Source organism: Arthrobacter sp. CMU6, assembly GCF_059090205.1.
This window is the reverse complement of record NZ_JBNHFL010000010.1, coordinates 1-115,343: the sequence shown is the minus strand read 5'-3', so window position 1 is coordinate 115,343 and position 115,343 is coordinate 1. Positions and strand designations below refer to the sequence as shown.

Genomic DNA, 115,343 nt, shown 5'->3' with positions numbered 1-115,343 from the left:
GCGGCATGCGCACGGTTGACGCCTTCGGAGACAACCTTGAGCGCGTCAACGTCCAGGCCGGAGTCGGTCTCGTCGAGGACGGCGAACTTCGGCTTGAAGAGTTCCAGCTGCAGGATCTCAACGCGCTTCTTCTCACCGCCGGAGAAGCCTTCGTTGACATTGCGCTGGGCGAAGTCCGCGTCAATGCGCAGCTGCTGCATGGCTGCCTTGACGTCCTTGGTCCAGGTGCGCAGTGCCGGCGCTTCGCCGTCGATGGCGGTCTTGGCGGTCCGCAGGAAGTTGGTCATGGTGACGCCGGGAACCTCCACCGGGTACTGCATGGCCAGGAAGACGCCGGCGCGGGCGCGCTCGTCAACGCTCATGGCCAGCACGTCTTCGCCGTCCAGCGTGATGGTGCCGCCGGTGACGTTGTAGCGGGGGTGGCCGGCGATGGTGGACGCCAGCGTGGACTTGCCGGAGCCGTTGGGGCCCATGATGGCGTGGGTCTCACCGGTGCGGATGGTCAGGCTGACGCCCTTCAGGATCTCCTTGGTGCCCTGCTCGGTGTCGATGCTGACGTGCAGGTCCTTGATCTCAAGAGTAGACATGTATCTTGTTCTCCTCTGCGCCGCTGTCCAGGCAGCGACGCGGTCTTTGTTCTGGAAGTTGTTGAGTTCTGGTGCAGGCCCGGCTGTAGTGCCGGATTAGCTGAAGTTCGGCGTTTCGGCGCCGTTCAGGACGTTGGTGAAGTCCACGTAGACGTCGTCTCCGTGGATCTCCACCGCGAACACCGGAACGGGGTCGTAGGCCGGCAGCTGCAGGGGTTCACCGGTGCGCAGGTCGAATTGGGAGCCGTGCCCCCAGCACTCGATGGCGCAGCCTTCCACCTCGCCCTCGGAGAGCGAGATGTCCGCATGCGAGCACGTGTCACCGATTGCGTGAATTTCCCCCATTGAGTCCTTGACGATCGCGACCGGGTAGTCGTCGACCAGGATCCGCAGGGCCTGCTTGGGCTGGATCTCGTGTGCGCTGCAGACGATTTCGCCCTTGGGCTGTTCAGTCATCCGTTGTCCTGTGCTGTCGTTCCGGCTGGTTGGCTGTTCCGGCTGGTTGGCCGGGCCTGGTTTCAGTTCTGGGTGGCGGCGAGTTCGCGCTCAACAGCCTCGGTCAGGCGCTCTTCGAGTGCCGGAACCTTGATCTGCTGGATGATCTCGTTAAGGAAGCCGCGCACCACCAGGCGACGGGCCACCTCTTCGGGAATGCCGCGGGCCATCAGGTAGAACAGGTGCTCGTCGTCGAAGCGTCCGGTGGAGCTGGCGTGGCCGGCACCCTCGATGAGGCCTGTCTCGATTTCGAGGTTGGGCACGGAGTCCGCGCGGCAGCCGTCGGTGAGCACCAGGTTCTGGTTCTTCTCGTACGAGTCGGTGCCCAGGGCCTGCTTCTGGATCAGTACGTCGCCCACCCATACGGTGTGCGCGTTCTTGCCCTGCAGGGCGCCCTTGTAGAGCACGTTCGACTTGCAGTTGGCCACGTTGTGGTCAACGAAGGAGCGGTGCTCCAGGTGCTGGCCGGCGTCGGCGAAGTAGAGGCCCAGCAGCTCGGCCTCGGCGCCCTCACCGGAGAAGCGGACGTTGGAGTTCAGGCGCACCACGGAACCGCCGAGCGAAACGGCGATGTGCTTGTAGACCGCGTCCTTGCCCACCTGGGCGTCGTGCTGGCCCAGGTGCTTTGCGTCGTCTTCCCAGAGCTGCACCGAGATGACGGTGAGCTTTGCGCCCTCGCCGACGATGACTTCCAGGTTGCCGTTGTGGTCGGCCGCACCGGTGTGCTCAAGGATGACCACGCTGCGGGAGTTGGCGCCGGCTTCCAGCACGAAGTGCGCGTTGGAGCGCCGGCCTGCGCCCGCACCGTTGACCAGGATGCGCACCGGCTCAGCCGGTTCGGCCTCGGCAGGGATGACCACGTGCAGTGCCTCGTCCGTGTTGGCGGAGGCGACGACGGCGGAACGGTCGGCCGGGGTCAGGACGGTACCGCGCGGGGCGGCTCCCTGTGCCAGGTTGCCGCGGACATAGCCTTCGGGGGCTTCCACGGTGAACGCGGCCGCTTCGCCGTCCGTCGCTGCGTCGGAGAACAGGTTGGCCAGGCCGCGGACCGGGGTGAAGCGCCATTCCTCTTCGCGGCCGGTGGGCAGCGGGAAGTCGGCGACGTCGAAGCTCGTGAGCCGCTCGGCGCGCGAGGACATCACGGTGACGCCGTGGTTGTGGCTGTGGTCCACCTTAGCGGAGACCAGCGCCTCGCCTTCCTCGGTGAAGCCGGCGATGGAAGGGGCTCCGATGCGGGCCTTTTCAGTAATAATTTCGGCAGTCATTAACCGACGGATCCTTCCATCTGGAGTTCAATGAGGCGGTTCAGCTCGAGGGCGTATTCCATCGGCAGCTCGCGGGCGATCGGCTCAATGAAGCCGCGCACGATCATGGCCATGGCTTCGTCTTCGCGCATGCCGCGGGACATGAGGTAGAAGAGCTGCTCTTCGGAAACGCGCGAGACAGTTGCCTCGTGACCCAGCTGCACGTCATCCTCGCGGATATCGATGTAGGGGTAGGTGTCCGAGCGGCTGATGGTGTCCACCAGCAGCGCGTCGCAGCGCACCGTGTTCGCGGAGTGCTTGGCACCCTCGCGGACCTGGACCAGGCCGCGGTAGGCCGCGCGTCCGCCGCCGCGGGCAACGGACTTGGAGATGATCGAGCTCTTGGTGTTCGGTGCGATGTGCACCATCTTGGATCCGGTGTCCTGGTGCTGGCCTTCGCCGGCGAACGCGATCGAAAGGGTCTCGCCCTTGGCGTGCTCGCCCGTGAGGTACACAGCCGGGTACTTCATGGTGACCTTGGAGCCGATGTTGCCATCGATCCACTCCATGGTGGCGCCCTCTTCGCAGATGGCGCGCTTGGTCACGAGGTTGTACACGTTGTTGGACCAGTTCTGGATGGTGGTGTAGCGGACGCGGGCGCCCTTCTTGACCACGATCTCGACGACGGCCGAGTGCAGCGAATCCGAGGTGTAGATCGGCGCGGTGCAGCCTTCGATGTAGTGGACGTAGGAGTCCTCGTCGGCGATGATCAGCGTGCGCTCGAACTGGCCCATGTTTTCCGTGTTGATGCGGAAGTAGGCCTGCAGCGGGATGTCAACGTGCACGCCCTTGGGCACGTACACGAAGGAACCGCCGGACCATACGGCCGTGTTCAGCGAGGCGAACTTGTTGTCGCCCACCGGAATGATCGTGCCGAAGTATTCCTGGAAGATCTCCGGGTGCTCGCGCAGCGCGGTGTCCGTGTCCAGGAAGATGACGCCCTGGGCCTCAAGGTCCTCGCGGATCTGGTGGTAAACCACCTCGGACTCGTACTGGGCTGCCACACCGGAGACCAGGCGGCTGCGCTCGGCTTCCGGGATGCCGAGCTTCTCGTACGTGTTGCGGATGTCTTCGGGCAGGTCCTCCCAGGTGGCGGCCTGCTTCTCGGTGGAACGCACGAAGTACTTGATGTTGTCGAAGTCGATCCCGGACAGGTCCGCGCCCCAGGTGGGCATGGGCTTGCGGTCGAAGTACTTCAGACCCTTGAGGCGCAGGTCCAGCATCCATTCCGGCTCGCTCTTCTTGGCCGAGATGTCGCGGACCACGTCCTCGTTGAGGCCGCGGCGGGCGTTAGCGCCGACGTCGTTCTTGTCGGCCCAGCCGTACTCATAGGTGCCGATCCCGTGCAGCTCGGGATTCTTTTCCAGAATCTCCGAAATCACAGCAGTCTCAGCAACCGTCTTCTCTGATAGTTGGTCCGTCATCACGGCCTTTCTTGCAGATGGTTGGATACTTCATCCAGGTTGTCCGGGGCATCGGTGGCCGGGGCCACCGTCACGGCCGGACGTCCTGTGGGTATGTGGGTGGTGCAGACGTGTCCCCCGCGGGCGAGCGTGGAGAGCCTGCGGACATCGACACCTACGAGGCGCGAAAACATTTCCGTCTCCGCGTCGCAGAACACGGGAAACTGGGTGGCCAGCTGCTGGATGGGGCAGTGGCCCTGGCACAGCTGGACGCTGGAGAGTGCGGCGGGAAGGGGGGCCTTGGCTTCGATCGAGGCCGTGGAGGCGACAAAACCGTCCCGGGAAAGTGCGGCGGACAGCGCCTGCGCACGGGCGGTGATGTCCGTTCCGGCTGCTTCCACCTCGGGGGCGTAGCGGCGTTCCATCTCCGCGAAACGCTCGACGGCGAACTGGCGGACGGCTTCATCCCCCGCCACCGCGCCGAGCTGCTTGAGCGCGAGGGTGGCGATGTTGAGGTAGTCATCGCCCAGTGACGACTGGCCCTGGGAGCTGAGGACGTAGCGGCGGGCGGGGCGCCCGGCACCGGCGCCTGCGCGGGCCACGCGCTTGACCTCGATCACACCCGCCCGGTACAGGTGGTCCAGGTGGCGGCGGACGGCGGCCGGGGTGAATCCGAGCAGGTCGCCCAGTTCTGCGGCGCTGACCGGGCCGTGTTCCAGGACGGCGCTGAGGACGCGGTCACGCGTGCGCTCATCGGTATCGGCCGCGGCGGGCACGGACGCCAGGGCAGCACGTTTTTCACCGCGCAGCGCACCTGCAGGCGCGCCCTGCCCGGCCAAAGGCGCGGAAGTGGTGTTGGTCATGGAATACACAACACAATCATGTCGTAATTTGCAGCGGCATTCCAGTAAGGCAAGGCTGACCTGAGCCCTGCCCGCCGGCTCACCGTCGACAGTACTACTTCCCGTAGAATACTGGGGTGCGATCCCCCAAATCCCCCGTACTGACCATCGACGGGCTCATCAAGGACGTTGGTCCGCTCTCCACCCTCGATGGCAAGATGCTCAGGGTGGTGAGCGACGTCTCACTCGTCGCCGGCCGCGGCGAGGTCACGGCGCTGCTGGGAGCCAACGGTGCCGGCAAGACTACCACCATCGAATGCGCGCAGGGGCTCCAGAAGCGCACGGGCGGATCCATTACGCTGCTCGGTGCCGATCCCGGCACCGCCGGCGCGGAACTGCGCGCCCGCGTTGGCGTCATGCTCCAGGACGGCGGCCTCCCGCCGTCGGCCCGTCCCATTCCCCTGCTCCGCCACATTGCCGGAATGTACCGCAATCCCAGGCCGCTGGATGAGCTGGTGCAGAGGCTCGGCATCGACACCTTCAGCCGGACCAATGTCCGCCGGCTGTCCGGAGGACAGAAGCAGCGGCTGGCCCTTGCCGCCGCCCTGATAGGCAACCCCGAGGTTCTGTTCCTTGACGAACCGAGCGCAGGGCTGGACCCGCAGTCCCGTCAGATGGTCTTCGACCTGATCGCCGAACTCCGTGACAACGGGATGGGGATTATCCTCACAACCCACCTCATGGATGATGCGCAGCGCCTGGCCGACTACGTTTACATCATCGACGCCGGCAGAAATGTCGCCGAGGGCACCGTAGCCCAACTGCTCCAGCACAACATGCCGGAGACGCCCCACAGGGACCGCGTCCGGACGCTGCACTTCGAGGCGCTGCCGGGACTGGACTTCACCGGCGTGCTGCCTGCCGAGATCGAGATCCGCGAGACCCGTTCCGGCAGCTACACCGCCGCCGGGGCGCTGAGCCCCGAGGACCTCGCCGCGCTGACGGCGTGGTGGGCACACCACGGCATCATGCCGGGCTCGCTGAGCATGGAGGCCCGGAGCCTCGAAGATGTGTTCCTTGACATTTCCGGAAGGGAAATCCGATGACGACAGCCACGGGCAGCGCACCTGCTCCCCTGCTCCGCCGGATCCTGCTGCAGGGCAAATACGAGGCCGCCACGATGCTCCGCAACGGCGAGCAGCTGATCCTGGCCGTGGTCCTCCCGCTCCTTGCCCTGATCGGGCTGACGGTCACCCCGCTGCTCGACGGCATCGGGGACAGCCGGGTGAATGTTGCCGTCCCCGGCATCCTCGCGCTCTGCGCCATGTCCACTGCGTTCACCGGCCAGGGCATCGCGACCGGCTTCGACCGCCGCTACGGCGTGCTGCGTTTTCTGTCCACAACACCGCTGGGACGGACAGGCCTCATCGCCGGGAAGATCCTTGCGGTCCTCGCCGTCCTCGTGATCCAGGTGGTCATCGTCGCCGCCGTCGCCTTCCCCCTCGGATGGCGGCCCGATCCGCTGGGCGTGCTGCCCGGGCTGTTCCTGCTTGTCCTGGGCGCGGCCGCATTCACTGCCCTCGGCCTGCTGGTGGCCGGCACTGTCCGGCCGGAGGCCACGCTGGCCATCACGAACCTGCTGTGGATCCTTCTCGGAGCCCTGGGTGGGATTGTGGTCCCCATGCAGCGGCTGCCGGAACTCGCCCAGAACACCGTCCACCTGCTGCCGTCCGGGGCTCTCGGCGAAGGCCTGCGCGACGCGTTCCTGCATGGCGCCGTGAACGGCAATGCTGTCCTTGTCCTGCTGATGTGGACGGTTCTCGCCGGCGCAGCAGCCATCCGCTGGTTCAAATGGAATTGAGAATAAAGTGAGCACGGCTTCGCGCCTCCCCCAGTTCGTCGGCCGCCTGGCATCCAAGCTGCCGGTCACCGTCGATGCCACCGTTCGCCGCCTGGCTGTGCTGTCCCTGATCGGACAGACGGTCCTGGTGGTCACCGGCGGCGCCGTCCGGCTGACCGCCTCCGGCCTGGGTTGCCCCACCTGGCCCAGGTGCACGAACAATTCCCTGGTGAACACCCCCGAGATGGGCATCCACGGCTTCATCGAGTTCGGCAACCGGCTGCTGACGTTCGCCCTGGCCGCCGTCGCTGCGCTCATGCTGGTCTACCTGTGGAACCTGCGCAAGGAGCGCAAGGACCTGTTCCTGCTGGCCCTGGGCCTGCTGGCGAGCATCCCGGCGCAGGCAGTCATAGGCGGCATCACCGTGCTCACCCAGCTGAACCCGTGGGTGGTTGGCCTGCACTTCCTGGTGTCCATGGCCCTGGTGGTCTTCGCCACGCTGCTGGTGAACCGGGCCTACGGAAGGACGGGGCGGTTCCGGACCCTTGCCCTCCCCTCACTGCCGGGGGTCGTGCGTCCGGTGATGACCGCCGTCGCGCTCTTCTCCGCGGTCGCCGTCATGCTCGGCGTCGTGGTCACCGGCGCCGGACCGCACGCGGGCGACGCCGATGCGCCCCGCAACAACCTGGACTGGGACCTGTTCTCGCACATCCATGCTGTGCCTGCCTACCTTGTCACCGCCGGGACGCTGCTCGCCGTGTACTTTGTGTTCCGCCGCGGCATCCCGGGGACGTTCCGGACGGCCGTGCTGATGCTGCTCGGCGTCACCGTTCTCCAGGCCGTCATCGGGTTCACGCAGTACTACAACGGCATTCCGGCGCTCCTCGTGGGCGCGCACATGCTGGGAGCGGCCCTGCTGATGGCCGCTGCAACCAACGCCGCCGACATCGCCCGCTCCAGCCCCGTCGAGTAGCTTCCCCCGACCCTCTCTCAGGTCCTGTCGGGTTTTTCCCGACGCTCCCGCAGGTCTTGTCGGGTTTTTCCCGACGCTGCTGCAGGTCTTGTCGGGTTTTTCCCGACGCTGCTGCAGGTCTTGTCGGGTTTTTCCCGACGCTGCTGCAGGTCTTGTCGGCTCATTCGCTGCGCTCCCGCAGATCGGCCCCGCTTGCGGCCAAGGAAAACGCCCCTTCATATGAAATGAAGGGGCGTTCGTGCTCTCTGCAGGATCTGAGGACGGGTCCCCGGGGAACTTGCAGGATCTGAGGACGGGTCCCCGGGGAACTTGCAGGATCTGAGGACGGGTCCCCGGGGAAACCTTGCAGGATCTGAGGACGGGTCCCCGGGGAAACCTTGCAGGATCTGAGGACGGGTCCCCGGGGAGCTTGCAGGATCTGAGGACGGGTCCCCGGGGAGCTTGCAGGATCTGAGGACGGGTCCCCGGGGAGCTTGCAGGATCTGAGGATGGGTCCCCGGGGAGCTTGCAGGATCTGAGGACGCGTCCGGGGCTCTTGGCTTGTGGGGTTAGCCCATGATCGGCGAGCCGACGAACGGGTCGACTGCCAGCGCGATGAAGAGGAGCGTCAGGTAGCTGATGGAGCCGTGGAAGACCTTCATGGCGCCCTTGTCGGAGAGGTCGCCGCCCTGTGCCCGGTTGTAGAGGGCGTGGGACTCGTACAGGAACCATGCACCGGCCAGCACGGCAACGGCGGTGTAAACCCAGCCTGCGTTGCCGGCAGGGATCATGAGGAGCGAGCACGCAACCATGGCCCAGGCGTACAGCACCACCTGGACGGAAACGACCCTGGCCCCGGCGATGGCACCGAGCATCGGGACGTTGGCGTTGCGGTAGTCCTCGCCGTAGCGCATGGACAGCGGCCAGTAGTGCGGCGGGGTCCAGAGGAAGATGACCATGAAGAGGACTACGGCCGGCCACTCGACCGTGTTGGTCACGGCGGCCCAGGCGATCAGCACCGGGAAACAGCCGGCAGCGCCGCCCCAGACAATGTTCTGGGCCGTGCGGCGCTTGAGGATCATGGTGTAAATGACGACGTAGAAGACGATGGCGCCGAGTCCGAGCCAGGCGGAGAGCGGGTTGGCACCGAACCAGAGGATGGCGATTGCCGCGGCGCCCAGCAACCACGCGAAGACCAGGGCCTCGCGCGGGGTGACCTCACCGGTCACCAAGGGACGCTTCTCCGTTCGGTGCATCAGCCTGTCGATGTCGCGGTCGATGTAGCAGTTGAAGGCACCGGCGCTGCCGGCAGCGAACGCACCGCCCACGAGGGTGGCCATGATGAGGCCGAGGGACGGGAAGCCGCGCTGCGCGTAAATCATGGTGGGCAGGGTACTGACCAGCAGGAGTTCAATGACCCTGGGCTTGGTGAGTGCAAGGTACGCCTTGGCCTTGCGGGCTAGTCCGGCTCTTCCGTGGACCCGGGAAGAGGTCAGCGGCGTATCTGTTGTGCTCACGTGGCAGTCACTCTGTTTCTGTCTGGCTGTTATCTGATCAGTCCGTCTGGACACGCGGTCCGGACCGATCCCTCAACGGCGGTGGCGGGGCTGTCATGTGCAACCTGAGCCCGCACTGTCCGCCGGTGGCCTCCCGATATCATACCGCGGTCCCGCATGGATCGCTGGCATCGGTGTGTGACGGGAAATCACTGAAAATGATTCGTTCGTGCTTGCTTCAATCACATTAACGCAGCCTCACGGCACGGATGATTCACAAAAGAGAAATTGCGTCCAACTAGTGAGATTTTGGCCGCTCGAAGTGTGGAATAGAGCTAAGCTGTCTGCAGATCAGCGCACACTGGAATACGGGCAAGAAACCGCATTCCGTACCGTCCGGCGACTGAATGAAGATCAACGTTTCAATGGTGAACGGCTGGTGGGCACAAAATGCAGCGGGCACCAATTATGCCCTGCCGCTGTGTGTCATTACCGCTTGCCGTTAACACAGAGAGGGGCCCGGTTACGTGGCACATTTGAAAGAGCAAGAACTGACTTGGACCGACCTCGACCAGCGCGCCGTTGACACCGTGCGCGTCCTGGCCGCCGACGCCGTGGAGAAGGTGGGCAACGGCCACCCCGGCACCGCGATGAGCCTGGCTCCGGCCGCTTACCTTCTGTTCCAGAAGCTGATGCGGCATGACCCGAAGAACCCGGACTGGATCGGCCGCGACCGCTTCATCCTCTCCCCCGGCCACACGTCCCTGACGCTGTACATCCAGCTGTTCCTCTCCGGCTACGGCCTGGAGCTGAAGGACCTCGAGGCACTGCGCACGTGGGGCTCCCTGACCCCGGGCCACCCGGAATACAAGCACACCGCCGGCGTGGAAATCACCACCGGCCCGCTGGGCCAGGGCCTGGCCTCCTCGGTCGGTTTCGCCTACTCCCAGCGCCGCCAGCGCGGCCTGTTCGACGCCGATGCTCCCGCCGGCGAGAGCCCGTTCGACCACACCATCTGGGTCATCGCTTCCGACGGCGACCTCCAGGAAGGTGTGACCTCTGAGGCTTCCTCCCTTGCCGGCCACCAGGAGCTCGGCAACCTCGTGGTCATCTACGACGAGAACCACATCTCCATCGAGGACGACACCGACATCGCCTTCACCGAAGACGTCCTGAAGCGCTACGAGGCCTACGGCTGGCACACCCAGCGCGTGGACTGGACCAAGACCGGCGACTACAAGGAAGACGTCCAGGAGCTGTACGCGGCTCTGCTGGCCGCCAAGGCCGAGACCTCCAAGCCGTCCATCATCTCGCTGCGCACCATCATCGGCTACCCTGCCCCGAAGAAGCAGAACACCGGCAAGATCCACGGCTCCGCCCTGGGTTCGGAAGAAGTGGCAGCACTGAAGACCGTCCTCGGCTTTGACCCCGAGAAGTCCTTCGAGGTGGACGAGGACGTGCTGGCCCACGCCCGCGGCGTCGTTGACCGGGGTGCCCACGCACGCAAGGAATGGGAAGAGTCCTTCTCCGCCTGGCAGTCCGCCAACCCGGACGCCGCTGCCCTGCTGCAGCGCGTCGAAGCGCGCCAGCTCCCCGCCGAGCTCGGCGGCGCCCTGCCGGTCTTCCCGGCAGGCAAGGACGTTTCCACCCGCGCCGCATCCGGCAAGGTCCTGAACGCGATCGGTCCGGTCATGCCGGAACTGTGGGGCGGCTCGGCCGACCTCGCGGAGTCCAACAACACCACGATCGAGGGCTCGCCGTCGTTCATCCCGGCCTCCCGCTCCACCGAAGCGTGGAAGGGCAACCCGTACGGCCGCGTCCTGCACTTCGGTATCCGCGAGCACGCCGCTGCCTCGATCGTGAACGGCATCAGCCTGCACGGCAAGACCCGCGCGTTCTCCGGCACGTTCCTGATCTTCAGTGACTACCAGCGTCCCGCAATCCGCCTCGGTGCCCTCATGGGTGTGCCGTCCCTGTACGTCTGGACGCACGACTCGATCGGCCTCGGCGAGGACGGCCCCACGCACCAGCCTGTGGAGCAGCTCGCTTCGCTGCGCGCCATCCCGGGTCTCGACGTCGTCCGTCCGGGTGACGCCAACGAGGTCGCAGCAGCGTGGAAGACCATGCTGGCGAACCACGAGAACCCTGCCGGCATCGTCCTGACCCGCCAGAACATCCCCACGTACGAGCGTGGCGAGGGTAGGGCAGAGGGTGACACCTTCGGTTCGACCGCAGGCGTTGCCAAGGGCGGTTACGTCCTGGCCGAGGCGTCGAAGGACGGTAAGACCGTTGACGCGCAGGTCATCCTGATCGGCACCGGTTCTGAGGTCCAGCTGGCTGTCCAGGCCCGCGAAACCCTGCAGGCCGAAGGCATCGCCACCCGTGTGGTGTCCATGCCGTGCGTCGAGTGGTTCAACAAGCAGGACGCCGCCTACCGCGAGGCCATCCTGCCTGCAGCGGTCAAGGCCCGCGTTTCGGTTGAAGCCGGCCTGTCCCAGGGCTGGCGCGAGTTCGTCGGCGACGCCGGCCGCTCCATCAGCCTCGAGCACTACGGCGCATCCGCCGATTACAAGCGCCTGTTCCAGGAATTCGGCATCACGGCAGAAGCAGTTGCCGCCGCCGCCAAGGATTCCCTCGCCGGACTCCAGTCCTGACAGACTCCCCCACAGTTCAAGGAGATTAGAAATGACTAGCACTCCCACCCAGCAGCTTTCCGACGCCGGCGTTTCCATCTGGCTCGACGACCTCTCCCGCGGCCGCCTGAAGACCGGCACGCTGCAGAAGCTGATCGAAGAGAAGAACGTTGTGGGTGTCACCACGAACCCCAGCATCTTCCACGCCGCCATCACCTCCGGCACGGACTACGACGCCACGATCGCGGCCCAGGCCGCTGCCGGCGCGTCCATTGAAGAGACCATCTTCGAGATCACGACGACGGATGTCGCCGACGCCTGCGACCTCTTCGCACCGGTCGCCGCGGCAACCAACGGTGTGGACGGCCGCGTCTCCATCGAGGTGGACCCGCGCCTCGCCTGGGACACCGCCGGCACGATCGCCGAAGCGAAGCACCTCTACAAGAAGGTCAACCGCGACAACGTCCACATCAAGATCCCTGCCACGCTTGAGGGCCTGGAAGCCATCACGGCAACCCTGGCCGAGGGCATCAGCGTCAACGTGACCCTGATCTTCTCCCTGGAGCGCTACCGCGCAGTCATCAACGCCTTCCAGTCCGGTCTGGAGCAGGCCAAGGACAACGGCCACGACCTGTCCAAGATCCACTCCGTCGCCTCGTTCTTTGTCTCCCGCGTGGACACCGAGATCGACAAGCGCCTGGACGCCATCGGCACCGAGGAAGCCAAGGCCCTCAAGGGCAAGGCCGGCGTCGCCAACGCCCGCCTCGCCTACCAGGTCTACGAGGAGCTCTTCTCCACCGAGCGCTGGGCTGTGCTGGCCGAGGCCGGCGCCCTGCCGCAGCGCCCGCTGTGGGCCTCCACCGGCGTGAAGGACCCGGCCTACCCGGACACGCTTTACGTGACCGAGCTCGTTGCGCCTGGCGTCGTGAACACCATGCCGGAGAAGACCCTGGACGCCACGTTCGACCACGGTGTGGTCACGGGTGACACCATCACGAACGGCTACGATGAAGCGAACGCCACCCTCAACGCCCTCGACGCCCTCGGCGTGTCCTACAACGAGGTCGTCGCCCTGCTGGAATCCGAAGGCCTGGACAAGTTTGTTGCCAGCTGGAAGGAACTCCTGGCTGACGTCGAAGGCGCCCTTGCCACTGCACGGAAGGCTTCCTAGTCCACAATGAGCACACTCAGCTACGACGCCACCGGTGCCGCCCGGAAGGCTCTTGAGCAGCACCTGCCCGCCCTGGTGGAAGACCGCGTTGCCACCCGCATCTTCGCCAAGGACCACACGCTGTGGGGTCCGGATGCGGAAGCCGAATCGGCTATCCGCCTTGGCTGGGTCGAGGCGGCCACCGTCTCCCGGCCCCTGGTGGACGGCATCCTGGAACTCCGGGATGCCCTGAAGGCCGAGGGGGTGACCCGTATTGTCCTGTGCGGCATGGGCGGATCCTCCCTTGCTCCCGAAGTCATCGCCGGCACCGCTGGCGTCGAGCTGACTGTGCTGGACAGCACTGACCCTGAACAGGTCGGTGCTGCCCTCGCGGACCGTCTGGCGGAAACCGCGATCGTGGTTTCCTCGAAGTCCGGTTCAACCCTTGAAACCGATTCGCAGCGCCGGATCTTCGAGCACTCCTTCACGGAGGCCGGCCTCGATGCCAAGAGCCGGATCATCGTTGTCACCGATCCCGGTTCCCCGCTGGACAAGGCGTCCCGCGACGCCGGTTACCGCGCGGTCTTCAATGCGGACCCGAACGTGGGCGGCCGCTACTCGGCGCTGACGGCCTTCGGGCTGGTCCCCTCCGGCCTGGCCGGCGTGGACATCGCGGCCCTGCTGGATGAGGCAGAGGAAGCCGCCGAGATCCTGAACGAGGACGCACCCGAGAACATCGGGCTGGTCCTGGGTGCTGCCCTGGGCGGCACAAACCCGCTGCGCAACAAGGTCGTCATCGCGGAGGACGGCTCCGGCATCGTGGGCTTCGCTGACTGGGCCGAACAGCTCATCGCCGAATCCACCGGCAAGCTCGGCACCGGAATCCTGCCGGTGGTCGCAGGGCCGAACGCACCGGAGGTCACCTCCGGAGCCGAGGACGTCCTGGTGGTCCGGCTGGTCAGCACGGATGCCGACGTCGAACTCGGCGAGAACGAGGTTGCCATTGCCGGCGGCCTGGCCTCGCAGATGATGGTGTGGGAGTTCGCCACCGCCGTGGCCGGACGCCTCCTGGGCATCAACCCGTTTGACCAGCCCGACGTCGAAGCCGCGAAGGTGGCTGCCCGAGGTCTCCTGGACGCACAGCCGGAACCGACGCCGGCCAGCTTCGTCGACGGCGCCATTGAGGTCCGCGGCGGACAATGGCTGGGTGACGCCGCTACGGCAGCCGATGCGGTCTCGGCGCTGCTCGCGCAGCTGGGCGGCGATGGCTACCTGAGCGTCCAGGCCTACTTCGACCGCCTCGCCTATGCGCAGCTTGAGGGCGTCCGGGACGAGCTCGCCGCCGTAAGCGGCCGTCCGGTCACCTTCGGCTGGGGTCCCCGTTTCCTGCACTCCACCGGCCAGTTCCACAAGGGCGGCCCCGCCATCGGTGTCTTCCTGCAGGTCACCGCGGCGTCCGCGCAGGACCTCGCCATCCCGGAGCGTCCGTTCACCTTCGGCGAGCTGATCGCGGCGCAGGCCGCCGGCGACGCCCAGGTCCTGGGCGAGCACGGCCGGCCCGTCCTGCGCCTGCACCTCACCGACCGCGCAGCGGGCGTTGCCCAGCTGCAGGAGATTGTTTCGTCGCTGGCCAGCAAGGCAGCATCCGCCACTGAGAGCTAAGGCACCGAATAAACCATGCCAGACACTTTGAACGGCAAGAGGTCAGCGGCCCGGTCCGGGAATCCCTTGCGGGATCCTCGCGACCGGCGGCTGAACCGGATTGCCGGACCGTCCTCGCTTGTGCTCTTCGGAGTCACGGGGGACCTTGCGCGTAAAAAGCTCATGCCCGCCGTATATGATCTGGCCAACCGTGGCCTGCTGCCGCCCAGCTTCGCGCTGGTCGGTTTCGGCCGCCGGGACTGGGACAACGAGGACTTCGCCGCGGAGGTGAAGGACGCCGTGAAGTCCTACGCACGGACCCCGTTCGATGAGGCGGTCTGGAACCAGCTCTCGGAGGGCATCCGGTTCGTGCAGGGCGCGTTCGACGACGATTCGGCGTTCGAGCGGCTCGGCGAGACGATCAAGGAACTCGACGAGAACCGCGGCACCCGCGGCAACCACGCGTTCTACCTCTCGATCCCGCCGAAGGCCTTCGAACAGGTCTGCCGGCAGCTCTCGAAGCACGGCTTGGCGCAGGCCGAGGGCGAGAAGTGGCGGCGCGTGGTGATCGAGAAGCCGTTCGGGCACGACCTCGAATCGGCCCGGCAGCTCAACGACATCGTGGAATCGGTGTTCCCGCAGGACGCGGTGTTCCGGATCGACCATTACCTGGGCAAGGAGACGGTCCAGAACATCCTGGCGCTGCGTTTCGCGAACCAGCTGTTCGAGCCGTTGTGGAACGCGAACTACGTGGACCACGTGCAGATCACCATGGCCGAGGACATCGGCACCGGCGGCCGGGCAGGGTATTACGACGGCGTGGGCGCGGCCCGCGACGTGATCCAGAACCACCTCCTGCAGCTGCTCGCGCTGACCGCGATGGAGGAGCCCATTTCCTTCAACGCCGATGACCTGCGCGCAGAGAAGGAAAAAGTCCTGGCCGCCGTCCGGCTCCCGGAAGACCTGTCCACGCATTCGGCCCGCGGGCAGTTCGCCGGCGGCTGGCAGGGCGGGGAGCAGGTCCTGGGGTACCTGGAGGAAGAGGGCATTCCGGCCGACTCCACCACCGAAACCTATGCCGCGATCCGGGTGGACATCAACACCCGGCGCTGGAACGGGGTGCCGTTCTACCTGCGCGCCGGCAAGCGGCTCGGCCGGCGGGTCACGGAGATCGCGGTGGTGTTCAAGCGCGCACCGAACCTGCTCTTCCGGGACCACGGGGATGACGACTTCGGGCAGAACGCCGTGGTGATCCGGGTCCAGCCCGATGAGGGCGCCACGATCCGGTTCGGCTCCAAGGTCCCCGGCACCCAGATGGAAGTCAGGGACGTGACCATGGACTTCGGGTACGGGCACTCATTCACCGAGTCCAGCCCCGAAGCGTATGAGCGGCTGATCCTGGACGTGCTCCTGGGCGAGCCGCCGCTGTTCCCGCGGCACGAGGAAGTGGAGCTGTCCTGGAAGATCCTGGACCCCTTCGAAGAGTACTGGGCCGGCCTGGGCGAACAGCCCGAGCCGTACGCGCCCGGCAGCTGGGGCCCGGCCTCGGCTGACGAGCTGCTGGCCCGCGACGGACGCACCTGGAGAAGGCCATGATCGTAGACCTGCCGAACACCACCACCTCGAACGTTTCCAAGAAGATCCAGTCCCTGCGCGAGCAGGGCGGCGTGATCGCCCTGGGCCGGGTCCTGACCCTCGTGGTGGTCACCAAATCCGGGCTCGAGGAAGAAGCGATCGAGGCGGCCAACGAGGCCAGCCGCGAGCACCCGTGCCGGATCATCGTGCTCGCCGACGCCGGCTCCTCCGCCCCGAACCGCCTCGACGCGCAGATCCGGGTCGGCGGGGACGCCGGTGCGTCCGAGGTCATCGTGCTGCGCGGCTTCGGGGAACTCGCCGAGGAAAGCGAGTCCCTCGTCGCCGCGCTGCTGCTGCCCGACGCCCCGATCGTGGCCTGGTGGCCACACGGTGCACCGAAGAACGCGTCCGAAACCTCCATCGGACGGATCGCGCACCGCAGGATCACCGACTCGGCGAACGAGGCAGAGCCCCAGGTTGCGCTGGAAAACATCCGGAACACCTACAAGGCCGGCGACACCGACCTCGCCTGGACCCGCCTGACGAACTGGCGCATCCAACTCGCCGCGGTCCTGGACCAGGCCGACTCCTCGCCCGTCACCGCCGTCGCGGTCGAAGGCGCCTCGGACTCACCCAGCACCATCCTGCTGGCGGCCTGGCTGACCCTGTCCCTGGACGCCCCGGTCACGATCGTGGCCGATCCGGCCGGCACCGGCATCCGCCGGGTCCGGCTCACCCGCGCCAGCGGCGACGTCCAGCTCTTCCGGCCCGGACTGTCCATCGCCGAACTCACCCAGCCAGGCCAGCCCGCTCAGCGGATCTCCCTGCCGCGTCGCAGCCTGCGTGACTGCCTCGCCGAAGAGCTCCGCCGGCTTGACCCGGACGAAGTATTCGGCGAAGTGATTACTATTGGACTGCCACGAACCAACCTAAGGAGTGTCCGTCCCAGTGAGCGCTGAGCCCAGAGTAAGCATCCATCCTGACTCTTCCGTACTCATGGCCGCCATCGCGGCCCGCCTGATCACCAAGCTCGTGGATGTGCAGGACCGATTCGGTGAAGCCACGGTGGTGCTTACCGGAGGCACGGTGGGCATCGGAACGCTGAAGGCCGTGGCCGATTCGCCGGCCGCGCCCGCGGTGGACTGGTCCAAGGTGAACTTCTGGTGGGGTGACGAGCGCTTCGTCGGCTCCCAGGACCCGGACCGCAATGCGGTCCAGGCACAGGAGGCGCTGCTGAAACACATCGATGCTGATCCTGCGCGCGTCCACGTGCCCGGGTCGACTGATGACTTCGAGTCACCGGAACAGGCGGCAGAGGACTACGCGCGCCGCCTCAGCGAGGCGGCAGCGACCGAGCACGCCGCTGACGCTTCGGACGACCGTCCGGAGGAGCCAGGCAGGCTTCCGCGGTTCGACGTCGTCCTGCTCGGTGTTGGCCCTGACGCGCACGTCGCGTCCCTGTTCCCGGAGCAGGGCGGCATCCGCGAGAAGCAGCTGACGGTGGTGGGGGTCCGCAACTCCCCCAAGCCGCCGCCCGAGCGGATTTCCCTGACCCTGCCCGCGATCAACACCTCCGCAGAGGTGTGGATGGTTGTAGCAGGAGAGGACAAGGCCGGTGCGGTGGGCCTGGCCCTTGCCGGAGCAAATCCGGTGCAGGTGCCCGCTGCCGGTCCAGCAGGCCGGTCCCGGACGCTGTGGCTGATTGACGAAAACGCGGCCTCGCGCGTACCTGAACAGCTAGTCAGGAAGGCGCCGGCTGGCTCTTAGCCGCTGCAGCGCTCCAGCCAGAACGTCTTCTGCGTCCTGGCTGGAGCGTCTTTCTTTAACGTATTCCAGATGGGTCTTGAAGCCCTCTTCCTGGGCTTCGCCGGGCAGCCCGGCCCCGGGATTGCGTGACGCCGGCCGGCCGCACTGGCGGCAGTCCCACACCTCCGGAATCTGGTCGTCCGGCAACTTCAGAAAAACTGGTCGTGTCTCATGTCCCATGGCACACCAATAGGACACACAAATACGCGGCAGGGGTTCCCCGAGGGGATCGTCCCCCTGGTTCTTCAATCCGGCCCCTTGAATGACACCCACACGGGTGCCGCGGAATCCTGAAGAGGAATGCACCATGGGAACTCCCTCGCTACTAATGGCGGCGCTGCCGTTAGATCCGATAGCGACAGTTTAGACCGCAGTTCCCCCTGGCGGCAGAAAAAGCCCGGCCCAATCAGGAACGGATCCTGATTGGGCCGGGCTTTTCGTGCGTGCCTGCGGCAGTGTTAAGAGTCAGCCACGCCTGTGAAGCGCATGAGGAGGCCGAGGGCGATGATCACGACGCCCCAGGTGATACCGAGGATGACAGTGAACCTGTTCAGGTTGCGCTCAGCAACGCCGGAGGAGGACAGCCCCGAGCTCATGCCGCCGCCGAACATGTCCGACAGGCCGCCGCCGCGTCCCTTGTGGAGCAGGATGAGCAGGGTCAGCAGAAGGCTGGTAATGCCCAGCAGGATCTGCAGAATCACATGAAGAACGTCCACGACGGCCTTTCCAAAAGTTGGTGGATGCGGGAGCGTGCCGGATGAACGGGCTAGCCCGTTACGAGGTGGCTCTCGAACCTGACAATATTAGCAAACTCAGCGGGATCAAGGCTGGCACCGCCCACCAGCACGCCGTCGACGTCGCGTTCCTTAAGAATGGCGGCAGCGTTGCTGGCCTTGACCGAACCGCCGTACAGCAGGCGGACCTTGGCAGCCACATCGGCACCGAAGAGTTCGGTGAGTTCGGCACGGATCGCGGCGCACATTTCCTGGGCGTCCTCCGGGCCCGCAACCTCGCCGGTGCCGATGGCCCAGACGGGCTCATAGGCGACGACGAGCTGGGCCGCCTGCTCGGTGGTGAGGCCCTCGACGTCGGCGCGCAGCTGGTCCAGCGTGTGCTGGACGTGGGTGCCGGCCTGGCGGATCTCCAGGCCTTCGCCGACGCAGAGGACGGGGATGAGGTTGTGGCGGTAGGCCGCCTTGACCTTGGCATTGAGGACTTCGTCCGACTCAGCGTGGATGGTCCGGCGTTCGCTGTGGCCGACGAGGACGTACTTGCAGCCGAGCTTGTTCAGGAACTGGCCGGAGATGTCCCCGGTGTAGGCGCCGGAGTCGAACTGGGACAGGTCCTGGCCGCCGTAGGCGACGTCGAGCTCGTCGCCCTGGACGAGGGTCTGCACACCGCGGAGGTCGGTGAAGGGCGGGAAGACAGCGGCCTCCACGCGGCTGTAGTCATGCTTGGCGTCGGACAGTGTCCAGGCCAGCTTCTGCAGGAGGGTGATGCCCTGGACGTGGTCCATGTTCATCTTCCAGTTCCCTGCGATCAAAGGCGTGCGGTCAAAGGTGCCGTTGGTTGACGTAGTCACGTGTTCTCCAAAAGTGCCGGTCAATCTGCTGATCATGTGAACAGCCGGCAGGGCGCCTTCGCGGTGCGGAAGGTGCCCTGCCGGCTGGTGTGTCTTTAGCGGTCCAGAACGCTCAGGCCGGGAAGTTCCTTGCCTTCAAGGTATTCCAGGCTGGCGCCGCCGCCGGTGGAAATGTGTCCGAACTGGTCATCGGCGAAACCGAGCGTGCGGACCGCAGCCGCGGAGTCGCCGCCGCCGACCACCGTGAACGCGTCCGTCTCCGTCAGCGCCTGGGCGATGGCCCGGGTGCCTGCGGAGAACGCCTCGAACTCGAAGACGCCCATCGGTCCGTTCCAGAACACAGTCTTGGCGCCCTTGATCTGGTCGGCGAACGCCCGGGCGGACTCCGGTCCGATGTCCAGGCCGATGCCCTGCGCCCCGAAGCTGCTGCCTTCGATGGCGTCGGCACTGACCGTCTCGTGGTCGGCGTCGGCTGCGAACTTGGCTGCAACCACAACGTCAGTGGGGATCACGAACTCCGTGCCGGAGTCGGCCGCGCGCTTGAGGTAGTCCTGGACCACCGGGATCTGGTCCTCTTCCAGCAGGCTGCCGGCCACCTTGTGGCCCTCGGCTGCCAGGAACGTGAACAGCATGCCGCCGCCCACGAGGATGGTGTCAGCCTTGCCGAGCAGGTTGTCGATGACCGCGAGCTTGTCCGAGACCTTCGAACCGCCCAGCACCACAACGTAGGGACGCTGGGTGTCTGCGGTGAGCTTGCGGAGGACTTCCACCTCGGTGCCCACAAGGTCGCCAAGGTAGGACGGGAGCCGGGTGGCGACGTCGTAAACGCTGGCGTGCTTGCGGTGCACGGCACCGAAGGCGTCGTTCACGAAAGCGCCGTTATCACCGGTGAGTCCCACCAGCTCGTCGGCAAATGCGCGGCGCTCGGCCTCGTCCTTGCTGGTCTCGCGGGCGTCGAAACGCACGTTCTCGAGGACCAGGACCTGGCCGTCCTGCAGCGCAGCCGCCTTCTCCTTGGCCGAGGCTCCCACCGTGTCCTCCGCGAGGGAGACAGGGAAGGAAGCCAGCTCGGCCAGGCGGGCAACTGCCGGTTTGAGCGAGTACTTGTCTTCGGGTGCGCCCTTGGGGCGGCCGAGGTGGGCTGTTACCAGCACGCGGGCACCGGCGTCCGTGAGCTTTCCCAGCACTGGCAGTGAGGCCCGGATGCGGCCGTCGTCAGTCACTGTAGAGCCGTCGAGCGGCACGTTCAGGTCACTTCGAACCAGAACGTACCGCCCGCGGACACCTTCAGCGATCAGTTCGTTGAGGGTGTGAGATGTCATGTAGCTAACCCTAGCCCAGCTTTGCCGCGACAAGCTCCGTGAGGTCCACAAGGCGGTTGGAGTAGCCCCATTCGTTGTCATACCACGAAACAACCTTGACCTGGTTGCCGATGACCTTGGTCAAACCCGAGTCAAAGATGGACGAGGCGGGGTCGCCGACGATGTCCGAGGAGACGATCGGAGCGTCGGTGTAGGTCAGGATGCCCTGCCATTCGTCGGACTCTGCGGCCTTCTTGAGCGTGGCGTTGACTTCCTCGACGGTGGTCTCGCGGGAGACCGTGACGGTGAGGTCGGTGGCGGATCCGGTGGGGACCGGAACGCGGATGGCGTAGCCGTCCAGCTTGCCCTTGAGCTCCGGCAGGACCAGGCCGATGGCCTTGGCGGCACCGGTGGAGGTGGGGACCATGTTGATGGCGGCAGCGCGGGCACGGCGGAGGTCGTTATGCGGGCCGTCCTGCAGGTTCTGGTCTGCGGTGTACGCGTGGACGGTGGTCATCAGGCCACGCTCGATGCCGAAGGCGTCGTTAACAACCTTGGCCAGCGGGCCGAGGCAGTTAGTGGTGCAGGAAGCGTTGGAGATGATGTGGTGGTTTTCGGGGTCGTACAGGCCGTCGTTGACGCCCATCACGATGGTGATGTCCTCGTCCGAGGCGGGGGCGGAGATCAGGACCTTCTTGGCACCGGCTTCGATGTGCTTCTTGGCGGCAGCTGCCTTGGTGAAGAAACCGGTGGACTCGATCACGATATCAACACCAAGGTCCTTCCAAGGGAGGTTGGCGGGGTCGCGCTCGGCCAGGACCTTGATCGCGTTGCCGTTGACGACGAGGTTGCCTTCCTTGACCTCGATGGTTTCGGCCAGGCGCCCACCGACGGAGTCGTACTTGAGCAGGTGGGCCAGCGCTTCGGGGCTGGTGAGGTCGTTGACGGCAACGATCTCGAGGTCCGCACCCTGAGCAAGTGCAGCGCGGAAGTAGTTGCGGCCGATGCGGCCGAAGCCGTTGATACCAATACGGGTGGTCACTTTTAGTCTCCTTTGTGCCTTGGAAGCACAACTAGTAAGCGGGCGTTCAAGCCAACTAACAGATCCCGCACGCCATTGGGCAGAGATATTTTTCAGATCGGAGGGCGACCAGCCTCATTGCTGAAGGCTAACCGCCTTCCGTGATCCATCTTACGTTTAAGTAGGTCCGCCCCCGCAAGTGCGGGGGCGGACCGTCCATAATTCGGCCCTAAAGTCGCCGAATGTGAAGTTTGTTACTGCTGTGTGTACGCGGAGTCACACTTAGAGGGTGATGAGACCCGTCGCGTTGGCGCGGGCCGCGGCGAAGCGGGCGGACACGTCAGCCCAGTTCACGATGTTCCAGAACGCCTTGACGTAGTCGGCCTTGACGTTGACGTAGTCCAGGTAGAAGGCGTGCTCCCACATGTCCAGCATCAGCAGCGGGGTGGTGCCCAGCGCGACGTTGCCCTGCTGGTCGTAGAGCTGCTCGATGACGAGGTTGCCGCCGATGGGCTCGTAGGCCAGGAAGCCCCAGCCCGAACCCTGCAGGCCGAGGGCGGCTGCGGAGAACTGGGCGCGGAAGGCATCGAACGAGCCGAAGGCGTCGTCGATGGCGGCGGCCAGCTCACCTTCAGGCTTGTCGCCTCCGTCCGGGGAGAGGTTGTTCCAGAACACGGAGTGGTTGATGTGGCCGCCGGTGTGGAAGGCCAGGTCCTTGGAAAGCCGGTTGATGTTGGCGAAGTCGCCCTTTTCGCGCGCCTCTGCCAGCTGGGCCAGCGCGTTGTTGGCGCCCGTCACGTACGCGGCGTGGTGCTTGCTGTGGTGCAGCTCCATGATCCGTGCAGAGATGTGGGGCTCGAGCGCTGCGTAGTCGTAGCTGAGTTCGGGCAGAACGTACTCGGTCACAAAATCCTCCAATGTCGTGGACAGTTTGTCCGGTTTTGCTAACTTGCGGATTGTGCATCCCGGATGACAAGTCATCCGGAAAACTCCGATGGCGGCAACAGCCGCCACCCGGTCTTGATTCTATGGGCGCCGTTTACTCGTCCAGCATTTCCGGCGTCACATTGGCATCCGTGCCCGGGATGCCCAGATCCGAGGCACGTTTGTCCGCCATGGCGAGCAGCCGGCGGATGCGCCCGGCGATGGCGTCCTTCGTCATGGGCGGATCGGCTAGCCGGCCAAGTTCGTCGAGGCTGGCCTGCTTGTGGGCCACCCGGAGTTCACCGGCATACTTGAGGTGGTCCGGGACATCGTCCCCCAGGATCTCCAGGGCCCGGTCCACCCGGGCGCCGGCAGCCACCGCGGCCTGCGCGGAACGGCGGAGGTTGGCGTCGTCAAAATTGGCGAGCCGGTTCGCCGTGGCCCGCACCTCCTTGCGCATCCGCCGCTCCTCCCACACCATGAGCGCGTCGTGGGCGCCCATCCGGGTGAGCAGCGCGGCGATGGTGTCACCGTCGCGGATAACCACGCGGTCCACTCCCCTGACTTCCCGGGCCTTGGCCTGGATCCCCAGCCGGCGCGCCGCGCCAACGAGCGCGAGGGCGGATTCGGGGCCGGGGCAGGTGACCTCCATGGACGACGACCTGCCAGGTTCAGTGAGTGAGCCGTGCGCCAGGAATGCGCCGCGCCACACCGCTTCGGCGTCGGCGGCGGAGCCATTGACGACGACGGACGGCAGCCCGCGCACGGGCCTCCCCCGGCCGTCAAGGAGACCAGTCTGGCGGGCCAGCGCCTCGCCGTCGCGAACGACGCGGACGACGTACCGGCTGCCGCGGCGCAGGCCGCTGCCGGAGACGACGATGATCTCGCTCTGGTGCCCGTAGACCTCGGCGATCGCGGCGCGCAGGCGCCGGGCTGTGGAGGCCAGGTCCACCTCGGCCTCGATGACGATCCGGCCCGAGATGATGTGCAGTCCCCCGGCGAAGCGGAGCATGGCCGAGACCTCGGCCTTGCGGACTGATGACTTCTTGATATCCAGGCGGGAGAGTTCTTCCTTGACTGATGCTGTCAGTGCCATGGCACCTTTCCTAACTGTTCCCGAAAATATCCTGGTAGGCCGTAGCCAGCCGCAAGGGGTCGTGGACCGGACGCCGGCCCGAAGCCCCTACTCTACCCAAGACAACCTCGGCGCCGATCATCCCCGCGGCCCGCTCAAACTCGGCCAGGTCCGAAACCGAGGCCGGGTCCGCGAGCACCACGTCCGCGCTGAACTCCGGCGCGTAGTCGCGCAGGACGTGAAGGTGGTCCGCGGCGGACATGCCGGACGTTTCCTTGGTGTCCATGGCCAGGTTCATGGTGAGGCAGCGCTTGGCCGGGGTGTCGCAGAGCGCCTGCCGCATCTCCGGCAGCAGCAGGTGCGGCAGCACGGAGGTGTACCAGGAGCCGGGGCCCAGCACCACCCAGTCGGCCAGCTCAATCGCGGTCAGGGCCTCAACGCAGGCGGGTGCCTGTTCGGGCAGCAGGCGGACGCTTTCCAGCGAGCCCGCCACGGCGCACCGCGCCTGGCCCGTGATGGTGGTGACCGTGCTGCTGCCGTCGGGGGCGGTCACGCGCACGTCGCCCTCGATGGTCAGCGGAACGGTGGACATGGGCAGGACCTGACCCCGGGCGCCGAGCAGTGCGCCTGCCCATTTGAGGCCGGCCACCGCATCCCCGAGCAGTTCCCACAGGGTGACGATCAGCAGGTTGCCCATGGCGTGCTCATCCAATGAGGCGCCGCCGCGGGCCGACCGGAACCGGTGCTGCATGACGTCCCGCCAAGTGCGTCCCCAATCGGTGTCATCGCACAGGGCCGACAGCGCCATCCGGAGATCACCGGGTGGAAGGACGCCGTACTCCTCGCGGAGACGGCCGGAGGACCCGCCGTCGTCCGCCACGGTAACCACCGCGGTCAGTTCGGAAGTGAGCAGCCGCAGTGCCGAGAGGGAGGCCGAAAGGCCGTGGCCGCCGCCGAGCGCGACGACGGTGGGCCCCTTGGCCTGTTGGGAACCGGTCAGGCCGGCCGGCGGAATCAGGGGCAGCGGGCCGGTAAGGACGCCCATTACTCGCGGCCCAGGTCCCGGTGCGTCGTGGTCACGGTTACGCGCGGATATTGGGCGAGGCGTTTGGAGAGTTCCATGGCAACTGCTACCGAGCGGTGCTTTCCGCCCGTGCATCCGACGGCGATGGTGGCGTAGTGCTTGTTCTCCCGGCGGTAACCCTCCAGGACAGGTTCCAGGGCGAGGACGTAGCGTTCCACGAAGTTCGGCACGCCCTCGGCCCCGAGGACGTACTCGCTGACGTCCTGGTCCAGGCCGGTGTGCGGCCGCAGCGCGGGCACCCAGTGCGGGTTCGGGATGAACCTGACGTCAGCCACGTAGTTGGCGTCCACGGGCAGGCCGTACTTGAAGCCGAAGCTCATGATATTGAGGCGGATCGCGATAGGGCCGGTCTCGGTGAACAGCTCGGTGATCGCGGTGGCGAGCCCGTGCACGTTCAGGGACGACGTGTCCAGGACGAGGTCGGAGGAGTCGCGCAGCTCCTTGAGGAGCTCACGTTCCGCGGCGATGCCGTCCAGGATTCTGCCGCCGCCCTGCAGCGGGTGCGGCCGCCGTCCCTGCTCGAAGCGGCGGACCAGGACGTCGTCGCTGGCATCGAGGAACAGGACCCGGAAGGTGACGCCGCTGGCTTCGAGAGCCCGCAGTGCCGCGCGGATGTCGGCAAACAGCGCCTTGCTGCGCACGTCCATCACCACGGCAAGCTTGGGGATGGACTGCGGGGCGTGCGACACGAGTTCGGCAAGCGTCCCCAGCATCTGCGGCGGCAGGTTCTCGACGACGTACCAGCCGTGATCCTCCAGCGCGTCGGAGGCGGTGCTGCGGCCTGCACCGGACATGCCGGTCACGATGAGCAGTTCCGCTTCGGCGGGCTTGACCGGTGTCAGGCCGTCCTCTTCCGTGCTGGACTCCGCCGTCGACTCTGCCATTGATTCCAGCCTCATTCCTGCTGTTGCTTCCCGCGCCGCAGTTCCTGCGCGGTTGCTGTTTGCGGCACACGCCGATTTCCCGTACTTACCCTAACCAAGTTTCGGGGCGCGGACTAAGTTTCCAGCACTTCCCCGGTGGTCATGTTGATCGCCGGTACGGTGTCATCCGAGCCGCCGCCGGCTCCGCCCGGGCTGAAGTGCGTGACGATGGCCGCGGCCAGCGCCGGCCCAACACCCTTGGCCGCGGTCAGTTCCTCCGCGGAGGCCGCCTTGATCCGCTTGACTGAGCCGAAGTGGGCCAGCAGGGCCTTCCGCTTGGAATCGCCCAGCCCGGGTACGCCGTCGAGGGCTGAGACGGTCATCGCCTTGCCGCGCTTTTGCCGGTGGAACGAGATGGCGAACCGGTGCGCCTCGTCGCGGATGCGCTGGAGCATGTAGAGGCCCTGCGAGGAGCGGGGCAGGATGACGGGAAAGTCGCTGTCCGGCAGCCAGACCTCCTCGAGCCGTTTGGCGAGTCCGACCACGTAGACGTCGTCGATGCCCAGCGCTTCGAGGGCGCGGGCGGCCGCGTTAACCTGGGGCTTGCCGCCGTCCACCACCACCAGGTTGGGCGGGTAGGCGAACTTCGCGCGGGGCGCCGGGGTGGTGGTGTCGGCCAGCGCAGCGTCCTCGGCTGCGCCGTGGGCCGTCCCGTTGGCTTCTGGTACCGCCCCGTTGGCCAGGACCGCCCCGCTAGCACCCGCACTTGCGCCTGCCGGCGTGGCGACCAGTTCGGCGGCTTCAACCTGGGCTGTCTTGTCCACGAGGTAGTGCCGGAAGCGCCGCGTCAGGACGTCGTGCATCGCTGCGGTGTCGTCCGTCGCCGCGGCCCCGGTGATGGAGAACTTGCGGTAGTCGGACTTCTTGGGCAGCCCGTCCTCCATCACCACCATGGAGGCCACCACGTTGGTGCCCTGGACGTGGGAGACGTCGTAGCACTCGATGCGCAGCAGCGGGACGGGGAGCTCCAGTGCCTCCTGGAGTTCCTGCAGCGCCTGCGACCGGACAGTCAGGTCGCCGGCCCGGCGGGTCTTGTGGAGCCGGAGCGCGTGCTCGGCGTTTTCGCGGACCGTGGACATGAGGGCGGCCTTGTCCCCGCGCTGCGGAACGCGGATGTCCACCTTGGCTCCGCGGATGCCCGCCAGCCACACGGCCAGGTCCTGCGCGTTGCTCGGCTCAACAGGCACCAGCACTTCGCGGGGTAGCCTGCCCTGGACCTCGGCGTCCTCGCCGTAGACCTGCTGGAGGAGGTGCTCGACGAGGTCGGGCGTGGTGAAGTCCTCCACCTTTTCGACCACCCAGCCGCGCTGGCCCCGGACCCGTCCGCCCCGGACATGGAACACCTGGACTGCCGCTTCGAGCTCGTCCTCGTGCAGGGCGAAAACGTCGGCGTCGGTGTCTTCGGCGAGCACCACGGCGTTCCGCTCAAAGACCTTCCGGAGGGCGGTGATGTCGTCGCGCAGCCGTGCGGCACGTTCATAGTCAAGGATGGCGACGGCGGCCCCCATCTCCTTTTCGAGCCGGGCGATGAACCGCTTGGCCTCGCCTCCCATGAAGGCGCAGAAGTCCTCGGCCAGGGCCCGGTGTTCGTCGGGGGTGACGCGGCCGACGCACGGTGCCGAGCACTTGTCGATGTAGCCCAGCAGGCAGGGCCGGCCGCTGGCCTGGGCACGCTTCAGCACGCCCGCGCTGCAGCTGCGCACCGGAAAGACTCGCAGCAGGGTGTCCATGGTCTCCCGGATGGCACCGGCCGTGTAGGGCCCGAAGTACCGGGTGCCCTTCCGCCGTTCGCCGCGCATGACCTGCACGCGGGGCAGCTTCTCGCCCATGGTGACGGCGAGGTAGGGGTACGTCTTGTCGTCCCGGAAAACCACGTTGAAGCGCGGCTTGAATTCCTTGATCCAGGTGTATTCCAGCTGCAGGGACTCCAGCTCGCTGCCCACCACGGTCCACTCGACACTGCTGGCGGCGTACACCATGGCGTGCGTCTTGGGCAGCAGCCCGGCCGGGTTGGCGAAGTACGAGTTCAGCCGGGATCGGAGGTTCTTGGCCTTGCCGACGTAGATAACCCGCCCATGGGGATCCCTGAACCTGTAAACACCCGGATTGGTCGGAATCTCACCCGTCTGGGGTCTATAACTCGATGGATCTGCCACGACTCCAGTCTACTGAGCCTAAAGGCCGCGGGTTGCCGCTGCCCATCTTGAAGGAATAATGAGGGAACCGCCGGCTATTCGATGACCTTGCTCTGGTTGTAGCTGGTGGAGCGCTCCTGGCCGCTGAGCTCGGCAATGGCGTCCATGATCCTGTCGGTCACCTGCCGGCGGGCGGGGAGTGAATGGTCCGGCCCGGTCTTGTCGAAGTAGATCGGCTCCCCCACCTTCATGGTGAAGTGCTGGGGCTTGACGGCATTGCGTCCGGCGGGCTGCAGTTTCTCCGTGCCGATGAGTCCAACGGGGATTACCGGCGCACCGGTGGTGAGGGCAAGCCAGCCGACGCCGGTCCGGCCGCGGTACAGGATCCCGTCCCGGGACCTGGTGCCCTCCGGGTAGATCCCGATCCCCCGGCCGTCCTCGAGGATGTCAAGGAGTGTCTTGAGAGCCTGCACGCTGGCGGCCTGTTCGCCGCGCTCGACTGGAATGGAGCCGACCGCCTCGAAGAAGGATTTCATCACGCGGCCCTTGATGCCTTTGGTGGTGAAGTACTCCGCCTTGGCAAAGAAGGCGACGGGACGGGGCATGAGTGCCTGGACAATCACGCTGTCCAGAAAGGAGAGGTGGTTGGGTGCCACGATAAACGGACCGTCCTTCGGGACGTTCTCCAGCCCGATGACGGTTGGCCGGCAGCTCCCGGAGATAAGGGTCCGCGTGGTCCAGCGGACGCCGTCAAACAGCTCCATCGTTGCGCACCTCGCTCAGCGCTACGGCACGGACGTTCTCCAGCTCCTCGACCTTGACGCGGAGGCTGGCGGTGTCGTGCACCACGGCCACAGCGCCCGCCGCCTCCAGTTCGCCGTCGGGCGCGAAACCCCAGCTGACGCCGATGCAGTCGAGTCCGTTGGCCAGCGCCCCGGCCACGTCCTGGGCGCGGTCGCCCACCATCACGGCGTGCTGCGTGCGGAGGTCCGCCAAGGCGGCGGCGATGATGCCGGTCTTGCCGACCGGACCCGCTGCAGCAGCGGTTTCGTCCGCGGCTGACCCCCTGATGGTGAGGAACCGGCCAGCGATCCTGTGGTGTTCAAGCACGATGTTCGCGAGGTTTTCAGGCTTTTGCGTCGCAACCGCTACGGGCCGCCCCGCCGCCACATAGCCGTCCAGCAGGTCGGCGATGCCCGGGTACAAGCGGCTCTGGGAAATGCCGGAGTCCAGGTAATGCGTCCGGTAGGTCCGGATGACTGCCTTGAGCATGGCCGGAGGTACAGCCGCGACGTTCAGCAGGGAGTCGCTCAGCTTGGGGCCCACCATTGCGTCCAGGAGGTCCTGGCTGGGGACAGCAAGGCCATGTTCCGTAAGGGCTGCGGCAATTCCGTCTGTTATCCCGCCGGCCGGATCGACAAGAGTGCCGTCCAGGTCGAAGATCACGGGCACTGTTGTTGAAGTCACCGGCTTAGTTTCTCATGATGGCACGCCTGCTCAAACTCGTATGCCCGTCGAGGAATACTTTGGCCCGCAATGAGGAGGTTTTGTCCATGTATCGCGGCTTCCGAGGTGTTTAGCGCCCAATATCTGCACAAAAACTCCGCATCGCCGGAGGACGACGGCGGCCCGCCAGTTGGTCTGGCGGGCCGCCGCCCGGGTTGGGCGTCGGGGCTTGGCTCGCTAGCTGAGGATTTCAGCCAGGAACTTCGCGGTATGGCTCTCCGAGGACTTGGAGACCTGCTCGGGGGTGCCGGAGGCCACAATCCGGCCGCCGCCGGAGCCGCCGTCAGGGCCCAGGTCCACGATCCAGTCGGCGCTCTTGATGACGTCGAGGTTGTGCTCGATGGTGATGACGGTGTTGCCCTTCTCCACGAGGCCCTGCAGCACCATGAGCAGCTTCCTGATGTCCTCGAAGTGCAGCCCGGTGGTGGGCTCGTCCAGGACATAGACGCTGCGGCCGTTGGACCGCTTCTGGAGTTCGGCCGCCAGCTTGACGCGCTGCGCCTCGCCGCCGGACAGCGTGGTGGCGGGCTGGCCCAGCCGGACATACCCGAGGCCGACGTCCACGAGCGTCTTGAGGTGGCGTGCAATCGGGGAGAAAGCGGCGAAGAACTCGGCTCCCTCCTCGATGGGCATGTTCAGGACGTCGGCGATGGTCTTGCCCTTGTAGTGCACCTCGAGGGTCTCGCGGTTGTATCGCGCACCGTGGCAGACCTCGCAGGGGACGTAGACGTCCGGCAGGAAGTTCATCTCGATCTTGAGTGTGCCGTCACCGGAGCAGGCCTCGCAGCGGCCGCCCTTGACGTTGAAGGAGAACCGGCCGGGCATGTAGCCGCGGACCTTGGCTTCGGTGGTCTCGGCGAAGAGTTTCCGGATGTGGTCGAAAACTCCGGTGTACGTGGCCGGGTTGGAGCGCGGGGTGCGGCCGATGGGGCTCTGGTCCACGTGCACCACCTTGTCCAGGTGCTCGAGGCCCTGGACTGTGCGGTGGCGCCCGGCCACCTGCTTGGCCCCGTTGAGCTTGTTGGCCAGCACCTTGTACAGGATCTCGTTGACCAGGGTGGACTTGCCGGAGCCGCTGACGCCGGTCACGGCGGTGAACAGGCCCAGCGGGAAGGCGGCATCAACGTTGACGAGGTTGTTCTCGCGGGCGCCGACCACCTTCAGCTCGCGCTTCTTGTCGTATTTGCGCCGCTTCTTGGGGACGTCGATGCTCTTCCTGCCGGAGAGGTAGTCCCCGGTAAGGGACTTCGTGTTCTGCAGGAGTTCCTGGTAGGACCCTGAGTGGACCACCTGCCCGCCGTGCTCGCCGGCTCCCGGGCCGATGTCCACGATCCAGTCGGCCTCGTGGATGGTGTCCTCGTCGTGCTCGACCACAATGAGGGTGTTGCCCAGGTCCCGCAGCCGGGTCAGGGTCTCAATCAGGCGCCGGTTGTCCCGCTGGTGCAGCCCGATGGAGGGCTCATCCAGGACGTACAGCACGCCCACGAGGCCGGAGCCGATCTGGGTGGCCAGCCGGATGCGCTGGGCCTCGCCGCCGGAGAGGGTGCCGGAGGGGCGTTCCAGGTTCAGGTATTCCAGGCCCACGTCCAGCAGGAAGGTCAGGCGGGCCTGGATCTCCTTGAGGACCTGGTGGGCGATCTGCGCCTCACGGCCGGTCAGAACGAGGTTGTCCAGGAATGCTGCGCATTCGCGCATGGGCAGCCGTGCGACGTCGGCAATGGACTTGCCGTTGATGAGAACCGAGAGCGACGCCGGGTTCAGCCGGGCGCCGTTGCATGCGGGGCAGGGGATCTGCCGCATGTATTCCTCGTAGCGGTCCCTGGCGTAGTCGGACTCGGTTTCGGTGTGCTTGCGGTGTACGTACTGCACCACACCCTCAAAGCCGGTGCTGTACTTGCGTTCCCGGCCGAACCGGTTGCGGTACTGCACCACAACCTTGTGGTCCTTGCCGTGCAGGACAGTCTGCCGGACGTCGGAGGGAAGGTCCTGCCAGGGCGTGGTCATGGAGAACCCGAGCTCCTTGGCGAGGCCGCCGAGCAGCCGGTTCCAGTACTCGGTGGTGGCGGTGCCCAGGGACCACGGCGCGATGGCTCCCTCCTCCAGCGCGAGCTCCGGATTGGGAATGATCAGGTCCTCGTCGACCTCCAGCCGGGTGCCGATGCCGCTGCAGGCCGAGCAGGCACCGAACGGGTTGTTGAACGAGAAGGACCGGGGTTCGATCTCATCGATGGCCAGGGGGTGCTCGTTGGGGCAGGCCAGGTTTTCCGAGAAGGCACGCGTGCGGTGGGGGTCGTCGGAGTCGACGTCAACGAAGTCGGCCAGGACCCGCCCCTCGGCGAGGCCGAGCGCGGTCTCGATGGAGTCCGTCAGCCGTTGCCGGATGCCGTCCTTGACCACGAGCCGGTCCACCACCACCTCAATGGTGTGCTTGAACTGTTTGCCCAGCTTGGGCGGATCACTCAGCTGGATGAGGTCGCCGTCGACCCGGGCGCGGGAATAGCCCTTCGCCGTCAGTTCCTTGAAGAGGTCGACGAACTCACCCTTGCGCCCCCGCACCACGGGGGCGAGGATCTGGAAACGGGTGCCGTCCTCCAGTTCGAGCAGCTGGTCCACGATTTGTTGCGGCGTCTGCTTGATGACGGGTTCACCGCAGACGGGGCAGTGCGGACGGCCCACGCGAGCCCACAGGAGACGCATGTAGTCGTAGATTTCGGTGATGGTGCCCACGGTGGAGCGTGGATTCTTGCTCGTGGACTTCTGGTCGATCGAAACCGCCGGTGACAGGCCCTCGATGAAGTCGACGTCGGGCTTGTCCACCTGGCCCAGGAACTGCCGGGCGTAGGCGGAGAGCGATTCGACGTAGCGGCGCTGCCCCTCGGCGAAGATGGTGTCGAACGCCAGGGACGACTTTCCGGAGCCGGACAGGCCTGTGAAGACGATCATGGCGTCACGCGGCAGGTCGAGGTCGACGTTGCGGAGGTTGTGCTCGCGGGCGCCCTTGACCACCAGCCGGGACAGGTCCGGGCGCGCCGGTTTGGCGGGACTCAGGGGGACGACGGCGGAGGAGGCAACAGCGGTTTCTTCAGCTACGGCTTTAGGCACCCACTAATGCTAGTCGAAAACTTCTTCGAATATCCACGCGGGTGTGCTGCGCCACGTTCGCTACTCGGCGTCGTAGGCAGCCGCCAGCAGGTGGACCGCCTGGGCGAAAGTAGCGCCTTGCGATTTGGCGGCTGCGGCATATTCGGCTGCCGCCTCGGACAACGCACTCCAACGCTCGTCGCGGGCGCACACCACCGTCCCGTTGCGGCCTTTGGTGGCGACCACGCCCGCAGCTTCCAGTTCCTTGTATGCGCGTGCCACCGTGTGGGGTGCCACGCCGAGGGTTCCGGCGAGGGCCCGCACCGCTGGCAGCCGTGTGCCGGGGGCAAGCTTTCCTTGGTCCGCCTGTTCGATCACGTGCAGCCGCAGCTGCTCAAAAAGGGCAACGGAGCTGCCGGTGTTCGGCTTCCACCGCCCCGGGAATGCATCGCCGGCGGTCACAGGCCGGACTCCCGGTAGCGCTGCTTACCGGCGGCGTGCCTGCCGTGAAGCCGGCGGATGGCGCCAAGTTCGCGGTCCACCCCCCGGAACTGGGCCTCATACAGGTTCCTGTAGTGACCGTCCACGGACAGCAGGCTGCTGTGCGTCCCCTGTTCAACAATGCGTCCGTGATCCATGACGAGAATTAGATCAGCGTCGCGCACGGTGGACAACCTGTGGGCAATGATGAAGCTCGTCTTGCCCTGCCTCAGCCGGTTCATCGCGGTCTTGATCTGCACCTCGGTCCGGGTATCCACGGAGCTTGTTGCCTCATCCAGAATCAGCACGCTGCGGTCGGCGACACGCGCCCGGGCGATGGTGATCAGTTGCCTTTGGCCCTGGCTCAGCGAATCGCCGTCGTCTCCCAGGGCCGTGGCGTAGCCGGCGGGCAGCGACCGCACGAAATGGTCCACGTGGCTGGCCTCGGCCGCCGCCAGAACCTGGGCGTCATCCGCCCCCGGGGAACCGTATTCGATGTTGTCGCGGATGGTGCCGTTGAACAGCCAGACGTCCTGCATGACCACGGCGAAATTGGACCGCAGCGAGTCCACTGGCACCGTGGCGATGTCCGTGCCGTCGATGGTGATTCGGCCTGAATCGAGTTCATAGAAGCGCATCAGGAGGTTCACCACGGTGGTCTTGCCGGCCCCGGTGTGGCCCACGATGGCCACGGTCTGGCCCGGGAGGACAGAGAAGGACAGCCCGCTGACGGCCGGCGACCCTGGGGTGTATGCGAAGCTGACGTCCTCGAAATCGATCCGGCCGCGCAGGGGTTCCTGGCGGGCGGGAACCTCGTCCTCACTGGGGATCTCAGGCTCGTCAAGGAGGGCGAAGACCCGTTCCGCCGAGGCCGCGCAGGACTGCATGAGGGTAAGCATGCCGCCGATCTGGCCCATCGGCTGGGTGAAGAGGCGGCTGAACTGGATGAACGCCTGGATGCCGCCGATCGTCATGGCCCCGGCTGCCACCTGCAGGGCGCCCACGACGGCCACCGCCACGTAGTTGAGGTTGGCCACGAAGACCATGAGCGGCTGCACGGCTCCGGAGACGAATTGGGCCCGCGCGCTGCTGCGGGCCAGCCGGTCGTTGCCGCGACCGAAGATGGCCGACGCCGTGTCCTGCTGCCCAAATGCCTTGATCACCTCGTGACCGGTGATGAATTCCTCGATGTGGGCGTTCAGTTCCCCGGTGGACGCCCACTGGGCGGCGAAATAGGCCTGGGACTGGCGGGCCATGAACACCGTTATCAGTGTGGACAGGGGCACGGACACCAGGGCGATGGCCGCCAGTAGCGGGGAGATCCAGAGCATCATGGCCAGCGACCCGCACAGCATCAGGACGGACATGACCAGCTGCGTGAGCAGCTGGTTGAGCGCCTGCGAGATGTTGTCGACGTCGTTCGTTGCCCGGCTGAGGACATCTCCCCTGGCCTGCTCGTGGAAGTGCGCCGACGGCAGGCGGTGCAGTTTGTCTTCGACCGCGGCGCGAAGGCCGAAAACAAGCCGCTGCACCGTCTGGGCCGTCAGGGCGCCCTGGACCCAGTTGAAGATGGAGGTGCCGACGTACATCAGCGACACCACGGCGAGCAGCGCGGCCAGGCTGCCGGCGTCGAAGGCGCCGTGCATGAAACCGTCCACGATGACGTCGGTGGCGTCGCCGAGGAGCTTTGGAGCCGCTACATTGAGGGCGGCGAAGCCGCAGGTCGCCGCGACGGCCAGGGCCATTTTGCCCTTGAACGGGCGCAGCAAGCCCAGAAGGCGCTTGGCCGCCGGCAGGAAGCTGCCGGTTTTACGTTCGGCGGCGTGCATGCCCTTCATGGCTGCCCGGTTCTCATGACTGCTCATCGAGGGCCAGCTGGGACTCGGCGATCTCCCGGTAGGTGGCTGAGGACTCCAGCAGTTCTGCGTGGGTCCCCTGTGCCACCAGCCGGCCATCCTCGAGCACCAGGATCCGGTCGGCGCCCATGATGGTCGGGATGCGTTCAGCCACGAGGAGCACGGTCGCTGCCGACAGCACGGGTTCCAGCGCCCGGGTGACCGCGGCCTCGGTGGCAAAGTCGAGGGCGGAGAAACTGTCATCAAAGAGGTAGAGGTCCGCGGTGCGGAGCATGGCGCGGGCAATGCAGAGGCGCTGCCGCTGCCCGCCGGAGAGCCCGGCCCCGCCTTGGGCGACGGCGGCATGGAGGCCGTCCGGGAGCAGGCGGACGAAGTCGTCGGCGCGTGCCAGCCGCAGGGCGTTCCACAGGTCGTCCTCAGTGGCCTCCGGCGCGGCCATCCGCAGGTTGCCCGCCACGGTGCCTGAGAAGAGATAGGAGTGCTGGGGGACCACCGAAATCCGTGCCCGGAGCCGTTCGGCAGACAGTTTCCGGATGTCGGCTCCGCCGAACCGTATTTCACCTGACGTGGCGTTCAGGAACCGCGGCAGGAGATTCAGGAGCGTGCTTTTGCCGCTGCCGGTCGGGCCAAGGATGGCAGTGGTAGTGCCCGGCGCGGCAGTAAAGGAGATGTCGGCAAGGACCGGGGACTCCGCTCCCGGATAGGCGAACCAGACGTGGCTGAACTCCACTCCCCCGCCTTCCGGCATTGACGGCTCCTGCGCGGTGGCCTGGGTGGCTGCCGGCCCTGGCGCGGCGGCCCGGGTGCCGGCGGGCTGCCGCGCTGCGGACCGGGTGTCAGCGGTTTTTGGCGGGGCGGGCATCGGCGCGGCGGGGACGGCCAGTGCCGGGGTCACGTCCAGCACGTCCTGGATCCGCTCGGCGCAGACGGCCGCGCGCGGTGCGGTGCTGAACACATACATCGCCATCATGATGGCCAGCAGGATCTGCAGGATGTAGGCAATGAAGGCGGTGAGGGCACCCACCTCCATGCTGCCGCTGTCGATCAGTTGCCCGCCAAACCAGACCACGGCCACCGAGGAGAGGTTCACCACGATCATGATCATCGGAAGCATGCCCGCAACAAGGAGCGCGGACTGAAGGTTGTTACCGGTCAGCCGCCGGTTCGCTTCCGTGAAACGGGCAACCTCATGCTTCTGCCGGACAAAGCCGCGGATGACGTTGGCGCCAATGATCTGCTCGCGGAGGATCCGGGTGATGCCGTCGATGAGGGTCTGGCCCTGCCGGTAGAGCGGGATGAGGCGGCGCACGATCAGGTACATGATGAGCACCAGCACCGGCACGATGACGATGACGACGGAGGACAGGGCCGCATTCTGCTCGACGGCCAGGATGATTCCTCCGATGCCCATGACCGGCGCCGCGGCAAGCATAGTGAACACCAGGACGGCGAAGGTCTGGATTTGCTGGACGTCGTTGGTGGCCCGGGTGACGAGGCTGGGGGTGCCGAACGTCCCGATCTCCTGGGAGGACATCGCCTGGACCTGGGCGAACAGTTCACGTCTGAGGCGGTGCCCGATCTTCATCGCGACGTCTGCCCCGAGGTACCCGGCACCCAGGGCGGCTGCAGCCTGCACAGCGGTGAGGACCAGCATCCAGCCGCCGAGCCCCAGGATCACCCCGGGCTGGTTGGCGAGGATCCCGTCATCGATGATGCTGGCATTGAGAGTGGGCAGCAGTAGGTTTCCTGCCGTCTGCACCACCTGCAGCACTATGATCGCCCAGACGGCGGCCCGGTGCTCGGCGAGGAGGCGGAGCATTAAGCCAATCAGCACCGCGCCTCCTCCATGGCCAGGGCGTACGGGAGCCTGGGCAGGCCCCCAATAGCCGCTTGGCCATTGTAAGCCAGATCACATGGGACGGCGCGGGACATTGCCCGCGCGGCGGGGCGGCTGCCCTAAAGCTTGCGGGCCACCGCGAAGATCCTGCGGAACGGATACACCGTGCCGTGCGGCGTGGCCGGATAGGCCTCGGCCAGTCGGGCGCCGTATTCGGCTTCGAACGCGGCGGCATCGTCTGGCGACAGCGCAGCCAGCACGGGCCGCAGTCCGGCACCGCGCACCCAATCCAGCACCGGGTTTTCGCCCGTGAGCACCTGCTGGTAGGTGGTCTCCCACGCATCTGCCGTACACCCCGCGTCGAGCATGATCTCCAGGTAGCGTGCGGGGTGCGCCACAGCCTCGTCGTGGCGCAACACGCCGGCGAGTTTGCCGGCCCATCCGGGCGAGTCGGCCACGTCCCGCATCAGGGTGTGGGACGGGGAGGAGAAGTTGCCCGGCACCTGGAGGGCGAACCACGCCCCGGGCTTCAATGCCTTGAGCCAGGTGGCAAGGAGTTCCGGGTGCCCGGGGACCCATTGCAGGGCCGCGTTGCTCACCACCACGTCGGTGTCCGCGGACGGCAGCCAGGAAGCGATGTCCCCATGGCTGAACTCCAGTCGCGGCGCTGTCTGCCGGTGCTGCTCCGCCGTGGCCAGCATCTCGGCGGATGAATCCAGTCCAACCACCCGCGCGGAAGGCCAGCGGGCGGCGAGCGTGGCGGTCAGGTTGCCGGGGCCGCAGCCGAGGTCCACCACCTCCCGCGGGGCGTCGGCAAGGATGCGGCCGGTCAGGTCAAAGAACGGACGCTGCCGGTAGTCGCCGAACTGGACGTATTTGGCGGGATCCCACACATGGCCTCCGGTTGTTGCTGACGGTTGTTCGTGGACGGTCTGCCCGGACGGTTGATGGTCCAGACATCGCGAGCCTAGCGCCGGGCCGGGGCGAAATGGTTGAGGGACGCGCTGGCACTAAGCTGGAAGGCAATGAAACTCGTTGAACAGCTCCCCGCCCCGTCCGCACGGATCACCACCGGAACCGGCGCGGACCCGGACACGCTGTACGAGCGCTTCGTGGAGTGGACTGAAAGCCGCGGCCTGCAGCTCTACCCCGCCCAGGACGAGGCGATCATGGAACTGGCCTCGGGCGCCAACGTGATCCTCGCAACGCCCACCGGCTCCGGGAAGTCCCTGGTCGCCATTGCCGCCCATTTCCAGGCGATGGCCCGCGGCGAGCGTAGCTACTACACGGCCCCCATCAAGGCCCTGGTGTCCGAGAAGTTCTTCGCCCTCTGCGAGATTTTCGGGGCGGAGAACGTGGGCATGATCACCGGTGACTCCGGCGTGAACCAGGACGCCCCGATCATCTGCTGCACCGCCGAGATCCTGGCCAACACCGCGCTCCGCGAAGGCGCCGCGGCCGATCTGGGCGCCGTCATCATGGACGAGTTCCATTTTTACTCCGATCCGCAGCGCGGCTGGGCGTGGCAGGTTCCGCTGCTGGAACTTCCGCAGGCACAGTTCCTCCTGATGTCCGCAACGCTGGGCGACGTGAGCCGCTTCGAAGCCGGCATGACCGAACTGACGGGGCGGCCCACCACCACTGTCAGCTCGGCGGAGCGCCCGATTCCGCTGCATTACTACTACCGCGAGACGCCGGTCCATGAAACCCTCGAAGAACTGCTGGGCACCAAGGAAGTGCCGGTCTATGTGGTGCATTTCAGCCAGGCGGAAGCCATTGAGCGCGCGCAGACGCTCATGAGCATCAACGTGTGCACGCGCGAGGAAAAGGACAAAATCGCCGAGCTCATCGCGAACTTCCGCTTCGCGGCGGGCTTCGGCAAGACCTTGAACCGCTTGGTCCGGCACGGCATCGGCGTGCACCACGCGGGCATGCTGCCCAAGTACCGCCGTCTTGTGGAGCAGCTGGCCCAGGCAGGCCTGCTCAAGGTCATCTGCGGCACGGACACGCTGGGCGTGGGGATCAACGTGCCCATCCGCACCGTCGTGCTCACCGCACTGAGCAAGTACGACGGCGTACGCACCCGGCTGCTTAACTCCCGTGAGTTCCACCAGATTGCCGGAAGGGCCGGCCGTGCCGGTTACGATACGGCCGGCACCGTGGTGGTCCAGGCCCCCGAGCACGTGGTGGAGAACGTCAAGGCGATGGCCAAGGCCACCGCCAAGTTCGGTGATGACCAGCGGAAGCTGCGCCAGGTGGTGAAGAAGAAGCCGCCTGAGGGGTTCGTGTCCTGGGGCCAGCCCACGTACAACCGGCTGGTGGACTCCGTCCCCGACCCGCTGAACTCCAGCTTCACCGTGACCCATGCGATGCTCATGAACCTCATGGAGCGTCCGGGCGACCCGTTCCACGCCGCCCGGCGGCTCCTCACCGAGAACCACGAATCCCGCCCTTCCCAGCTGCGGCTCATGAAGAAGGCCCTAGGGATCTACCGGGAGCTGCTCGCGGCCGAGGTTGTGGAGCGCATCCCTGCTGCGGAGCAGGGGGCGGACGGCCGCACGGTGCGCCTGACCGTCCACCTGCAGCCGAATTTTGCCCTGAACCAGCCGCTGTCCCCGTTTGCCCTGGCCGCGCTGGACCTGCTGGACCCGGAATCGCCGTCATACGCCGTCGACGTGGTCTCCGTGATTGAAGCCACGCTGGAGAAGCCGCGGCAGATCCTCTCTGCGCAGCAGAAGAAGGCACGCGGCGAGGCCGTGGCCGCCATGAAGGCAGACGGCATTGAGTATGAGCAGCGGATGGCCATGCTCGACGACGTCACCTATCCCCAGCCGCTCGCGGAAATCCTGGGCGAGGCCTTCGAGGTGTACCGGAAGGCAGCGCCGTGGGTGGGCGACTTCGAGCTGGCCCCCAAGTCGGTCATCCGGGACATGTACGAGCGCGCGATGAACTTCGGCGAGTTCGTGCAGTTCTACGGCCTTGCCCGCTCCGAAGGCATCGTGCTGCGGTACCTGGCGGACGGCTTCAAGGCGCTCCGGCAGACTGTGCCGCAGGATGCGCTGCGTGAAGACCTCGAGGACCTGATCGCCTGGCTTGGTGAGCTGGTGCGGCAGGTGGACTCCAGTCTGCTGGACGAATGGGAGGAACTGACCTCCGGCGCCGCGCCGACCCCGCACGACGCCCCGCCTCCCCCGCCGCCGTCCCTCACATCCAACATCCGGGCCTTCCGGGTTATGGTCCGCAACGAGATGTTCCGGCGCGTCGAGCTTTTTGCCGACGAGGACGCGACTGCCCTGGGCGATCTCGACGGCGACGCCGGCTGGGATGCGGACCGCTGGGAAGACGTCCTGGACGACTACTTCGACGAACACGAGGACATCGGCACCGGCCCGGACGCGCGCGGTCCGGGGCTGCTCATCATCACGGAGGAGCCCGGCGTCTGGAAGGTCCGTCAGATTTTCGACGACCCCGCCGGGAACCACGACTGGGGAATCTCCGCCGAGGTGGACCTGGCCGCCTCGGACGAGACCGGCACTGCGGTGGTGCGGGTGACCGGAGTCAACAGGCTCTGAGCGGCGGGCCGGACCGAACGGACGAACGGCAGCTGCTAGCCGGCTTGGGCTTCTTCTTCCTGTGGTAGCAGATGCCCATTGGCCTCCAAGGCTTCAGCTCCGGCCGATTGGGCCGCTTCAACCGCACCGCCGAGAATCCTGGCAGTAAGGTCGGCCACCGCCTCCATGTAGCTTCCCGGTTTGGGGTTTTCTGCATAGTCCTCGAGCCATGTCATGGCGACGCGCCCGACGAACTCCATTGTGCTTGCTTCACCGGACATTGCGATCTCCTGAGGCTGCGGTTGTCTGACTCATCCAGAGTATGTCGCGAGCCTGTGCAATGCTTGGGAGGAGGCAGAGCGTCACCCAACAATCTGGGGGACCCGCCGGCGACGCTGTCGCGGCCCGGCTCCCTGGACCGACTTCCGGGCAACTTCCGGGGCGGCCTTTCGCGGGGCGTACTTCAGGAGGTTGGTAACTGTCCTGGCCTCATCGGACGAGAACCGGTTCCCGGTTTCAGGATCAACCCACGGTTTCGGGTCCGAACTGCCGTCCAGTTCCAGGACGGGCAGGGGCGCGGTGGGCGGTCCGCCGTCTTTGGTCACGAACAGATCCGGGTGTGCGGCAGGATCGTAGTACACACGACGCCGGGGTTCGCGGGTAAGTTCATAGGGGCTGTGGCACGTGTACCCGGCCCAGTGAACGACTTGTGGTTCCCGTTCTGATTCCTGGCGACCCTGGGCGCGCGGACGATCACCCTGAGTGAAGTCGGACGCTGGCCGTGAAACCGACTTTTCGTAGGCCACCCACTGCCCGTCGATCTGAAGGTAAATCAGATCGTGGGCGCCGCCCGGGAAGTATACCGTCACACCCGTGTCTGAAGGTGCCAACGGTGCACTTAGATCTTGACTTGGCACAGCGTTCCCAGTCCCTATTTCATCCATCTGACTGAGCCTCATCATGACGGTTACCTAAAGCATTTCGGTGGCGATGTTGAGCATGCGGCGCAGCGGCTCGGCGGCGCCCCAGAGGAGCTGGTCGCCCACGGTGAAGGCGCTGATGTACTGCGGGCCCATCTCGAGCTTGCGGATACGGCCCACCGGGATGTTCAGGGTGCCGGAGGCAGCCACCGGGGTGAGGTGGGCCATCGACGCTTCCTTGGTGTTGGGCACAACCTTGGCCCATTCGTTGTCCTCATCGAGCAGCTTCTCGATTTCGGCAACGGAGAGGTCCTCGCGCAGCTTGAGCGTGAGCGCCTGGGAGTGCGAACGCATGGCGCCGATCCGGACGCAGAGGCCGTCCATGATGATGTGGTTCTCCTCGGAGGTGCCGAGGATCTTGTTGGTCTCGACACCGGCCTTCCATTCTTCCTTGGACTGGCCGTTACCGAGATCGGCGTCGATCCACGGGATGAGGGAGCCGGCCAGCGGCACACCGAACTGGGTTGCATCAATGCCAGTGCGCTGGTGGGCCAGCACCTTGCGGTCGATGTCCAGAATGGCCGACGCGGGGTCACTCAGTTCCGTGCTGACCTCGGCGTGGAGGGTCCCGAACTGGCTGAGCAGTTCGCGCATGTGACGGGCACCGCCGCCGGAGGCGGCCTGGTAGGTCATGGACGTGCCCCACTCGACGAGGCCGTTCTTGAAGAGCCCGCCGAGGCCCATGAGCATGCACGAGACGGTACAGTTGCCGCCGATGAAGTCCTTGACGCCGTTGGCCAGTCCCTTGTCGATGACGTCGCGGTTGATGGGGTCAAGGACGATGATGGAGTCATCGTTCATGCGCAGGGTGGAGGCGGCGTCGATCCAGAGGCCGTCCCAGCCCCGGCTGCGCAGCTCGCCGTGGACCTGCTTGGTGTAGTCCCCGCCCTGGGCGGTGACAATAATCGGCAGCTTCGCCAATGTCTCGACATCGAACGCGTCCTCGAGCTTGCCGGCCCCGTCAGCGAAAGTCGGGGCGGCACCTCCCGCGTTTGAGGTGGAGAAAAATACCGGGTTGATGCTGGCGAAGTCGCCCTCGTCCTGCATGCGCTGCATCAGGACGGAGCCGACCATGCCGCGCCATCCGACCAGGCCGACGGAGGGGGTAGCTGCTGTAGTCATCTAGCGCGCCTTAGAACATGACCCCGTGGAGAAGCAATCCGGTGGACTCCCGCTGGAAGGGACCTTGCGGTGTGGACTCGTGCGTACCCGACGGCCCTGTGCCGGGGCCCCCACCCAGCGGCGGGAGGCCGAGGCGTTTCGGGTGTCCGGCGCGATATGGGTCGGGCTGGATTTCCGGCGAACAGCGTGTCTTCGGGGACCTCGGTGCCCTTCATCAGAAAAGCGTCAGCCCCAACCGTCGAGCCGTCGCGCATCGTCACGCCGTAGTGGACGAAGGCTGACACGCCGAGAGTGCAGCGGTTACCCAGAACGATGTAGCCGGACTTGAAGGTTCCATCTTCCAATGAATGGCCTTGGATGATTGTTCCCTCATTGAACGCGCAGTCATCGCCGACCGTTACGAGTGTGTGCTCCGGTATTCCCAGGCCGGCATCATAAAGCCGCCTGCCGACTTTAACGCCGAGCAGTCTCCAGATCAAAGGCTTGAACGGGGTCCCGTTAAAGGGTGCGCCTGACATCAGCTTCCAGAGCCGTTCATGGTGCCAGAAATAAGGGTCGTAGATGGAGCAGTACTGCGGCTTCAGGCGCCTAAAGCCCAGGACCGCTCGCTCCGCCAGCACGGTAACCAGTATGCCGAATACCAGTGTAGCCAGCGTCGAGAGGGCAATAGCCGCGACACCGAGGAAACCGTACTGCGCCACGGCCACAGAGCCCCAGAGGGACGCAATGAAGAATAGGAACCAGTTCAGGGTTAGGAACAACACCATAGTGATGATGTTGTGGCGGTTTTTCGCTGGCAGGAGCCGTTTTTTCGCCTCGTCGGTCTTGAGTTCATCAAACTCAGCATCACGCTGGACGGAGCGCGGAATCTCGAATGGCGGCGAGCCCAGCAAGCCCACATCAGTCCGGACCGGGCCCTCGATCGGGACCATCACCTTGGTGGCTAGGAGGCAGTTCTCTCCCACCCTGGCTCCGATCGGAAAGGTGATGTCATTTCCGAGGAAGTTACGGCCCGCTATCCTCACCCGGGAGAGCCGGAAGGAGGTACTCGAGAAGTCCGCGTTCATCAGGTTGAGTCCGTCTGACACCATCGTTCCGGTGCCTACTGTGCTCAAGAAAGGGGATTCGTGGGCCACCGCGGGACCAAAATTCGATCCAGTCTGCTCGACCTTGCACAGGTTGTAACCAAGGGCACGCAGGTAATGGACAATGTACGAGCTGTCGCCGAAAAGCGTTTTGTAGACTCCTGCATTGGAAATCCGGGCGATCAGCCGCTGGATGGAGAAATGCACTCCGTAGAGCGGGTAGACCTTATCTGGCTTGAGGAAACAATTGAGCAGACGCGGAACGCTGAGGATGAAGAGTAGCCCGCCAATGAGTCCGGAGATGTACAAGACCAGAGTGGCGGCCATGATGTGCAGGTAGAAGTAAGACTGGCCCAGATTCAGGTGCCCGGTGGACAGATAGGAGGGCAGCAGGCCTGTGAGTGCAAGGAGGCCGACAGGAAGAACGAGGAAGAAGCGGGCGAAAAGCTGAAACAGGCTGAAGATGACCCTCCGGCGGGTTGTGCAGCTCGCCGGCGGGACCCGCCGATAGTTTGCGCTGGCAGGTACAGCTGGGGAACCGTGCCAGACCTGTCCGTCGGGTACAGCTTGGGAGGCGTGAAGCGAGGAAGCGTGCCCCAGTTGGGTGTCGTTCCCCATGGAGGCCCCAATGTCCAGTGTCGTCTTCTCAGAGATCAGGACATTATTCCCCAGCGTCACGGGGCCTGTCTCGATCACACCGGGCTGGGCCCGGTAGCAGAGGAAGGTGGCGTCCTTGTGGATCACCGTATCGTCGCCGACGGTGAGCAGGTCTGGGCAAGCCGGTACCGTTCGGGAAAAGATCACCGCGCCCTTCCCGATTTTGGCGCCAAGAAGCCGCAGATAAAGGACATAGAGCGGTGAGCCGGCGAACATCACTAGGGGGTTGGCACGCGTCAGTGTCTTCACTATCCAGAAGCGGATGTAATCCAGGCTCCAGAGCCTGATCTGCCGCGATTTCCACCTGCCGACGAGGATCCACTTGAGCAGGACCGGAGTAAGCGACAGCACCACGAACACGGCGCCACCAAAACCGACCGAACGCCACCAGGTCTCAATTACACCGTTTGCCCCTGACATCCAGGTAAATCCGACCACTAGCAGCCAGGCTGCATACATTGTGTAGCCGAGGAAGAATGCCAATTGGATGACACCGCACATGGCGTACTTGAAGGTGCTGGGAAGTGTCACGGCGGCATCCGCCACGAGATGGCGCCGGGGCGCTGTCGGTTGAGCAGCTGCTTCAGGTTGCGTTGCCGTGAGCACAGCGGCCAGCTGCCCCACAGTGGGATGCTGATAAATGTCTTGCATCGCTGCCGGTGGCAGGTCCGTTTCCTGTCTGACACGTGCACAAAAATGCGCCATGAGTAATGAGTTGGCGCCCAGGTCGTTAAAAAAGTGCGCGTCTGTGGAGATGCGGTCAACCTTCAGTATGGCCCCAAGGTGCTCGGCCAACGCCGTTTCCACCGGTGTTGCCGGGGCAGTGTAAGTTCCTGTGCCGGCCAAGCTGATTCTGCTGGACGGGCGCGGCAGCCGCTTTCGGTCCGTCTTGCCGCTGGGCATCACGGGGAGAGACTCGAGCTGCTCAAAGTAGGAAGGGACCATGTAGCCGGGAAGCCGGGTGCGTAGCATCCGGTAAATTTCATGGGCCTCAATGCTCTCGGTATCGTGGCGAAGCGTGTAGTAGGCCGCGAGTTCCACCTGCCCCGGCTCCGGCTCGAAGGTATGAACCACGCCCTGGGCGATTCCTGGGTACTGTAAAAGGAAAGACTCTATCTCCGCGAGTTCGATGCGGTATCCGCGGATTTTGACTTGGGTGTCGATGCGTCCCAGGTACTCGATTTCCCCGTCCTTGTTTATCCTTCCCAGATCGCCCGTGCGGTAGATTCTCCCCGACGGGTTGTTGCTGATCTCTAGGAAGTCGGGAACAAACGCCTTCTCCGTCAGGTCCGGGCGATTCACGTAGCCCCGCGCAAGGCCCACTCCAGCCAGCCCTATTTCCCCGGCTTCCCCCAGTGGAAGTGCACGGCTGTCGGCGGGATCCAGGATTACAGCCGTATAGGTTGGCAGCGGGACCCCCAGCGAGACAGGGCCGTCCGGGTCCACGAGGGCCCACGTGGCCGTCACGGTCGCTTCTGTGGGTCCGTAGACATTGAGGAAACGGCGTCCGGGAACGTGCCAGCGCGTCACCAGATCCCTGGGACACGCTTCACCGGAGACGAGCAGGAAACGCAGCTCGGGCAGATCTTCATCAATAGTTGCGAGCAAAGTCGGCACGCAGCACAGGGCGCTGATTCGTTTCGCGACCAGGTAGGAAGCAAGGTCAGCGCCGAGAAGGGTGGAACCTGCGGGCTTTGGAACCAGCGTGGCTCCGGCCAGCCAGGAAACCCAGATTTCTTCAACGGAGAAGTCGAACGCAATGGTCATCCCCTGGTAAACGCGGTCGGTGGGCTCGATCCCATAGAGGGCGGAGGCGACGCGTACAAAGTTGCAGATGCTTGCGTGCTCTACCGCCACGCCCTTTGGCCTGCCCGTAGATCCGGACGTGTAAATGATGTAGGCGAGTTCATCCGCCGTCCCGCCCTCCAAGGGTTCTTCAATGCGGGACGGATCCTGGGCGTCCACCTGCGCGCTGACGTCGTCCAGGCAAATCGTCAGCGCGGCAACTTCAGGGAGCAGATCCTTGAGATGTGACAGCGAGAGGACAGTGGTCACATCGGAGTCTTCGACGATGTACTTGAGCCGGTCTGGGGGGAAGCCCGGATCCAGCGGAACATATGCGGACCGTATCTTGAGCACACCCAGCATTGCGACGTAGGCGTACGACGGCTGATCGAACAGCAATGCGATGCGGTCCCCCGGCCGCGCTCCGGCGGCGAGGAGATAGCGTGCTAACTGGTTGGCCCGCCGATCCAGCTCCTCGTACGTAAGGACAGTATCTTCTGCGTCCACGGCGAGTTGATCGGCGCGGCCCTGGTCTGTATAGGCGTCACAGCGCGCCTCAAACAGCTGGTTCAGCCGTTCCCCTCTGCTCCACCTTGCCACGTGATCAGGAAAGGCGGATGTCAAGACCGGCCCGGCCCCATTCCGCCCCGTTGTCAGGATGCCCCGCAGCTCCGCGGGGCGGATATCGCCACGGCTCTGCATCTTCACGCTTTTGGTCATTTTGCTGGTTCCTTCATTGGACTTGACATTTCGCAGGCGTGTTCCCTTCCCATGGCCGTGTCAGCTTGACCGGCGAACTCCCTGAAGACTGTGAACAGCCGGCGAAACAGGAGCGGGCGAAGACGATCGCCGGCCGTCCTCGGAGCTCTCCAGCCGACTGGTGCCGCCAGACCGTGGTCCGCGGGCGACGGCAAGCCTCAGGCCGCTCCCAGAAATCTTGCCGGCTCCGTCCGTGGCCAGGCCGAATGCTAACCGCACTGCGCGGACCGCCTTCTCCAACTGGTCCGTCCCCGTAACTGCACTTAGGCCTGTCTCTGAGATTTCAATGAGGTCGAGGTCCACCCCAGCCTTTGACAGGGCCGTGAAGAAGGTGGAGAAAACCGCAGGAGATGAACGCATGCCTAGTCCGGACAGGACCACCTTGCCGGCTCGGCCATTGTGCTGCAGATCCTGAAAGTTGAGATCGCTTTGCTGAGCGCGCAGCACGGACAAAACAGTTGCTGCCTGCGCCGCCGGCAGCGAAAATACGATGTCGGCGCGCTGGCCAGGTCCTGACCGCTTCTGAACGACGGTTTGAATGTTGATTCCCGATTGCGACAGGTGGCGGAAAAGGGTCGACATGTTTTCGGGATCGTCGCGGAGGCCGGCCACGCCAATTTCCGCAAGGGCCTCGCAGCCCGACACTTCGGTGATCACAGCTTGCTCGGGTGCTGGCCTGCTGAAGGGACTTCGGTCGAGACCGGGCAGAATCAAAGTCCCCATCTCGTCGCTGAAGGACGATCTGACGTGGATGGGAAGACCAAAGCGGCGCGCGTATTCAACGCTGCGCAGGTGCATGACCTTGCTGCCACAGGCGGCGAATTCGAGCATCTCCTCGCTGGATAAGGCGGCTATCTTTCGTGCCGTAGGCACGATGCGGGGATCCGCGGTGTACACACCATCCACGTCCGTGTAGATTTCACAGATGCCGGCGCCAAGGGCCGCGGCGAGAGCCACAGCTGTCAGGTCTGACCCGCCCCGTCCGAGCGTCGTGACCCGGCGGCCTTTCTGCGTCCTGCCTTGAAAGCCGGCAACAATCGGTACAGTGTCGTGGTCGAGGCAGGTCCGGATGCGTCCGGGCCGGACATCGGTTATGCGTGCTTTACCGTGAACGCTGTCTGTGATCAGGCCAGCCTGACTGCCAGTGAACGTCCGCGCCGCCTGGCCGCAGTCCACCAGGGCCATGGCCAACAGGGATGATGAAACAGCTTCCCCCATGCTGAGCAGGGCGTCCAACGCTCCCGGATTGGGATTCTGGGAAACACCCGCAGCCAGATCGCACAACTGGTCAGTAGTGTCGCCCATGGCGGACACCACGGCAACCACCTGATATCCTGCCTCCCGTGTTTTAGCTATCCTGCGGGCGGCCCTGCAGATGCCGGCTGCGTCAGCCACCGATGATCCGCCAAACTTTTGTACGATCAGGGAACCCCGCGGAACCGTCGGTCCTACATCCTCATACTGAGGCCGGCTCCACTCGGTCCAGAGGGGGGCGGTCGCCACACCGTGGCCCCTTGCCCGCTCTGCCGGCTGCGGCGCACCGTGGCCTGCAGTGGCTTCGGTTGACTCTGCAGATCCGAAGGAATCGTGATCTGCCGGAGGTACAAGTGGCATGCTCATTGGATATCCGCAATCCTTACATCGTTGTACGGCGGTTATTCCTTCTCAGGCCCAATCGAGTGATCCAGCGGAGTCAGGCGACGGTTTTCAGGACTGTTCTGTGGCCTAGCACGGATTCGGCTGCTCCGGCCAAAATTGCCAGGCCAAGATCCAGGTCCTCGGCGCTTATCGTGAGTGCAGGCATGGTCTTGAGCACTTCACCTTCCGGTCCCGAAGTCTCCACCAGAAGGCCGCGGGCAAATGATTCAGCTGCAATACGCCCTGCTGCTTTGGTATCGGAATAGTGAATTCCGGCCAGCATGCCCCGGCCCCGAACCGTGGCTCCGCTAGCAGAGGCTGCAATTCGCGCCAGTCCCGTGTGCAGCTGTGCTGATCGGGCCGCTGTTCGCGACTCAAAATCTGAATCCTGCCAGAAATGCTCCAGCGCCGCCGCGCCGGTCACGAATGCCGGATTATGCCCGCGAAAAGTACCGTTGTGCTCTCCCGGCTTCCAAATATCCAACTCGGGCCTGAACAAAGTCAGGGCCAAAGGTAAACCGAAGCCCGAAATGGATTTCGAAAGACACACAATGTCCGGGACGATGCCTGAATCTTCGAAACTGAAGAAGGTCCCTGTTCGCCCGCACCCCGCCTGAACATCATCAACGATGAGGAGGATCCCGAATTCATGGCAGATGTCCGCCAAATTCCGGAGCCAGCACGCGCGCGCCGCCCTCAGCCCGCCCTCGCCCTGAACAGTTTCGACAATGACGGCAGCAGGTCTTTCGAGACCCGATCCTGAGTCCTTCAGCGCCAGGCGGAGCCATTGAAGTCCGGCGCCCTCCTCATCGAGGAATCCGTCATAGGGAATGCTGGAGGCGTTGGTCAGGGGGACGCCGGCGCCATGACGTTTCATGGCGTTTCCGGTTACAGCCAGCGAGCCGAGCGTCATCCCGTGGAATGCGTTGGTGAAGCCAAGGATGTGTGGCCGCCCGGTGACCTTTCTGGCCAGCTTCAGCGCTGCTTCTACACAATTTGTGCCGGTGGGACCCGGAAACATCACTTTATATTCAAGATTTCTGGGCTTGAGAATGACCTCCTGGAACATTTGAAGGAACCGCCGCTTCGCGGAGGTCTTCATGTCCAAAGAGTGAATGACAGCCCCGGACAACAAATAGTCCACGAGCGGTTGAAGAAGTGCCGGGTGGTTATGCCCGTAGTTCAGGGCTCCGGCGCCCGAAAAGAAATCAAGATACTCTCGGCCGTCCTCACCGTAGAGCCTGCTGCCGGTCGCACGCTCGAAAACGGTGTCCCAACCACGGCAATAGCTGCGGACTTCGGATTCGAGTGACTCAAAAATGTCTTGCATAGGGGTAGCTTCCTGCCAGCTTGTGTATCACGGGCCAGGACGTCTGCGTCCTTCCCATTCACCTTTCAAAGACAGCCGCGCAATTGCGGCGAAACGGAACACTGCGGTTGCCATTTATTTTCCCCAGCAGCGAATAACTAGCTATCCACCGTGAATCCTCCACGGATGCACTAACGCCATTCAAACCTGCTAAAACGACAGTAGGCAGGTTCACAGGCTCGCCGCAACCGTCCTGAGTACCTGCATAGTTGACGTGGCCAATACCTACATACTTGAACACTCGCCTGCGTAGTGCGGGGTGTACCTGACTCTTGGAAGAAGCCTTCCTCAGCCCTGGGGCAAGCGGTAGCTTTCTACCATGGACGCGTTCCGCCCGAGGCGAAGGTTGTGTGGGAACACAGCAGGAGTCTTTATCGCTGCAGCTGCGGCAATCATACTCTCGGCGTGTTCATCACCTGCCGGGAGGGCTCCGCTTGGGGCGCCGCCGGCTGTCACGCTGCCGGCTGTGACACTGCCGGCCCAGGAACCGCCTCTCGCGATAAGTCCGACGGCCACGCCGGCGCCGGAGACGGCCGCTGCGGCGCCGGAGACGGCCACTGCGGCGCCGGAGGCGGCCACTGCGGCGCCGGAGAATACAGCCAGCCAGGTGCGGGCTGCTTTCGCCAGCAGGAATCTCATGAAGCACCTTGAGGCGCTGCAAAAAGTAGCGGATGGGGCAGGAGGTAATCGAGCGGCAGGAACCGCCGGTTACGAGGCATCGGCCCGGTATGTCGAGGGGCAGCTGCGATCTGCCGGGTACAAGCCGGTCCGGCAGACTTTCACGTACCGGGACGAGCGTCGTGAGGCTGATGTGGAAACATTCAACATCCTCGCGGACACTGCGGGCGACCCGGCCCACACCATTGTGGTGGGCGGGCATCTCGACTCAGTACGAAGGGGACCAGGGATAAATGACAATGCCAGCGGCGTCGCCGCCATGATCGAGACTGCCCGCTGGATGACCGAGACCGGGATCCAGCCGAAAAACAGGGTACGGTTTGCTTTCTGGGGCGCCGAAGAGGTTGATCTCCTGGGTTCCAGGCACTACGTGGACACCCTTAGCGATAGCGAAATTTCGCAGACGATGCTGAATCTCAACCTGGACATGGTCGCCTCACCCAACGGCGGACGGTTCGTCCACGATGGTGACGGCTCTAGCTTTGGACATGCCGGCCCCCGAGGTTCGGGCGAAATCGAGCGCCAGTTCTTCGAATACTTCGCAAAGAACTCGATGGCCGCGGAGGCAACTGAGCTCGATGGCGAGTCGGATTACGAACCCTTTGTTGGGGCGGGCATCCCCGTGGGAGGGCTATTCTCCGGAGATGATGATCGAAAAAACTCCGGGCAGGTGACGGAGTTCGGTGGCATCGCAGGCGAAGATCACGATCCCTGCTACCACAGCAGCTGCGACGACATAGAGAACGTCGACCCCACACTGCTGAAGGACATGGCCGGCGCCTTGGGCTACGTCACGCTTGCCTTTGCCATGACGCCGCCCTGATTGGCACCCATCTAGAAATCTAAGAGAACCGCCACCGCTGCAGTGAAGGAATCAGGCAACCCAACCGAAGTTGGGTTCACAGCGTCGAGCAGCCACCGCTTGGAGCGGCACAGTTGTTCCGGCAGCAGTGGAACGGGGCCCGCTACGTCGACGAGACCCGGGTCGACGACGGCCAGCCCCCTGCCCAGCGCTTTGAGGACTGCTTCCTTGCGCGTCCATAGGCGTGTCTGGGCACTCGCCCGGAGTGCGGGCTCCACTCTCTCAAGGTGTTCCCGTTCACGCTCCGAAAGGGCAACTGCCCCGAACCCTTCGAAGCTTGCGGCTGTGCTGCCCTCAAGGTCCACGCCGACTCCCCGCACCTGTTCGTCGGTTGTCGTGGCCAGCAGGCACCAGTCCCCCGCCCGGCTCAGGCTCGCCAGTATGGTGGGCCCGGACGGGCCAGCCTGATATCGGGGCGTTCCGTGGACGCGGTCGTCCCGGGAGCACTCCTGGCAGACGTAGTCGGCGTGCAGTGCCCCAGCATCGACTCCTGCGGCTTTTGCGGCCAGAAGCCGCAGCGCTACGCGTCCAGCCAGGAACCTGTTGCGCTGCAGTTCGGAATGGAACGAGGCCGCCCGCTGACGCTCGCCATCGTCCAGAGCATCGGCCTGGCGGAGGTCCACGCTGGACAGCATCACAGCGGCCAGAATGATTCGGCTGATTCCTGGTTCGGCCGGCCTTTCCACACCGCCTCCGGAAGGGTTGCTGCACTGTTAATAGGTCGTTGGAGTCAACAGCCTATACGCCGGTGGCGTCCTGCCCTGCATGCCGCCGGCCTGATCCAGCCAGCCCGAACCCAGTAAGCTCGAACTCATGAGTGTAATCCGTCCCGCCACACCCGCCGACGTTCCCGTAATCCTGCAGTTGATTCACGAGCTGGCAGTCTACGAAAAGGAACCGGACGCCGTCCGCAACACCCCCGAGATGCTCACCGAGGTGCTCTTCGGCAGCAACCCGCGCGTGTACGCCAACATGGCCGAGAACGAGGACGGCGAGGTGCGTGGCTTCGCACTCTGGTTCCTGAACTACTCAACGTGGGAGGGCGTGCACGGGATCTATCTGGAGGACCTCTACGTCACCCCGGAGGCACGCGGCGAGGGCCACGGGAAGGCCCTCTTGCAGCATCTGGCGGCGACCGCCGTCGAACGCGGTTATGCGCGCGTTGAATGGAGTGTCCTGGACTGGAACGAACCGTCCATCAACTTTTACCGGAAGCTCGGTGCGTTCCCGATGGAGGAATGGTCCACATTCCGCCTGACCGGAAAGGCGCTGGCAGAATTCGGCAGGCGCAGCGAGGTTGGTGTCCATGGCTGAGGCAACGCTGGACACCACGGTGCGCAAGGACCCAGTCCATACCGTCCGCGCCCGGCACAAGTTCCGCGGCATGCGCACGGCGGAACATTACTTCACGGTGCCGCTGGACCATTTTGCCGGTCCGGACGGAGAAGACGGGGCAGAGACCATCACCGTCTTCGCCCGCGAGTACGTGGCCGCCGAGCACAGCGAGGCAGAGGTGGCCGACCTGCCGTGGCTCCTGTACCTGCAGGGCGGCCCCGGCGGCCGCGGCAACCGCTTCGCGTCGCTGGGCGGCTGGAGCAAGGCAGCCGCCAAGGATTTCCGCATCCTGATGCTGGACCAACGGGGAACCGGGTTGTCCTCCCCCGTTGACCGCAACACCCTGCCGCTGCGCGGGGATGCCTCGGCGCAGGCGAGGTACCTTGAGCACTTCCGTGCCGACTCGATCGTTGCCGATGCTGAGCTCATCCGCCAGGCTCTGGGCGCCGAGCCGTGGACAGTCTACGGGCAGAGCTACGGCGGCTTTTGCGCGCTCACCTACCTGTCGTTTGCGCCCACCGGACTGCGCGAGGTGCTGATCACCGGCGGGCTTGCCCCGTTGACCGGTTCCCCCGACCGGGTCTACCGCCAGACCTTTCGGCGGGTGGCAGCCCGCAACGCAGAGTACTTCGGCTGGTACCCCGAGGACCGGGAAGCTGTAGACCGGGTCACGAATCACCTCCGCAGCACGGCGGAATATCTCCCGGACGGCTCGCCCCTTACGGTGGAGCGGTTCCAGATGGTGGGATCCTTCCTCGGCGGGAACACCCGGGTGGACAGCCTGCACAACCTGCTGGAGGACGCCTTCGTGGAGACGCCCGGCGGTCCGCGTCTCTCGGACCCGTTCCTCGAGCAGGTACGGACCCTGGTCTCGCGCGCGGCCAACCCCCTGTACGCGCTGATGCACGAATCCATCTACGGCCAGGGTGCGGCCACGGACTGGGCTGCCTGGCGGGTCCTCAGGGAGTTCCCTGAGTTCAGCCCGGAAGCCGCCGAGGTGCTCCTGACCGGCGAGATGGTCTACCCGTGGTACTTCGAACAGGATCCTGCGCTGAGCCCGCTCAAGGACGTCGCGGAACTGCTGGCGGCCAAGGCTGACTGGAAGCCGCTCTACGACACGGCGCAGCTGGCGGCCAACATCGTGCCGGCGGCCGCAGCCGTCTACCGCGACGATATCTACGTGGACCACGGACTCTCCCTGGAGACCGCGGCCGCCGTCCGCAAGCTGAAGACCTGGGAAACCGGCGAGTTCCACCACGACGGCATCGCCGACGACGGTGAGGCCATCTTCGGCCGCCTGCTCGGCATGGTCCGCTCGGTCCGGTAAGCCAGGCAACAAACAAGCCCAGCACAAGCCAAAGCAACCCCGGCCACCAGAGTGGCCGGGGTTGCTTTGCTGCCGAAACGGATCAGGAGAGCCTAGTCGACGTCGCTCAGGCTCTTCCGGGCGTCCTCCTCGAGGCGGGCGTCCAGCTTGGCCTTCTGCGCGCCGGAGCTCACCAGGCTGGCGATCACGGCGATGATGATCGTGCCGATGATGACGGCGAGGGACACATAGGTGGGGATCTCCGGAGCCCACTCAATGTGGTGCCCGCCGTTGATGAACGGCAGTTCGTTGACGTGCATGGCGTGCAGGACCAGCTTCACGCCGATGAAGGCCAGGATGATGGACAGGGCGTGCTTCAGGTAGATGAGGCGGTTCATCAAGCCGCCGAGCAGGAAGTACAGCTGCCGCAGACCCATCAGCGCGAAGATGTTGGCCGTGAACACGATGAAGGCGCTTTGCGTGAGGCCGAAGATTGCCGGGATGGAGTCCACAGCGAACAGCAGGTCGGTCATGCCGATGGTGATGAAGACGATCACCATCGGGGTGAAGACCTTCTTGCCGTCGACCGTGGTGCGCAGCTTGCCGCCGTCGAACTTCTCCGACATGGGAATGACCTTGCGGAGCTTGGTGATGAGGGCGTTTTCCTTGTCCTCTTCGTCTTCACCCTCGTCCTGCGCCTGCTTCCAGGCGGTCCAAAGGAGGAAGGCGCCGAAGATGTAGAAGACCCAGCTGAACTGCTCGATGACGATGGCGCCGAGCATGATGAAGATGCCACGCAGGATCAGCGCGATGATGATGCCCACCATCAGCACTTCCTGCTGGTACTTACGAGGCACCGAGAAGCGGGCCATGATGATGATGAAGACAAACAGGTTGTCGATGCTGAGGCTGTATTCAGTCACCCAGCCGGCCACGAACTGGCTGCCGTACTCGGGTCCCGTGAACATGAACATGGCACCGGCGAACACGAGGGCCAGTGCCACGTAGAAGGCCACCCAGAGGCCGGCTTCCTTCATGGAGGGTTCGTGCGGACGCCGCACTACCAGAAGCAGGTCCATAAGGAGGATGATGCCGAGGACGACAAACGAGCCGACCTCGAACCAGACGGGAAGTTCCACAAAAATGCCTTTCGCAGGGTACAGAAAACCGGTGTAAGTCTCTCCGGCGAACCTGTGCACTTGGTGCTGATGTGGCTGCCCGCTACGCCCGGCAAGGCATCTGTGCCCTGCGTGCTGACGTTCGTAGCGCTTGGGATACTCCCCTACGTGACCTCAACTTTACCCTAGAGGCGGCGCACGATGCGCCACGTGACGTTCGCGCCCCAACGACTTCCAGTGGCTTTCCGGCCGGCCGCGCCCGGCGGGCCGCGCCCCCGGCCGGCCCCCTGTCAGCCTTAGGCGTGCCCGGCCGACTGCATCTGGCGCAGTTCCTTCTTCAGCTCGGAAACCTCATCGCGGATCCGGGCAGCCACTTCGAACTGCAGTTCGGCGGCCGCTCCGTGCATCTGCTCGGTCAGCTGTTCGATCAGCCCCACCAGGTCCTCGGCAGGTGCTGCAGCCAGCCCGTCGGCGCGGACAGTGGCTGCGCCCTTGGCGGCGGACTTGCCGCGCTTGGCGCCCTTAGCGAGGCGGTTGTTGTTGAGCAGCTCCTGGGTATCCGCGTCTTCCTTGGCCAGCTGGTCAGTGATGTCGGCAATCTTCTTCCGCAACGGCTGCGGATCGATGCCTCTTTCCGTGTTGTACGCCACCTGGATGGCGCGGCGCCGGTTGGTCTCCTCGATGGCGTGGGCCATGGAGTCGGTGATGCGGTCGGCATACATGTGCACCTGTCCGGAGACGTTACGTGCGGCGCGGCCGATCGTCTGGATCAGCGAGGTGGACGACCGCAGGAATCCTTCCTTGTCGGCGTCCAGAATGCTCACCAATGAGACTTCGGGCAGGTCCAGGCCTTCCCGGAGCAGGTTGATGCCCACCAGGACGTCGAACGTGCCCATCCGGAGTTCACGGAGCAACTCCACGCGCCGCAGGGTGTCCACGTCCGAGTGCAGGTACTCCACCTTCACGCCGTGGCCCAGCAGGTAGTCGGTCAGGTCCTCCGCCATCCGCTTGGTGAGCGTGGTGACCAGGACGCGTTCGTTCTTCTCAGTCCGCGTCTTGATTTCACCGAGCAGGTCATCGATCTGGCCCTTGGTGGGTTTGACGACCACTTCGGGGTCGATCAGGCCGGTGGGCCGGATGATCTGCTGGACAAAGCCGTCAGCCTTGCCGAGCTCGTACTTTCCGGGGGTGGCGGACAAGTAGACGGTCTGGCCCACGCGCTGGAGGAATTCGTCCCACTTGAGCGGGCGGTTGTCCATGGCGGAGGGCAGGCGGAACCCGAAGTCCACCAGGTTCCGCTTGCGGGACATGTCGCCCTCGTACATCGCGCCGATCTGCGGGACGGTGACGTGGGATTCATCGATCACCAGCAGGAAGTCGTCAGGGAAATAATCAAGGAGGCAGTGCGGAGCCGTTCCGGGGTCACGGCCATCAATGTGTACGGAGTAGTTCTCGATGCCGTTGCAGAAGCCCATCTGCTGCATCATTTCGAGGTCGTACGTGGTGCGCATCCGCAGCCGCTGTGCTTCGACGAGTTTGTTCTGGCTTTCCAGGACCTTCAGCCGGTCGGCAAGTTCGTCTTCGATCCGCTTGATTGCCCTGGCCATGCGGTCCGGTCCGGCAACGTAGTGCGAGGCCGGGAAGACGTACATTTCCTCCTCGTCCCGGATCACCTCTCCGGTCAGCGGATGCAGCGTGTGGATGTTTTCAATCTCGTCGCCGAAAAACTCGATCCGGATGGCCAGTTCCTCGTACATGGGAATGATCTCCACGGTGTCGCCGCGGACCCGGAAGGTGCCCCGGTGGAAGTCCATGTCATTGCGCACGTACTGCATGGAGACGAATTTCCGCAGGAGGTCGTCACGGTTCATCTCATCACCCTTGCGGAGAGTGACCATGCCGGCGATGTACTCTTCCGGCGTGCCGAGGCCGTAGATGCAGGACACCGTGGCTACCACGATCACGTCGCGGCGGGTCAGGAGGGCGTTGGTAGCCGAGTGGCGGAGCCGCTCCACTTCCTCGTTGATGGAGGAGTCCTTCTCGATGAAGGTGTCCGTCTGCGCCACATAGGCCTCAGGCTGGTAGTAGTCGTAGTAGGAGACGAAGTATTCCACCGCGTTGTTGGGCAGCAGCTCGCGGAACTCGTTGGCCAGCTGCGCCGCGAGGGTCTTGTTCTGGACCATCACCAGGGTGGGCCGCTGCACCTGCTCCACCAGCCACGCTGTGGTGGCGCTCTTGCCGGTGCCCGTGGCGCCCAGCAGGACCACGTCCTTTTCACCGTTCTTGATGCGTTCGGTGAGTTCGGCGATGGCCGCCGGCTGGTCACCAGCCGGCTGGAACTCGCTGATGACCTCGAAGGGGGCAACGACGCGGTTGATCTCCTGCGCAAGACTCATGCATCTAATCTACCGCCGGCCACCGACAGGAAGCCCTGATTCAGCTTTGGGCTGTACCGGTCACCTGCCGGCGGCGTTGGCGGAGGCGGAAATGTATGACGGCGGCTGCCAGCCGCTGCTTTCGGCCCACCGTTCCATTCCGGGAGCCGCGACGTCCCGGAACCAGGCCTCCTTGTCGTCGGCATAGCCGGAGGTGTTGGCGTCGGACGCGTGCAGTGCGGCCACCCGGCGCTTCTCCGCTGCATACTTCTCCCGTGCGTCCGGGTCGGCGCGAAGCCAGTCGCGAAAGCACAGGGCGAAGCGCCAGCCCGGTGATCCCGCCACCCGGACATGGAGATTTACCGGCCGCCCGGGGTCGGCGTTGCCGTGCAGGCGCTTGGACCACGCAGCGGGGTCGGGGCGTCCGTGGGGGCTGTCCATCAGGATGCCCGGCCAGGGCGGGAACCCCGCGGCACCCAGCAGGGGCGCAATCCTGTCTGCCGTCCCGAGGTCAGGGACCGCGAGCTGCAGGTCAATGACGTCTTTCGCCTCGAGGCCGGGAACCGCCGTCGACCCGATGTGGTCCACCGCCAGGATGGCTTCCGGCGCCGCGGCCTTCAGCCGCTCCGCCAGGCCGGCAGCCTGGCGAGGCCAGTCGGGGTTCGGCGCGGCCAGGACGGGCGCGCCGCTGCGGCCGGCCACTGTGGCCTGGCTGATGTTCCGCGCGAAAGGCAGCAGTCGCTGGTCCCACAGCAAGTCCACCGCGGCCAGCAGCTCCTCGCGCGTGCCCGAGTTGGAGAGGACTACGTCCGCTGCGGCGAGACGGTCCTGCCGGGAGGCCTGGGCGGCCATCCGTGAACGGGCATCCGCTTCAGTCATTCCGCGGTGCTCGGTCATGCGCTGCAGCCGGACCTCTTCGGGTGCATCCACCACCAGAACAAGGTGGAAGTTCCTCTGCTGCCCGGTTTCCACCAGCAGCGGGATGTCCTGCACCACCACCGCGTCCGCCGGGGCGGCCGCCATCACCGCCGCGGCGCGTGCCCGGACCAGCGGATGGACGATGCCGTTGAGCTCCTCACGCCGTTCCGGGTGCTGAAACACGATGGCACCGAGGCGGGGCCGGTCGAGCCGCCCCTCGCCGTCCAGGATCTTCGGGCCGAAGGCGTCCACGACGGCGGCCAGGCCCGGGGTGCCCGGCTCCACGACTTCACGGGCGATCGCGTCGGCGTCAACGAGCACAGCCCCCAACTCCGCCAGGCGTGTTGCCACCAGAGACTTCCCCGAGGCGATGCCGCCCGTCAACCCAATCTTCAGCACTCCCCAAGACTAATCCCCACCGCCCCCCAAGCCTCGCTCCGCTCGCCCAGGGAACCCTGGCGGCGTGGGCCCATGCCCGGACTAGACTTGGGCGGTGCAAGAGCAAGAGAGCAGGCAGTCCGCGTACACCACCCTGGCTGCGGGGGACGGGTTCCGCCACGAGATCGAGATCAAGCGCTCACGGTTCATCACCGTGCTGCGCCGTGCGGTGACCGAAGAAGACGCCCGCGCCCTGGTGTCCGAACTCCGCCGCGAGTTCCATGATGCACGGCACCACTGCTCGGCCTTCGTGCTTGGCCCGGACCGGGACGTCCAGCGCTCCAGCGATGACGGGGAACCCTCCGGCACGGCCGGGATCCCCATGCTGGAGGCCCTGCTCCGCCGGGAAACTGCCCCGGGGGTGACGGACCTCAGCGACGTGAGTGCCGTCGTCGTGCGTTATTTCGGCGGAATACTGCTGGGGGCCGGCGGACTGGTGCGCGCCTACTCCGATTCCGTCTCGACGGCGCTCGAGCTGTCTCCGATGGTGCAACGCCGGCGGCTGCGCATATGCGCCGTGCGGGTACCGCACGCCGCGGCCGGGCGGCTCGAGAACGACCTGCGCAGCGCAGGCTATGCGATGGCCGGGACCGGCTACGAAGCCCAGTCCACGGTGCTGCGGCTCGCCCTGCCGGATGCGGCCGGGGACCTGGCGGCGGCCGCTGACCGGCTGGCCGCACTGACCGCCGGAAGCACTGCCCTCCAGCGCGAGGGCACAGAGTGGATTGACGTCCCGCGCTGACAGCTGATCGAGGAAATCATCAGCTTGCTTAGGAGTTTCCGCTTTCCTAGGGTGGACCTGTAAGGCATCACAGGAAAAGGAGGACTCATGTCAGAGCACAACATCACCGGCAAGAGGGTCGCGTTTCTGCTGACAGACGGCGTGGAGCAGGTTGAACTGACGAGCCCGTGGGACGCGGTCAAGAACGCCGGCGGCGAGCCCGTCCTGGTGGCCCCGAAGAGCGGCAAGCTGCAGGGCTTTGAGGGCGTTGAGAAGGGCGACACCTTCGACGTGGACCTGACCCTTAAGGACGCCAATGCCTCGGACTTCCATGCCCTGGTGATTCCGGGCGGCGTGGTGAACGCCGACCATCTCAGGGTGGACAAGGACGCGCAGGCGTTTGCGCGGAGCTTCTTCGAGCAGCACAAGCCGGTGGCAGCCATCTGCCACGGCCCCTGGCTGCTGATCGACGCGGGCGTCGTCAAGGGCAGGAACCTCACCTCGTACCACGCGCTGGCCACGGACCTCCGGAACGCGGGCGCCAACTGGAGCGACCAGGAAGTCGTGGTGGACCAGGGCTTCGTGACCAGCCGGAAGCCGGACGACCTCCCGGCATTCAACGACAAGGTGCTGGAGGAGATCGCCGAAGGCGAGCACGCCGGCCAGACGGCCTGACGCCGTCAATTCCGGCAGCCCGCACAACAGGCTGCCGGCAACAAAAAAGGTGGCCGCCCCCTTTCGGGGACGGCCACCTTCTTTACTGGCATTCAGCCAGCGCGGGGCAATTAGTTGCCGGTCAGCTTCTCGCGCAGAGCGGCAAGAGCCTCGTCCGAAGCAAGCGTGCCTGCACCGGAATCGGTGGCAGCCGGCTCGGAGGAGTAGCTGGTGGTGCCGGAGTCGCTCTCGCCGGACGTCGCAGCAGCGGCGTCGTCGGCAGCGTGCTGGGCAACCTGCTTCTTGTGTGCTTCCCAGCGGGTCTGGGCGTCAGCGTACTGCTGCTCCCAGGCCGCGCGCTGTGCTTCGTAGCCTTCGAGCCACTCGTTGGACTCGGGGTCGAAGCCCTCCGGGTACTTGTAGTTGCCCTCTTCGTCGTACTCTGCGGCCATGCCGTACAGAGCGGGGTCGAACTCGGTGCTGTCGGCGTCAACGCCCTCGTTAGCCTGCTTGAGGGAGAGGGAGATGCGGCGGCGCTCGAGGTCGATGTCGATGACCTTGACGAACAGTTCGTCGCCAACGGAGACAACCTGCTCAGCCAGCTCCACGTGGCGGACAGCCAGCTCGGAGATGTGGACGAGGCCTTCGATGCCGTCTTCGACGCGAACGAACGCACCGAACGGAACCAGCTTGGTGACCTTACCCGGAACAACCTGGCCGAGGGCGTGGGTGCGGGCGAAGGTCTGCCACGGATCTTCCTGCGTAGCCTTGAGCGACAGGGAGACACGCTCGCGGTCCAGATCCACTTCGAGGACCTCGACGGTGACTTCCTGGCCAACTTCGACAACCTCGGACGGGTGGTCGATGTGCTTCCAGGACAGCTCGGAAACGTGCACGAGGCCGTCTACGCCGCCCAGGTCCACGAAGGCACCGAAGTTGACGATGGAGGAAACGACGCCGGGACGGACCTGGCCCTTTTCCAGCTTGTTGAGGAACGTGGAGCGGACCTCGGACTGGGTCTGCTCCAGCCATGCACGGCGGGACAGCACAACGTTGTTGCGGTTCTTGTCCAGCTCGATGATCTTGGCTTCGATCTGCTGACCGATGTACGGAGCCAGGTCGCGCACGCGGCGCATCTCGACGAGGGATGCGGGCAGGAAGCCGCGCAGGCCGATGTCGAGGATAAGACCACCCTTGACAACCTCGATGACGGTACCGGTGACAACACCGTCTTCTTCCTTGACCTTCTCGATGTCGCCCCAGGCACGCTCGTACTGAGCACGCTTCTTGGACAGGATCAGGCGGCCTTCTTTGTCTTCCTTGGTGAGCACCAGGGCTTCGACCTGATCGCCAACGGAGACGACGTCTCCGGGATCAACGTCGTGCTTGATGGAAAGCTCGCGGGAGGGAATGACACCTTCGGTCTTGTAACCGATGTCGAGCAGAACTTCGTCGCGGTCGACCTTGACGACGGTACCTTCGACGAGGTCTCCGTCGTTGAAGTACTTGATGGTCGCGTCGACAGCTGCGAGGAAGTCCTCAGCGGTACCGATGTCGTTAATGGCGACTACGGGGGTACCGGGCTTCTCGGTGGAGGTGATGGTCATGTAGTAGGGGCTCCGTTGTGGATAGTTAGTCGGTCAGGCAAACCGCCGCGCCTGCGTTATGGAACGCAGGCGCAGGTGCGGGCACCTCGCAGGGAAGTGCCTGGTAATCCTGATTTTGTGGATTGAAGAAAAAACGTGCACGTAGTACACGCCTGTTTATTCTAGTGGCAAGCGCCAACCGGGGTCAAAGCGCTAGAAATGCGTCAGGCAGTGCGGCGCGCGTTCGACGGCGAACATCCGGGCGGTGCGGAACGCCGCGTCCGGCGCGTGCTCCAGAATGCGCCCCGACGCCGCCAGCGTCACGGGGTTGACCCCGCCGAGGTAGATGGCGGACAGCGCCGCCACATCCAGCTCAAGGTCCGGCGCGCCGCCCCCCGCGGCCGTGACGACGGCATTGCCGTCATCCACCGCTAGGGCGAAGGTGCCACCGGTCAGGCCGAGGGGGTCTGCGACTTTCAGGACCAGCCGCCCGTCGGCCGGATAATGCCGGGCCTCCAGCGCCTGCTTCACGTCGAGGATCCGGAGCCACAGCATGTCCCGCGCCGCCGACGCCTCCACGCAGCGCGCGTCCTCGAGAGCCCACCGCAGCGGGTCGTCAACCGGCGCTTCCTCCCAGGTGACGCGTTCAACGAGGTCGATGGCGGCCAGGTACTGCCACAGCTCCAGGTACGCCGCCGGGGTCGCCGCGACCAGATCCACGACTTCCATGGTGTACGGGGTACTGGACCAGCCGGCAAACCGGTAGGAGACGTAGCCGTCCACGTCGCCGCCGGGGCCGTAGTGCAGCGCCACCTTGACCTTCGGGTCTTCGCCGCCGTCCCGGCTGACGGAACCTGAGGCGAACTGCCGGTAGAACTCATGCCGGCCGATCGATCCGGGTGTGCTGCGGTGAACACGGTCGAAGATTTCCGGAGCCAGGTCCAGAAGAACCTTCGGGTCGGCAACCTCAACACTGCCCACCGGCGTGTGATGAAGCCTGAAACGCGCTGTGGTGTCCACCTTCACTGCCTGCTCGGACGTTGCGACGCCGAACCCGAACCGCCCGTAAATCGATGCCTCGGAGGCCGTCAGGGCTGCCATCGCGAGGCCTTCCTCCCGGGCCAGGGCGAGGTCCTCCCCCATCATGCGGCGCAGCAGGCCGCGGCGCCGGTGGGAGGTCCGGACCGTCACCGCAGTCACGAGCCGGGTATCCAGCAGCCTGCCAAACCCGATGTTGAGCGTCTTGGTCATTGTGCCGAAGGTGGCCACGGGCATATCGGCGCCCAGCGAGTGACCGGCAACAGCTCCTGTCTGGTACACACCGGTCATGACGCGGTGGTCTGTGCGCTGCAGCTCGATGCTCGTTTCCACGCGCTCGTCGCTGCGCCGGGCCTCGTGGAAGCCAAAGGCCACCGCCCGCATCCAGGCAACCGACTCCGCGTACGCGGGATCGTCTTTGGCCGCCGCTTGGAACCGACGGATTTCATAGTCAGCGCTCAGATCAGACACAACCCCGAGCCTAGCCAATACAGCCGCCGTTCCGGTACCGGCACGCTGTGGGCGCGCCGGTACCGGACCTTGACCCCGAAAGACTAGTGGCCGGCGTCGTACCAGCTGGTGCCGACGCCGATCTGGACTTCCAGCGGAACGCTGAGGTCAGCGGCGGCAGCCATCTGCTCCGTGACGAGCTTTTCGACGGCCGCGCGTTCGCCCTTGGCCACTTCCAGCACGAGTTCATCGTGGACCTGCAGCAGCATGCGTGATTTCAGTCCCTGCGCAGCCAGTTCCGCGTGCACGCCCAGCATGGCGCGCTTGATGATATCCGCGGCGGAGCCCTGGATGGGCGAGTTCAGGGCGATGCGTTCGGCGTTCTCCCGCAGCTGCCGGTCCGTGCTGGTGAGGTCCGGCAGGTAGCGGCGCCGGCCCTCGATCGTGGCGGTGTAGCCGTCCACCCGGGCCTGGTCCACCACGCCGCGGAGGTAGTCCCGCACGGCACCGAACCGGTCGAAGTAGTCCTTCATGAGGTTCCTGGCCTCGTCCACCGAGATCTCGAGCTGCTTGGACAGGCCGAAGGACGTCAGACCATAGGCCAGGCCATAGGACATCGCCTTGACCTTGGAACGCATCGCGCTGGTAACCTCGGCCGGCGGCACGTGGAAGATGGACGAGCCCACGAAGCGGTGCAGGTCCTCCCCCTCGCGGTAGGCCTCGATCAGTCCGGCATCCCCGGACAGGTGCGCCATGATGCGCATTTCGATCTGCGAGTAATCCGCGGACAGCAGGCACTCGTAGCCGTCGCTGACCACGAAGATGCCACGCACGCGGCGGCCTTCCTCGCTGCGGATCGGGATGTTCTGCAGGTTGGGGTTGTTGGACGAGATGCGCCCGGTGGCGGCCACGTTCTGGGCGTAGGTGGTGTGGATCCGCCCGTCCTCCGCCACCGACTTCTTCAGCGTTTCCACCATCTGCCGCAGCTTCGCCGATTCACGGTGCGCCATGAGCTGGACCAGGAATTCGTGCCCGGTCTTCTCCAGCAGGTTCTTCAGGGATGCGGCGTCCGTGGTGTATCCGGACTTGATCTTCTTGGTCTTGGGCAGCTGCAGCTCATCGAAGAGGACGGTCTGCAGTTGCTTCGGCGAGCCGAGGTTCACCTCATGGCCGATCGCTGCGAACGCCCGTTCCTGGGCGTCATCGATCACCCTGGCAAGATCCGCCAGCTGCTCGTCCATGAGCTCCATCGAGACGGCGATGCCGGTCTTCTCCATGTCGGCCAGGACACGGCTCACCGGCAGTTCCAGCGTGGCCAGCAGGTCCTCGGCTTTGCGGTCCTTCAGTTCCGATTCGAAGTACCGGCTCAGTTTGTGGACGACGGCGGCCACCTGGACCAGCGCGCCGGACGCCGCGGCGGTGTCGTCGTCGAATGCCAGCTCCAGCTGGCCCGCCTTGGCGGCCTCGGGCGTGATGTGGATGTTCAGGTGGAACTGGGCCAGTTCGGCCAGTTCATAGGTGCGGCGGTCGGGCTGGATGAGGTAGCCGGATATGGAGGTGTCATCCACCACGCCCTCCAGGCCGAACCCGCGGTTGGACAGCGCCTTCAGCGCCGCTTTGTAGCCGTGCATCACCTTCGGCGAGTCCGCGTCCCGGAGCCACTGCGCCAGGACGTTTTCCGCGTCGGCGTCCAGCGTGGTGAGCTCCACGTACGCGGCGGCGTCGTCCCGGACGATCGCGACGGCGTCCGCGTCTTCGCCGATCCGGCCGGGCAGCACGTCCACGGCGAGGGCAGAGCGCTGCCCCGCCCCTGCTTCTAGGAAGGCCCGGAGCGCGTCCGCATCCGTCAGCACGTCGAAGTCCCGGGTCTCCAGGGCTTCGCGTTCCGGTGCCGGGGCCTCGCTGGCGTAGAGATCAAAGAGCCGGGTGCGGATGGTCTTGAATTCCAGCTCATCGAAGAGCTCCTCGAGCGCCTGCTGGTCCGGCCGCGGATCAGCCAGCTCGTCCAGCGTCACCGGGAGGTCAAGGTCGGTGTGGAGCTGGTTCAGCTTGCGGTTGCGCTTGACGGCGTCCACATTGGCGCGCAGCGATTCCCCCACCTTCCCGCCGATGGCATCGAGGTGTTCCAGCACGCCTTCGAGGCCGCCATAGAGGTTGATCCACTTGGCCGCCGTCTTGGGCCCGACGCCGGGGACGCCCGGCAGGTTGTCCGCGGTCTCGCCCACCAGGGCCGCCAGATCCGAATAGCGGGAGGGGCTGACGAAGTACTTTGCCTCAACCGCGGCGGCGTCCATGCGGGGGATATCGCTGACGCCCTTCTTCGGGTACAGCACGAACACGTTGTCGGTGATGAGCTGGAACGCGTCGCGGTCGCCGGACACGAGCAGGACCTCGTAGCCGGCCTTCTCACCCATCGCTGCGAGCGTGGCCAGGATGTCGTCCGCCTCGTATCCGGGCATCTTGATGGTCTTGATGCCCCACGCGCCCATGACCTGGTCAATGAGGTCGATCTGGCCGCTCATTTCCCGGGGCGTCTCGTTGCGGCCGCCCTTGTACTCGCTGTACTCGGCCTTGCGGTGAGTGGTGTCATCAGAGACGTCGAAGGCGACCGCGATGTGGGTGGGCTTCTGTTCCTTGATCAGGTTGATGAGCATGGACGTGAAGCCGTGGATGGCGTTGGTGTGCTGGCCCCGGGCGGTTGAGAACTTGTCAGCCGGGAGGGCAAAGAAGGCCCGGAAGGCCATGGAGTGCCCGTCCAGCACCAGGAGCCGGGGCTGGTCCGTCAGGGGAATGACGGGAGCCTCGGTGGCCGACACCGACGGGGCGTCGGGCGAGGACACCTGAATGTCCTCAAGGGTCTGGGTTGTGGACGGAATTAGGGCCGGTTTGGTTGTTTCACTCACAGGTGCCAGCCTAGTTGCCATGATGGACAATTTCACGCCCGGGCCCGCCGGTGAGGCCAGCCCCACAGAGGCCGGCCCGGCGCCGGAACCACACTCCGCCGCCGCAACGCCTGGCGCGGTTGAAGCGCCAGCCGAGGTGGAAGCCACAGCAGAAGCACAGTTCAGGGAAGAGCTGTTCGCCGCCGGCGTCCCGGAACACCTCCACGACTGGCTTGCCGACTACGGCATCGGTGCCCTGGTGGTGAAGATGGGGATCCGGTTCCTGGAGATGAGCCCCGAACGGTGCGTGGCCACAATGCCGGTGGAGGGGAACACCCAGGTGGCCGGCATCCTGCACGGCGGAGCACACGTGGTGCTGGCCGAAACGCTGGGGTCGTTTGCCGCCGGAATGCATGCCGGCCCCGGCCGCCAGGCGCTGGGCATCGAGGTCGGAGCCACGCACCACCGCGCCGTTTCAACGGGCACGGTGACCGGAACCTGCACGGCCATCCACCTCGGCCGCACCCTGACCACCCACGAAATCGTGATGACCGACGAGCAGGGACGCCGGCTGTCCACGGCGCGCATCACCAACCTCATCCGGGACGCGGGCCGCTAGACGGAGCACTGGCGCGCCCCCAAAGCTAGCGTCGTCCAGGCCAGCGGTAGCGGAGCTCCACGATCCCCCGCCCCTGGGGACGCGCCTCCTGCAACTCAAGTGGCGCCGTCGGGCCCTGGGTGAGGGGAAGGAGCCGCTTTCCGCTGCCAAGCGCCACGGGGATGACCGAGACGATCAGCTCGTCCAGCAGACCGGCGCCGGCGAACTGGGCGGCGAGCTCGCCGCCGCCCACCAGCCAGATATTTTTGCCGCCGGCGTCACGCCAGAGGTCGTCGATGAATTCGGTCACCTCGCCCCGCACGAACGTGACGTCTGCCCCCGGCGGGGCGCTGAACTCGTGGTGGGTGAAAATCCAGCAGGGCGTGCCCGGGTAGGGCCAGTTGCCTGGCTCGTGCTCCATCAGCCACTCGTAGGTGGTCCCGCCCATGACGATGCAGCCGACGCCGGCCATGAAGGTGTCATAGCTTTCCTTGCCGCCTTCGAAGCCGTCGAACTGCAGCAGCCAGGCAAGATCGTCGTCTGCGGTGGCGATGAAGCCGTCGAGGGAGGACGCAACGTAATACTGGACACTGGACATGCGCCCAGCCTAGCCATTCCGCTTCCCTCTTCCCAGAGTCGGTCCGCTCGCGAATCGTTCCGTTCGCGGATCCGTCCGTTGGGTCGAGCCGTCCGGTCGGGCCGCTAGCCGCTGAAGTACGGGATGATGAGGTAGAGCCCGAACAGCACGGCGATTCCGCAGAGCCCGAAGCAGGCGTAGGAGAGGTACTTGACCCACGCCGGCGCTGCCACCTGACGGTCACCGGCGATGGCGGTGAGCCGGACGCCCAGGGAATAGAGGACTACGACGGTCACGGCGGCGACCAGTGTGGCGCCGGCTACGGTGAGGAGTTCCAGCCACTTCATCGCTGCGGGCCCTTCGGGTCGTTGTTCTTGGCGCGCTCGGCGGCGCGTGCCCTGGCGAGGGCCTTCTTCTTCGCGAAGCGGACTGCCTGCCCGGCCTCTTCGACCTCGACCGCGTTGTGGTGGCCCACCTGGGATTTGCGGGACACCAGGAACATGTACAGCACAGCACCTGTTCCGGCCACGGCCGCGATCACCACGCCGACAACTCCGGTCTTGACCAGCAGCGCGGTCAGGGCACCGACAATGCCGGCGGCGGGAAGCGTGAAGAGCCAGCCGAGGGCGATCCGCCCCACCATGCCCCAGCGCACCGTGGTGCCCCTGCGGCCCATGCCGGAGCCGATCACGGATCCGGAGGCCACCTGCGTGGTGGACAGGGCGAAGCCCAGGTGCGAGGAAGCCAGGATCGCGGAGGCGGTGCTGGATTCGGCCGCGAAGCCCTGGGCCGGCTTCACCTCGGTGAGTCCGGCGCCCATGGTCCGGATGATCCGCCAGCCGCCGGCGTAGGTTCCGATGGCGATGGCGAATGCGCAGGCCGCGATGACCCAGAACTGCGGGCCTGAACCCGGCTCCTGCGTTCCTGCCGCGATCAGCACCAGGGTGATGATGCCCATGGTTTTCTGGGCGTCGTTCGTGCCGTGGGCCAGTGCCACCAGGCTGGAGGTGAAGATCTGGCCGGTGCGGAAGCCGCCGCGCTTCTGCGTGAGCTTGCTGCCCGTCTCCGGGTCATGCCGGGACGTGAGCGCGTAGGCGATGCGGGTGCAGACGTAGGCCACAAGCCCGGCGATGAGCGGGGCGAAGACGGCGGGCAGAATGACCTTCTGCAGCAGCGTCTCAAGGTTGACGGAGTGGAACCCGATGCCGGCGACAGCGGCACCGATGAGGCCGCCGAAGAGCGCATGGGAGGAACTGGAAGGCAGTCCTTTGAGCCAGGTGATCATGTTCCAGAGGATGGCGCCCATGAGGCCGGCGAAAATGATCTCCGGGGTGATCTGGACGCCGCCGGACCCCTCCCGGATAATTCCGCCCGAAACCGTCTTGGCAACTTCCGTGGACAGGAACGCGCCCACCAGGTTCAGGGCTGCCGCAAGGGCAACCGCAGTCTTCGGCTTGATGGCACCGGTGGCAATGGGCGTGGCCATCGCGTTTGCGGTGTCATGGAAACCGTTCGTGAAGTCGAAAAATAACGCCAGCGCAATGACCAGCGCCACCATGAAGGTGATGTCCACCTGTTGCCCAATCTGCAGAGTCTACGTTCAGCAGTTCCACTTCCCCTGCCTGCACTGCACAGCATAGTTCACCCGGTGTTCAGCGACTGTTAAAGGGGTGGGCGGAGAGGCAGGGCAGGCTTGAAACCTTATCGATGGTACGCGTCCTGCAGACGAGGTCCAACCTGCAGCGCGTAGGCTCTGTCACACCTGCCGGTCCGGACGCCGGGCAAAGGCGCGGATGACCTCCAGGTCTCCCGGCGACAAACCGGTCCGGGGATCCGGTGAGACCAGCAACGCCCGGCGTCCAAGGATCCGCGCCCACGCCTGCGCGCGCCCCTCGAAGGCGAGCTGGTCGTCCACCCAGATGATCCGCTCCGGCGTGTTCCTGCCCACATCGTCCTGGATCGCTTCCAGCTTCCACCATTCCGCTCCGCTTCCCGCCCCGTCGGCGGTCAGCACCGGCCAGAGGCTTCCCTCCAGCCCGGTGACCGGGCAGAGCACGGTGGGCGCCAGTTCCTCCCAGCTGGTGAGCCAGACGCAGCGGAGCCAGGGCCACAGCGACAGCCGGTTCAGGGCCGCCACCAGCTCTGCCGCGTAAGCCACCTCCAGCATCCCTGCGTAGGCGTAGTGCCAGGCTGAGCCCCACGGCGTGGTGCCCGTCGGGCCGAACGGGCACACGACGCCGTCGACGTCGAGGTACAGGGTGACCGTGGCCTCCGGGTCTCCAATCAGCCCGGGGTTTCCATTCAGCGCGGCGTTTCCCACGGCACTCCTCCAACGCCTGTCACCGGCGATGGACCAACGCTACGGAACGGCGGCAGGGCAGGGCAATGCTTTCAAAGTGCAGTGCTTTCAAACAGCAGTGCCCCACCCGGTGCGGGTTTCCTACGCAGGAACTTTAGCCCGCTCGGACGGCGCGGGAAGTGCTGCGGCGGGCACGCCGTCGCCGTCCTGCCCGTACAGCCAGTCGTTGTACTGGTAGTCGCCGTCCTTCCTGCTCTTGAAGAGCAGGTTGCGCAGCGTACGGGCCAGCCCGGAGACGTGCCAGGACTCGCCCCAGACACGCGCGGTGCGCTGCACCCGGGCGGTGCGCGCGGCGCGGGCTGCGTTGAAGGCTGTGATGGCGGCGTCCCAGCCGCCCGCGTCGGGGCCGTCCTCCGTGAAGACGGTCCCGAGGCTGGCCTCCTGCAGGACGGCGGCGTCCTCGAGGGCCTGGCAGGCGCCCTGGGCGAGGTACTGGAGCATGGGGTGCGCGGCGTCGCCTATCAGGACCATCCTGCCGGCCACCCAGTTTTCGATGGGGTCGCGGTCGTACATGGGCCAGCGAATCCCGGTGGCAAGATTTTTCAGCGCTTCCCGGACCGCCGGGACGCAGTCCCGGTAGGCCGCCTCGAGCTCGTCCACTCCCCCGTACTGTTCCTCGCCGCGTTCGAAGGAGGCCGATTTGAAGACGGCCACGGTGTTGAGCAGCTCGCCCTTCCGCAGCGGGTACTGGACCAGGTGGCAGTCCGGGCCAAGATAGACAATCACGTCCTCGAGGTCGCCCTGCGGCGTGTCCGCCGTAATGGGAACGGTTCCGCGGTAAGCAACGTACGACGACGACACCGGGCCGTCCTGCGCCACCTCGCGGCGGAGGGTGGACTTGAGTCCGTCTGCCCCCAGAACGACGTCGGCCTCGTAGGTGGAGCCGTCCGCCGCCTGCGCGGTGGCGCGGCCGTCCACGGTCCGGACGGTTTCGACCATGACATCGTTCACCAGGCGGACGCCGGCGTCCTGGCAGGCCTCGAGGAGGATGCGGTGCAGGTCGCTGCGGTGGATGACCACGTAGGGGGCGCCGTAGCGTTCCTCGAAGCTGCCGCCCAGGGGCTGCCGGGTGAGCTCCTCGCCCGTCACGGCGTCCCGGAAGACGAGGTGCTTGGGCCGCACACCGATCTCCAGCGCCTTCTCCAGCAGGCCCCAGCGCTTGAGGACGCGGGAGGCGTTGGGCGCCATCTGCAGGCCTGCCCCGACTTCGCCGAACTCCGGCGCCCGCTCCAGCAGGGTGACCTCGGCGCCGTTTTCGCGGAGGGCGAGGGCGCCGGCGAGGCCGGCCATTCCGCCGCCGATCACCAGGACGTCGGTGGACGGGTTCGGGTTAGACATTGTTGACTCCTACAGGGGTTGGGGTTGGGGTTGGGGTTGGGGTTGGGGTTGGGGTTGTGCGGATGGTTTTGACGCCGACGGCCACGAGAAGAAGTGCTGCGACTGCGGCCGCCCCGGCGAATGCCAGGAAGTTGGAGTTGACGCCCAGGCCGGCCACCAGCAGCAGGCCGCCGGCCTGCGGGGCGGCCACCGCGCCGATCCTGCCGACGCCGAGGGCCCAGCCGAGGGCTGTCCCCCGCAGGTGGGCGGGGTAGTGGCTGGCCACGGCGGCGATCACCAGGCACTGCGTTCCGTGCGTTCCTACGCCGGCAAGGACCAACATCAGGTACACCACGGTGACCGGCGGCCCGGTTACGAGCACCAGGAGGGCGACAGCGGCGACGGCGGCTGACGCGACCGCCGTCGGGATGGGGCCGAAGCGGGTCCCGGCCCAGGCTGTGACAACGGAACCGGCGACCGCGCCGAGGTTAAGGGCCAGCGCGAACGTAAGCGCCGAACCGAGGTTGTAACCGGCCAACTGCATCAGGTTGGGCAGCCAGGTCCCCAGCCCGTACCAGGCAAAGAGCGTGACAAGCGTGGCTACGGCGTAGAGCACGCTTATGCCCAGGAAGGGCGCCCGGAGCAGGGAGCCGAACCCCGCGCGAGGGGTTGTGGTTCCGGCCGCCGGCCGCATGCCTCCGGCAGGCGGCAGGGTCTCGGGCAGGTAGCGCAGGCCCAGCGGGATCACCACAGCCAGGGCCAGCACCGCAACGAGGAACATGACGGGCCAGCCAAAGGCCGGGATCAGCGGAATGCCGGCCAGCGCGGCCAGCGATCCGCCGATCGGCACGCCGGACATCATCAGGGTGGCTATGGTGGACCGCCACTTCGCGGGTACAAGTTCCGCCACGAGGGCGTTGGCCGAAGGCACGAGCCCGCCGAGGCCGATGCCGGCCAGCAGCCGCAGCGCGCCGAAGACGTAGGCGTTTGGGGCGAAGGCGCAGAGGATGGTGAACACGGAGAACAGCACGGCGCAGCCGAGGATGGTCCGGCGGCGGCCCCAGGTGTCGGCCATCCGGCCCGCGAAGACGGCGCCGATCATCATGCCGGCGAACGCCATGGACCCGACCGTTCCGGCGGTTGCCTTTGTCAGCCCCCAGCCGGTGTCGTTGATGAGGGCCGACTGGACGGTCCCGTAGACGATGAGGTCGTACCCGTCGAAGACCACCAGCAGCCAGCAGACGAGCACGGCCATTGCGGACTGTTTGGAAAACCGGGGCTGCGTCGCTGGCGAAAGGACCGCTCCGGGCGCGGGCCGCTCCGTCGCTGCAGCGGAAAATGTGTGATTCTTGCCACCAACTCTCATCGCTGTAGCCGGTGCCCTCCAATAGAATTCTGTTATGCAGAACTTGCCGCTTCAGAAGAAGCCCACGTATTCGATCGAGGCGGTGGACAACGCACTGCAGCTCCTGCAACTGCTGCGGGACGGGGGCAGCCTGCGGCTCAAGGATGCGGCCACGGAACTGGGGGTGGCCCCGTCCACCGCGCACCGCCTGCTGGCCATGCTTGTGTACCGGGGCTTCGCCGTCCAGGACGAAACCCGGCGTTATGTCCCCGGGCCCGCCATGGGCGCCGGGCCGGCGGGCGTCACCTGGACCCGGCTGCTGCGGAACCTGGCACGCCCACACATGGAGCTGCTCAGTTCCCGCCTTAATGAGACCGTAAACCTCATGATCCGGGTGGGCACCAAGGTCCGGTTCCTGGAGACGGTGGAGGGAACCAGCGCCCTGCGCGTGGGCGACAGGCAGGGAACAGTATTGCCGGCGAACAAGGCCTCGGGCGGGAAGGCGATGCTGGCCGAGCTGGAGCCGGCGCTGATTGAGCAGCTGTTCCGGAGCCAGAATGCGGAAATTGGCGGCGACAGCATTCCCGACGCCGAGTACCCGGCGTTACTGCGGGAGCTGGAAACAATCCGCGGCAACGGTTTCGCGGCCAATTTCGAGGGAACCGAGGAGGGCATCAGCGCCTTGGGGATGGCCCTGCACAACGGCAAGGGCGAGGTGGTCGGCGCCATCAGCGTAGCCATTCCGGTCACCAGGTTCCGCGCCGTGTTCGACGCCGGGCTGGTCCCGGTCATGCTGGAAACGCGCCGGCAGCTGGAGATCGACATCGCTGCTAATCCTGCCGAGCCCAGCTGACGCAAAGCGCACCGCGGCCAACAAATTCTGTCTGCCAGAATAGCCTCTCGTTTAAGGCCGCGCTGTCCCTAACCTCGGTAGTACGCCAAGACGTCACATACCCACCGAGGAGGCCCGCCGTGTCCATCAGCGCCGAGACCACGACCCACGAATCAGTTGCCGCCGCCCATCCGGCCCCGGAGCCCACGCCGGAGGAGGCGGTGCAGCTCGAGCAGCTGTACCGCGACTTCGACGAGGAAAACCTGATTCCATTGTGGACGGAGATCGGTGACCTGATGCCGATGGTCCCCACGCCGAAGGCGGTGCCGCATGTGTGGCGATGGAACGACCTGTACCCCTTGGCTGCCCGCGCCGGTGACCTGGTTCCCGTGGGGCGGGGCGGCGAGCGGCGGGCCATAGCCCTCGCCAACCCGGGGCTGGGTGGCACGCCCTATGCGACACCGACGCTGTGGGCGGCCATCCAGTACCTGGGCGCCCGTGAGACCGCCCCCGAGCACCGGCACTCGCAGAACGCGTTCCGCTTCGTCGTCGAGGGCGAAGGCGTCTGGACCGTGGTGAACGGGGACCCCGTGCGGATGTCCCGTGGCGACTTCCTGTTGACGCCGGGCTGGAATTTCCACGGCCACCACAACGACACCGATGAGCCGATGGCGTGGATCGACGGCCTGGACATCCCGTTCGTGCATTACGCCGACGCCGGGTTCTTCGAGTTCGGCACAGAGCGCGTCACCGACGAAGCCACTCCGGACATCTCCCGCTCGGAGCGGCTCTGGGCCCACCCCGGCCTGCGCCCGCTGTCCGGCCTGGACAACACCACCAACTCCCCCATTGCGGCGTACCGCTGGGAACATACAGACGCCGCCCTCCGCGAGCAGCTGCTGCTGGAGGATGAGGGCCACCCGGCCACCGTGTCCCAGGGCCACGCCGCCGTCCGCTACACCAACCCGACCACGGGCGGGGACGTGATGCCCACCATCCGGGCCGAATTCCACCGGCTCCGGGCCGGTGCCGCCACGGAGGGCTTGCGCGAGGTCGGTTCCAGCGTCTGGCAGGTCTTCGACGGCACTGGCAGCGTATTGCTCAACGGCGAAAGCAAGGAACTCGCCAAGGGCGACCTGTTCGTCGTCCCGTCCTGGCAGGAGTGGTCGCTGCAGGCCGGGAGCGAGTTCGATCTGTTCCGCTTCAGCGACGCCCCCATTTTTGAACGGCTGAACTTCAACCGCACCTACACCGAAGGACGCAAGAACGCATGAGACTCCTCACCCTCCGCACTTCTGAAGGAACGAAGGCCGTCCGCCAGGACGGCGACACCCTCACCGAAATCGACGGCTTCGCCGACGTCGGCGAACTCCTCCGCAGCGAAGATTGGGAGACCACGGCGAAGGCGGCCAACGGTGCAACGCACGCGCTCGACGGCGCCGACCTCGCCGCCGTCGTCCCCTCCCCCGGCAAGATCATCTGCGTCGGCCACAACTACCGCAACCACATCAAGGAAATGGGCCGGGAAGTTCCGGAACACCCTACGCTGTTCGCCAAGTACGCCGAGTCCCTGATCGGCCCGAACGATGACCTGGCCCTGCCGCAGGAATCGGACACGGTGGACTGGGAAGCCGAGCTCGCCGTCGTGATCGGCAAGAAGGGCCGCCGGATCAGCGAAGCCGACGCAGCTGGCCACATCGCCGGCTACTCAGTGCTGAACGACATCAGCATGCGTGACTACCAGTTCCGCACCGTGCAGTGGCTGCAGGGCAAGACCTGGGAAAACTCCACCCCGTTCGGCCCCGCCCTGGTCACCAGGGACGAATTCAGTGCCGGACCGCTGATGACCTCCGAGGTGGACGGCGAGATCCAACAGAGCACCCCCACCGGGGACCTCGTGTTCACCCCGGAGTTCCTGGTCTCCTACATCTCCACGATCATCACGCTGAACCCCGGCGACGTGATCGCCACTGGCACCCCCGGCGGGGTGGGCCACGCCCAGGACCCCAAGCGGTACCTGCAGGAGGGCCAGGTCCTGGTCACCACCATCGAGGGCCTGGGCCAGCTGACCAACCGCGTGGTCAAGGAAGCCTGATGGTCGCCCGGCAAGACCTCGCCACCGACCCGGGCCTGCAGGAAGAACTCCTGCAGGCCCGGCGGGGCACCGCGTTCTTCGCCCGCAAGCTCAATGAACTCACGGACGATGAACTCGACGGAGGCTCCCTCCTCCCCGGCTGGACGCGCCGCCACGTCGTGGCCCACGTCGGCTACAACGCACGGGCGATCGCCCGGCTGGTGGAGTGGGCCGCGACCGGGGTGGAGACACCCATGTACCCCTCCACCGAGGTCCGGGACCACGAGATCAACTTCGGCGCCACGCTGAGCCCGATTGCCCTGCGGAACCTCTTCGACCACTCCGCCGTGCACCTGTCCGTCGAATGGCGCGACCTGCCGGACCGGAACTGGGCCAGCGAGGTCAAAACCATCCAGGGCCGCACCGTCCCGGCAACCGAAACCGTGTGGATGCGCACCCGCGAAGTCTGGATCCACGCCGTCGACCTTGGCAACGGCGCGACCTTCGCCGTCATCCCGGAGACCGTCCTGGAACGGCTCCTGCGGGACATCACCTCCGCCTGGCACGCCCGCGGCACCGATGCCGGGCTGCTCGTCCGGGTGACGGGCACCGACCTGGAGTTCGGTGACAAGGACGCGGCACAACCCGTCACGGTCAGCGGCCCGCTCGCCGCCGTGGCTGCCTGGGCCGCCGGACGGACGGGCGCAGCAGGCTGCGGCGGCGTCACCGCCGCACACGGGACCGTGCTTTCCGACGTTCCCGCCGCCCCGAAGTGGATATGAGGCTGACGCGGACCTGAGGCGGAAGCGGATTCGAGTCCCGAAGCGGTTCTGAGGACGGCCAAAACGCAGGGGTAGACTGTGCCCGTCAGCGCTGGAGCGGAACCGACGGAAGGCACATTCATGGGCATGGCCGGGACAGACGGGGCAATTTCGGATGACGAACTGGACCTGCTCCACCGCTATTGGAGCGCGGCGAACTACCTGACGGTGGCCCAAATCTACCTCCAGGACAACGTGTTGCTTCGCGAGCCGCTCCGGCCGGAGCACATCAAGCCGCGGCTGCTGGGCCACTGGGGCACCGGCCCGGGGCTGTCACTGATTTACGCGCACCTGAACCGGCTGATCAGGAAAACATCTGCCGGGGTCCTGTTCGTCGCCGGGCCCGGCCACGGCGGACCGTCCATCGTGGCCAACGTTTACCTCGAAGGCACCTACTCCGAGATCTACCCCGATGTCAGCCGTGATGCTGCCGGCCTGCGCCGGCTGGCGCGGCAGTTTTCGACGCCGGGCGGCGTGGGCAGCCACGTGGGCCCGGCCACCCCCGGATCCATCCACGAGGGCGGCGAGCTGGGCTACTCACTCATGCACGCCACGGGTGCGGTGATGGACAACCCCGGGCTCATTGCCGCGTGCGTGGTGGGCGACGGCGAAGCCGAGACCGGTCCACTCGCCGCCTCCTGGACGGCACCCTTCTTCCTCAATCCTTCCCGGGACGGCGCGGTCCTGCCCATCCTGCACCTCAACGGGGCCAAAATATCCGGGCCTACTGTCCTGGGACGCCGCACGGACGAAGATGTTGAGGCGCTGCTGCACGCCAACGGCTGGGAGCCCGTCACGGTCTCCGGCGACCATCCGGAGAAGGTCCACCGCGCCCTCGCCGCCGCGCTCGACAATGCGTACGACACCATCCGGGCCATCCAGCGGAACGCCCGGGACACCGGTACCGGTGACACCGGAGCGGGCCGTAACCGAACGCCGGCGGCGCGTTGGCCAGCGATCATCCTTCGCACGCCCAAGGGGTGGACTGGCCCGGAAACCGTGGACGGCAGCCCGGTGGAGGGCACGTTCCGTGCCCACCAGGTTCCCCTGTCCGGCGTCAAGGACGACCCTGACCACCTGGCGCTTTTGGAGCAGTGGATGCGCTCCTACCAGCCGGAAACGCTGTTCGACGACGGCGGCCGGCTCCTGCCCGAACTGGCCGCGCTGGCACCCGACGGCAGGCTCCGGATGGGGGCCGCACCTGGGGCCAACGGCCAACCGTCCGTCCCGCTGGAGATTCCCGACCTCGCGCAGTACGCAGTCGACCCGGGCCGGCCGGGCTCCACCAGCATCGAAACCACCAAGCCGCTTGGCGAACTGTTCCGCGACCTCTACACCGGGACGGAGGACGACCCCCGGTTCCGGCTTTTCTGCCCGGACGAGACCAACAGCAACAGGCTGGGCGCCGTGTTCGAGGCCACCGACCGCTGCCTCATGCTGCCCGGAAGCGACGGGGATGACCACGTCTCGGCGGATGGCCGCGTGATGGAGGTGCTCTCCGAGCATCTGTGCCAGGGCTGGCTGGAAGGCTACCTGCTGACCGGCCGGCACGGGTTCTTCGCAAGCTACGAGGCTTTTGCCATGATCAGCGCCTCCATGACGGTCCAGCACGCCAAGTGGCTGCAGCACGCGCGGGAGCTGGAGTGGCGTTCACCGGTGCCGAGCCTGAACATCCTGCTGACCTCCACGTGCTGGCGCAACGACCACAACGGCTTCAGCCACCAGGGTCCGGGCCTGATCGACACCGTGCTGTCACTGTCCGGCGAGGTGACGCGGATCTACCTGCCGCCGGACACCAACACGCTGCTGGCCGTTGCGGAGCACGCCCTGCGCAGCACGGACTATGTGAACCTGGTCGTCGTCGACAAGCAGTCCCACCCCCAGTACCTGACGCTGGCGGAAGCCCGCGCGCATGCCGAAGCGGGAGCATCCCGGTGGGAATGGGCCGGCAACGAGAATGGCAGCAGCGCTGAACCCGACGTCATCCTCGCCTGCGCCGGCGACATCCCCACCGAGGAGGCACTGGCAGCTGCCTGGCTGCTGCAGCGCCACGTTCCGGATGCCACCGTGCGCGTCGTGAACGTCATGGATGCCATGGTGCTTCCGCCGCGGGACGTGCACCCACACGGGCTCGACGACGGGACGTTCAGTTCGCTGTTCACGGACACTTGCGAGGTGGTGGTGGCCTGGCACGGCTATGCCCGCTCCTTCCACCAGCTCCTGCACGGCCGGCCTAACCCGGAGAGGTTCCACGTCCGCGGCTACAGCCAGCAGGGCACCACCACCACACCGTTCGACATGGTGGTGGTCAACCGGATGAGCCGCTACCACCTGGCGCTGGAAGCGCTCCGCCGGCTGCCGCGGCGCTTCGACGGCGCGGAGGCCCTGGCGGATCACTGCAAGCAGCAGCTGGACTCCCACGCGGAATACATCCGGGAGCACTTCGAAGACCTGCCCGGCGTCCGCGAGTGGGTCTGGTCGCCGCCACGTTCCTGAACGGCCAGGTGACCCGGCGTCTGATCTAGGAAGCCGGAGCTGCCCCGGCTCCGCTGATGTTCACCAGCCACGCGATGCCGAACTTGTCGGTGCACATGCCGAAGATATCGCCCCACGGCGCTTTCTCCATCGGCACGGTGACAGTGCCGCCGTCCGACAGTTTGTCGTAGTAGCCCCGCAGCTCGGTCTCGTCGTCGCCGCTGAGCGACACGGAAATGCTGTTCCCCGGTGTGTAGTCCATGGAGTTGGGGGTGTCAGCCCCCATGAGGACGAGACCCTTCTCCGAGGTCAGCATCCCGTGCATGATCTTGTCTGCCTCCGCGGGATCTTCACTGGCGTTGAACTCCCCGAAGGTGCTGAGCGCCAGGTCACCGCCGAACACCGACTGGTAGAAGGTCATGGCGTCGCGGGCGTTGTCACGGAAACTGATGTACGGGTTGAGCAGGGTGGACACGATCGGTTCTCCTTAGGCTGTACATGTGGCGCCCGGTGTGCGGCGCCCGGCATTACACATGTTGCCCGAATCCGGCTTCCCTTCATAGGGGTTCACGGAAGTTCACGCGGCGTTCATAAGTGCAGGTCAGGGCCGGAAGCGGTAACCGATGCCGGCCTCCGTCAGCAAATGGCGCGGGTTTCCGGTGTCCGCCTCGAGCTTGCGCCGGAGCTGCGCCATGTACACCCGCAGGTAGTTGGCTTCCTTCTCGTAGGCCGGCCCCCACACGCTGGCCAGGATCTGCTGCTGGGTGATGAGCTTCCCCGGGTTCCGCACCAGCAGTTCGAGGATGCTCCACTCCGTGGGGGTCAGCCGGACCGGCTCTCCGTCCCGGGTGACCAACCGCCGTCCCAGGTCCACGCTGAACTCCGGGGTGTCCACCGTGGACGGCTCGGTGGCTTCCGGGGCGCGGCGCAGGAGTGCGCGAAGCCGGGCCAGGAGCTCCTCGAGTCCAAAAGGCTTGGTGATGTAGTCGTCCGCGCCGGCGTCGAGGGCGTCCACCTTGTCCGATGAGCCGTGCCGGGCCGAGAGCACCAGGACCGGGGCAGGGCTCCAGCGGCGGAGCTCCGTGAGGACCGCCGCGCCGTCCATGTCGGGCAGTCCGAGGTCCAGCACAACAATGCCCGGCGGGTTGCGGGAGGCGGCAATCAGCGCCGACTCGCCGTCCGCGGCCGTCTCCACGGCGTAGCCATGCGCCTGAAGCGTGATCCGCAGGGCCTTCAGCAGATGCTGGTCATCGTCCACCACAAGGACGCCGGTCACTGGGCGGTCTCCTGCGGAGAGACGGCAGGTGAAACCGCGGATGGTTCGCCGTCATGCCCTGCTGAGTCATGCCCTGTCGAAAGGGGAAGCCGGATGACCATCGTGAGTCCCCCGCCGGGCGTCTCCTCCGCCACCAGGCTGCCGCCCATGGCCGAGACGAATCCCCTGGCCACGGCCAGTCCCAGGCCGACGCCGGTTGACTGTGACAGGTCATCCAGGCGCTGGAAGGGCCGGAACATCGCCGGCACGCTGCGGTCCGGCACGCCGCGTCCGTGGTCGATGATGCGCAGTTCGCCGGCCGGGTGGCCGTTGAGGACGGCGGCGCTGAGCCCGCCCGACGCCGAGGTCACGGTGACGTCCGAGGCGGGCGCGTACTTGACCGCGTTTTCCGCGATGTTGGCGATGACGCGTTCCAGCAGGACGGCGTCGGCGTCGACGGCGGGAAGGTTCGGCGGCAGCACCACCCGCACGCTGCCGGGCGGAAGGCCGCGCAGCGCCGGAGGCACGACGTCGAGCCACCGGACAGGCTTCATCAGGGGGCGGACCGAATCGGCCGTGATCCTGGACATGTCCAGGAGGTTTCCCACCAGGGCATCCAGCCGGTCCGAGCATTCATCGATGGTTTCCAAAAGCTCCCGTTTCTCCTCGGGGGTGTAGCTGACCGCGGTCTGCAGGAGTCCGCCGACGGCCAGCTTGATGCCGGCGAGCGGCGTGCGGAGGTCGTGCGAGACAGCCCGCAGGATGGCGGTGCGCATGGTGTTGCCTTCGGCAAGCCGCAGCACCTCCAGGCGGCTGGCGGCCAGCTGCCGGCGCTCCAGCTGTGCCAGCACGTGCGCCGCGAAGGCGCCCAGCAGGCTGCTGTCGGCGGCCGGCACCGTCCTGCCGAACAGCACCAGCCAGGTGCCGTCGTCGACCGGTTCCACGGTGTGCTCGGCAAAGTCCGCGCCGTCCCGTTCAGAATCGGTCAGCTCGCCCGCACTCGCAAGCAGCGTTCTCCCTGCCCCGCCCTCGCCGTCACGGAAAGCCGGCGCGGTGGCGGAGGACTGCGCACCGCCGGAAGCCGCCGCGTTCGGGAACGCCGGCCCGCCGAACAGGGCCGCGCCGCGTACTCCGAAGACGTCCAGCGCCTGTTCCAGCAGGCTGCCCACCGTGTCCTCCGCGCGGGTGGCTCCGCGGGCCAGCTCGCCGAGGGTCGCGGCCTCGGCGCGCGCCCGGGCGGCCTCCTTGGAGCGACGGGCAGACCTGTCCACCACGCCGGCCACGGCCACCGAGACGCCCACGAACACGCCCAGGGACAGCAGGTCCTGCGGGTCTTTGATGGCCAGCTCACCCAGCGGCGGCGTCGAGAAGTAGTTGACCAGCAGGCTGCTCCAGAGCGCACCCGCGACAGCCGGCCAGAGGCCTCCCACGAGCGCCACCGCCACGGCCCCGGCGAGCTGGACCAGGACGGCGGTGGCCACGCTGTGCTCGATGACGGCGAGCGCCAGCTGCATCAGGATGGGAACGGTGACCGCCAGCACGAACCCGACGGTGACGCGCGCGCGGCCGAGGTCCCGCTGCCGCCGCCGGCCTGTGCCGCGCCCGGCCAGGGGATGCGGCACCACCTGCACGTCGAGGTCACCGGCCTGGCGGATAATCCGTGTCTCCGTCGCGCCGGTGAACAGCCTCGACAGCGGGTGTGCCCGCGACTGGCCGATGACCAGCCGGGTGGCGCCCACATGGGACGCGAACCCGAGGAGTGCTTCGACGGGGTCCTGCGCGGCGACGGTGTGGTAGCTGCCGCCCAGCTCCACCACCAGGCGGCGCTGGGATTCGAGGGCGCTGGTTGATTCCCGCGATGCGCCCTCCGCGGAACGGATGTGGACAGCGAGAAGGTCCCCGCCACCGGTGCCGTCCAGGACCTTGACGGCACGGCGGATCAGGACCTCCCCCTCCAGGCCTCCCGACAGGCCAATGACGATCCGTTCCCCTGCCATGACGCCATTCTTTCACCTGCCCGCCGCCCAGGGCGGGGCACGCGCGGTGGGGTGCTTTCCGCCGGCCTTAAGGATCCGTCAAGATTCCGCCACGCGCGGTACCGGCGCACCTGCGCGGTGCTACGTTCGGCTGTGCCCCAACGCCGCCGGCGTCATTTCCCCGCTGGCCACGCTGGTCCTGGTGGCCGTCACCCTGTTGCCCGAGGCCATCCTCCCTGCCGCGACCGAGGGCAACCCGGTTGTGAACCTGCTGCGCTTCCTGTTCCTCGGGGAAGGTGAGATCGCGCCGGTCACCCGGGAAGTGCTGCGGGAGGCCGAGCCGGATGTCACCAAACGCCCGCGGGGTGCATGTGGGATGAGCAGACGGGTCTGCGGGGGTGCGCGCCTCGGCGTGGGCCGGCTGCCCAGCGTGGGTGCGTGCGCGGAACGCCGCCCGGCCGTAGGCTCAACGCATGGCGAAATTCTTTGATGTCCACCCCGAGGACCCCCAGCCCCGCGCGATCTCCCAGATCGTGGAGCTCCTCCGATCGGGCGGGCTCATTGCCTACCCCACGGACTCCTGCTACGCCCTCGGCGCCCAGCTGGGAAACAAGGAGGCGCTGGACCGGATCCGTTCCATCCGCCAGCTGGACGACAAGCACCATTTCACGCTGGTATGCCGGGACTTCGCCCAGCTGGGGCAGTTCGTGAACGTCGGCAACGACGTGTTCCGCAGCATCAAGTCCGTCACGCCGGGCAGCTACACCTTCATCCTGCCGGCCACCAAGGAGGTTCCGCGCCGGCTGCTGCACCCCAAGAAGAAGACGGTGGGCGTGCGCATCCCGCGGCACAACTTCGTCCAGGCGCTGCTGGCTGAACTTGGCGAACCGCTGCTGTCCAGCACGCTGCTGCTGCCGGACGAAGAGGACCCGCTGACCCAGGGCTGGGAAATCAAGGAACGGCTTGACCATGTGGTAGACGCAGTGGTCGAGTCCGGTGACACCGGCTCCGAACCGACCACCGTCGTCGACTTTTCAGGCGGCACCGCCGAGGTGGTGCGCCGCGGCACCGGTGACCCGGCCCGGTTTGAGTGACGCCGCGTTCGAGTAGCGCGGTGTTCGGCTAGTGGCACCGCCCGGGCGGGGGCACCGCTGACTACTCCGCCTTCTTCGCCCGGCTGGGCTGCACCCGGGGCGGTTCGCCCGGCATCTTGGGGTAGTCCGGCGGGAACGGCAGTTCGCCCAGTCCGTTCGCGGCGTCGCGCTCCCACCATTCCAGCAGTGTGCCGATGGTTCCCGGCTTCGCGTGCATGTCCGTCCACGGGTCCCCCACCGTTTTCAGCCTGTCCGGGACGGTAAGGATGGTGAAGTCCCGGGGCCTGACGTCCGGCAGTTCGTCCCAGGTGATAGGGCAGGACACGGAAGCATGCGGGAGGGCCCGCGGGCTGTAGGCTCCGGCGATGGTGCGGTCCCGGTTGGCCTGGTTGAAGTCGACGAAGATGCGTTCGCCGCGTTCCTCCTTCCACCAGTTGGTGGTGACCTTGTCCGGCATACGCCGCTCGAGCTCCCTGGCGGCAGCGATCACGGCGTGCCGGACATCCAAGAACTCCCGGGTCGGCTCAATGGGGGCGTACACGTGAAGCCCGCGGTTGCCAGAGGTTTTCAGGAACGCGTCCAGGCCTGCCTCGGCGAGCACCTTCCGGAGTTCGAGTGCGGCGGGGATGGCGTCGTCGTAGTCGGTGCCCGGCTGGGGGTCCAGGTCGATGCGCAGCTGGTCGGGGTTGTCCGAGTTATCCGCATGGGACGGCCAGGGGTGAAAAACCACCGTGTTCATCTGTGCCGCCCAGACCGCCGCGGCGGGCTCGTCAAGGACCAGCATGGGATGCGATCGTGCGCTCGGAAAAGTGACCTTCACCGTGCGGATGAAGTCCGGCGTCCCCTTCGGCGGGTTCTTGGAGAAGAACTGCTCGCCGTCCACGGTGCCTGAGAACCGCTGCAGCGCCACCGGCCGGTCTCCGTTGGCCCGGATGAAGGCTTCCCCCACATCCACGAAGTAGCGCGCCAGGTCGAGTTTGGTTAGCCCCAGCTCGGGCCACAGCACCCGGCTTGGACTGGAGACGCGCATTTCCCGGGGGCCGTCGGGCCCGTCGACACTGATGGTGGTCTGTTCACTGGCCATGGGGACAACCTACCCCGCCCGGCCCGCGGCGTCAGCAGTACGCCCGCCGCGATTCCCACCCGAATCACTGGTGAGCCGATCCCCCGGGCGAGTCCCGCCGTCGGGCACTGAGAAACATCCTCCCGCTCTCTGGGCACCGGCGGGGCCATCTGTAAGGATGAAGCACACCGGGCGCCGCCCGGCGTGAGAGCATCGTTGAACAGGCAGAGCATCCTCGAAGGAGACCCGTTTCCATGGTTGAATCCCCGAGTCTGGACGCTACCCAGGGACCAGCTGCCCAGGGGCCCGGTTCACCGCAGCTGTCCGGGGCATCCCAGGCAGGCATCCGCCAACTGTTCAGCACGGCGGCCGGGAAGGCCGGACTGGAACCGGGCAGCGGGGACCGGGAGGCACTCCAGCAGCGGTTCGACCGCCACTTCCCCGACCTGTCCAGGCTGTTCCGCTCACTGTACGGATTACGGCCGGACATCGAGGAGCAGCTGGCGGCCCTGGCGCTGGAGATCGCCCGCTCCTGGAAGGAGCGGCCAGCAGACCTGAAAAAGCTCGACGCCGGCCGCGAAGGCAATAGCGAATGGTTCCAGTCCAACCGCATGCTCGGCGGCGTCTGCTACGTAGACCGGTATGCGGCAGACCTGGAGGGGGTCCGCGCCCGCATCCCCTATTTCAAGGAACTCGGCCTCACCTACCTGCACCTGATGCCGCTGTTTCTGGCCCCGGAGCCGCTGTCCGACGGCGGCTATGCCGTGTCCAGCTACCGCGAGGTCAACCCGAAGCTCGGCACCATGGACCAGCTGCGGGCGCTCGCCGCCGAGCTGCGCGCCAACGGCATCAGCCTGGTGGTCGACTTCATCTTCAACCACACCTCGAACGAGCACGAGTGGGCGCAGCGTGCCGCCGACGGCGATCCGCGCTACAGCGACTACTACTGGATCTTCCCGGACCGCGCCATGCCGGACGCCTTTGAGCAGAACGTGCGGGAAATCTTTCCGGAAGACCACCCCGGTTCCTTCGTGCAGCTACCGGACGGACGGTGGGTCTGGGCCACCTTCCACACGTTCCAGTGGGACCTGAACTACTCGAACCCCGAGGTGTTCCGTGCCATGGTGGGCGAGATGCTGTTCCTGGCCAACCTCGGCGTGGACATCCTACGGATGGATGCCGTGGCCTTTATCTGGAAGCAGCTGGGGACACCGTGCGAGAGCCTGCCCGAGGCGCACATCCTGCTGCAGGCCTTCAACGCCGTCTGCCGGCTCGCCGCGCCCTCGTTGCTGTTCAAGTCCGAGGCGATCGTGCACCCGGATGAGGTGGCCCTGTACATCGATCCGGCCGAGTGCCAGCTCTCCTACAACCCGCTGCAGATGGCGCTGACCTGGGAAGCCTTGGCCACGCGGAAGGTGCAGCTGCTTGCCCAGGCGCTGGAACGGAGGCACAACATTGCGCCGGGAACGTCCTGGGTGAACTACGTGCGGAGCCATGACGACATTGGCTGGACGTTCGCCGATGAGGACGCTGCCGAGTTCGGCATTAACGGCTTCGACCACCGCCGGTTCCTGAACTCCTTTTACGTCAACCGTTTCCCGGGCAGCTTCGCCCGCGGCGTGCCGTTCCAGGACAACCCGCGGACCGGCGACTGCCGCATCTCCGGCACCACGGCGTCGCTGTGCGGTCTGGAGGACGGTTCGGCCGAGGCCATCCGCCGCGTCCTGCTCACCCATTCGGTGGCCTTCAGCACCGGCGGCATCCCGCTGCTCTACCTCGGCGACGAGGTGGGGCAGCTCAATGACTACGACTACACGCTGGAGGACGGCCACGAGACCGACAGCCGCTGGGTGCACCGGCCGCAGTTCCCGGCAGAAAAGTACGCGAAGCGCCTGGACCCGGCCACGCCTGAGGGCGCTGTGTTCGGAGGGCTCAGGCGGCTGGCGGAGGTCCGCGCGGCAACCCCGGAGCTGGCGGGCACCCGCCTGGTGCCGTTCAGCACGAACAACACCTCAGTGCTTGGCTACCAGCGGCCCGGCGAGGGAACGGTGGTCCTGGCCCTCGCCAACTTCAGTGACGGTCCGCAGGTGGTGGCGGCGGAAACGCTGTCCGGGTTCGCCGCCGAAGCACTGGACCTGTTTACCGAGGAGCCGGTGCGGATCGACGAGGGGCTCGTGCTGCGGCCTCAGGATTATGCCTGGCTCAGGGTGGTACCTGCCCCCGAACAACCTGTCTTGTAGCCGTGGCGGAGGAACAAGGCCTCCACCCTGTCCACGGCAGGACCGTCACTGCGCGGCCTGCGTGGTCGGTGAAGGCTGCGTGGCCTGTGAAGCCTGCCGGGTCTGAGAGCTGTCGGCTGCTTCATCCAGACTGAAGGCCGCGATGATCATGGCAACAAGAGCTGCGCCTGGCCTGCCGCTGCCGGGCAAGGCGTCGTTACGCCAGCAGCCGGATCGGGCATGATGGAGTCATGCCCACCGCTGACTCGCCCATCACCTTTGCCGTCGGCGACGGCCACGTCTCCGGCGCCTATGCGCGGCCGGCCAGTCCGTTCGCAACGCTCGTGCTGGCCCACGGCGCCGGCGCGGGCATGGAGCATCCGTTCATGCGCGGGTTCACGGGCGCATTGAACGACGACGGCGTCGCCACCTTGCGATTCAACTTCCCCTATCGTGAGGCGGGCCGGAAGTTTCCCGACAGGCCGCCGGCAGCGATTGCCGCCTGGCGGGCGGCTATGGTCGAAGCGGCTGCCCGGGCTGAGTCCGCCGGCTCTGCGGAACCGATTTGGGCCGCCGGGAAGTCATTCGGCGGCCGGATGGCCTCCATGGCGGTGGCAGAAGGCATGCCGGCCGCCGGGCTGGTCTATCTCGGCTACCCGCTGCACCCGCCGGGCAAGCCGGAGAAGCTCCGCGACGAGCACCTCTACGGGCTGGAAACGCCGATGCTTTTCCTGCAGGGAACGCGGGATACCTTCGCTACCAGGGAACTGCTCGAAGGCGTGGTGTCCCGCATCGGGCCCACCGCCACGCTGCAGTGGTGCGAGGGCGGCGACCACTCGTTCGCCGTTGCCGGCAACAAGCGCAGCGCGGAAGTCATCGGCGCCTCGCTGGCGGAGCCGGTCGCAGCGTTCCTGCGCGCCAACAGCCCCGCCGGCTAAAGGCCTCAGGCGTTCGCGGCCGCCGGTGCCACGTTGCCCGGAACCGGTTCGTGCCGGAGGTAACTGCGGCGGAACCGGCCTGTCCCGGCGGTCAGCGCCCGCAATTGGACCGCATACCGGAGGAGCTCCCCGTCCGGGACCTCGGCGGTGACCTCCGTGGCATCCCCGCCGGACGACGTCGTACCCGTCAGCCGGCCACGGCGTGAGGAGAGGTCGCTCATGACCGCCCCGACATACTCATCCGGGATGCTGATGGTGACGGCGGAAACGGGCTCCAGCAGCTGGATGCGGCCAGCCGCTGCAGCCTCGCGCAGGGCAAGAGCGCCGGCAGACTGGAACGCGGCGTCAGAGGAGTCAACGCTGTGGGCCTTGCCGCCCACCAGGGTCACCCGGATGTCCACCACCGGGAAACCGGCCGAGACGCCCTTCTGCATCTGCGCCCGCACACCCTTCTCCACCGAGCCGATGAACTGGTTCGGCACCACCCCGCCCACGGTCTTGTCCACGAACTCGAAGCCCGCGCCGCGCTCCAGCGCCTCCACCTCGATGTCGCAGATGGCGTACTGGCCGTGGCCGCCGGACTGCTTCACGTAGCGTCCGTGGCCGGCGGCGGGGGCGGCGAAGGTCTCGCGCAGCGGCGTCACCACGGGCACCGTCTGCAGCTTCACGCCCTGGTCCCGAAGCCGGTCAAGGACCACCTCGCCGTGCGCCTCACCCATGCACCACAGGATCAGCTGGTGGGTTTCCGAGTTGCGTTCCACCCGAAGCGTCGGATCCCCGGCGGCCACCTTGCCCAGGCTCTTGGCGAGGGCGTCCTCGTCGCTGCGGGTGGCGGCTTCGACGGCCACCGGCATGAGCGGCTCGGGCATGTCCCAGGCGGTGATCAGCAACGGGGCGTCCTTCGCTGACACGGTATCGCCCGTCTCGGCACTGCCCAGCTTCGTGATCGCGCAGATGTCGCCCGCCACGGCATACGGGACGGGCCGCAGGCTTGCCCCGAGCGGCGAATACAGGTGGGTGAGACGCTCATCGCTGTCATGGTCCTCGTGGCCCCGTTCGGCCAGGCCACGGCCGCTGACGTGCACAGCCGAATCCTCGCGCAGCGTGCCGGAAAAGACGCGCACCAGGCAGACCCGTCCCAGGAACGGGTCCATGGTGGTGCGCACCACCTCACCGGCCAGCGGTCCGTCGGGGTCGCAGGAGAGCGGCCCCGCCGGTTCACCGGCAAGGTCGGTCACGTCCGGCACAGCACGCTCAAGGGGTGTCGGAAACGCCCGGGTCAGCATGTCCAGCAGCTCGGTGATCCCCAGTCCTGTTTCAGCGGACGTGGCCAGGACGGGGAAGAACGAGCCTCGCGCCACGGCCGTCTCGAGGTCGCCCACGAGCACGTCGGCGTCGATGTCCTCGCCGCCAAGGTAGCGGTCCATCAGCGACTCGTCTTCGCTCTCGGAGATGATCCCCTCGATCAGCGTGCCGCGCTCGGACTCCGCGGCGGCTAGCTCATCGGCACTCGCCTCCCGGACCGCGGGCTCCGGGGATTCGCCGTCGTACTCCGAGACCTGCCCGGAGAGCAGCCCCAGCAGCCCCGTGGTGCTGCCGTTCCCGGGGACCGGCAGGTAGGCGGGAACCACCGACTGGCCAAAGGCGCTCTGGCAGGCGGCCAGGGCGGCGTCGAAATTCGCCCGCGGGTGATCGAGCCGGCTGATCACCACTGCCCGCGGCGTATCCAGCTGGGCGCACTCTGCCCACAGCGCGGTGGTGGCGGCATCGACGCCGTCCACCGCAGACACCACGAACAGGGCCGCGTCCGCAGCGCGCAGCCCGGCTCGCAGCTCGCCGGTGAAGTCCCCGTAGCCCGGTGTGTCCAGCAGGTTCACCTTAATGCCGTCGTAGATCAGCGGCGCCACGGAGAGGACAACTGAGCGCTGCTGGTGGATCTCGGACGGTTCCGCATCACTGACCGTGTTGCCGTCAACGATCGAACCCATCCGCGGGATGGTCCCGGTGGCGGCGAGCAAAGCCTCGAGCAGCATGGTTTTGCCGGCCCCGGAGTGTCCCACCAGCGCTACGTTGCGGATGCCCTCCGGCTTGTCCACGGGCGCCCCAGCCGAGGCGTCCGCCCGCCGGACATCGGAACTGCCGCGGCCCGTCCCCTTGCCCCGGCCATTAGAGCCCTTTACCGACATGACCATCTCCCGGCGTGCTAGTCGTAAGCCGCCAAGCGGCCTTGGTAAGAAGATTCGACACCCAAAGCCGCTGTTCAGCAAGGGGTCCTGCCGCTCAGTGCCGGTCCCGGCGGCGGGGCGGCGGGGCGCTCCCGGGCCGTCACCGCCCGGCAGGAATAACCGTTGCGGCGCCATCCAGGTAGGGGGACGATGGATAACGTGGCCGCACAGGCCGGCCCATGCCATCCGACTAGTCGCCAGGGAGCGGTCGATGAGTGCGTGGAACGAAAACATCGGTGCAGGATCATCCGGCCTGACAGCGGTGACTGTGGTGGAAGGTTCATCCTTCTGCATCTCCGCTGAGAGCGGGGACGTGTTTCCCGGCCAGCCGCAGGGCGCTTTCTACCAGGACACCCGGATTCTGTCCCGCTGGCAGCTGACGGTCGACGGCGTTTCGCTGGAGCCGTTGTCCGGCCAGACCAGGGAACCCTACCGGGCGGTGTTCGTCGGCAGGCCGCGCGGGGCCGACGGTGCGGTGGAGAGCCCGCTGGTGGTGGAGCACAGCCGGCAGGTTGGGCCCGGCCTGCGTGACGACCTCAAGGTTCACAACTATTCCGAGCAGCCGCGGAGCTGCCGGATCCAGATCAGGGTGGACGCGGACCTGAGCGACCTGTTCGACGTCAAAGGCGGGAAGGTGGTGCCGACCACCGAGCACAGCCGGCAGGTCAGGGCGGACGCGCTGCAGATTGACGCCATGCGCAACGGCGTCCACCGCGGCGTGGTCATCAGCGCCTCCGGCGCCACGGTCACCGAGGACGCCCTGATATTCGACGCCGAACTGGCCCCCCGCGGCTTGTGGACCGCCACCGTGCTCACCACGCCCCTGGTTGACGGCGCGGGGCCGGAGCAGCCGTTCACGCATGAGTCCGCTCCGCACGTGGGTGCCCAGCGCTACGCCGCCTGGGAAGAACATGTTCCGCGGCTGACCGTGACGGACAAGAACGTGGAGAAGGTCCTGACCCGCAGCCAGGAGGACCTGGGCGCCCTCCGGATCTTCGACCCCGACCACCCGGAGCGGGCCGCCGTTGCCGCGGGCGCTCCGTGGTTCATGGCCCTGTTCGGCAGGGACTCCATCCTGTCCTCCTACATGGCGCTGCCGGTGGACCCGAAGCTGGCGGCCGGGACCCTGCAGACCCTGGCCTCCCTGCAGGGCCAGAAGGTTGATCCGGACACCGAGGAAGAGCCCGGCAGGATCCTGCACGAGGTGCGGCTGGGAGTCACGGCCGGACTCGCGCTTGGCGGCAGCCAGGCGTACTACGGCACCGCGGATGCGACGCCCCTGTTCGTGTCGCTGCTGGCCGAGCTGGGACGCTGGGGGCTGGCCGGCCACCTGCTCGACTCACTCCTGCCCCACGCGGACCGGGCCCTGGAATGGGTGGAGCACTACGGCGACCGCGACGGCGACGGTTTCGTGGAGTACCAGCGCGCCAACGAACACGGACTGCTCAACCAGGGCTGGAAGGACTCCTGGGACGGCATTAACTTCGCCGACGGCCGGCTGGCGGAAGCCCCCATCGCGCTGTGCGAGGTGCAGGGCTACGTCTACAGCGCCTACCTGGGACGCGCTCTGCTCGCGCAGCAGCTGGGCGACGAAGAGACCGCGGCCAAGTGGAACCGCCGTGCCGCGGACCTCAAGGCCGAGTTCAACGAGAAGTTCTGGCTCCCCGAGCAGGAATACTTTGCCGTGGCCCTGGACAAGGACAAGCGCCCCGTTGATGCCTGCACGTCCAACATGGGCCACTGCCTCTGGGTGGGCATCGTCGACGCCGACAAGGCGCCGCTCGTGGCCAATCGGCTCATGTCACCGGAGATGTTCACGGGATGGGGCATCCGGACGCTCGCCTCGGACATGGGCGCATACAACCCGGTCAGCTACCACAACGGGTCGGTGTGGCCCCACGACACAGCGCTGGTGGCCGCCGGGCTGATGCGGTACGGGTTCGTCGACGAGGCCACGCGCATTGCCATCGGCCTGTTCGACGCCGCCGAACAGTTCGACGGGCGGCTGCCGGAACTCTTCTGCGGATTCTCCCGGGACGATTTTCCGGACCCCATTCCATTCCCCACGTCCTGCTCGCCGCAGGCGTGGGCTTCGGCCGCGCCGGTGCACCTGATGCGCACCCTCCTGCGTTTCGATCCCCTGCTTCCGCGTGAACAGGTCTGCCTGGCACCAGTGCTGCCGGCCGGTTTCGGCAGCTTCCGCGCGGAGAACGTGCAGATGGATTCATCCCGGATTACCGTGAGCGCCAGCGGCTTCGATGGGTCCATTGAGGGCCTGCGGCAGGGCCTAAAGGTTCTGCATGAGCCCCGGCCGCCGCTGGAGCGGCTGATGGCGCCTTAGGGATCGGTGCCTTCCACCCATAACTGAATGGTCTCAGTAGTTAGAGCGGTCCAAAGTCCATCCGGACAACAAGGGAGCTGCGGATGCGTATCGGTTTAATTGCGGGGCCTTGGTATCCGATTCCCCCTGCCGGTTACGGAGGTATCGAACTGGTGGTCGACGCCCTCGCCAGGGGCTTCACCAGGGCTGGCCATGAGGTGCTGCTTGCCGCTGCAGCGGAAAGCACCTGCCCGGTGCCACAGCTCCCCGGGATGCGCATCTCCGACCCCGACCTCGTTGGCAACACGTCCTCTGAGCTGAGCCACGTCATCGACGCCTACGCCGGAATGGCGGGCATGGTGGACCTGGTGCACGACCATACGGTCGCCGGGCCGCTCTACCGGGGCCGTCCCGAGGGGCTGCCTGTGGTGACCACAATGCACAGTGACCTGACTCCGGAGTTCACCGCCGTCTATGGTGCGGCATCCCGCGACACCACCCTGATTGCCATCTCCAAAAGCCAGGTCAGCAGCGTGCTGGCGGATCGGGTCGCAGCCATCATCCCCCACGGCATGGAGGTGGCCGCTGTTCCGGTGGGGCGCGGGCAGGGAGGCTATGCCTGTTTCCTGGGCCGGATGTGCCCCGACAAAGGCGTGGTCGAGGCCATCAAAGTTGCCCAGCTGGCCGGAGTTCCGCTCCGGATCGCCGCGAAGATGCGGGAACCGGCTGAACTGCAGTACTACCGCGATGTTGTGGAGCCTCTGCAGGGTCCGGACGTGGAGTTCCTGGGCGAGGTGGGCGGCGCGGAGAAGTATCAACTGCTCGGCGAAGCCGTCGCCCTGCTTAATCCGATCCAGTGGATGGAGCCGTTCGGGCTGGTGATGATCGAGGCGATGGCTACCGGCACACCAGTCGTGGCCACACCGATGGGGTCAGCGCCGGAGATCGTTGACGACGGCGTCGGCGGCTACCTGGCCTCGTCGCTGGAGGACCTGGCCCGGCTCCTGGCCCGGGCTGGGAACCTGGACCGCCGGATAGTTCGCGCCCAGGCAGAAGACCGCTTCAGCACCGAGCGTATGGTTGATGCCCATCTGGCCCTCTACTCACGCCTGACCGGTGTGCCTTCGGCACTTTAATGGCTCACGCGCGGTAGTCACTTCCGGGTGTTGGTCCGTGCGGTCGCCGTCGCGGCCCAGGGGTCCTCGGGCCAGGGGTGCCGGGGATAGCGGCCCCGCATCTCTGCCCGGACCTGCGCGTAGGGGCCGGACCAGAAGGAGGCAAGGTCGTCGGTGACGGCCAGCGGCCGCCGGGCCGGTGACAGCAGATGGAACTGCACAGCCACCCGTCCCCCGGCGAGCAGCGGGGTCCGGTCCCAGCCAAAGCATTCCTGGAGCTTGACGGCCACCACCGGCCTGCCGCCGTCGTCCGCGGCCGCGGGATAGTCAATCCGGATGCGGGAGCCGCTGGGCACCGCCAGGAACTCCGGGGCGAGTTCGCCCAGCCGGGCGGCGTCGGGCCATGGCAACAGCCGCCGCAGCGGGTCCGCCAGGTCAATGCTGGAGGTCGCGGCACCGCCGGCCAGCGCCTCCAGCTCCGGACCAAGCCAGTCGTCGAGCCGGGACAGCAAAGCATGCTCGGACATGTCCGGCCAGGGATCGCCCAGCTCCCGGTGCAGCAGGGCGAGCCGGCGGCGCAGCCCATCTGCCGCCGTGGACCAGCCGATGGCTCCCAGCCCCTGCTCCGCCAAGGCCCGGGCGACGGCGGCGCGGCCGTCACCTGCCGACGCCCGCACCGGCGTGGAGGAGAGGGATATGGCGCCAAGGCGCCGCTCCCTGCGGGCCGTCACGCGGCCTTGGCTGAATGTTGCCACCACCGCGTCGAGCAGCAGGTGGGCCGCGGCGGCCTCGGCCGTGTCCGCCGTCAGCGGCGCGGCAGAGCGGATCAGCGCGCCGGTCCCGGCGGCGTCCCGACCGTCCGACCGCGCAACCTCGGCCACGGCCAGCCACTCGTATCCGGCAAGCGGGCTGCCGGCGGGAAGGCCGGCCCGCGTGCCGGAGGTCAGCAGGTAGCGCTCCGGCCCGTCCCCGGGGACACGGCGGGCCACCCGGTCCGGGAACGCCAGGGCGACGACCAGGCCGATCTGCTCGGCGGTTACCGCCGGCACAGTGACGGAGGGAAGGCCGACGCCGGGCCCTGCCTGGCGTGCCAGGGTGTCCAGCCGCCGCGCCTCATCGGCCCACCGCCGGGATGCCGGATTGTTGCCGGACCGGAGGGCGGACACCAGCCGGGGCAGGTCGGCTCCCGTGGCGCGCTGGTCCCCGGCGACGGTGGCAACCACCTCAGCCGCCAGCCCGTTATTTGCAGCTCCGGTACCTGGAGCCCCGGAATCAGCAGGCCTGGAACCAGTGAGACCGGCACGACCGCCGCCCAGCAGCGCTGATCCCACCAGGAGGGCGCGTCCCAGGCGGGGGTCGGCGGGGATGCGCGCGAGTGCTTTGCCCAGTTCCGTTGCGAGGCCGTCCTCGCCTACCGCGCCAAGTTCGCGGAGCACTTCGACAGCGTCACCCATGGCCGCCGGCGGCGGGGCGTCAGGAAGGGCCAGCCCGCGGCCGCCGGGCGAGCCCCAGCACGCGAGGATCAGGGCTGCGCCCGTCAGGTCGGATACGGCGATCTCGGGCGTCTGGTGCGCAGGCGCTGCGCCGAGGGTCTTCTGGTCATAGCAGCGGACCACCTTCCCTGGCCCTTGCCGCGCCGCTCGTCCGGCGCGCTGTTCCGCTGAGGCCTGGGAACAGGAGACGGTGACCAGCCCGGTCATGCCGCGGCCGGCGTCGCGGCGCGGTTCGCGGGAGAGCCCGGCGTCGACCACCAGCCGGACACCCGGCACCGTGAGCGACGATTCGGCAAGCCCTGTGGACACGATGATCCGGGCCGGATCCCCGGGCTTGCGGCCGGACACGGCGCGGTCCTGGGCGGCGGGGCTGACCTGGCCGTGCAACTCCAGGATTTCGACGCCTGGACCCACCCGGGTGCGCAGCCTGCCGGCCACGTGGGACACCTCCCAGGCGCCGGGCAGGAAGACGAGGGCGTCGGTGCCGGGCTCGGCGGTAAGGGCTTGGGCATATGACGCCGCGGCGGTATCCGCGACGTGATCGAGGAAGGGGCGCGTCACGCCGCGTCCGTCCAGCCGCGCCACCGGCGCTGGGGCCCACACCGTCTCCAACGGGTGGAGAGCGGATGGGCAGTCGACGACGGGAGCCCGCCCGCCGCCGCCGTCGCTGGCTTGTTCCGGGCCGGAGTCCGCACCGAGCAGCGCCGCGAACCGCGGCGCGTCCAGGGTGGCGGACATGGCGATGAGTATGAGGTCGCCGCGCAGCTGGCGTACCTCGGCCAGCAGGCCCAGCAGCAGATCGGTTTCCAGGCCGCGTTCGTGCACCTCATCGAGGATGACGGCGGCGGTGCCCTCCAGGCCTGGATCGGCCAGCAGGCGGCGAAGCAGGATGCCCGGCGTCACAAACTCGATGAGGGTGGCCGGACCGGTCTGCCGTTCCCCTCGGACGGTGTAGCCCACTCTGTCCCCCAGCTTCGTCCCGTCCAGGGCAGCGAGGCGCCTCGCGGCCGACCGGGCGGCCACCCGGCGTGGCTGGGTCACCACGATGCGCCGCCGCTCATCCGCAGTGGCGGCCTGTGCCAGGTTGGCAACCAGCGGCGGCACCAGCGTTGTCTTGCCCGTGCCGGGTGGGGCCTGGACCACCGCTGCTCCGCCGGCGCCCTGCGTTGCCAGCATCCGGGCCAGCTCGCCGAGGGACTCCGCAAAGACCAGACCGGAACCGATGGCCCGCAGGTCGAACGGGATGGAACGGCCCGGGGCATCTTTTGGGGTGCCGTGTAGTGCGTCGGGCGGGAGGGGTGCAGAAGTCACCACTCCATTGTGCCCGCCGGCAGGATTCTGCTTGACCCTGGTGGCTTCCTGCGCTTTGGCAGGCGCCTTCCTACGCTGCCCTGAAAGATGCCCAGTCTGGCCATGGATCCACCGGCAAGGGCGCGTCCAGTCTCGGTCGGGAGGGCCCCGGGCCCGTCGACGCAGTCGAAGCCATCGGGTTCGTCTGGCTCCTCCGGTGGCGCGGGCCTATGGTGCGGCTCTGGCGGGATCGGTGGATCCTGCAAGTCGTGGCCAGGCAGCCGTTCGGGGCCGGGTGGCTCCGACCAGTCCTGGTCAGCTTGCACGTCGAACCGGTCCGACGGTTCTGGCCAGGTTGGTGGTTCCCAGTCCTGCTGTTCGCTGGGGTACGACCGGCCGACGGTGAGATCCAGCCGGGTGGCGTATCCCCGGTGGCGCCGATTGGTTCCCAGGCCGTTTGGTGTTTGACCGGTGGTGTTTGGGGCAGGGCTGGCCGAGGTTGCTGATCCCGGTGGTCCCGCCATGGGCCCAGGCCAGGATGTGGTGGCGTCGTTGTGCAGGGAATGGTTGTTGCAGGCCGGGAAGGTGCACTGCAAGTCCCGGAGCCGCATCCACTGTCGCATCGGCTTGGTGAGCCGGTAGCTGGTGCGTCCGATCTCCAGCGGAGCCCCGTCCCGCGCGTCCGTGAGGGCCCGCAGGAATGACGTAGCCCCGTCGGCGACGAGCCGGCGGGCCATCGACGGCGAGATCGGCCCGTACCCGTCCAGTGTGGCTGGTTCCCCGGTCAGGCCGAGCAGCGAGAACACCGGAACCGTGACCAGCACCTGCTGCGCCGCCGGGGACGGGCTTCCTTCCGCCACCCCGCCCAACAACCACCCTGACACGACGTCCACGCGCAACTGGGTCAGTGTCCGGGACTCGATCGGTCCCTGCAGGGCACGGGCGGCGGTGGTGGCGCGGTCCCAGATCCCGGCAGCCTGGTCCGCGGGCAGGTACGCCGACAGCCAGGCCATGCCGTCCCGGTCCGGCACATACTCCAGTCGGCGGTCCTTCACACTGTTCCGGTGCCGGGCCTCGATGCTGACCGGATGGTGCCGCTCCCGCCAGTACCGCGCCTTGGCCGGAACCTGCCCGGCACCAGTTCCCCGGCAAAGCAGCCCCGCGCAAACCCCGGAGTGTCCGTATCCAGGAAATGGGCCTCGAGGGCCGCCGCGACGGCGGGCTCCAGGTTGGCCGTTTCGTCACACAAGATCCGCGCGTGCTGAAACGAAATCCTCCCCGACCCCAGAGCTGCCAGCGTCATCGGCCGCCCGGTGGTCAGGGTTTGGGCCTCGCACAGCATGGCACCGGCACTGCGTTCGCTAACAGTCAGGGCTCCTGCGACCTCAGCCGTCACGGACATCTGCCGGACGGCTTGCTCCTGCCCGGACGCGCCGGGTGCCGCCATCGCCGCGTCGGCAGTAGCGTATCCGGTAACAAGATGAACCTTCACGGCCGCGAGCCGGGCTTCCAGCCCGGCCACCGCCGTCAGGCCGCCCAGGAACTTATCCGCCTGCTCCCCAAGAGGGTCCACGTGATCCGGCAGCGGATCAGCACCCGCCGGGCCCGGATCAGCCGCCCTGCGGAGGTCAGCAGCCAGCGCCGCGGCAGCGGCGCCAATAGCCTCCAGCACCTCCGCAGCAGCCGCACCGTTTTCCATACCCACAGCATGACAGGGGGCACGGACAAAAACGCCCGGGCGCTGTCGCCCATCTGGCGCGGGTGCTCGGCTCCGAACTGGACCTTGCTCAGGCTCGTGGCGCCGAGGACAACCCAGTTGTTGGAGAACACCCGGGCGCCGTCGAGCCAGACCTCGATGGACGACTTGTGCGGCCGGAGAAGACCGTTTTATTGCTTTGGAAAAACCTTGGAAAGTCGGCAAGGCGCATAATGGCATGATCCAGAGGCAGGAATTCCGACGGCGGCCAGGGACAGGGAGGTCCGGATGCTGAGGCTTCCGCGCATCACAGTTGAAGTTCCGGTGCTCGCGATCGGCAGCAAACCCGCGGACTATGAACAGCTCGCTGCGTACGCGGACGGGCTGCGCAGGCCGCAGGTGCTGCACATGACCCTGCTCCACATCGGCATCCTGGAGGATTTCGCAGCCGACGTTGCCGACTGGACCAAGGGCGTCACGGACCCCGCCGCGGCCGCCGTCAAGACCGCCGACTGGCTGCGGGCGTTGCCCGTGCTGGAGGGCTTTTCCGGAACTGCGGAGCGGCTGGTCCTGCTGGGCGGCGGCAGGGTGTCCGGACTTGAGGTGGAGGTACCCCAGGACGTGCGCGACTTTCAGGTCTCGCTGGTCCAGGCCCTCCATGAGCTGCTGGATGATCTGCAGGTGGACAATCCCGATGACTTCATCCTCGGTTCCCGCGCCCTGGGCTACAAGTATCCGCGGTGGCGGCCCCACGTTGCTGTGGGCAAGCCGAAGTTGCAGGGCCGCTCAGGGGAAGGCCGTCCACGGGAGCATGCCGGTTCCTGGGAAATCCGTCCGCTCACGGTGGAGTTCGGACCGTCGCAGATCAGGAACCGGCAGTTGCTGCCGGAACCCGGCCACGGCCTTCCCTAGCGGCCCGGCTTTCCGTGGCCGCTGGCAGTCCCAAGTACGACGGCGGATCTCACCTCGCAGGTTTGACCACCATGGCGGAGCCGCCACCGCGCCTGGCCGGCTCGGCCGCGGCGACCATGCGTCCGCCTGACTTGAACTCGATGGCGGTGGCCGCGCCAATCTCCGCTGCCGAAGTGAACGCGTCACCGGACGGGGTGAACACGTGGCCGAACGGCTTCAGCTGGTTTTCGTATGCGGTGATGAACCCGGGCTCGGCCGTGACCTTGGCCGAGTTCCGCTGCGCCGCCCGAGGAGCGGCGATGGCATCGGAAATGTTCATTCCCAGGTCCACCCTGTTCATGATCGTCTGCAGGACGGTGGTGATGATCGTCGAACCGCCGGGCGAGCCGAGGGCCAGGAACGGGTCGCCGTCCTCGAGGATGATGGTCGGGGACATCGAGGACCGCGGCCGCTTGCCGGGCTCAATCCGGTTCGGGTCCTTCGGGTCGTAGACGGTGGAGAAGTCGGTCAGCTCGTTGTTCAGCAGGAATCCGCGGCCGGGAACCACAATGCCCGATCCGCCGGTCTGCTCGATAGTGAGGGTGTACTCGACGACGTTGCCCCACTTGTCCGCGACCGTCAGGTTGGTGGTGGAGATGTTCTCGGTGTCCTTCTCGCTGGCGGGGGCCGCGGCGGCGGCCGGGCACGCGCCGTCATAGTTGGCCACGTCACCCGGCGCCACCGGCTTCACGGCTGCCACCTTCGGGTCGATCCCGCACGAGCGTTCCTTGCCGAACAGGGAATCCGTCAGGGCCTTGGTGGGAACGTCGACGAACGCGGGGTCACCGACGTACTTGCCGCGGTCCGCAAAGGCGAGCGCACTGGCTTCGAGGTAATGGTGCAGCGCGCTGGGCGTGGACATGCCGGAGAGGTCGAACGGCTCAAGGATGTTCAGCGCCTCTCCCACCGTGGTGCCGCCACTGCTCGAGGGCGCCATGCCGTAGACGTCCAGGCCACGGTATTCCACATGGGTGGGCGACTGGTTCAATGCGCGGTACTTGGCGAGGTCGGCTGTGGTCAGGTGGCCGGCCGGGACGGGCAGCTTGGTGGCCTTGGTTTTCGGCGGAGCCTGGACAGTTGCCGCTATCTCCTTGGCGAGCGGGCCGTGGTAGAAGCCGCGGGTTCCCTTGTCCGCGAGGAGCCGGTAGGTGGCCGCGAGGTCCGGGTTCCTGAAAATGCTGCCGACAGCGGGCGCGTCACCGCCGGGGAGGAAAAGCTTGCTGGTGGAGGTGAAGGCCTCGAAGCGGAGTTTGTTGTCGAGGGTCTGCTGGCGGAAGGTGTCGTCCACCACGAAGCCGCGGTCCGCGACCTTGATGGCGGGCTCGAGGACGTCGTCCAGGTCCTTGGTTCCCCACCGGTCGAGCGCGCGCTCCCAGGTGGCGGGGGTGCCTGGCACGCCCACCGACACGCCACTGGTGACAAGTTCAGGGGTGAAGTTGTAGGGCTTGCCGGTCTTCGGATCGATGAAGGCATCGTGCGGCATGGCGGCCGGCGCTGTCTCACGGCCGTCGATGGTGCTCACATGCCCGCTGTGTGCGCTGTAGAAGAGGAAATACCCGCCTCCGCCCACTCCGGCGCTGTACGGCTCGGTCACACCGAGGGTGGCGGCGGCTGCGACGGCGGCATCCGCGGCATTGCCTCCCCTGCGGAGGATGTCGATGGCCGCGGCGGACGCTTCCGGGTCCACGGTGCTCACGGCGCCGCCGTACCCGGTGGCCGTGGCGGTCTTTCCGGTCTCCCGCTGATCAGCAAAAGCGGGGGTGGTGACGGACCCCGCCGTCACGCTCAGCGCCAGGGCCGTGGTGACGGCTGCTACTCGGCTTCTCAGGTATGGCATGCTCGCTCCCGGGTCAGGTGTAATGCGGGTTGACGGTACTGTCACGCTACTCCGCCGGGGAAGGACACTCAACGGCCGTGTGCTTCATCAGCAGCGGCGCGCTGGCGGCGGCTGGCGTACAGGAACGGCACCGCGGCCAGTTGGATCACGCCGCTGAACGCCAGCGACGCCGGGTAGCCGTAAACATCGGCGGCGCGCCCGAGTAGCGGCTGCACCACCACGCCGCCGCTCGAACCCGTGAGGGAAGCGAAACTGAGCACCGTGGCCCGCTGCCTGGAGTCGATCATGTCGTTGAGGTAGGCCTGCCCCACCGGTGTCCCCACCTCGGCCACCAGCGCCCACACAGCCAGCAGCACCAGGGCCACCCAGAACTCACGGGTGAACCCGAGCGCCACCAGGATCACTGCACTCACGGCGCCGCTGAGGATCAGCACCGTGGTGCGTTTGCGGAACAGGCGCCGGAAGCGCGGCGCCAGCCATCCGCCGAGCACCTCGGCCCCTGCCACGATGGCTGCCGCCAGGCCCGCGATGGCGTAAGCACCGCGGTCGCCGAACAGCTCAAGCAGGAATGGCTGCAGGGCGTAGAAGACATAGATTCCGACGCCGGCGGTAAAGGGCGCGGACAGCATCACGTAGCGCACTGGCGGGTTCTTCAGGCCGTTCTCGATGGAGGCAGACAGGACGGCGCGTGTCGCCTGAAGAGGACGCGCCGAGCGTTCGGGGGTGAAACCGACGTCGTGCATGAGCCACAGGGCCACCACGAACATGGCCAGCAGCACGCCCACGCGCAGCAGGAACGGAACACCGAGGTCGGTGGCCTGGGCGATGACGCCGCCCGCGACAGAGCCGATGAGCATGGCAGTGCCGGACACCATCTGGCCGCGCCCGAGCACCGACTCCAGTGCACCGTCGTAACCGGAGAAGTGCAGTGCGTCCACGAGCCAGGCCTCCACCGCCCCGGAGAAGAAGGTGAAGCCCAGTCCGAGCAGCACTGATACGACTGCCCACGCCCAGAACGGCGCGGAAAGCTGCCAGAGCAGGTAGTAGAGGAGCGTCGTGACGGACAGCGTTGCAGTGCCGAGCAGGAAGGAAACGCGGCGCCCCCAGCCGTCGGCCACCACGCCGGTGGGAACTTCGAACAGCACCATGCCGGCGGTGAAGAAGGCGTTGGCGGCGAAGGCTTCAAGGTTGCTGAGCCCGGCGTCGAGGAGGAAGAGCGTGTTGATGCCCCAGATGAACGAGGCCGCAAGGGTATTGCCCAGCGTCAGCGTCAGGTAGATGCGCTGCACCTTGCGGGCCGCCGGGTTCATTGCCTCGCTGTCCGTCCCGGCGCGAAGTTGGGGCACGAGTCCCATTCTCGTCGTCTTCACCGGTGGCCGCCAGAGACCCTTTTATCAGGAGGCGTTGGAGCGTAGCGTCATGCCCAACGGAATAGGCGGCGAACTGCAGTACGGCTCCGGTTTCACAGCGCCGCCTCCCCCTGAGCCGTCAAAGGAGGCGGGCATGGCTGCTGGCTGGAACGCTGATACGGCCGCCGGTCCTGTGGGGTCGGGCACGGTCACCCTGGTGGAAGGCTCGTCCTTCTGCATCTCGTCAGCGAACGGGGACATCCATCCGGAGCACCCGCATGGAGTTTTCCATGAGGACACCCGCATCCTGTCCCGCTGGAACCTGTCCGTGAACGGCATGCCCCTGGAGTCGCTGACGGCCGAGACCAAGGAGCCGTACCGGGCACTGTTCATTGGCCGGGTCCCCCGCTCTGACGGGTACGCGGACAGCCCTCTGATCGTGGAGCGCCTGCGGGAGGTCGGTGCAGGCATCCGCGAGGAGATCACCATCCGTAACTATTCCTCGCAGGAGACCGAGTGCATCGTTTCCCTCAGCGTGGAGTCGGACTTCGCGGACCTTTTTGAGGTGAAGGAGGCCCGCGTCCAGCGGCGATGGGAAGAATCCCGCCGGCCCGAGGGCGAATCGCTGGTGATCAGGGCAGGCTGGCAGGACCTCGTCAAGAGCGTCGTCGTCCACGCGGCAGGCGCCGAGGTTACCGCCGATTCCCTTACATTCCGGACGGTGGTCCCGGCGCGCGGTGCATGGAGCTCGAAGGTCAGCGTGGCACCTGCCGCCAACGGCGGCGGGGTCCCGCCGTCGTGGTTGGTCCGCCCGGCGGCCGGTGAGCTTTCCCCGAGCGACCGCCGCCGGCAGGAATGGGTTGCAAAGATTCCCAGACTGCACATGAGCAACCGCTTCATCGAGCGCACCCTGCGGCGCAGCTATGACGACCTAGGCGCGCTGCGCATCGAGGACCCCGCCCATCCGGAACGGATCGTGGTGGCTGCGGGTGCCCCGTGGTTCATGACGCTGTTCGGCCGGGACTCGCTGTGGGCCTCGGAAATGGCACTGCCCGTGGATCCGTCCCTGGCCTTGGGCACCCTGCAGACGCTCGCCGACCGGCAGGGCAAATTGGTGGATCCGATGAGCGAGGAGGAACCGGGGAAGATCCTCCACGAGGTCCGGCTCGGTGTCTCCAGCGGCCTGGCGCTGGGCGGAAAATCCGCCTATTACGGCAGCGTCGATGCCACGCCGCAGTTCGTGATGGCGCTCGGTTCGGTGAGCCGCTGGGGTTTCGCCCGCGACACGATCGCCGCCCTGCTCCCCCATGCCGACCGTGCGCTGGACTGGGTCCGGAAATACGGCGACAAGGACGGCGACGGGTTCGTCGAGTATGAGCGCCTCAACGATCAGGGGCTGATCAACCAGGGCTGGAAGGATTCGTGGGACGGCATCAACTTCGCTGACGGGACCCTCGCAGAGCCGCCTATTGCGCTGTGCGAAGTCCAGGCGCTGGTCTACTCCGCGTTCCTGTCCCGGGCCTGGATGGCGTACGACGCCGGCGACGCACCGTTGGCTGCCCAGCTCACAGAAGAGGCGGCGCAGCTGAAGAAGAAATTCAACGAGCAGTTCTGGCTGCCTGACCGCGGCTATTACGCCGTCGCCCTGGACCGGGACAAGCGGCCCGTTGACGCGTGCGCGTCCAACATGGGGCAGTGCCTGTGGCACGGCATCATCGATGAGGACAAGGTGCCCCAGGTGGCTGAGCGGCTGATGTCCCCCGAGATGTTCAGCGGCTGGGGCGTCCGGACGCTGGGCACCGATATGGGCGCCTACAATCCGGCCAGCTACCACAACGGGTCCGTCTGGCCGCACGACAACGCCATCATCGCGGTGGGGCTGCTGCGCTACGGCTTCGTGGAGGAGGCGCAGCGGATCGCCACGGCGCTGCTGGAGGCTGCCGACTACACCGACGGGCGCCTGCCGGAACTTTTCTGCGGCTTCAGCCGGGACCAGGTCACCGAGCCGGTCCCCTATCCGACGGCGTGCTCCCCCCAGGCGTGGGCGGCCACCACGCCGATCATGCTCATGACCAGCCTGATGCGGTACGACGCGCATGTGTCCCGCGGCGGCATGTGGCTGGACCCTGTACTGCCGGCATCCTACGGCGATCTGCACATCACCAACGCCCCCATGGGCGGCGGCCGGATCACCATCGACATCACGGGTTCGGAACCATCCGTCCAGGGCCTGCCGGAGGGACTGACCTTCCACCGCGAACACCGGCCGTGGCTGACAGAGCTTATGGCTGAAGCCGGGCTGGGAAAGTAAGGCGGTCTAGGGTCGGCCGTCCAGCGCCTGCAGGAGCCGCCGGACCGAACCGCCGAGGTTCCATTCGGTGGCGAGCCGCTCGAGTTCTTCCCGCGCTCCGCCCGTGACGGCGTGCAGTTCCGCGCCTGCTTCTTCCAGGCTCGGCAGCTCGAGATTGCGCACCACATTGACGACGGCGGGAGCGACCTTGAGATAGTCAGCTGCCGCAGCGAGCCTGGACCGGACCGAGGAGGACACCCCGCCGTCGGGATCCGCCGCCGCCGAGAGCAGCCCCTCAAGCGTGCCATGTTCCAGGAGCAGGGCCGCCGCCGTCTTCTCGCCGATGCCGGCGACGCCCGGCAGCCCGTCCGAGGCATCGCCGCGGAGGGTGGCGTAGTCTGCGTACTGCCCGGGCAGCACGCGGTACTTTCCGACCACGACGGCGTCGGTCATAACTTCAAGGTTCTTCATCCCCCGTGCGGTGTATATCACCCGAACCTGCCGGGCGTCGTCGACCACCTGGAAAAGGTCCCGGTCCCCCGTCACCACGTCGACGGGAAGGTCGGCGTGGCTGGCGTAGGTGCCCACAACGTCGTCGGCTTCATGCTCCGGAACACCCACGACGGCGATGCCCGCCAGGTCCAGCACGTGGCGGATCAAGGGGATCTGCGCCTCCAGCGCGTCCGGCACCACCTCCACGTCGGCCGCATCGGCCACCACTTCCGCGACGCGGTGGGCTTTGTAGGTCGGAATGAGGTCGACCCGCCACTGCGGACGCCAGTCGTCGTCCCAGCATGCCACCAGGTGTGTGGCGCCGTAGTCGGTGGTGAGCCACGCGATCATGTCGAGCAGTCCGCGGACGGCGTTCACCGGTGTGCCGTCGGCCCGCCGGATGGTGTCGGGCAGACCGTAGAAGGCGCGGAAGTACAGTGAGGCGGTGTCGAGCAGCATCAGGCGGTTGACCATGACTGATCCTGACATGGATTCGCCGGCGCTGCCCGTGACACGGGCCGGAAGTGGGAGGATGGGCGCATGGAACTGCACATCACCGGCGACGATGCCGCCGACAAACTGCTAAGCAATGACGCCTTTGCGCTGCTAACCGGCATGCTGCTTGACCAGCAGGTGACCATGGAGTCGGCGTTCGCCGGACCCGAAAAGATCCGCACGCGCATCGGGTCCATCAGTCCTGCGGCCGTTGCCGAACATGACCCGGCAGGCTTCGTTGAGGTCTTCAAGGAACGCCCTGCAGTCCACCGCTTCCCAGGCTCCATGGCCGGCCGCGTCCAGGCGCTCGCCGAGGCCGTGCAGAGCGAGTGGGGCGGCGACGCAACTGCCATCTGGACCCGGGATGAGCCCGACGGCAAGGAAGTGCTCCGCCGGCTGAAGGCACTGCCGGGATTCGGCGAACAGAAGGCGAAGATCTTCCTGGCGCTGCTCGGCAAGCAGTGCGGGCTCAAGGCGGCCGGCTGGCGTGAGGCCGCCGGCCATTACGGCGAAGAGGGTTCATACCTCTCCGTCGCGGACATCGTCGATCCCGAGTCGCTGACGAAGGTGCGCGCCAGCAAGCAGGCCGCAAAGGCCGCCGCCAAGGCAGCGAAGGCGCCGGCCGCCGGGTAATCAGTTACGATCGGGTAATTTATTACGACGGCGGCCGGTCGCCCTGGCCGTGCTGCTCAGTACTCGCCCTTGATCACGAAGTAGGAGCCCCGGATCTCACCGGCCAGCTTCGACTTTTGGCGCGCGAACTTGAAGCTGGACGCGAGTTCCTCTGGAACCTCCATGCCTTCTGAGAGCTTGAAGCCCACTGCGCGCTTCGTTCCGGCTTCGATGCCGTACATCACGTTGACGGACAGGCCGGATTCGTAGAACACGTAAGCCATCCGGAAACCGTCCACCTCGAAGGACGTAACCTCGAGCGGACGGGCTGAGATGACGATGTTGCGTTCGTCGGCGAGGATACGGTTCACCCAGTCGAGCGTTTCCGGCGCCTCGCTTGCGGGCAGGACGGTGAATGCGTGGCCGTACTTGTTCTGGTAATAGCGCGCCTCGTTGGCACGCAGTCCCGCCAGCGGTTCCGCCACTGGGGACGATTCCACACCAATGGTGGACACGTTCTGGAAGTCTACGGTGTATGGCATGGGCCCTCCTGGTAGTCGTTCATCGCACTCTTCACCATATGTCCGGCGGCGCGGCCTGGCTTCTCGATTCCTGATCGATCAGACGGTTGCCTTTCCTGGCTGGCGCCGGGCCAGGAGCGGGTGAAAAGCTGGGGGCCGGTTCATTATGGCGCCAGCTAGTACCGCCAGCGGAGGGCGGCGATCACAGCCTCCCGGTCGAGCTTGGCGAACCGCTCTGCCTCGCCCCGCCGCACCGCCACGTATGCGTCGAGCAACTCATCGCCCAGCGCTGCGTGGAGGAAACTGCTGCCGTCCAGATCGTCCAGGGCCGTGAACATGTCAGGCGCAAACGCCCGGATGTCCCGGCGCGCCCTCTCGTCGTCGCTCAGTGTACCGGGGTCCACCGTGACCTCGGCGGGCAGTGCCAGCTGGCCCCTGAAGCCGTCGAGTGCTGCTGCAAGGATTGCAGCCACGGCAAGGTACTGGTTGGCGGAGCCGTCGCAGCATTTCACCTCCACGTTCGATTGCCCGTCCTCATAACCCTTCAGGCCCGGCACGAAGCGGACGGCTGCCTCGCGGTTGCCCGTGCCCCAGCAAATAAAACTGCCCGCCCACTGTGCCGGCTGCAGCCGGGCCAGGCTCAGGGCGCTGCCTCCCAGCAACGCTGAGCTTTCGGCCAGTTTCCCGAGAACGCCGGCGATCATGCTCTCCCCTGCCGGGCGCATCTGAGTGGCGGCGGCAGCGTCGTAGAAAACGTTGCCGTCCCCGTTTCTCGCGGAGAAATGGATGTGGCATCCGTTGGTCGCAGTGTTGGCATCGGCTATTGGCGAGTAGGAAACGTGCAACCCGTGGTGCCGGGAAACCCGGGCGACAATGAACCGGGTAAGCAGGTAATCATCCACGGCCTGGACCGGGCTCCTCGGCGCCAGTGCGATCTCCATCTGGCCCCTGCCATATTCGGGGTGAATCTGTTCAACCGGAACGCCTGCCTCCACAAGCGCTGTAAGCACGTCCAGATGCCACGCTTCGAGCTGCAGGAAGGCGGCAGCGCCATAGCCCGGACCATCATGCGCCAGAACAGGCGCGTCCTGAGTACCGCTGAACACCGTGAACTCCAGCTCGATGCCCACCGAAACCTCCAGCCCGGCTGTTCCCCATTCGGCGGCAACACGTTTGAGTGCCGTGCGCTGGCAGGCTGGATATGGAGCACCGTGCATATCCACCAGGTCGGCCGGCGCCCAGGCGAGTCCACTTGCCTTGTCGATGAGGGCAACGGCTGAGCGGTCCGGCATTCCGCGAAGGTCACCGACGATGGCATCGATACCGGATGACCGGGTGACGTGGTCGTCCGACGCCAACAGGACTCCGACGCTTACTGAGACACCACAGCCATTGTGGAAGGCATCCTCTACCCTGGGTCCCGGCAGAACTTTGACCCTTGAAACGCCGGCGTTGTCGAGGCTGGAGACGACAAGGGCCCTGACGTACTGCAGGTCCATGTCTGCCTTCGGATTTGAAGTCACCGCTTTCCCCTTCGTTGTTTAGATGGCCGGCAGTCGGGCTTTAGGCGTCCAATTTGTAGGCGCGCCTGGCGTTTTTGGAGGCAACCATCGTGGCAATTCTCTCGGCGTCGTCCGGCGTTGCCCAGCCCGAGCCAACCCATTCGTCCATCAGGTCTGCGAAAGCAGTTCGCCAGTTGGCCGCGCTGACGGCGTAGTGCTCGCCAAGTCCGTACGAATCCGATGAGTAGAGGATCTTGCTGAATGGGGCAATTTCCATCGCCTGGCGGACGGCTGTACCGGAACTTGGTCCCAGATAATGCGAAACCAGGCCCACATCCATGAAGACGTGCGGGAAGATCTGGGCGAGGATTCCTGCTTCCCTGACGAAGGGGTAGCAGTGCAGCAGCATGAAATTGACGCCCAGTGATCTGGTGGCGTGGAAGAGTGGATTGAGCCGGGACGGATCAGCCCGGAAAAGTTCAATGTCGCCGTCGCCGTATCCCGTGTGGAGCTGAATGGGTAAGCCTGTGTCGATTCCCGCCCAAAGCCCCAACCTCAGCAGGACAGGGTCCGTGATCCTGAAAGTCCCCGTCTTCTCGGCTGCACGGAACCATTCGTCAGCCGCTCCGAGCGCTTCACGCTCGGTTGGGCGTTCTGCGGGGATGTCGAAGCCATGACGGTAGGCGATGATGGATTTCAGCCCCACGGCCTCACGGCTTTTGGCTGCCAGCGTCTCCGGGAGCTTTGAAACGAAGCCGGCGGCGGTGGACTCGGAAGCAAGGTTCTCTGCCACTCTCTCGATGCGGACGATTTCCCGGCTGCGGGCATCAGCACACACCGCCATGGCGGCGGGGTCCAGAAGCCGCGTATCCGGTATGCCCGTGTCAAGAAGGTAGTGGGATGTTCCGGTGCTGCGGAGTAGCAGCCTGTTCGCTTCAGCGGCGCCAATGTTCCTGCGCTGCGCGATGTATTCATCAATTGGCGCAAGCGGCTCCAGTCCGAGGATGGGGGCACAAAGACGCCGTACCGCCAGCCCGAACGGCGAATCAAGGCTGTCAGTGCCTGCCGGTCCCGGCCAGTCGGATTCTGTGGCCAGGCCCCTGAACTCGTCGTCGCTCAGTTCGTTGCCAGCCACACCATGGCAGTGGTGATCGATAAGGGGCAGGTCAATCCTGCGGCTGCTGGTGTCAGTCATATCCCCGCCAACGGTTTGTGTTCGGCCACCTTTAGATTGAGTATGGGTCTGACGCCGCCGGAGCGCCATGCGGCGCCGGTGCCGTTTAGAGCTGACGTACGACGGCGGCCGGTCGCCCGCCGGGTCGCCGGATGCCCAATTTCAGGAAGGCCGCTGGTTTCAGGAAGGTCGCTAAGCCGGTTGGTACGTCGCCATCAGCACTCCGGAGGCGGTGGGCGAGCAGTCGATCAACTTCAGCCGGCGCGCCTCGTCATCCGGCCCGAACAAGCGGCGGCCCGAGCCGAGCACCAGCGGATGAATCATCAGGAACAGTTCGTCGATCAGGCCGTGCGGTAGCAGGGACCGGATGAGCTGGCCGCTGCCCATGATCACGAGGTTGCCCCCGGGCTGTTCGCGCAATGCAGCCACTGCAGCGGGGACGTCCCCGCTGAGGAGACTGGAGTTCGGCCAGGGCAGGTCAGCGTCGGGGCTGGACGAGGCGACGTACTTCCTTGTTTTGTTAAGGCCGTCCTTGAACGGACCACCGGCCCGGTTCCAGTAAGTGAGCATGTCGTCGTAGCTGCGGCGGCCGAACAGCCAGGCGAAGTCCTGCCCCATCCGCTCGCCCATGGCGGAGAACATTGCCGGGTCATTGGCCTCATGTGCCCAGCCGCCGTGCAGGAAGCCGTCACGGGTGTCTTCGTCAGGGCGGCCCGGGCCCTGCAGGACACCGTCAAGGCTGACGTGATTGATGACCAGAACGCGCATGCGGGACTCCGTCCGATATTAGGTGGCGTTGACCGCCGGGGTGTCCACATGTCCGCCCAAGGCAGCCCACAGATAGCGGATCGCAGCCTCGACGCCTTCCGGATTGGCGCCCGCCAGTAGCTGCAGGACCAGGCCGTCCAACGCGGCGAAGGCGGCCCGGGCGGCACCCTCCTGCCCGCCGAAGCCGATCCGTTCCAGGCCGCCGGCCAGCGCTGCGATATAGCTTTCGTAGAGGCGTTGCACCGGCGCTGCCAGTTCGGGGCGGCGCCGCGATTCAAGGATCATTTCGTACTGGAAGATCTGGATGTCGGGGTTGCCTTCGATCAGCGAGAGGATGCTTCGGCAGAACTTCTCCTCGGTGGCAGGCAGCGCTTCCAGCTGTGACAGCCCGATTGACTGCTGCACGGACCATTCGAGTGCTGCCCCGATGAGCGCATCCCGTTTGCCGAAATGATGGACAACCAATGTGTTGTTGACGCCGGCGTGCTCGGCGACAGCACGGAATGTCAGGCCCCGCAGTCCCTTGCGCGCCACTACGTGCACCGTTGCGGCCAGCAAGGCTTCCCGCCCCGTGCCGTAGCTGCCCTGTTTCTGCCCGCTCATGTCACCGAGTCTAGCTGCTGGAAATTGGGTGTTGACTTCAAACCTCAGCAAATGCTTAGCTGTCACTCGCAGCTAAGCAACTGCTGAGTTGTCCCAACTCCAAGGAGAAACCTATGTCCACGTCCACGAACGCCGTCGAATTCACGTTCCACGATGCTTTTGATCCGCAGAAGTACGAGCCCTTCCTCCTCGGCCAGGTCCAGTGGGTCCGCCGGCCCGGGGACGGCGACCGCCCGGCCCTGTCCGCCGGCTTTTGGCACGTCACCACCGAAGAGGCCCCGGAACCGTTCGACCTGCTGATCGAGGCTGACGAGACCATCCACATCATCGAAGGCCACCTGCATATCGAGGTCGAAGGCGGACAAAGCTTCGACCTGACGCCGGGTTCGGCTGCTTCGTTCAACAAGGGTGCGCAGACCCGATGGACCGTCATTGAAGACACCACCGAGTTCTTCGTCTACTCCTGACCAGCAGCAAGAAGATCTGAAACAGAAGGCTCACCGTGACCGATACCATCAACAACACGCAGCAGACCGACGTCGTCATCATCGGCGCAGGCTTCGCCGGCCTCACGGCCGCCCGTGAACTGCGCCAGGCCGGCCTGTCCGTCATCGTCCTCGAAGCACGGGACCGGATCGGCGGCCGCACCTGGCTGGACGACCGGCTTGGCCGTCCACTGGAAATGGGCGGCACCTGGGTCCACTGGACCCAGCCCTACGTCTGGGCGGAAATGAAGCGCTACGGGCTCGGCACCGTCCAGAGCCCCGTCCCCGAAGCTGCCTACTGGTGGGCAGGCGGCGCCCGGCACGAGGGCACCCCGGAGCAGCTGCTGAACGAAATCGATGCGCCCAACCGGAAACTCGTGGAGCCGTCCCGCGAATACTTCCCCCAGCCTTTCACCCCCTTCACGAGCACAGATATCAAAGGCATCGATCACATTTCCCTGCCGCAGAGAATCGCGGAACTGGAGATCACGGACTACTCCCGCGGCATCCTCGAGTCCTTCTGGGCGCTGAATTTCAACGGCCCGATCGATGACGCCGCCTTCAGCCAGGCCCTGCGGTGGGTTGCACTGACCAACGGCGACTGGATGGTCAACTTCGAGGCGTGCGCCACCTATAAGATCCAGGGCGGCACTGGCAAACTGATCCACGGCATCGCCGCCGGGACAGACGTCCGTCTCGGGAAGACCGTGTCGACGGTCAGCTACACCGGCGGCAACCCCGCCGTCATCACCAGAGACGGCGAGGAATTCCAGGCGGAGCAGGTGATCTGCACGCTGCCGCTCGGCGCCTTGGGCGCCATCGCGTTCGAACCTCCGCTGCCCGCGGCCGCCCAGAAGGGCGCCTCCGCGGGCCAGGTCTCACGTGGAATCAAAGTCTGGATCACCGTAAAGGGCGAGGTGAAACCGTTCGTGGCGCTGGGTTCGGCAGAATGGCCGCTGAACTTCGTCCAGGCCGAATACGACCAGGACGGATATACCATCCTCGTTGCCTTCGGGCCCGACTCCGCCCGCCTTGACGCCACGGACGTCCGGCAGGTCCAGGCCGCTCTTGACCTGCTGGCACCGGGCCTTGAAGTCCTGGATGTTGCCAGCCACGACTGGACCGGCGACCCGTTGTCCGGGGAGACCTGGCCAATGCACCGGCCGGGCTTCCTGACGGAGTCCCTGGCTAGCTTCCTAAAGCCGCACGGCCGGCTCCTGTTCGCAGGTTCTGACTATGCCAACGGCTGGGGCGGCTTCATCGACGGCGCCATCGAAAGCGGGCTGGAGGCAGCCCGGTCCATTGTGAACCAGCGCAGCACCTGATCCGCCTGCCCGCGGAGGGCCCTGGGTGACAGACTGTGCCGGCAGGTCTCCAGGCGCTACTTCCCGGCCTGGGAGAGGCCAGCGGCGTTCGCGTCGCCGGCCGTGCCCGTGCGTTCGAGGAGCTTGCCAACCTGTACGACGGCGGACCTTATCTTGGCTGGATTTCCAAAGGTGAGGAACTGGAGCATCAACCCGTCGAGTGCAGCGAATACTGCCCTGGACAGTTCATCGTCCGTATCGAGGGAACGCCCGCGGAGGGCCGTTTCGACAGTTGAGATGTAGTTGTCATACAGGCGGTCCAACAGGGCCTTAAGCGCCGGCTTCCGCCGCGCTTCGAGAAGCATCTCGAACTGAAAAAGCTGCAGTTCCGGCTCGGCGGACACCGAGGCCAGGAGGGCGTCGGCGAACGTCTCGTCGAAATCCGCCACGCGGGCAAGGCCGGTTTCGTCAATCGACCGCTGCACGGCCCATTCAAGGGTGGCGGCCAGCAGCCCCTCGATGGAGCCGAAATGATGCGTGATCAGCGTATGGTTCACGCCTGCCCGGCCAGCAACAGAACGGTAGGTCACGCCCCGCAGGCCCTTCTCGGCAACAACGTCAATGACCGCCGCCAGCAGGGCGTCGCGGCCGTCCCCGTAGGGCAATCGCTGGGAATCCAGGGTCATAAGCCGATTCTAGCCCCGGCAGCCCGTCCGTCCGGGACCCTTGACACGTAAAACTAAACACTTGTAGAGTTTCATTTAGTGATCCGGTTCACACCGCTAATCACAGTCGCTTCCGCCGGAAGACGCGCACGAGGGGGTGCGCCTTCAGCCGGTAACCACACGTACTCACATCGCATGACCCATGAGTCCATGCCCTGGCGAAAGAGCCACACCATGAATCAACAAACCGGACAGCTGCCCGCCTTTCAGGGCACCCCGGCCACCACCTCCGCCCGCCTGCGGCCGAATAAGCTGGGGGTAGTCGCGGTGGCCTTCTTTGCCATCGCTGCCGCCGCACCCATGGCGGCCGTTGTGGGCGCCAGCCCCGTCCTGTTCGCGGCCAGCGGCCCCGGAACCCCCGTGATCTACGTCATCGCGGCCCTTCTCGTGGCCCTGTTTTCCGTTGGGTATCTGCGGATGAGCCACAGCATCACCAACGCGGGAGGATTTGTCGCCTATATCGCCAAAGGGTTGGGGACCAAGTGGGCCACCGGCGGCGCAGGGATCGCGATCCTGACATACGTAAGCCTTCAGGTAGGGCTATGGTCCCAGTTCGGCGTCTTCGCGCAGCAGCTCGTCGAGAGCCTGACCGGCCCAGGGCTCCCGCCGTACTTCTGGATCGTCGTCGTGTTATCCCTGGTCACCGCCCTCACCATGAAAGGTGTGGATGCGAGCCTGAAAGTTCTCGGCGTTCTGATCCTGGGCGAGACCCTCGTCGTTGCCGCCCTTGTTGTCTCGCTGATCGCCCAAAAGGGTTTCGGGATCTTCACCTTCGAGGGGTTCACCGGCGCCCAACATTGTGGGCCCCGGGCTCGGCATCTCACTGCTCTTCGCTTTTGCCTGCTTCACAAGCTTTGAAGCGACAGTCGTCTTCGCTGAGGAAGCCGTGAACCCCCGCAGGACGATTCCCCGCGCCGCCTACCTCGTCATCGCCTTCGTTGGCTTCTTCTACATGATCTCAACCTGGGCCATCAGCGGAGCAATCGGCATCGGCCGAATCCAGTCCGAAGCCGCGGACAACCCCGCCGGCATGATCTTCGATCTCGCCCAGAGCAGTGCTGGCCCCTGGCTGAGTCTCGCCATGCAAATCCTCGTTGTCACCAGCTTCATCGCCATGATGCTCGGGTTGGCCAACATGTTCGCCCGGTACCTCTTCGCCCTGGGCCGCGCCGGGGCCTTGCCCGCTAAGCTGGCGTCAGTCTCCAGGACCGGCGCCCCAACGTTCGCAGGCCTGGTCAACGGCGTCGTCGTCCTGGCAATTATCAGCGCCTTCCTGTTTGCAGGGGCCGACCCCATCACCACCGTCTTCGCGTGGTTCGTCGCCCTCGGAACCGCCGGCTTCATCAGCATCCTGCTCCTGACATCGGCAGCGATCGTCGTCCACTTTGCCAGAACGAAGACGCGCGACAACCTGTGGGTGACTGTGATCGCACCCGTCCTGTCCTTCGTTTCATTCATCATCATCGGCTACCTGACCCTGGACAACTACGATGCCCTGCTCGGCGGCGCCGGCGGCGTTGCCCGTTGGCTCCTCCTCGGCATCCCGCTGGTCCTCGTTGCAGGAATAGTCCGGGGAACCCGGAAACCGTCAATCGACTACGCCGCCGAAATTGTCTGACGCCACGCGCCCCTCAGAAACCACCTCCCTCAGCAAGAACAAGCCTCAACCCAAAGGACAACCATGACCGCGATTGATATCCAGGACTACGTTCCCCAAAGCGAGTGGCCCTCCGTGTCCACCATGCTCGACGGATTCGGGGACCAGACCCTGCCCGCCTCCGCAGCCCTGACGGGCACGTCGTTGGTCCTCCCCCTGGACGATGGACATACCACCACCTACACCTTCCAAGACTCGCATTCCCTGACATGGGCCGCCGCGGATAGCGGTGCTCACCAGGGTGCTGCCAGGTACAAAGCGATCGAAGCGCGCCCCGGCATATTCATCATCGACCTCGTCAAAGGCGAAGACCGCCACGCTGAAAATGTAACCATCGTCCTCGACAGGAACACTGGCGCCGTCACAACCGCCATCAGCTCTTTAGCCGTCGAAGGTGGCAAGACACGCAGCACCACCAGGTTCAGCCACGGAAACGTGGAAGGTGCGGCGGCACTTCATTCCCGCTCCGGCGGACTGGTCGGCAAGCGCATCTATTACCGCTACAGCGACGTCGAAACCTACGAACACATCTACCTCAACGCCGGCACCTTCACCTGGCACTGCCTCCGCGGCGGCGAGGCCGGACTCGCAGACACAGACCGCTGCCTCACCTTCGATGTTGGCCAGGACCTCTACCTGTTTTTCTGGACCGAGAAGGTGATGACCGTTGAGGCGGTCCTCCTCATAGACCTGCGCGAGCAACGCTCCATCGGGCGGATGTTCGGCTGGGATGAACCCGCCGCCGAACCTGTGATCCTGCCTTTCAACTCCCGCCTCACCATCCTGAACACCACCGAATACCCGCAGGACCACCACAAGCACTAACCGGACACAGCCACTCCACGAGGAAGACCAATGGAAACTTACGATTCACTGCTTGCGAGCATTACCGCCACGCCCGGCCAGGACAGCCGGACCATTTTCGATCCCGCTACCGGCGGTGTGGTGGGCGAGGCGCCGGTCCACACCGTTGCGGACCTCGAGCGCGGCGGTAGCCGCCGCCCGGGCCGCCCAGCCAGGGTGGGCCGCGCTGGGCCACGACGCCCGGTCCGCCGCGCTGCTCAAGGCCGCTGACGCCGTCGAACGCGCCGCCGAGGAACTCGCCCACCTGCTCTCCCGCGAGCAGGGCAAACCCCTCAACGGCCCCAACGCCCGCTTCGAAGTCAGCGCCTGCGCCGCCTGGCTCCGCGCCACCGCCACCACCGAACTCACCCCCGAAGTGATCGTGGACGACGGCGAAACCTACGCCGAACTCCACTACAAGCCCATCGGGGTCGTCGGCGCCATCGGCCCCTGGAACTGGCCCATGATGATCACCATCTGGCAGATCGCCCCCGCCCTGCGCATGGGCAACACCGCCGTCGTCAAACCCTCCAAAATGACCCCGCTCTCCGTCCTGGCCCTGATCAAGGTCCTCAACGAAGAACTCCCCGACGACGTCCTCACCGCCATCGCCGGCGACCGCGAAGTCGGCGCCCGCCTCGCCGAACACCCCGCCATCGGCAAAATCATGTTCACCGGCTCCACCGCCGCCGGCAAAGCCATCATCAAATCCTCCGCCGGCACCATCAAACGCCTCACCCTCGAACTCGGCGGCAACGACGCCGGCATCGTCCTGCCCGACGCCGACCCCAAAACCATCGCCCAGGACCTCTTCTGG

93 protein-coding genes and 2 pseudogenes (1 of these 95 running past the window's edge) are annotated in these 115,343 nt (G+C 66.2%); 36 read left to right on the top strand and 59 right to left on the bottom strand.

Annotated elements, in window-relative coordinates:
* The 5 genes from sufC to AC5RWD_RS09250 form a co-directional block, all read right to left on the bottom strand.
* On the bottom strand, window positions 1-587 hold the 5' portion of the coding sequence (gene sufC / locus AC5RWD_RS09270; RefSeq protein ID WP_494019726.1) for a Fe-S cluster assembly ATPase SufC. 202 nt of this gene lie to the left of the window's left edge; only the first 587 of its 789 coding nucleotides appear in the window; the start codon lies at window positions 585-587; its stop codon lies beyond the left edge, outside the window.
* Window positions 588-683: 96 nt separating this feature from the next.
* Window positions 684-1,043, bottom strand: coding sequence for a non-heme iron oxygenase ferredoxin subunit (locus tag AC5RWD_RS09265; RefSeq protein ID WP_494019725.1), 360 nt, complete (start codon window positions 1,041-1,043; stop codon window positions 684-686).
* A 62-nt stretch (window positions 1,044-1,105) separates the two neighbouring features.
* Window positions 1,106-2,347: a Fe-S cluster assembly protein SufD gene (gene sufD, locus AC5RWD_RS09260; RefSeq protein WP_494019724.1), complete on the bottom strand. Its 1,242-nt coding sequence runs from the start codon at window positions 2,345-2,347 to the stop codon at window positions 1,106-1,108.
* Window positions 2,347-3,810: a Fe-S cluster assembly protein SufB gene (sufB, locus tag AC5RWD_RS09255; protein WP_314193282.1), complete on the bottom strand. Its 1,464-nt coding sequence runs from the start codon at window positions 3,808-3,810 to the stop codon at window positions 2,347-2,349. The genes sufD and sufB overlap by 1 nt, the downstream gene beginning before the upstream one ends.
* Complete coding sequence (locus tag AC5RWD_RS09250) at window positions 3,810-4,661, bottom strand: helix-turn-helix transcriptional regulator (RefSeq protein WP_494019723.1); 852 nt, start codon at window positions 4,659-4,661, stop codon at window positions 3,810-3,812. The genes sufB and AC5RWD_RS09250 overlap by 1 nt, the downstream gene beginning before the upstream one ends.
* 107 nt (window positions 4,662-4,768) lie before the next feature.
* Here AC5RWD_RS09250 and AC5RWD_RS09245 point away from each other — a divergent pair, with 107 nt between their 5' ends.
* Genes AC5RWD_RS09245 through AC5RWD_RS09235 form a run of 3 tightly spaced genes read left to right on the top strand, consistent with a single transcriptional unit; the run spans window position 4,769 to window position 7,444 of the window.
* Window positions 4,769-5,737, top strand: coding sequence for an ABC transporter ATP-binding protein (locus AC5RWD_RS09245; RefSeq protein WP_494019722.1), 969 nt, complete (start codon window positions 4,769-4,771; stop codon window positions 5,735-5,737).
* Entirely contained in the window at window positions 5,734-6,492 is a 759-nt protein-coding gene (locus AC5RWD_RS09240) for an ABC transporter permease (protein WP_494019721.1), read from the top strand. Before AC5RWD_RS09245 ends, AC5RWD_RS09240 begins: the two co-directional genes overlap by 4 nt.
* Before the next feature lie 7 nt (window positions 6,493-6,499).
* On the top strand, window positions 6,500-7,444 hold the full coding sequence (locus AC5RWD_RS09235; protein ID WP_494019720.1) for a COX15/CtaA family protein: 945 nt from the start codon (window positions 6,500-6,502) through the stop codon (window positions 7,442-7,444).
* Between the two features lie 548 nt (window positions 7,445-7,992).
* Here AC5RWD_RS09235 and AC5RWD_RS09230 read toward each other — a convergent pair.
* On the bottom strand, window positions 7,993-8,940 hold the full coding sequence (locus AC5RWD_RS09230) for a heme o synthase (protein WP_494019719.1): 948 nt from the start codon (window positions 8,938-8,940) through the stop codon (window positions 7,993-7,995).
* A gap of 515 nt (window positions 8,941-9,455) precedes the next feature.
* Between AC5RWD_RS09230 and tkt the strand changes: the two genes are divergently transcribed.
* The 6 genes from tkt to pgl are packed head-to-tail and all read left to right on the top strand — an operon-like array spanning window position 9,456 to window position 17,685.
* Window positions 9,456-11,573 (top strand): transketolase, encoded by a 2,118-nt coding sequence (gene tkt / locus AC5RWD_RS09225; RefSeq protein ID WP_494019766.1) that lies wholly within the window; start codon window positions 9,456-9,458, stop codon window positions 11,571-11,573.
* Between the two features lie 31 nt (window positions 11,574-11,604).
* Complete coding sequence (gene tal, locus AC5RWD_RS09220; protein ID WP_494019718.1) at window positions 11,605-12,723, top strand: transaldolase; 1,119 nt, start codon at window positions 11,605-11,607, stop codon at window positions 12,721-12,723.
* A 6-nt stretch (window positions 12,724-12,729) separates the two neighbouring features.
* Window positions 12,730-14,364, top strand: coding sequence for a phosphoglucose isomerase-related protein (locus AC5RWD_RS09215; RefSeq protein WP_494019717.1), 1,635 nt, complete (start codon window positions 12,730-12,732; stop codon window positions 14,362-14,364).
* A gap of 15 nt (window positions 14,365-14,379) precedes the next feature.
* Window positions 14,380-15,939: a glucose-6-phosphate dehydrogenase gene (gene zwf / locus AC5RWD_RS09210; protein ID WP_494019716.1), complete on the top strand. Its 1,560-nt coding sequence runs from the start codon at window positions 14,380-14,382 to the stop codon at window positions 15,937-15,939.
* Window positions 15,936-16,877, top strand: a complete 942-nt coding sequence (locus AC5RWD_RS09205; RefSeq protein ID WP_494019715.1) for a glucose-6-phosphate dehydrogenase assembly protein OpcA — start codon at window positions 15,936-15,938, stop codon at window positions 16,875-16,877. Before zwf ends, AC5RWD_RS09205 begins: the two co-directional genes overlap by 4 nt.
* A complete protein-coding gene (gene pgl / locus AC5RWD_RS09200; protein ID WP_494019714.1) occupies window positions 16,867-17,685 on the top strand; it encodes a 6-phosphogluconolactonase in 819 nt (272 codons plus the stop codon). The genes AC5RWD_RS09205 and pgl overlap by 11 nt, the downstream gene beginning before the upstream one ends.
* On the opposite strand, the gene AC5RWD_RS09195 is transcribed toward pgl, so the two are convergent.
* The 17 genes from AC5RWD_RS09195 to AC5RWD_RS09115 form a co-directional block, all read right to left on the bottom strand.
* Window positions 17,656-18,033, bottom strand: coding sequence for an RNA polymerase-binding protein RbpA (locus AC5RWD_RS09195; protein WP_494019713.1), 378 nt, complete (start codon window positions 18,031-18,033; stop codon window positions 17,656-17,658). The genes pgl and AC5RWD_RS09195 overlap by 30 nt on opposite strands.
* 149 nt (window positions 18,034-18,182) lie before the next feature.
* On the bottom strand, window positions 18,183-18,440 hold the full coding sequence (secG, locus tag AC5RWD_RS09190) for a preprotein translocase subunit SecG (protein WP_494019712.1): 258 nt from the start codon (window positions 18,438-18,440) through the stop codon (window positions 18,183-18,185).
* A gap of 50 nt (window positions 18,441-18,490) precedes the next feature.
* Window positions 18,491-19,306, bottom strand: coding sequence for a triose-phosphate isomerase (tpiA, locus tag AC5RWD_RS09185; protein ID WP_494019711.1), 816 nt, complete (start codon window positions 19,304-19,306; stop codon window positions 18,491-18,493).
* A 95-nt stretch (window positions 19,307-19,401) separates the two neighbouring features.
* Window positions 19,402-20,628 (bottom strand): phosphoglycerate kinase, encoded by a 1,227-nt coding sequence (locus AC5RWD_RS09180; RefSeq protein ID WP_494019710.1) that lies wholly within the window; start codon window positions 20,626-20,628, stop codon window positions 19,402-19,404.
* A 10-nt stretch (window positions 20,629-20,638) separates the two neighbouring features.
* Complete coding sequence (gene gap, locus AC5RWD_RS09175; RefSeq protein WP_003805562.1) at window positions 20,639-21,649, bottom strand: type I glyceraldehyde-3-phosphate dehydrogenase; 1,011 nt, start codon at window positions 21,647-21,649, stop codon at window positions 20,639-20,641.
* Window positions 21,650-21,910: 261 nt separating this feature from the next.
* Window positions 21,911-22,534: a superoxide dismutase gene (locus tag AC5RWD_RS09170; RefSeq protein ID WP_003805561.1), complete on the bottom strand. Its 624-nt coding sequence runs from the start codon at window positions 22,532-22,534 to the stop codon at window positions 21,911-21,913.
* Between the two features lie 133 nt (window positions 22,535-22,667).
* Window positions 22,668-23,648 (bottom strand): DNA-binding protein WhiA, encoded by a 981-nt coding sequence (gene whiA, locus AC5RWD_RS09165; protein ID WP_003805560.1) that lies wholly within the window; start codon window positions 23,646-23,648, stop codon window positions 22,668-22,670.
* Between the two features lie 10 nt (window positions 23,649-23,658).
* Entirely contained in the window at window positions 23,659-24,672 is a 1,014-nt protein-coding gene (locus AC5RWD_RS09160; protein WP_377950947.1) for a gluconeogenesis factor YvcK family protein, read from the bottom strand.
* Window positions 24,672-25,595 (bottom strand): RNase adapter RapZ, encoded by a 924-nt coding sequence (gene rapZ / locus AC5RWD_RS09155; protein ID WP_236803292.1) that lies wholly within the window; start codon window positions 25,593-25,595, stop codon window positions 24,672-24,674. Before rapZ ends, AC5RWD_RS09160 begins: the two co-directional genes overlap by 1 nt.
* A gap of 113 nt (window positions 25,596-25,708) precedes the next feature.
* The gene (uvrC, locus tag AC5RWD_RS09150; RefSeq protein ID WP_494019709.1) at window positions 25,709-27,790 is read right to left on the bottom strand and encodes an excinuclease ABC subunit UvrC; all 2,082 of its coding nucleotides are present in this window, start codon (window positions 27,788-27,790) and stop codon (window positions 25,709-25,711) included.
* Window positions 27,791-27,864: 74 nt separating this feature from the next.
* Entirely contained in the window at window positions 27,865-28,533 is a 669-nt protein-coding gene (locus tag AC5RWD_RS09145) for a lysophospholipid acyltransferase family protein (protein ID WP_003805555.1), read from the bottom strand.
* Window positions 28,520-29,236 carry an HAD hydrolase-like protein gene (locus tag AC5RWD_RS09140; protein WP_494019708.1) on the bottom strand — a complete coding sequence of 239 codons (717 nt, stop codon included), beginning with the start codon at window positions 29,234-29,236 and terminating at the stop codon, window positions 28,520-28,522. The genes AC5RWD_RS09145 and AC5RWD_RS09140 overlap by 14 nt, the downstream gene beginning before the upstream one ends.
* 216 nt (window positions 29,237-29,452) lie before the next feature.
* Complete coding sequence (gene uvrA / locus AC5RWD_RS09135; protein ID WP_494019707.1) at window positions 29,453-32,377, bottom strand: excinuclease ABC subunit UvrA; 2,925 nt, start codon at window positions 32,375-32,377, stop codon at window positions 29,453-29,455.
* Window positions 32,378-32,437: 60 nt separating this feature from the next.
* A complete protein-coding gene (locus AC5RWD_RS09130) occupies window positions 32,438-32,818 on the bottom strand; it encodes a GntR family transcriptional regulator (RefSeq protein ID WP_494019706.1) in 381 nt (126 codons plus the stop codon).
* Complete coding sequence (locus tag AC5RWD_RS09125; protein WP_494019765.1) at window positions 32,815-34,674, bottom strand: ABC transporter ATP-binding protein; 1,860 nt, start codon at window positions 34,672-34,674, stop codon at window positions 32,815-32,817. Before AC5RWD_RS09125 ends, AC5RWD_RS09130 begins: the two co-directional genes overlap by 4 nt.
* 13 nt (window positions 34,675-34,687) lie before the next feature.
* Entirely contained in the window at window positions 34,688-36,526 is a 1,839-nt protein-coding gene (locus tag AC5RWD_RS09120; protein WP_494019705.1) for an ABC transporter ATP-binding protein, read from the bottom strand.
* Window positions 36,527-36,648: 122 nt separating this feature from the next.
* Window positions 36,649-37,422 (bottom strand): trans-aconitate 2-methyltransferase, encoded by a 774-nt coding sequence (locus tag AC5RWD_RS09115; RefSeq protein WP_494019704.1) that lies wholly within the window; start codon window positions 37,420-37,422, stop codon window positions 36,649-36,651.
* A 132-nt stretch (window positions 37,423-37,554) separates the two neighbouring features.
* Here AC5RWD_RS09115 and AC5RWD_RS09110 point away from each other — a divergent pair, with 132 nt between their 5' ends.
* Complete coding sequence (locus AC5RWD_RS09110) at window positions 37,555-40,101, top strand: DEAD/DEAH box helicase (protein WP_494019703.1); 2,547 nt, start codon at window positions 37,555-37,557, stop codon at window positions 40,099-40,101.
* Between the two features lie 35 nt (window positions 40,102-40,136).
* Here AC5RWD_RS09110 and AC5RWD_RS09105 read toward each other — a convergent pair whose 3' ends face one another.
* From AC5RWD_RS09105 to AC5RWD_RS09075, 7 genes are all read right to left on the bottom strand, one after another.
* Window positions 40,137-40,361, bottom strand: a complete 225-nt coding sequence (locus AC5RWD_RS09105; protein WP_494019702.1) for a hypothetical protein — start codon at window positions 40,359-40,361, stop codon at window positions 40,137-40,139.
* A gap of 81 nt (window positions 40,362-40,442) precedes the next feature.
* Window positions 40,443-40,949 carry a hypothetical protein gene (locus AC5RWD_RS09100; RefSeq protein ID WP_494019701.1) on the bottom strand — a complete coding sequence of 169 codons (507 nt, stop codon included), beginning with the start codon at window positions 40,947-40,949 and terminating at the stop codon, window positions 40,443-40,445.
* Between the two features lie 102 nt (window positions 40,950-41,051).
* Complete coding sequence (gene asd / locus AC5RWD_RS09095) at window positions 41,052-42,182, bottom strand: aspartate-semialdehyde dehydrogenase (RefSeq protein WP_494019700.1); 1,131 nt, start codon at window positions 42,180-42,182, stop codon at window positions 41,052-41,054.
* Complete coding sequence (locus AC5RWD_RS09090) at window positions 42,179-46,429, bottom strand: Pls/PosA family non-ribosomal peptide synthetase (protein ID WP_494019699.1); 4,251 nt, start codon at window positions 46,427-46,429, stop codon at window positions 42,179-42,181. Before AC5RWD_RS09090 ends, asd begins: the two co-directional genes overlap by 4 nt.
* Before the next feature lie 60 nt (window positions 46,430-46,489).
* Window positions 46,490-47,893: an aspartate kinase gene (locus tag AC5RWD_RS09085; RefSeq protein WP_494019764.1), complete on the bottom strand. Its 1,404-nt coding sequence runs from the start codon at window positions 47,891-47,893 to the stop codon at window positions 46,490-46,492.
* Between the two features lie 268 nt (window positions 47,894-48,161).
* Complete coding sequence (gene ectB, locus AC5RWD_RS09080) at window positions 48,162-49,436, bottom strand: diaminobutyrate--2-oxoglutarate transaminase (RefSeq protein WP_494019698.1); 1,275 nt, start codon at window positions 49,434-49,436, stop codon at window positions 48,162-48,164.
* 327 nt (window positions 49,437-49,763) lie between these two features.
* Window positions 49,764-50,114, bottom strand: coding sequence for a hypothetical protein (locus tag AC5RWD_RS09075; protein WP_494019697.1), 351 nt, complete (start codon window positions 50,112-50,114; stop codon window positions 49,764-49,766).
* On the opposite strand from AC5RWD_RS09075, the gene AC5RWD_RS09070 reads away from it, so the two are divergent.
* Window positions 50,113-50,976, top strand: a complete 864-nt coding sequence (locus AC5RWD_RS09070) for a M20/M25/M40 family metallo-hydrolase (protein WP_494019696.1) — start codon at window positions 50,113-50,115, stop codon at window positions 50,974-50,976. The two genes, AC5RWD_RS09075 and AC5RWD_RS09070, sit on opposite strands and share 2 nt — an antisense overlap.
* Before the next feature lie 11 nt (window positions 50,977-50,987).
* On the opposite strand, the gene AC5RWD_RS09065 is transcribed toward AC5RWD_RS09070, so the two are convergent.
* Window positions 50,988-51,650 (bottom strand): 4'-phosphopantetheinyl transferase family protein, encoded by a 663-nt coding sequence (locus AC5RWD_RS09065; protein ID WP_494019763.1) that lies wholly within the window; start codon window positions 51,648-51,650, stop codon window positions 50,988-50,990.
* Between the two features lie 178 nt (window positions 51,651-51,828).
* Here AC5RWD_RS09065 and AC5RWD_RS09060 point away from each other — a divergent pair, with 178 nt between their 5' ends.
* Window positions 51,829-52,329 (top strand): GNAT family N-acetyltransferase, encoded by a 501-nt coding sequence (locus AC5RWD_RS09060; protein ID WP_494019695.1) that lies wholly within the window; start codon window positions 51,829-51,831, stop codon window positions 52,327-52,329.
* Window positions 52,322-53,677: an alpha/beta fold hydrolase gene (locus tag AC5RWD_RS09055; RefSeq protein WP_494019694.1), complete on the top strand. Its 1,356-nt coding sequence runs from the start codon at window positions 52,322-52,324 to the stop codon at window positions 53,675-53,677. The genes AC5RWD_RS09060 and AC5RWD_RS09055 overlap by 8 nt, the downstream gene beginning before the upstream one ends.
* A 92-nt stretch (window positions 53,678-53,769) precedes the next feature.
* On the opposite strand, the gene AC5RWD_RS09050 is transcribed toward AC5RWD_RS09055, so the two are convergent.
* The 3 genes from AC5RWD_RS09050 to coaE all read right to left on the bottom strand — a co-directional run bounded on the left by AC5RWD_RS09050 (window position 53,770) and on the right by coaE (window position 58,466).
* Complete coding sequence (locus AC5RWD_RS09050) at window positions 53,770-54,795, bottom strand: TerC family protein (protein ID WP_494019693.1); 1,026 nt, start codon at window positions 54,793-54,795, stop codon at window positions 53,770-53,772.
* A gap of 275 nt (window positions 54,796-55,070) precedes the next feature.
* On the bottom strand, window positions 55,071-57,170 hold the full coding sequence (gene uvrB, locus AC5RWD_RS09045) for an excinuclease ABC subunit UvrB (RefSeq protein WP_494019692.1): 2,100 nt from the start codon (window positions 57,168-57,170) through the stop codon (window positions 55,071-55,073).
* 60 nt (window positions 57,171-57,230) lie between these two features.
* Complete coding sequence (gene coaE, locus AC5RWD_RS09040) at window positions 57,231-58,466, bottom strand: dephospho-CoA kinase (RefSeq protein WP_494019691.1); 1,236 nt, start codon at window positions 58,464-58,466, stop codon at window positions 57,231-57,233.
* A 94-nt stretch (window positions 58,467-58,560) separates the two neighbouring features.
* On the opposite strand from coaE, the gene AC5RWD_RS09035 reads away from it, so the two are divergent.
* Window positions 58,561-59,247: an IMPACT family protein gene (locus AC5RWD_RS09035; protein ID WP_494019690.1), complete on the top strand. Its 687-nt coding sequence runs from the start codon at window positions 58,561-58,563 to the stop codon at window positions 59,245-59,247.
* An 87-nt stretch (window positions 59,248-59,334) separates the two neighbouring features.
* Window positions 59,335-59,901 (top strand): type 1 glutamine amidotransferase domain-containing protein, encoded by a 567-nt coding sequence (locus AC5RWD_RS09030; protein ID WP_494019689.1) that lies wholly within the window; start codon window positions 59,335-59,337, stop codon window positions 59,899-59,901.
* A gap of 110 nt (window positions 59,902-60,011) precedes the next feature.
* Here the strand turns inward: AC5RWD_RS09030 and rpsA are convergent, their stop codons facing one another.
* The 3 genes from rpsA to polA all read right to left on the bottom strand — a co-directional run bounded on the left by rpsA (window position 60,012) and on the right by polA (window position 65,698).
* A complete protein-coding gene (rpsA, locus tag AC5RWD_RS09025; protein ID WP_377950923.1) occupies window positions 60,012-61,487 on the bottom strand; it encodes a 30S ribosomal protein S1 in 1,476 nt (491 codons plus the stop codon).
* Between the two features lie 192 nt (window positions 61,488-61,679).
* Window positions 61,680-62,966 (bottom strand): GNAT family N-acetyltransferase, encoded by a 1,287-nt coding sequence (locus AC5RWD_RS09020; protein ID WP_494019762.1) that lies wholly within the window; start codon window positions 62,964-62,966, stop codon window positions 61,680-61,682.
* A 92-nt stretch (window positions 62,967-63,058) separates the two neighbouring features.
* Window positions 63,059-65,698 carry a DNA polymerase I gene (gene polA / locus AC5RWD_RS09015; RefSeq protein ID WP_494019761.1) on the bottom strand — a complete coding sequence of 880 codons (2,640 nt, stop codon included), beginning with the start codon at window positions 65,696-65,698 and terminating at the stop codon, window positions 63,059-63,061.
* Between the two features lie 178 nt (window positions 65,699-65,876).
* On the opposite strand from polA, the gene AC5RWD_RS09010 reads away from it, so the two are divergent.
* Entirely contained in the window at window positions 65,877-66,455 is a 579-nt protein-coding gene (locus AC5RWD_RS09010) for a hotdog fold thioesterase (protein ID WP_494019688.1), read from the top strand.
* A 25-nt stretch (window positions 66,456-66,480) separates the two neighbouring features.
* On the opposite strand, the gene AC5RWD_RS09005 is transcribed toward AC5RWD_RS09010, so the two are convergent.
* From AC5RWD_RS09005 to AC5RWD_RS08980, 6 genes are all read right to left on the bottom strand, one after another.
* Window positions 66,481-67,032, bottom strand: a complete 552-nt coding sequence (locus AC5RWD_RS09005) for a dihydrofolate reductase family protein (protein WP_494019687.1) — start codon at window positions 67,030-67,032, stop codon at window positions 66,481-66,483.
* A 104-nt stretch (window positions 67,033-67,136) separates the two neighbouring features.
* Window positions 67,137-67,358 (bottom strand): hypothetical protein, encoded by a 222-nt coding sequence (locus tag AC5RWD_RS09000; protein ID WP_494019686.1) that lies wholly within the window; start codon window positions 67,356-67,358, stop codon window positions 67,137-67,139.
* On the bottom strand, window positions 67,355-68,584 hold the full coding sequence (locus AC5RWD_RS08995; protein ID WP_494019685.1) for an inorganic phosphate transporter: 1,230 nt from the start codon (window positions 68,582-68,584) through the stop codon (window positions 67,355-67,357). Before AC5RWD_RS08995 ends, AC5RWD_RS09000 begins: the two co-directional genes overlap by 4 nt.
* 183 nt (window positions 68,585-68,767) lie before the next feature.
* Window positions 68,768-69,331, bottom strand: coding sequence for an HAD domain-containing protein (locus tag AC5RWD_RS08990; RefSeq protein ID WP_494019684.1), 564 nt, complete (start codon window positions 69,329-69,331; stop codon window positions 68,768-68,770).
* 120 nt (window positions 69,332-69,451) lie between these two features.
* Window positions 69,452-70,708, bottom strand: coding sequence for an FAD-dependent oxidoreductase (locus tag AC5RWD_RS08985; protein WP_494019683.1), 1,257 nt, complete (start codon window positions 70,706-70,708; stop codon window positions 69,452-69,454).
* On the bottom strand, window positions 70,701-71,942 hold the full coding sequence (locus tag AC5RWD_RS08980; protein ID WP_494019682.1) for an MFS transporter: 1,242 nt from the start codon (window positions 71,940-71,942) through the stop codon (window positions 70,701-70,703). Before AC5RWD_RS08980 ends, AC5RWD_RS08985 begins: the two co-directional genes overlap by 8 nt.
* A gap of 145 nt (window positions 71,943-72,087) precedes the next feature.
* Here AC5RWD_RS08980 and AC5RWD_RS08975 point away from each other — a divergent pair, with 145 nt between their 5' ends.
* The 5 genes from AC5RWD_RS08975 to AC5RWD_RS08955 all read left to right on the top strand — a co-directional run bounded on the left by AC5RWD_RS08975 (window position 72,088) and on the right by AC5RWD_RS08955 (window position 78,255).
* Window positions 72,088-72,885, top strand: coding sequence for an IclR family transcriptional regulator (locus AC5RWD_RS08975; RefSeq protein ID WP_494019681.1), 798 nt, complete (start codon window positions 72,088-72,090; stop codon window positions 72,883-72,885).
* A gap of 119 nt (window positions 72,886-73,004) precedes the next feature.
* Window positions 73,005-74,138: a cupin domain-containing protein gene (locus tag AC5RWD_RS08970; protein ID WP_494019680.1), complete on the top strand. Its 1,134-nt coding sequence runs from the start codon at window positions 73,005-73,007 to the stop codon at window positions 74,136-74,138.
* Entirely contained in the window at window positions 74,135-74,959 is an 825-nt protein-coding gene (locus AC5RWD_RS08965; protein ID WP_494019679.1) for a fumarylacetoacetate hydrolase family protein, read from the top strand. The genes AC5RWD_RS08970 and AC5RWD_RS08965 overlap by 4 nt, the downstream gene beginning before the upstream one ends.
* A complete protein-coding gene (locus AC5RWD_RS08960) occupies window positions 74,959-75,720 on the top strand; it encodes a maleylpyruvate isomerase family mycothiol-dependent enzyme (protein ID WP_494019678.1) in 762 nt (253 codons plus the stop codon). Before AC5RWD_RS08965 ends, AC5RWD_RS08960 begins: the two co-directional genes overlap by 1 nt.
* 126 nt (window positions 75,721-75,846) lie before the next feature.
* On the top strand, window positions 75,847-78,255 hold the full coding sequence (locus tag AC5RWD_RS08955; protein ID WP_494019677.1) for a phosphoketolase family protein: 2,409 nt from the start codon (window positions 75,847-75,849) through the stop codon (window positions 78,253-78,255).
* 25 nt (window positions 78,256-78,280) lie between these two features.
* Here AC5RWD_RS08955 and AC5RWD_RS08950 read toward each other — a convergent pair whose 3' ends face one another.
* From AC5RWD_RS08950 to AC5RWD_RS08940, 3 genes are all read right to left on the bottom strand, one after another.
* Window positions 78,281-78,709, bottom strand: a complete 429-nt coding sequence (locus tag AC5RWD_RS08950) for a VOC family protein (RefSeq protein ID WP_494019676.1) — start codon at window positions 78,707-78,709, stop codon at window positions 78,281-78,283.
* A 126-nt stretch (window positions 78,710-78,835) separates the two neighbouring features.
* The gene (locus AC5RWD_RS08945; protein WP_494019675.1) at window positions 78,836-79,510 is read right to left on the bottom strand and encodes a response regulator; all 675 of its coding nucleotides are present in this window, start codon (window positions 79,508-79,510) and stop codon (window positions 78,836-78,838) included.
* Window positions 79,507-81,486 (bottom strand): DUF4118 domain-containing protein, encoded by a 1,980-nt coding sequence (locus AC5RWD_RS08940; RefSeq protein ID WP_494019674.1) that lies wholly within the window; start codon window positions 81,484-81,486, stop codon window positions 79,507-79,509. Before AC5RWD_RS08940 ends, AC5RWD_RS08945 begins: the two co-directional genes overlap by 4 nt.
* On the opposite strand from AC5RWD_RS08940, the gene AC5RWD_RS08935 reads away from it, so the two are divergent.
* On the top strand, window positions 81,485-81,955 hold the full coding sequence (locus AC5RWD_RS08935; RefSeq protein WP_494019768.1) for a hypothetical protein: 471 nt from the start codon (window positions 81,485-81,487) through the stop codon (window positions 81,953-81,955). The two genes, AC5RWD_RS08940 and AC5RWD_RS08935, sit on opposite strands and share 2 nt — an antisense overlap.
* On the top strand, window positions 81,939-82,559 hold the full coding sequence (locus AC5RWD_RS08930; RefSeq protein WP_494019673.1) for an L-threonylcarbamoyladenylate synthase: 621 nt from the start codon (window positions 81,939-81,941) through the stop codon (window positions 82,557-82,559). Before AC5RWD_RS08935 ends, AC5RWD_RS08930 begins: the two co-directional genes overlap by 17 nt.
* A 61-nt stretch (window positions 82,560-82,620) precedes the next feature.
* Here AC5RWD_RS08930 and ligD read toward each other — a convergent pair whose 3' ends face one another.
* Window positions 82,621-83,643 carry a non-homologous end-joining DNA ligase gene (gene ligD, locus AC5RWD_RS08925; RefSeq protein WP_494019672.1) on the bottom strand — a complete coding sequence of 341 codons (1,023 nt, stop codon included), beginning with the start codon at window positions 83,641-83,643 and terminating at the stop codon, window positions 82,621-82,623.
* Between the two features lie 233 nt (window positions 83,644-83,876).
* Between ligD and AC5RWD_RS08920 the strand changes: the two genes are divergently transcribed.
* Both AC5RWD_RS08920 and AC5RWD_RS08915 read left to right on the top strand, forming a co-directional pair.
* Window positions 83,877-85,862: an alpha-amylase family protein gene (locus tag AC5RWD_RS08920; RefSeq protein WP_494019671.1), complete on the top strand. Its 1,986-nt coding sequence runs from the start codon at window positions 83,877-83,879 to the stop codon at window positions 85,860-85,862.
* A 230-nt stretch (window positions 85,863-86,092) separates the two neighbouring features.
* Window positions 86,093-86,779, top strand: coding sequence for an alpha/beta hydrolase family protein (locus tag AC5RWD_RS08915; protein WP_494019670.1), 687 nt, complete (start codon window positions 86,093-86,095; stop codon window positions 86,777-86,779).
* Window positions 86,780-86,784: 5 nt separating this feature from the next.
* Here AC5RWD_RS08915 and AC5RWD_RS08910 read toward each other — a convergent pair whose 3' ends face one another.
* Window positions 86,785-88,965: an elongation factor G-like protein EF-G2 gene (locus AC5RWD_RS08910; RefSeq protein WP_494019669.1), complete on the bottom strand. Its 2,181-nt coding sequence runs from the start codon at window positions 88,963-88,965 to the stop codon at window positions 86,785-86,787.
* 250 nt (window positions 88,966-89,215) lie between these two features.
* Here AC5RWD_RS08910 and AC5RWD_RS08905 point away from each other — a divergent pair, with 250 nt between their 5' ends.
* Complete coding sequence (locus tag AC5RWD_RS08905) at window positions 89,216-91,345, top strand: amylo-alpha-1,6-glucosidase (RefSeq protein ID WP_494019668.1); 2,130 nt, start codon at window positions 89,216-89,218, stop codon at window positions 91,343-91,345.
* Window positions 91,346-91,428: 83 nt separating this feature from the next.
* On the top strand, window positions 91,429-92,460 hold the full coding sequence (locus tag AC5RWD_RS08900; protein WP_494019667.1) for a glycosyltransferase family 4 protein: 1,032 nt from the start codon (window positions 91,429-91,431) through the stop codon (window positions 92,458-92,460).
* 17 nt (window positions 92,461-92,477) lie between these two features.
* Here the strand turns inward: AC5RWD_RS08900 and hrpB are convergent, their stop codons facing one another.
* Entirely contained in the window at window positions 92,478-95,177 is a 2,700-nt protein-coding gene (hrpB, locus tag AC5RWD_RS08895) for an ATP-dependent helicase HrpB (protein ID WP_494019760.1), read from the bottom strand.
* Window positions 95,178-95,313: 136 nt separating this feature from the next.
* A pseudogene (locus AC5RWD_RS08890) lies at window positions 95,314-96,921 on the bottom strand (HNH endonuclease signature motif containing protein).
* Between the two features lie 285 nt (window positions 96,922-97,206).
* On the opposite strand from AC5RWD_RS08890, the gene AC5RWD_RS08885 reads away from it, so the two are divergent.
* Window positions 97,207-97,830, top strand: coding sequence for a hypothetical protein (locus AC5RWD_RS08885; RefSeq protein WP_494019666.1), 624 nt, complete (start codon window positions 97,207-97,209; stop codon window positions 97,828-97,830).
* A 49-nt stretch (window positions 97,831-97,879) separates the two neighbouring features.
* Here AC5RWD_RS08885 and ggt read toward each other — a convergent pair whose 3' ends face one another.
* On the bottom strand, window positions 97,880-99,706 hold the full coding sequence (ggt, locus tag AC5RWD_RS08880; protein WP_494019665.1) for a gamma-glutamyltransferase: 1,827 nt from the start codon (window positions 99,704-99,706) through the stop codon (window positions 97,880-97,882).
* Window positions 99,707-99,774: 68 nt separating this feature from the next.
* Window positions 99,775-101,016 (bottom strand): MFS transporter, encoded by a 1,242-nt coding sequence (locus AC5RWD_RS08875; RefSeq protein ID WP_494019759.1) that lies wholly within the window; start codon window positions 101,014-101,016, stop codon window positions 99,775-99,777.
* A 193-nt stretch (window positions 101,017-101,209) separates the two neighbouring features.
* Between AC5RWD_RS08875 and AC5RWD_RS08870 the strand changes: the two genes are divergently transcribed.
* Entirely contained in the window at window positions 101,210-103,366 is a 2,157-nt protein-coding gene (locus tag AC5RWD_RS08870; RefSeq protein ID WP_494019664.1) for an amylo-alpha-1,6-glucosidase, read from the top strand.
* A gap of 6 nt (window positions 103,367-103,372) precedes the next feature.
* Here AC5RWD_RS08870 and AC5RWD_RS08865 read toward each other — a convergent pair whose 3' ends face one another.
* Window positions 103,373-104,311 (bottom strand): 5'-3' exonuclease, encoded by a 939-nt coding sequence (locus AC5RWD_RS08865; RefSeq protein ID WP_494019663.1) that lies wholly within the window; start codon window positions 104,309-104,311, stop codon window positions 103,373-103,375.
* Between the two features lie 66 nt (window positions 104,312-104,377).
* On the opposite strand from AC5RWD_RS08865, the gene AC5RWD_RS08860 reads away from it, so the two are divergent.
* Window positions 104,378-104,965 (top strand): HhH-GPD-type base excision DNA repair protein, encoded by a 588-nt coding sequence (locus AC5RWD_RS08860; protein ID WP_494019662.1) that lies wholly within the window; start codon window positions 104,378-104,380, stop codon window positions 104,963-104,965.
* 56 nt (window positions 104,966-105,021) lie between these two features.
* Here the strand turns inward: AC5RWD_RS08860 and AC5RWD_RS08855 are convergent, their stop codons facing one another.
* The 5 genes from AC5RWD_RS08855 to AC5RWD_RS08835 form a co-directional block, all read right to left on the bottom strand.
* Window positions 105,022-105,486, bottom strand: coding sequence for a DUF8821 family protein (locus tag AC5RWD_RS08855; protein ID WP_494019661.1), 465 nt, complete (start codon window positions 105,484-105,486; stop codon window positions 105,022-105,024).
* Window positions 105,487-105,641: 155 nt separating this feature from the next.
* On the bottom strand, window positions 105,642-106,988 hold the full coding sequence (locus AC5RWD_RS08850; protein WP_494019660.1) for a type I glutamate--ammonia ligase: 1,347 nt from the start codon (window positions 106,986-106,988) through the stop codon (window positions 105,642-105,644).
* A gap of 40 nt (window positions 106,989-107,028) precedes the next feature.
* Window positions 107,029-108,162 carry an amidohydrolase family protein gene (locus AC5RWD_RS08845; RefSeq protein ID WP_494019659.1) on the bottom strand — a complete coding sequence of 378 codons (1,134 nt, stop codon included), beginning with the start codon at window positions 108,160-108,162 and terminating at the stop codon, window positions 107,029-107,031.
* 171 nt (window positions 108,163-108,333) lie between these two features.
* Window positions 108,334-108,909: a dihydrofolate reductase family protein gene (locus AC5RWD_RS08840; RefSeq protein ID WP_494019658.1), complete on the bottom strand. Its 576-nt coding sequence runs from the start codon at window positions 108,907-108,909 to the stop codon at window positions 108,334-108,336.
* An 18-nt stretch (window positions 108,910-108,927) separates the two neighbouring features.
* Window positions 108,928-109,512: a TetR/AcrR family transcriptional regulator gene (locus AC5RWD_RS08835; protein ID WP_494019657.1), complete on the bottom strand. Its 585-nt coding sequence runs from the start codon at window positions 109,510-109,512 to the stop codon at window positions 108,928-108,930.
* Window positions 109,513-109,625: 113 nt separating this feature from the next.
* On the opposite strand from AC5RWD_RS08835, the gene AC5RWD_RS08830 reads away from it, so the two are divergent.
* Both AC5RWD_RS08830 and AC5RWD_RS08825 read left to right on the top strand, forming a co-directional pair.
* Entirely contained in the window at window positions 109,626-109,979 is a 354-nt protein-coding gene (locus AC5RWD_RS08830; RefSeq protein ID WP_494019656.1) for a cupin domain-containing protein, read from the top strand.
* Between the two features lie 35 nt (window positions 109,980-110,014).
* Complete coding sequence (locus tag AC5RWD_RS08825) at window positions 110,015-111,322, top strand: flavin monoamine oxidase family protein (RefSeq protein WP_494019655.1); 1,308 nt, start codon at window positions 110,015-110,017, stop codon at window positions 111,320-111,322.
* A gap of 56 nt (window positions 111,323-111,378) precedes the next feature.
* On the opposite strand, the gene AC5RWD_RS08820 is transcribed toward AC5RWD_RS08825, so the two are convergent.
* Window positions 111,379-111,987 carry a TetR/AcrR family transcriptional regulator gene (locus AC5RWD_RS08820; protein ID WP_494019654.1) on the bottom strand — a complete coding sequence of 203 codons (609 nt, stop codon included), beginning with the start codon at window positions 111,985-111,987 and terminating at the stop codon, window positions 111,379-111,381.
* Between the two features lie 213 nt (window positions 111,988-112,200).
* Here AC5RWD_RS08820 and AC5RWD_RS08815 point away from each other — a divergent pair, with 213 nt between their 5' ends.
* The 4 genes and pseudogenes from AC5RWD_RS08815 to AC5RWD_RS08800 form a co-directional block, all read left to right on the top strand.
* Complete coding sequence (locus AC5RWD_RS08815; RefSeq protein WP_494019653.1) at window positions 112,201-112,884, top strand: hypothetical protein; 684 nt, start codon at window positions 112,201-112,203, stop codon at window positions 112,882-112,884.
* Window positions 112,826-113,644: an APC family permease gene (locus AC5RWD_RS08810; protein WP_494019652.1), complete on the top strand. Its 819-nt coding sequence runs from the start codon at window positions 112,826-112,828 to the stop codon at window positions 113,642-113,644. Before AC5RWD_RS08815 ends, AC5RWD_RS08810 begins: the two co-directional genes overlap by 59 nt.
* A gap of 63 nt (window positions 113,645-113,707) precedes the next feature.
* A complete protein-coding gene (locus tag AC5RWD_RS08805) occupies window positions 113,708-114,508 on the top strand; it encodes a MoaF C-terminal domain-containing protein (protein ID WP_494019651.1) in 801 nt (266 codons plus the stop codon).
* Window positions 114,509-114,538: 30 nt separating this feature from the next.
* Window positions 114,539-115,343 (top strand): annotated as a pseudogene (locus AC5RWD_RS08800) (aldehyde dehydrogenase family protein); the annotation flags it as partial.

Excerpts from the sequence above, each read along its gene's own strand:
- AC5RWD_RS08815 (WP_494019653.1), top strand. The coding sequence starts at position 112,201 with ATGAATCAACAAACCGGACAGCTGCCCGCCTTTCAGGGCACCCCGGCC.
- zwf (WP_494019716.1), top strand. The coding sequence starts at position 14,380 with ATGCCAGACACTTTGAACGGCAAGAGGTCAGCGGCCCGGTCCGGGAAT.
- AC5RWD_RS08980 (WP_494019682.1), bottom strand. The coding sequence starts at position 71,942 with ATGGCCGTGCTCGTCTGCTGGCTGCTGGTGGTCTTCGACGGGTACGAC.
- AC5RWD_RS08885 (WP_494019666.1), top strand. The coding sequence starts at position 97,207 with ATGCTGAGGCTTCCGCGCATCACAGTTGAAGTTCCGGTGCTCGCGATC.
- AC5RWD_RS08845 (WP_494019659.1), bottom strand. The coding sequence starts at position 108,162 with ATGACTGACACCAGCAGCCGCAGGATTGACCTGCCCCTTATCGATCAC.
- AC5RWD_RS08875 (WP_494019759.1), bottom strand. The coding sequence starts at position 101,016 with ATGAACCCGGCGGCCCGCAAGGTGCAGCGCATCTACCTGACGCTGACG.
- AC5RWD_RS09145 (WP_003805555.1), bottom strand. The coding sequence starts at position 28,533 with ATGGAGCTGTTTGACGGCGTCCGCTGGACCACGCGGACCCTTATCTCC.
- AC5RWD_RS08910 (WP_494019669.1), bottom strand. The coding sequence starts at position 88,965 with ATGTCGGTAAAGGGCTCTAATGGCCGGGGCAAGGGGACGGGCCGCGGC.
- AC5RWD_RS08930 (WP_494019673.1), top strand. The coding sequence starts at position 81,939 with ATGGCGAAATTCTTTGATGTCCACCCCGAGGACCCCCAGCCCCGCGCG.
- AC5RWD_RS09180 (WP_494019710.1), bottom strand. The coding sequence starts at position 20,628 with ATGACATCTCACACCCTCAACGAACTGATCGCTGAAGGTGTCCGCGGG.
- ggt (WP_494019665.1), bottom strand. The coding sequence starts at position 99,706 with ATGCCATACCTGAGAAGCCGAGTAGCAGCCGTCACCACGGCCCTGGCG.
- AC5RWD_RS09125 (WP_494019765.1), bottom strand. The coding sequence starts at position 34,674 with ATGAAGGGCATGCACGCCGCCGAACGTAAAACCGGCAGCTTCCTGCCG.
- AC5RWD_RS09070 (WP_494019696.1), top strand. The coding sequence starts at position 50,113 with ATGAAGCACCTTGAGGCGCTGCAAAAAGTAGCGGATGGGGCAGGAGGT.
- AC5RWD_RS08985 (WP_494019683.1), bottom strand. The coding sequence starts at position 70,708 with ATGTCTAACCCGAACCCGTCCACCGACGTCCTGGTGATCGGCGGCGGA.
- asd (WP_494019700.1), bottom strand. The coding sequence starts at position 42,182 with ATGACTACAGCAGCTACCCCCTCCGTCGGCCTGGTCGGATGGCGCGGC.
- AC5RWD_RS08915 (WP_494019670.1), top strand. The coding sequence starts at position 86,093 with ATGCCCACCGCTGACTCGCCCATCACCTTTGCCGTCGGCGACGGCCAC.
- AC5RWD_RS08830 (WP_494019656.1), top strand. The coding sequence starts at position 109,626 with ATGTCCACGTCCACGAACGCCGTCGAATTCACGTTCCACGATGCTTTT.
- AC5RWD_RS08865 (WP_494019663.1), bottom strand. The coding sequence starts at position 104,311 with ATGGTCAACCGCCTGATGCTGCTCGACACCGCCTCACTGTACTTCCGC.
- AC5RWD_RS08870 (WP_494019664.1), top strand. The coding sequence starts at position 101,210 with ATGGCTGCTGGCTGGAACGCTGATACGGCCGCCGGTCCTGTGGGGTCG.
- AC5RWD_RS08855 (WP_494019661.1), bottom strand. The coding sequence starts at position 105,486 with ATGCCATACACCGTAGACTTCCAGAACGTGTCCACCATTGGTGTGGAA.
- AC5RWD_RS09205 (WP_494019715.1), top strand. The coding sequence starts at position 15,936 with ATGATCGTAGACCTGCCGAACACCACCACCTCGAACGTTTCCAAGAAG.
- AC5RWD_RS09010 (WP_494019688.1), top strand. The coding sequence starts at position 65,877 with ATGATGGACAATTTCACGCCCGGGCCCGCCGGTGAGGCCAGCCCCACA.
- sufB (WP_314193282.1), bottom strand. The coding sequence starts at position 3,810 with ATGACGGACCAACTATCAGAGAAGACGGTTGCTGAGACTGCTGTGATT.
- AC5RWD_RS09265 (WP_494019725.1), bottom strand. The coding sequence starts at position 1,043 with ATGACTGAACAGCCCAAGGGCGAAATCGTCTGCAGCGCACACGAGATC.
- AC5RWD_RS08900 (WP_494019667.1), top strand. The coding sequence starts at position 91,429 with ATGCGTATCGGTTTAATTGCGGGGCCTTGGTATCCGATTCCCCCTGCC.
- AC5RWD_RS08860 (WP_494019662.1), top strand. The coding sequence starts at position 104,378 with ATGGAACTGCACATCACCGGCGACGATGCCGCCGACAAACTGCTAAGC.
- AC5RWD_RS09110 (WP_494019703.1), top strand. The coding sequence starts at position 37,555 with ATGAAACTCGTTGAACAGCTCCCCGCCCCGTCCGCACGGATCACCACC.
- AC5RWD_RS09030 (WP_494019689.1), top strand. The coding sequence starts at position 59,335 with ATGTCAGAGCACAACATCACCGGCAAGAGGGTCGCGTTTCTGCTGACA.
- AC5RWD_RS08975 (WP_494019681.1), top strand. The coding sequence starts at position 72,088 with ATGCAGAACTTGCCGCTTCAGAAGAAGCCCACGTATTCGATCGAGGCG.
- rapZ (WP_236803292.1), bottom strand. The coding sequence starts at position 25,595 with ATGGCAGAGTCGACGGCGGAGTCCAGCACGGAAGAGGACGGCCTGACA.
- AC5RWD_RS09065 (WP_494019763.1), bottom strand. The coding sequence starts at position 51,650 with ATGCTGTCCAGCGTGGACCTCCGCCAGGCCGATGCTCTGGACGATGGC.
- uvrB (WP_494019692.1), bottom strand. The coding sequence starts at position 57,170 with ATGAGTCTTGCGCAGGAGATCAACCGCGTCGTTGCCCCCTTCGAGGTC.
- AC5RWD_RS08955 (WP_494019677.1), top strand. The coding sequence starts at position 75,847 with ATGGCCGGGACAGACGGGGCAATTTCGGATGACGAACTGGACCTGCTC.
- rpsA (WP_377950923.1), bottom strand. The coding sequence starts at position 61,487 with ATGACCATCACCTCCACCGAGAAGCCCGGTACCCCCGTAGTCGCCATT.
- polA (WP_494019761.1), bottom strand. The coding sequence starts at position 65,698 with ATGGCCTTCCGGGCCTTCTTTGCCCTCCCGGCTGACAAGTTCTCAACC.
- AC5RWD_RS09060 (WP_494019695.1), top strand. The coding sequence starts at position 51,829 with ATGAGTGTAATCCGTCCCGCCACACCCGCCGACGTTCCCGTAATCCTG.
- AC5RWD_RS09195 (WP_494019713.1), bottom strand. The coding sequence starts at position 18,033 with ATGGTGCATTCCTCTTCAGGATTCCGCGGCACCCGTGTGGGTGTCATT.
- AC5RWD_RS09215 (WP_494019717.1), top strand. The coding sequence starts at position 12,730 with ATGAGCACACTCAGCTACGACGCCACCGGTGCCGCCCGGAAGGCTCTT.
- AC5RWD_RS08805 (WP_494019651.1), top strand. The coding sequence starts at position 113,708 with ATGACCGCGATTGATATCCAGGACTACGTTCCCCAAAGCGAGTGGCCC.
- AC5RWD_RS09090 (WP_494019699.1), bottom strand. The coding sequence starts at position 46,429 with ATGACCAAAAGCGTGAAGATGCAGAGCCGTGGCGATATCCGCCCCGCG.
- AC5RWD_RS08965 (WP_494019679.1), top strand. The coding sequence starts at position 74,135 with ATGAGACTCCTCACCCTCCGCACTTCTGAAGGAACGAAGGCCGTCCGC.
- tal (WP_494019718.1), top strand. The coding sequence starts at position 11,605 with ATGACTAGCACTCCCACCCAGCAGCTTTCCGACGCCGGCGTTTCCATC.
- AC5RWD_RS09055 (WP_494019694.1), top strand. The coding sequence starts at position 52,322 with ATGGCTGAGGCAACGCTGGACACCACGGTGCGCAAGGACCCAGTCCAT.
- AC5RWD_RS09000 (WP_494019686.1), bottom strand. The coding sequence starts at position 67,358 with ATGAAGTGGCTGGAACTCCTCACCGTAGCCGGCGCCACACTGGTCGCC.
- AC5RWD_RS08935 (WP_494019768.1), top strand. The coding sequence starts at position 81,485 with ATGACGCCATTCTTTCACCTGCCCGCCGCCCAGGGCGGGGCACGCGCG.
- ligD (WP_494019672.1), bottom strand. The coding sequence starts at position 83,643 with ATGGCCAGTGAACAGACCACCATCAGTGTCGACGGGCCCGACGGCCCC.
- AC5RWD_RS09075 (WP_494019697.1), bottom strand. The coding sequence starts at position 50,114 with ATGAGATTCCTGCTGGCGAAAGCAGCCCGCACCTGGCTGGCTGTATTC.
- AC5RWD_RS09240 (WP_494019721.1), top strand. The coding sequence starts at position 5,734 with ATGACGACAGCCACGGGCAGCGCACCTGCTCCCCTGCTCCGCCGGATC.
- AC5RWD_RS08920 (WP_494019671.1), top strand. The coding sequence starts at position 83,877 with ATGGTTGAATCCCCGAGTCTGGACGCTACCCAGGGACCAGCTGCCCAG.
- AC5RWD_RS09005 (WP_494019687.1), bottom strand. The coding sequence starts at position 67,032 with ATGTCCAGTGTCCAGTATTACGTTGCGTCCTCCCTCGACGGCTTCATC.
- AC5RWD_RS08960 (WP_494019678.1), top strand. The coding sequence starts at position 74,959 with ATGGTCGCCCGGCAAGACCTCGCCACCGACCCGGGCCTGCAGGAAGAA.
- AC5RWD_RS08820 (WP_494019654.1), bottom strand. The coding sequence starts at position 111,987 with ATGACCCTGGATTCCCAGCGATTGCCCTACGGGGACGGCCGCGACGCC.
- whiA (WP_003805560.1), bottom strand. The coding sequence starts at position 23,648 with ATGGCACTGACAGCATCAGTCAAGGAAGAACTCTCCCGCCTGGATATC.
- AC5RWD_RS09160 (WP_377950947.1), bottom strand. The coding sequence starts at position 24,672 with ATGGGCGTCCTTACCGGCCCGCTGCCCCTGATTCCGCCGGCCGGCCTG.
- AC5RWD_RS08840 (WP_494019658.1), bottom strand. The coding sequence starts at position 108,909 with ATGCGCGTTCTGGTCATCAATCACGTCAGCCTTGACGGTGTCCTGCAG.
- ectB (WP_494019698.1), bottom strand. The coding sequence starts at position 49,436 with ATGCAAGACATTTTTGAGTCACTCGAATCCGAAGTCCGCAGCTATTGC.
- sufD (WP_494019724.1), bottom strand. The coding sequence starts at position 2,347 with ATGACTGCCGAAATTATTACTGAAAAGGCCCGCATCGGAGCCCCTTCC.
- AC5RWD_RS08905 (WP_494019668.1), top strand. The coding sequence starts at position 89,216 with ATGAGTGCGTGGAACGAAAACATCGGTGCAGGATCATCCGGCCTGACA.
- AC5RWD_RS08835 (WP_494019657.1), bottom strand. The coding sequence starts at position 109,512 with ATGAGCGGGCAGAAACAGGGCAGCTACGGCACGGGGCGGGAAGCCTTG.
- AC5RWD_RS09105 (WP_494019702.1), bottom strand. The coding sequence starts at position 40,361 with ATGTCCGGTGAAGCAAGCACAATGGAGTTCGTCGGGCGCGTCGCCATG.
- AC5RWD_RS08940 (WP_494019674.1), bottom strand. The coding sequence starts at position 81,486 with ATGGCAGGGGAACGGATCGTCATTGGCCTGTCGGGAGGCCTGGAGGGG.